Genomic DNA, 101,571 nt, shown 5'->3' on the forward strand with positions numbered 1-101,571 from the left:
GGTGCGTTCGGAGGCGTCGGGTGGGCGTGCCGGGGGACCTACGGCCCGAGGATCTTGATCGAGCGGATCGGGGCACCACCGAGGGACATGCCGTAGCCCATCGGCGACGTCGCCGTCGGCGCCCCCGAGCAGGCGTCGCCCTCGTAGACGTTGATCGGCCTCGTGGAGTGGTTGCCGACGAAGCTGAACGTGCTGCCCGCGGGAGCATCGGGGAACAGCTCATTGACGGTGTAACAGTGGTTGTCCACCGGGTCCTTGATGGTGACCCTCGGGGCGGTCAGGAGGGGTTCGCCCAGCGAGACGGACACAGTGCCGTAAGCGGCCGACGCGGGGGCGGCCACTGCGAGGGCGAGGACGAGGGCGCTTGTGGTGGCGACGAGCGCGAGTCCGGCCCGGCGGCCGGAGGGCAGACGGGGCATGGAAACCTCCAAGGCGCCGCGAAGGCAGCCGCGAAGACATGATGCGCCATACCCGCACCAGTATCCTCCGGGCCGTCGGCCACCGCATCGCGTGACCGAGCGTCCACCCGCAGTCCCCCGACCAGTTGATACGCCCGCGGTCGGGGAATCCTCGCGGCGTACGGGCGGACGTTCCCGTTGTCCCGCAGGCCACCGCGACATCGAATGTCACCCATCGTGTTTAACGATGCCCATTCCGGTAACAATAGGTAGCTACAGACAGTCCGAACCCGACGGAAGGCAGGAACATGAACCTCGTCACCGCCCTCATCCTCGTCGCGGTCGCCGCTCTGATCGGCCTGCTGGCTCTGGCCCCGACCGCCCCCGCACGGCGCAACCCCGTGCCCGGCCGGCGCAACCGGGCCGGCCGCCGCCGCGCCTCCTCGCGGCTGGGCGGCCTCCCCCGCCAGCGGGGAATCCACCACCACGCCCGCTGACGGATCGCGCCGTACGGGCGACCGGCGCCCGCAGGCCGGGTGGCCGCCGATCGTCGGAGGCGAGCAGGCCCCCTGCCGCGTCACGACGGCCGGACAGGAGAACGGCGCGGGGGCGCCCACCGTGTGGTGGGCGCCCCCGCGCCGCTGCTCGTGGAGCCGGCCCGGTCGGCCTCGGTGCCGCCGCTCCGCCGTCAGCCGGCTGAACCGTGCAGTTCGGTCGGTGGGGTGGGCAGTGGGATCGGGTCCCGGGGGCGGGTCAGTGCGCGCGGCTCTCGGGCACGGCCGAGTGGCCGGGTGCGCGGGCCCGGAGCCGGTTCGCGGCCAGGACGAGCCCTTCGGCCTCGCCGTTCCTGCCCAGGACGAACCGACCGAGGAGACCCTGCGGCCCGGTGATGACCACGACGTGGCCGTCCAGGGTCAGGTCCAGGTCCCGCCACGGGTGGCTCCACTGCGGCACGTAGCCGAATTCCCACAGCTGAAGCCGGCGCGTGGTCGTCGTCAGGGAGTACGACGTGTAGTCGTCCGCCTTGAAGGGCGCGGGCGGCTCGGCTCCTTCGGGGACGATCTTGACCCTGTACCGGCCCATTTCCCTCTCACCTGCTGCGAGAGAGTCCCTGCGGACTTCGGTTTTACGCCCTTCCCGGTGTCCGGTCACCGCCCCGGCGAAGGCGCCCGCACCGCCGAGGACGAGGCAGAACGCCAGGTTGAGCCACCAGGGCCAGAATTCCGTTGCCTTGATGGCGACCGGTACGACCCCGGCGGCGCCCGCCACCCCTCCCCAGACGACGCTGCGCCGCACCCGCTTGCGGCGTGCCGCGTCGGCGTCGCCACCGCCGTCGGCGCTCTCCCCGATCACTTCGTTCACGCTCTTCCCCCAACTGCTGCTGAGTCAGCACCAATTACTCGGGGAACACTACGCGTCCCCTGTACGACGGCTCACGGTGCTTCTTTCGTGCGGAACGCGCGCGAGCGCGCCCAGGTCTTGTCCTCGGTGAGGTACCTGTCGACTTTCAGGCCCACCTCTGCGAGGGCTTCCTCGAACTGCTCGTCGGTCAGCGGCCGGGACACGAACGTCTGGGTCCATACGGCGTCGGGAAATTCGTACTCCGCGTGCACCGAGTTCGCCCCGTCGCCGGTCGGCTCCGCCGACACGATCCGTACCGTGAAACCTCCGGGGTCGACGCGCTCGCGCGGCAGGTTCGTGTGCCAGTCCTCACCCTCCCGTTGGATCAGCACGCAGCCGTCCGCCGCGAGGTGCCGGACGCAGGTGCGCAGCAGGGCGCGCCGTACTTCGACGTCTGCGGCGTGTACGAGGAACGAGGCGAGCATCACCACGTCGAACGACTCGCCCAGGTCGAGGTCCTCGATCGCGCTGCGTATCGCGCGTGCCCCGCGCATGCGGTCGAGCATCTCCTGGGACTCGTCCACAGCCGTCACCGTGAAGCCCCGTTCCAGGAGGGGGTGGGTCACGCGCCCCGCGCCACAGCCCAGTTCCAGGATGTGCGCGCCCGGCGATACGGCGCCGGCGACGATGTCCGGTTCGGCCCCGACCGGCAGCCGCGCGTACAGCTCGACCGCGCAGCCGTCCGGGGTGACCGCCCCGGGACCGGTCCCCTGGTGTCCCGCTCGCCTGTTCAGCTCCATGCCCGTCCAACGGTCCGGGCCGCCCCGCGGTTTCCGCGCCCGGTGCCGCTGCGGGGGTCCCCGTGGCACGTGCGAGGATCGTGACTCCCACCTGAAGGTGGGGGCTTCTCGCTGTGCCGGTGCGGCTTCGCGACGGACCAGCCCGGCCCGTAGAACATTGAGTTCCCCGACGACGTCGGCGTGCGCCTGGTGGCCGCAGCCAACGCAGTGGAACTTCTCCTGTGTGGCCGACGGGCTGACGGCAGCGGGCATCGATGGGGGGCGGGCGGTCCCTCGCGCAGGGGGTGGGCCGGGAAATCGGGAGGCGCCGCTGGCGGTGCGTCTCGTACTGTCGGCCCGCACCGATCCGTCGAGTATCAGCAAGGACTTTGTGAACCCCTCCGATCTCCTCGCCCAGGCCCCCTCGCTCGCGGCCGGCATGGCCGCCGCCGAGCACAGCCCGGACAGTCAGCTGTCCCAGACCCGCCACCGCGCCGCGCTCGTGGCGGGCTGGAACATCGCACCCGGCTCGACCGTCCTGGAGGTGGGCTGCGGTCAGGGCGACATGACCGCCGTCCTTGCGGAGGCGGTCGGGCCGGGCGGGCGCGTGGTGGCCGTCGACCTGGCCGATCCCTCCTACGGGGCGCCGGTCACGCTGGGGGAATCGGCGGCCCGGCTCGCGGCGGGCCCGCTGGGGCCGCGCATCGACTTCCGCTTCGGCACCGACGTCCTCGACCCGTCGGTCGACTTTCCCGAAGGCACCTTCGACCATGTGGTGCTCGCGCATTGCTCCTGGTACTTCGCATCGCTGGGACAGCTGCGGGACACGCTGGCCCGGGTACGGCCGTGGGCGCGGCGGCTGTGGTTCACCGAGTGGGACCTGACGCCTGCCTCCGAGGGGCAGTTGGCGCACCTGCTCGCCGTGCTGATCCAGGGGCAGGTCGAGGCCGCGGGGTTGCACGGCGAGGGCAATGTCCGTACGCCTTTCTCCCGTGAGGGCCTGCTGCGGCTCCTGCCCGAGGCCGGCTGGACGGCCGACGGCGGCGAGGCGGTCGATACCGCAGGGCTGCAGGACGGCGACTGGGAAATCGCAGCCTGCCTGGACCTGGTGGGAAGCGACGGGCTTCTGGCGGTGCTGGCCGAGCCGGTGCGACAGCTCGTCCTGAGTCAGGCCGACGTGCTCCGGGCCATTGCCAAGCCCGGCGGCAACCGGGCGCTGGCCGCGTATGCGGTCACCGCGCGCTGATCCGAGGTGTTCTCGAGTGCGTCCGTCCGCTCCGGGGGCGGGCCGATTCCCGTCGGTGCTGTGCTCATACGGGAGGTGACCTGTTCCCGTCAGGGGGTCGGAAGCGCGCGCGGCACCCGCCGCCCGCGGCAGACCTCGGGTAAGGAAACGCACGATGACGCACTCGATACCGACCACGCGCCGGCGCGGACGCTTCGGCACCGCCGGCCTGCGGTCACTCGCGGGGCTGCTCCTGGCCCTCGCGTCGATCCTGATGGCGGGTGCTCAGCCGGCGGCCGCGCACCCGCCGAGCGGATCCGTGCACGTGTGGGCCTCCGACGTGCGGGTGCGCACCTGCCAGCGCGCCACCTGCTCGCTGGCGACCACGGAGCGGCTGACCAACGTCCGGGTGCAGGCGTACTGCCAGATGGACGGGGGCGCGGCGGGGCGGGTGACGGACGGCCCGTACACCAACACGTACTGGGTCCAGGTCATCACTCCGGGCCGGACGCTGGGCTGGATCTCGGCGGTGTACGCCAGTGGTGGTTCGAACAACTCCCCGGTGCCCGGTGCGCCGGTCGACGGGCCGGGGGACGCGACCGTGGACTGCGAGTTCCTCTAGATCTGCCCCTGACCGGGCAGGAGCAGTCGGCGTCTTCTCAAGGTTGTCCGTGGTGGTGTGCCCGGTACCGGCGGTGGGTCTGGGGCCGGGGCGCCGGCGGACGTGCCGGGGGCCGGATCCGGTGGGTCCGGCCCCTGGCGCCGTGTGCGGGGGCGTCAGTTCTTGACGGGTTCCATGCAGAGGACGAACTTGTCCGTCTCGAGCTGCTGCGCGAGGGCGACCTCGGCCACGCCTTCGCACTTGTCGATGTCGAAGGTGTTGTCGAAGACCTTGACGACCTTGTAGAGGTCGGGCACCTTCTCGGTGCAGGCCTTGCTGTCGACCTTGGGGTCGTTGTCCGGGCCGGTGACGACGACGCAGTCGCCGGCCTCCGCGTGCACCGGGGCCTCGCCCGTCAGGTGGGGAAGGCCCAGGCGCCAGAACAGTGCGACCGCGATCGCCACGGCGACGCCGAGGATCTTCTTGCCCAGGCCGCTCTTCTTCTTCGCAGGCTCGGACGGTGCGACGGGGGCGGCGGGCTGCTCGGGGGTCTGCGGTGCGGGAGGCGTGGCCATGGAGGGTTCCTTGGGGACGTGTACATGATCGAACGCGCGTACGCTACCGACTGCCGAACGCCCAAAAGGGACTCTTACGTTCCGTTTTCCAATCGGATACGGAGTCGTGATCCTGCCGGCCCGTCAGGCCGCACCGCCCGCCGCCGCGCTCGCGCAGGGCGGGTCGGTTACGGCCAGCCCTGCTTCACCTTGGCGGGTGCGGTGTTCCAGCTCTTCGGTATGAAGGTGATGACGTAGCTTCCGCGGTCGAAGTCGGTGTATCCCGAGGACCAGTTGCGGAACTTGCTCTCGTACACCTGCATGGGCCCCATGCCGCCTTCCGGCGAGTGGTAGTGGTTGGCGTGGGTCCAGATGGTGTTGTCGGGGTTTGTTTCCTTCTGGTCCCCGAACCAGCCGTAGTCGAAGTTCACGAAGCTCTCGCCGGGCTTGGCGGGGCTGCGTGAGGTGTTCCTGTCCTTCGACATGTCGACGAGGCCCGTGCCCGGGTGGGGGCGGAAGGCTTCGGGGTCGCCGTACTTCCGCTTGTCGGCGGAGCTCCGGGGGTCCTGCCCGCTCCAGAAGTGCTTCGAGTGGATGACCGCCTTCATCTTGGACGGGTCGTTGTTGCCGCCGTTGCGGTCCTTGAAGGACGGGGTGTTCCTCAGGGCCGAGTAGAAGTTGGAACGGCTGTCCTCGGCGGCGAGTGCGTCGTTGTTCTTGGTGAGCTCCGCCTTGAGGTTGACCAGGTAGGTGCTCTCGTCGTGGGCGCTTTCCAGGGCCTTGTTCATGACGGACGCCACGTCCCGGGCCCGGTTGAAGCCCTTGGTCTCGTCAAAGCTCTGCTTGGCGATGCGCCCCTCGAACTCGGCGCGCGTCTCGCCCGGCCGGGGGCTGGTGTTGGCAAGGGCGTTCCTGTGCTTCTCCTCGTCGAAGGAGGCGAAGGCCAGCTTGTTCGTCGGGTAGGGGCCCGAATTGACCCAGGTGACGCCGACGCATCCGTAGGACAGCTGCTCCCGCTGCTGTTCGGTCATCTGCTGCGCTCGTCCGTCGCGGTGGCTGTAGACCTGCTGCCACTTGCGTATGTAGTTGCTGATGCCGGTGGTGGCCCGGTCCCCGTACGCCCGGTACGCGTCGGGCATGCGGTCCAGGGGCTCGGCGGGCGGGGTCACCCTGTCGTCGGCCGCGGAGGGGGCCCTGAGGGACTCGGTGGCGCTCGGCAGGTCCCCGCCCGGGGTCCTGCCCGTCCGGCCCAGGTCAAGGGCCTCTTCGTTGAGCGCGTTGATGAGCGTGATGTCGTCCGCCGTCAGACCGTTGCTGTCGGCGTAGGAACCCTTCCCGTCGCCGGTACCGCCGGTACCGGCGGCTGCCTGGCTGACGGACGGCGTGAGCGCGGCCGTGCACAGCACGATGCCCACGGTGGTGAGGGCGAGGAACTCTGAACGTTTGTACATGAAAGCCTGGAATTCCTTTCATTGGAAAGCGGCGCGAGGGAGCACGAAGGCGCGCCCGGCTCCCGCATTCGCCTTTGTGCGTCCGGGAGCGGAAAGAAATGCGAGAAGTGATCATGTCCCGGTGCCGATTGCGCGACAACACTGCGGCTCCACATTCGGCCAGCTGTCCAATGGGGTGGTATTCGGTCATGCGGGCCGGGCCTGCCGTACGCCGGTGCGTGCGGCGGCGGCGTTCTCCCGGACCCTGCCGTACGGTCCGCGGCGGCGGCCGGAGGCGGCCGCCGCGAAAGCCCCGCGCCATGGTCGGCGGCGGTGCTGCCAGCGGGGCCGGGGAATGTCGGGCGCCGCCGGCGCCACGGGTACGGGTGCCGCGGGCGAGGCGTGCGGAACCGGCAGGAAAATGCGTCGCCGCCCGCCGGGAGGACCGCAAGATCTTCGCCACTCCCGCCTTGCGAACCCCCGTCGGCTCACTGCCGTCCCGGCTCTGTCACAAGCCGTCGGCTTCCGCAGAACGGCCGGTAAACCCTCTCCGTGCGCAGGCTGCCGCGGGACGGCCGTCTCGTGCGGGGACGGTCGTTCCTCCGGCGCGCTCGCCCTCTTCTCCCCCGCCGGCGCTCTGCAGGTCTTTTCATGAGGGGCGAGACTGGAGGGTGAATATCGCCCTTCGTGGGAGGACCGATGGCCGCGACCTTCTTGTACGATGCGAATCTGCGACTCGAAGTCGATTCCCCGGAATGGTCCGCGTTTCTCGGGAGCCACGGCATTCACGCCTCCGGATATCACGGCGACATGGCTCCGCTCACCGAGCAGCTTCAAAGCCACCGGGCGACGTTCTCATACCTCCCCGTGCTCAATTATTTCTACCTGCGCGCCGACCCGGTGTACGAGCCGATCGCCAGCGCCGTCTACGCGGCGGACGGCACGACCGGCATCCCGAGTGTTCTCGTCGTCCGCGCGGACAGTGAGGTCACCGATGCCGGTGGTCTGCGCGGCAAGCGGCTGGCCATAGCGCACCGCTTCTGCACGACGAGCTTCCTCGCGCCCGTGCTGATGGTTCACGGCCTGGGGAGCCGTATCGATGATTTCTTCGGTGAACTCGTCATCACCCCGCCCTACGAGGGGCAGGTGGAGGCGGTCGTGACCGGTGCGGCGGACGCGACCTTCATCCAGGAAGACGTGTGGCTGAAGGATCCGGCCAACGCCGGGAAGACCCGTGTGGTCACCAGGATGGATCATCTGCCGACGCCCCTGTTCATCGTCGGCGAAGACGCTCCGCCCCGGCTCCGCTCGGCCGTCCGGGATTTTCTGCTGGCCTACAGACCGGCGGCGAAGGAATCCGTACTGTTCTCCGGATTCGCCCGGTACGACGCCGCGGCGGTCGAGGAGACCCTCCGGATCGCCGAGGAAGCGCTCGCCCGAACGGACGGGAGGGGCGGGCACCGCCCTCCCGTCAGCGGTGGCCCAGTACGTTGACCACCCGGCCGTTGGGGTCGCGGACGAAGAACCGGCGCACCCCCCATTCCTCGTTCTGCAAGGGGTGGACGATCTCCGCGCCGCTCGCCCGCACGGCCGCGTACACCGCGTCCACGTCATCCACTTCGACGCTCATGTCGGGGGTGACGGGGGCTGTTTCGTCGTCGGTCATGAAGCTGATCTGCGCGGTCGGGGCGGACGGGGAGGCGAGCGTCATGATCCAGCCGTGGTTCATGACCTCCTCGAATCCGAGCAGGCCGTAGAACTCCCGGCTCTCCTCGGCGGCTTCCGACCGGACGTTGGGGACGACTCGGCGGACGGACATCGGCGACTCCCGGGTGAGGTCAGGCCAGGCCGGAGGCGATGGCGCGGCGTACGGCGTCCGCGCGGTCGCGGATGCCGGCCTTGGCGAACAGGTTGTTGATGTGCGTCTTGACCGTGGCCTCGCTGATGAAGAGCCGCTCGGCGATGCCCCGGTTGGACAGGCCCTGGCCGATCAGCGCGAGCACCTCGCGTTCGCGGGGGGTGAGGTCGTCGGGGAGGGGCCGGTCGGGCGGGGGCGCGTTGGTCCTGAGGGTGGCGAGGAGCCGGTCCTGGACCTCGCGGTCGAGTACGGACTGGCCGGCGGCCGCGGCCCGGATCGCGCGGGTGATGTCCTGGCGTCCGGCGTTCTTGGTCAGGTAGCCGCGGGCCCCCGCGCCGAGTGCGCCGAGGATCGAGTCGTCGTCGGCGAAGGTGGTCAGGACGACCACCGCGACCTCCGGGTGCTCGCCGGCCAGCAGGCGGGTCGTCTCGATGCCGTCCATGACGGGCATCCTCAGGTCCATCAGCACCACGTCCACCGGGCCGGCGGCGACGGCCTCCAGCACCTCGGTGCCGTTCGCCGCCGCCGCGACGACCTCGATGCCCTCGGCCAGGGCGAGTACCGCGGCGAGGGGCTCGCGGACGGCGGCCTGGTCGTCGGCGACGACCACCCGCAACGGCTGCCCCTGCGCCACGGGTCCGGTCGTCCCTCCGGTCGCGCCTCCGGTCGTTTCTCCGGTCATTGCGGGATCACTGCCTCCACTTGCCAGTCGCCCTGGTGCGGGCCTTCGGTGACCGGGCCCGCGGTGAGCGTTCCCCCCAGCAGGGCGACGCGTTCGCGCATGCCGATCAGTCCCATCCCGCTGCCCGTACCGGTGCCCGGGGCCGGCCGGCGGGTGGCGGGGCGGTTGCGGATCCTCAGCACGGTCGATGCGGGGGCGAACTCCAGCTCCACCCCGACGGCTCCCCCGGGAGCGTGCCGGGCCGCGTTGGTGAGGGCCTCCTGGGCGATCCTCAGCAGGTTCTGGACCGTCCGGGCGGGCACCTCGCGCACCGTTCCGGTGACGGTGAGGGCGTCGTGGTGGCCCGAGGACGCGAGCATCGAGGCCAGGGTCTCCCGCAGCGGCAGCACGTCCTCCCGCAGGGCGTGCACGGTCCACTGCGCCTGCTGCAGGCTCTCCTTCACCAGTGCGTGGGCCTTGGCGTTGGCCTCCCGGACCTTCTCCAGGTCCCCCGTGTCGATCAGCGCGTCCGCCAGCTCCAGCTGCATGTTGATCCCGGCGAGGGAATGGGCCAGGACGTCGTGCACGTCCCGGGCGATCCGGCCCCGTTCCGTCAGCACGGCGGTGCGCGCCTCGGCCCGCGCGGCGCGTTCGGCCGACTCGGCCGCGTCGATCGCCGCCCGGACGGCCTGCCGCTGGGTGCGGTTGAGGATGCCGATCAGGACCGGGGCGCCGGTGGCGAGGCCGAGCACCCACGGCAGCAGCTCGTACCCCGGCCCGAGGCGCAGGTAGAGGACGGCGCCGCAGAGCAGGCTGCAGAACCCGGCCAGGACGAGGGCGGGCCTGGTCTCCAGCCGGTATCCGATGTGGCCGGCGAGGAAGAAGGCGAAGAGGTAGCCCGTTCCGCTGCTGCTGAGGCCGATCAGGGCGGCCGCGGCGACGACCCCGAGCGTGAGCCAGGCGAGGGCGAGGCGCGGCGGGACCTTGTGCTCGGGCAGCCGGCGGGCCAGCAGCGCGGCGGAGTTGACCGCGAACAGGACGGCCACCGCAAGGCCCCGGCCGCTCAGGCCCATGGGCCGGATCGTCAGGAGGCCCACGAGGACGACCGCGAGGGACACCACCCACTGCACGCGCGGGTCGTGCCCGGGGACGGGGCGCGGATGCGGGTGCGGGTGCGGGTCGCGGCCGGTGTCGTCGCCGGGGTGCGGGGCGCTCGGGTCTGCGGGCACAGGCCGAAGATACGGCACGGTCAGAGCGTGGTGCCGAGCACGGGCCGGGCGGCGGGGGCCGCTGCCGCGGTGCGCACCGTCCGGCTGCGCAGGTAGATCGTGGCGACCCGGGTGACGACCTCGGTGAGCGCCATCAGGACGAAGGCCGTGACCCACGCCTGCTGGCTGGTGATGTGGTGCGCGAGGCTGAAGCGGGCGACGTCGTCGGCGCCGCCGCCGTGCTCCACCCATGTCTGGAAGCCCATCCGGGCTCCCATGCCCGCGATCCAGAGGGCCGCGGAGACGGCACCGGCCTTGATGAGGAGGTCTCCGTCGAGGGCGCGGATGCGGGTGTAGATCCCCCCGGCGATGCCCAGGGCGGCGCCCACGGCCGTGAGGGCGGCGATCAGGACGAGGTCGTTGCCGTCGGTGGGGACGGAGTCCAGGTACGAGTAGGCCACGAAGGCCACGATCGCCAGCGGGAGCAGGAAGGTCTTGCGGTCGAGGCGGCCTTCCCGCAGTTGCCGGAAGACGATCAGGACGAGGGCGATGTCGGTGATCCACTCGGTTGCTGTCATGCCCCCAGACTGCTGCGGCGCCGGTCTGCGCGCCTGGACCCGGGGGTGGAGAAGGGGGTGGAGATCCCGCTGGGCGAGGCGGCGTCGTCCGGGCGGGGCAGTCGCATGCTGTCCCGCCCCGGACGGCTGTCGCGGGCGGCCTTCTTCCCGTACGGGGCCGGGGCCCGGTCAGGCGGCGGCGAAGGTGTCGTCGAGCCAGTCGTAGATGCGGGCGATGGACAGCCGCATCGCGCCGGGGTGGCAGTGCGCGCCGGCGCCTTCCTCCGTGGTGAACGCCATGAAGGTCTTGGGGCAGGTGAGGTGGTCGTAGAGCTGCTCGGGCTGGCCCTTGAAGAACATGTCCTCTTCGGCGTCGCAGACGAGGGTGGGGCACTGGATCCGTTCGGCGATGCCGTCGGCGAGGGTGTAGTCGAGGTAGGAGGCGTTGAAGGCGCGGGGGGTGTCCACGCCCATGACGTACATGCCGTGGTTGATCGCCCAGCGCGCGATCGGGTCGCTGGTCATGGCCTGCTCGAAGGCGGCGTCGAGTTCGGGTGCGGACGCGGCGCGCAGGAGCCGTTCGGCCTCCTCGCGGGTGCCGGGGACGTTGCGCACGGCGATCTGGCCGAGGTCGTAGAGGCCGTCCACGGCGATGAGCGCGGCCAGGCGGTGTTCGAACGCGGCGGCCCGGGGGGCGAGGATGCCGCCCATGCTGATGCCGATGAGCGCGATGCGGCCGGCGTCGACCTCGGGGAGGGTCTCGGCGAAGTCCACGACGGGGGTGATGACGTTCTCCCAGTCCGGGCGGAAGACCAGGCCCTGGTGGTGGCGCGGGCCGGGCATGCCGGGGCCGTCGAAGACCAGTACGTTGTAGCCGCGCTCGATGGCGGCCATCGCGCCGAAGAAGTGCATCTCCTCCGCGGTGCCGTCGAACCCGTTGTGCATGATCAGCGTCGGGCGGGGGGTGCCGGAGTCGTCGACCCGGTAGAAGTAGCCGGGGAGGGTGGTGTCCTCGTAGGGGATGCGGACCGGCTCGATGACCGGGGTGAACAGCGCGGCCGCCGCCTTGAAGCAGGCCACGGAGCGGTCGTAGGCGTCGTCGTGGCGCGGGTCGCAGGGGTGGCCGTGGAGGAAGAACTCCGCCGACCGGTAGTAGTTCGACGCGCGCAGGAACCCGTCGCGGGCGCTGATCCGGTGGCCGGCGGCCAGTGCCTTCTGCGCCTCGCCCGAGACACGGTCCGCGGTGGCCATCCACTCGGTGTACCAGCTGTCGTAGTCGCCTTCGGTGATCCGCTCGCCGGTGGAGACCACCTCGCCGAAGTCGGCGCCGCCGTAGGCGATGTGGCTCATCGACCGCAGGGTCTCGTACCAGAACTGGATGTTGTCGGGGAACAGCAGCTGCTTCATGGGGTGGTTCTCCTGTCGTGCGGAGCGAGGATGTGCGCCGGAGCGTTCGCAGCCGCTTTCGCGGTGCGGTGCGGTGTGCTCTCCGGCGTGATCCAAGATTCCGGCAGGACGATGTCCACCTTCCAGGCCGTACGGGGACGGTGGCTGTCCACCGTTGTCCGCTCGTGTCCGCCCCTTGCGGAGCGCGCGGGCACGGCCGTCGGCGTCGGGAAGCGGGCCGGGTGGCCTGCGGCGTTGCGCGGGCCACCTTGCGGATGTTCCCCCGCCTGCCGTCACCGGGAGGGGACGGCGTCCTTCGGGGAGGTGTGCCAGTTGGTGACGATCGGCTTGTCGACGGTGATGGTGCCGACCGGGAGGGAGACCGGGTCGGGGTCGTTGTTGCCGATGGCGACGATGATGCTGTCCAGTTCCTTGCCGCCGTTCGCACTGGTGGTCTTCGGGTTGACCCCGGCGTAGGCGGTGGTGTTGCCCGACAGCGTGATCTGCTTGCCGGTGGACTGCTCGGCGGGGCCGGCCTCGGTGCCGTCGGAGCCGAACGCGATGGTCGGGTGAACGGCGGGCAGGGTGCAGGTGATGCCCGGCTTGGCCTTGGCCACGACGAGGATGTATCCGCCGGCCTGGGTCTCGGACTTGGTGCTCCAGGCGATGTCGTTGGCCCCGCACACCTGTCCGACCGGCTTCTGCCCGCCGTCGGTGGCGCCGCCGTTGTTGTTGTCCTTGCCCGTGCCCCCGGAGGCTCCGGCGGTGGCCGCGGGTGCGCCGGAGGGGGTGGGCGCGCCGGCCGCGGGGGTGGCGGAGGCGGAGGTCTGGGGGGCGCCGGCGTCCGTGCCCGCGTCCGTGTCCTGGCATGCCGTCAGCAGCAGGGTTCCGCCCATCAGGACGGTGGTGACGAGGGTGGCCTTGCGGCGGTTGCCAGACATGAGATGAGTCCCCTTGTGCGGTCGTCGGTCACGGGGCCGGGGTGGTCGTGCCCGGCGCTGCGTGATCACTATGCGGGGGTTGCGGGCCGGCCCGGGGCGATGTCCTCGTTCCCTGACAACGCTGTCGCAGACCGGTGACATGATCGCGACGAACGCTGCCGGGGGCGGAAAATGGGTCGCGTGGACGGGGTGGGGTGCGAGAGCTTGCCCGGATGCAACAGGCGAGCGGTCGTACGGTCGGCATCCATCTCACCCACGGGGGCGAGTACTTCGGCCTGCTGGGCCCGTACGAGGTGGACGGGGGGTGGTGGTCGTCCGCCGCGCCGGTCGTGGAGCGGGTGTCGCGGGAGGTGGGGGTGCCCGCGGTGGTGCTCCGGCTCGCCCACGCGCCGAGCGACGGCAGCAGCGGGCACGGCGGGCACGTGGTCTACCACGTCGAGGCGCTGGAGCGGCCGGCAGGCCCGGCCTCCCCGGCACCGCGTCAGGTGACGGCGGAGGTCGCCGCGTTGCTCGGTCCGGCCGAGCGCCGGGCCGGCTGGGCGACGGCCGCGGGACTGCGGGAGGCACTCGCCTGGGCCGAGGAGAGGCTGGAGGCGGCGGGCCGGCCCGCCGTCGGCCGGCCCGAGCAGGTCCGGACGTGGAACCTGTCCGGTCTCTTCCGCTTCCGCACCACCGGCGGCGGGGGCAGGGACGGCGGCGCAGCGTGGCTGAAGACGGTCAATCCCGCGTTCAACGCCCCTGAGGGCCTGGTGATCGCGCTGCTCGGCTCCGTCGACCCCACGCTGGTGCCGCCGGTCCTCGGCTCCGACCCGGAGCGCGGCCGGCTGCTGCTCGAACACGTGCCGGGTGAGGACCTCTGGCGCCCGTCGGCCGAGGACGTCGTCGCCGTGGTGCCCCGGTTGGTCGCCGCCCAGGCGGCCCTCGCCGCCGACGGCCGGGCCGCCGCGGCCGGGCTTCGGGACCGTACCCTGCCCACGCTGGTCGCCCATGTGAACGCGCTGCTCGACCGGCTCGGGGCCGAGCGGGCCGCGGCGCCGGAGGCGGGCTCCGAGGGGCCCGGGGAGCAGCCCGAGGACCGGCTGACGGCCGAGGAGCTGACGGCCGCCCGGGCGCTCGCCGCGCGGCTGCCCGCGCTGGTCGAGGAGCTGGCGGCCTGCGGGCTGCCGGACACCCTCCTCCACGGCGACTTCCACCCCGGCAACTGGCGTTCCGACGGCACCCTGGCGGTGATCGTGGACTTCGCCGACTCCGCGTTCGGGCACCCGGCCCTGGACGGGCTGCGCCCGCGTCAGTACGTGGACGGGGAACGATGGGCGCAGATCGCCGAGGTGTGGGCACGGGCGTGGCGGGAGCACGTGCCCGGCTCGGCACCGGAGCGCGCGCTGGAACTGGTCGAGCCGCTGTTCCACCTCGCGTACGCGGTGCGGTACCAGGAGTTCCTGGACCACATCGAGACCAGCGAGCGGCCGTACCACGAGACCGACCCGGTCAGTGAGATCCGCAGGGCGCTCGGCCGCGCGGGCGGGATCCTGGCCGACGGCTGACGGCCGGCGGCTTGTGGCCGGCGGGGGTTGCGCTGGAGCGTGCTCCAACTCGTAGGGTCCGCCGGTATGACGATGCGATACAGGGTCCTGGGCGGGACCGGGCTCGAAGTGAGTGTGCAGTGCCTGGGCACGATGATGTTCGGGGCGGTCGGCAACCCCGACCACGAGGACTGCGTACGGATCGTCCACGCGGCCCTGGACGCCGGCATCAACTTCGTGGACACCGCGGACATGTACTCGGCCGGCGAGTCGGAGACCATCGTGGGCAAGGCGCTGCGCGGGAGGCGGCGCGAGGACGTGGTGCTCGCCACGAAGGGGCACTTCCCGATGGGTGAGGGGCGCAACCGCGGCGGCAACTCCCGGCGCTGGCTGGCCCGGGCGGTCGAGGACAGCCTGACCCGGCTGGGCACCGATGTGATCGACCTCTACCAGGTGCACCGGCCGGACCCGCGGACGGACATCGAGGAGACCCTCGGGGTGCTCGGCGACCTGGTGCGGGCGGGCAAGATCCGGGCCTTCGGCTGCTCCACCTTCCCGGCCGAGGAGATCACCGAGGCGCACCACGTGTCCGAGCGGCGCGGCCTGGCCCGGTTCCGGACGGAGCAGCCGCCGTACTCGATCCTGGCGCGCGGGGTGGAGAAGGGCGTGCTGCCGGTGGCCCGGCGGTACGGGATGGGGGTGCTGACGTGGAGTCCGTTGGCTTCGGGATTCCTGAGCGGGAGGTACCGGGCCGGGCGGGAGGTGGATCTGAGCCGCGGCCGGGCGGCGCTGACGCCGGCGCGGTTCGATCCGGCGGTGCCGGGGAACGCGGCGAAGCTCGAGGCGGCCGGTGAACTGATGGAGGTGGCGGCGCAGTTCGGCTGCACGCTGCCGGAGCTTGCGGTGGCGTTCCCGCTGGTGCACCCGGCGGTCACCTCCGTGATCATCGGGCCGCGGACCATGGAGCAGCTGGAGTCGCTGCTCAAGGGGGTGTCCGTGGTGCCGGACGATGCGACGCTGGACCGGATCGACGAGATCGTGCCGCCGGGCACCGACCTGTACCAGCCGGACGGGGCCTGGCGGCCGGTCACGCTGACCGATCCGGCCCTGCGGCGGCGGGCCGTCGGGGACCGCTGACGGTGTGGCGGGGGCGGTGCGCGGGGCCGCCGTACCCGGCTCACGGCGCCCCCCGCTCCGCGGGTCAGCCCGGTGCCGGCGTCCCGTGCCCGTGGCGGGCGGCGCGTCCGGGCCAGATCCGGCCCCGGTCCGCCGACGTCAGGCGGCCGACGAGACGGTGCCCCCTGCGGATCTCCACCACGGCGGACGCGCTCGGGGAGAGCAACTGCTCGTCGGCGACGGCCAGGGCGTCCCGCAGGTGGGCCGCGTGGCCGAGGTGGATCACGGCGCGGCGCCGGTCCAGTGTCCGTACCTGATAGGTGTCCGGTCCGCGCGGCTCGTCGAGCAGGCGGACGTCGGACCGTGAGATCGCGAGGACCGGGCGTTGGCGGTGGAGGACCTCGACACGGTCGGCGAGGCCCCTGCGGATCCAGGAACTCGCCGCGCCGGCGGCCTGGGCCAGACCGTTCGCACCCGACGCGTCCGGAGGGGCCGCGGGCCCTTCCTGCGGTGGGATGTCGTGCCGGAAGCGGTACATCGGCTCGTCGGAATCTATGCGTCCTCCTCGGGCGGCCTGCTCGCGCGGCCTGCGCGTGCGTCCTGCTCGCGCGGCCTGCGGGTGCAGGCTCCAGTCTGCCCGGTGGTGGCAGAGGCGGGAGCCGGGGCGGGCTGCTCAAGTCCCTCTGACGGGCCGGGTACGGGTGCCCCGGCCGCGCCCCCCGCCGCCGTCAAGCGGCTGCGGGGGCGCGGCGCGGCGCGGTCGTTCAGCTGCCTCCGGTGCAGGTGCCGTGGGGGTTGTGGAGCGGTACGTCGTACCAGCCGCTGGTGCCGCCGGGCCGCTGGATGGAGAACCAGACGACGCAGCGGGTGCCGAGAGCCGCGACGAAGGCCTGCTGCGCGTGCCAGGCGAACTCCGTGGAGACGAACTGGTTGCTCGCGTTGCGGTACTCCAGCCGGACCCCGATGCGGCAGTAGCCGGGCCCCTTCGTCTTGGTGATGTTGGCGTACATCTGGTTCGGGTGCGGGTTGGCGGTGGTGTAGCCGAAGTGCGCGTCCGCCACGCACTCTCCGGCGCGGAACTGGACGTCGTTGGTTCCGTTCGTCCAGATGATCTGGTCCCCGGGGTTGGCGTGTGCCGTGCCGGCGGGCAGTGCCGCCGCGAGGCCCACGGCTGCGGCCAGCGCCCCCAGGGACCTGCCCCACCTGCTCGACCTGCTCGACCTGCTCGTCTTCGTCGTGCGCATGAGATCCGCCTTTCGCCCGTGTACCGGTCGGTCCGGTGCGCGGATGTGACCGGCAGGTCACGGCTCCACGGTGGTGGCGCGGGGAATTGGCCGGGGGGTCCGCCCGGAAAGTGCGCAGCTCGGGGCCCGTAAGGCGGGCGGACAACGGGGGTTGTCCGCGGACAACCGGCACCGGGCTGCGCGGGGCGCCTTCGTGTCGGGCGGGGGCCATGGGGGTGAGCAGTTCCTCCGCCGCCCCGTCCGAGTTGCCGACGTCCCCGCCCCTTGCCATCGTTTTCGGTGAAGTGCCAGACCATGGGCTCGGGGGGTACGGGAGCCGGTCCGATGAGCAGCAGCCGCGAGGACGAAGCCGGGCACGACAGGCCGTGGAGCAGGCCGGGACGGGGCCGGTACGCCCTCACGCGGCTCTCGGGGATGCTGCGGCCGAACATCACGGTGTACCGGCCGGAGCCGGGCAGGGTGCTCGTCGAGAACGACTGCCCGGTGGTGACCCGGGACGGCACGGTGCTGCGCGTCAACGTGCACCGGCCGCCGGACGGCGTCCCGGTGCCGGTGATCCTCTTCGCCCATCCGTACGGGAAGGACGACCTTCCGCGGTTCTCCGCCTCGGGGCGGCCCAGGCTGTCGTTCCGCTTCCGGGTCATGCGCCAGACCGGGCCGCTGGTCTTCTCGTCGCTCACGACCTGGGAGGGGCCCGATCCGGTGTGGTGGGTCGGCCGGGGCTATGCGGTGGTGAACTGCGATCTGCGGGGCGCGGGCACGTCCGACGGCGTCGGGGCGCTGCTGTCGGCGCAGGAGGGTGAGGACGTCCACGACCTGATCGAGTGGGCCGGGGCGCAGCCGTGGAGCAGCGGGGCGGTGGGGATGCTCGGGGTGTCGTACCTGGCGCTGACGCAGTGGCGGGCGGCGTCCACCGGGCCGCCGTCGCTGAGGGCGATCGTGCCGTGGGAGGGGTTCACGAACGCCTACCGGGGGCTGGCCCGCCCCGGTGGTGTGGCGGAGGACGGTTTCCTCAGGCTCTGGGACCTCGGGCTGAGGAAGGTCCGGCAGGCGTACTCGTTCCGGCGGGAGAGCGCTCGCCGGCCGGTGATCGACGCCTGGTACCGGTCCCTCGACCCGGACCTGTCCGCGATCGGGGTGCCCGCGCTGGTCTGTGGCAGCTTCTCCGACAACAACCTCCACAGTCGCGGGTCGTTCGCCGGTTTCGAGGGGATCTCCTCCGCGGAGCGGCACCTGTACACCCATCGCGGCGGCAAGTGGGCCGTCTTCTACGACCGGGAGGCTCGTGCAGCCCAACTGCGTTTCTTCGAGCGTCATTTGAAGGGGCTGGACGTGCCGCCGCCGCCCCGGGTCCGGCTGGAGGTCCGGGACCGCGCCGACCATGTGGTGGAGGTGCGGGAGGAGGAGTCCTGGCCGCTGGAGCGCACCCGGTGGACTCCCGTTTACCTCACGGCGCGGGGGCTCGCCGCCGATCCGCCGACCGTGGCGGGGTCGCTCTCGTTCGGTGTGCGCCGGGGAGGGGTCCGGTTCGGCTGGACGGTCGAGGAGGACACGGAGCTCACCGGGCCCATGGCGCTGCGGCTGTACGTGGAGCTGCACGACACCGACGACGTGGATCTCGTCGTGGGGGTCGAGAAGTGGAGCGGGGGCCGGTTCGTCCCGTTCGAGGGGTCCTACGGGTACGGGCGCGACCGTGTCGCCACCGGGTGGCAGAACCTCGCGCTGCGGGCGCTCGACGCCGGCCTGTCGCGTCCCTTCGAGCCCGTGCCGGCCTGTCTGGTGCGCGAGCCGGTCCCGGCGGGGGTGGTCGTCCCCGTCGACATCGCGCTCGGTGCGTCCTCGACCCTGTTCCGTGCGGGAGAGCAGCTCCGGCTGGTGGTCGCGGGGCGCTGGCTGTCCCCGCGCAACCCGCTGACCGGGCAGTTCCCGGCCTCCTACCGGACCCGGACCCGGGGGCGGTGCACGGTGCACTGGGGGCCGGACCGGCCCGCCCGGCTCCTGCTGCCGGTCGTCCCGGGGAAGGCGTAGCGGGCGGGCCTGTGCCGCCGGGGTTCCGTCCGGGGTTCCGTCCGGGCCGAGTGGGGGCTGCCGTGCGGCAATTGGGTAGAGCGTTCGTTCTAGGACTGTGCTACGTTTCCCCCATGCGCTGGATAGAGCGCTCGTTCTAGAACGTGGGGGAATCATCATGCACAGCAACGGCAACCAGGACAGCCGCTCGGTCACCGTGATCGGCCTGGGGCCCATGGGCCGGGCCATGGCGGACGCCCTCCTGGACCGCGGGTACGACGTCACCCTCTGGAACCGCACCGCCTCCCGCGCCGACGCGCTCGTGGCCCGCGGCGCCCGGCTCGCGCCGAGCGTCCGGGAGGCCCTCGCCGCCAACGAGTTGGTGCTCCTGAGCCTCACGGACTACGCCGCGATGTACGACCTGCTCGGCCCCGCCGAGGCCGCCCTCGCGGGCAGGGTTCTGGTCAACCTCAGCTCCGACACCCCCGAGGAGGCCCGCAAGGCGGCCCGTTGGGCGTCCGACCGGGGCGCCGTGCAGCTGACCGGTGGCGTCACCGTCCCGCCCTCCGGTATCGGCAGGCCCGAGTCGTCCACCTTCTACAGCGGCCCCCGGGACGTCTTCGAACGCCACCGCCAGGTGCTCGAAGCGGTCACCGGCACGACCGACTACCGCGGCGAGGACCCGGGACTGGCCGCGCTCTTCTACCAGATCGGCATGACGATGTTCTGGACGTCCATGCTGAGTTACTGGCAGGCGACCGCCCTGGCCCGGGCCAACGGGCTGACCGCCTCCGACATCCTCGGACACGCCGTCGACACCGCGAACTCCCTGCCCGGCTTCTTCACCTTCTACGCCGACCGCATCGACGCCGGCCGGCACGACGGCGACGTCGACCGGCTCGCCATGGGCACGGCCAGCGTCGAGCACGTCCTGCACACCCACGCCGACGCGGGCGTCGACACCGTCCTGCCCGCCGCCGTCGCCGCCCTCTTCCGGCGCGGCATGGACGCCGGCGGCGCCGCGGAGAGCTTCTCCTCGCTCGTGGAACTCATGGCGAAGTCCGGCTGACGGGGCACCCCGCGGCCGGTGCAGTGCGGGGCGGACCCGCGGAGGGGAGCGGATCGGGCGGGCGCCGGTGACGCCCGCCCGCCCGATCAGGGTTCCGGTGGCCCCGTCAGGCGAGGGCGGCCGCCAGCAGGGCGAAGGCGGCGACGATGACGGCGACGCGCACGTAGTGGTAGCGCTCCCAGCGGTTCATCTGCTCCTTCCAGTCGGCGGGCCGGTTCTCGGGGGTCCAGGTCTTGCCCCGGTTGTTGATCGGGACGAGCAGCAGGACCGACATGATCACGCTGAGGACCAGCAGCGCGCCCGCGGTGACGACGAGGCCGGCGCCGGGGTCGCGGCGTCCGGCGACGGCCCAGAGCGCGACGAGGACGAGCGAGGCGATGTACCAGACCGGCATCACGGCGCCGAGCATCCGGCCCCCGTGGGCGCGGCCGAGTTGGCCGCTGTCCTCGGGAAGGGCGTCCAGGATCCGGTTGATGACGAAGGCGACGGAGAACTCCACCCCCACCATCACCCCGACGACCACGACGGTGAAGACCTGAAGCGCGTTGAGCATGACGACCCCTCCGCATCTAGCGTTGCTAGCTTATGAGGCAACGCTAGTACTGCCACCGCTCGAATGTCTAGCGGTGCTAGGATTCGCATCATGTCGGTACAGGAACGCAAGCAGCGCGAGCGGGCGGACCGCGAGCGCCTCATCGTGGCGACGGCCCGCGAACTCGCCGAGCAGCAGGGCTGGGACGCGGTCACCACCCGCCGGCTCGCCGAGCGCATCGAATACAGCCAGCCCGTCCTCTACAGCCACTTCCGCGGCAAACGCGAGATCATCGGCGCCGTCGCCCTCGAAGGTGCCGCCGAGATGGCCTCGGCGGTGCGGGCCGCGGCCTGCGCCGCGGACGGCCCCCGCGCCCGGGTCACCGCCCTCGCCCTCGCCTACCTCGATTTCGCCGAACGCAACCCGGCTGTCTACGACGCCATGTTCCGGCTCGACGGCGGCCTGGCGTTCGCGCACGAGGACACCCCCGAGCCGCTGAAGGACGCGTTCGCCGCCCTGCTGGAGAGCCTCGGCGAGGTCGCCGGGGACGGCGTCCACCCGGGCCTGTTCACCGAGGTGTTCTGGGCGTCCCTGCACGGGCTGGCCACCCTGACCCGGGCGGGGCGGCTGCCGCCGCAGGACACCGGGCGGCGGGTGGAACTGCTGGCGGACCGGCTCGCCGTGCTCTGACCCGCTGTCGGCCGCACCCCGCCGTCGGCCGCACCCCGGCGGCGGTCCGCCGCCGGCTACCGGCCGCGGGGTGCGGGCGGCTCCTCCCCCGCGTACATCCCGCCGAGTTCGGCGGCGATCCGGGCCAGCCACTGCCGTACCTCCGGCGGCTCCAGCACCTCGACCCCCGCTCCCAGCCCGGCCAGGTGTCCCGCCAGGGCCTTGGCGGCCGGGCCGTCGACCCACACCTCGGTCCAGCCGTCGGGCAGCGGACCGCCGACGCGCACGCAGCCGCCGAGGAACCGTTGCAGCAGGGCCAGCGTGTCGGGGTGGACGCGGGCCCGGGCGGTCACCGCGTGCATGCCGTCCTGGAAGGCCCCGGACAGCGTCCGCCACGCCGCGGCGAGGTCGAAGCCGGGCGGCCGGACCACCGGTTCGCCGGTCGGCTCGACCGAGGTGACCCGGCTGAGCCGGAAGGTGCGCAGGCCCTTGTCCGTACCGGCGACCAGGTAGTCCACGCCCGCCTTGGCCACGAGCCCGAGCGGGTCGACGGTGCGTTCGCCGGCCGGTCTGCCGACGCCCGCGTACCCGAGGCGGACGCGGACCCCGTCCACGACGGCGCCCTGGAGCGCGGAGCGGTGGGCGGCATCGGCGGTGACCGCGTTGCGGGACCAGTCCGTGGCGTCGACGACGCCGGCGCGGGTCGCGGCGTGGGCCTGCTCCCGCATCGTCGACGGCAGGGCCCGGACCAGCTTGCGCAGCGTGGTGCGCAGTTCGGGGGTGGCCGACAGGGGGCCGGCGACGAGGAAGAGCGCCCGGATCTCCTCGGCGGTCAGTCCGGTGAGGTCGGTACGGGCGCCGCCGACGAGGGACCAGCCCCCGCCGCGGCCGCGCTGCGAGTAGACGGGGATGCCGGCCGCGGCCAGGGCCTCCAGGTCCCGGCGGGCGGTGCGTTCGGACACCTCCAGTTCGGCGGCCACCTCGGGGACGGTGACGCGGCCGCGTTCCTGGAGGAAGAGCAGGGTCGCCACCAGCCGGTCGGCTCTCATCCGTCCCTCTTCCTCTTCCGTGCTGCGCGGGTGCCGCGTCGCCCCTCACGCAATTCTCTTCGGGAAACAGGACAGAAGATGGCCACTTCGGCTGAGCAGGATGAACCCGTGAACAAGACCGAGCAGCTCATCGAGACCCCGTCCGACTCCACCGGTGCCCCCACCGCCCCCTCCCCCGTCGATCCGCGGACCGACCTCGCCGCGGCCGTCGAACTGGCGGGCCGTGCGCTGGCCGCCGTCCGGCCCGAGCAGTACGACGCCCCGACCCCCTGCGAGGAGTTCGACGTGCGGCGGCTGTCGAGCCACCTCGTCGCCGTCGTCCGCCGGATCTCGGTGATCGGGCGCGGCGAGGACCCGTTCAGCGTGCCGTCCTTCGCCGACGAGATCGCCGACGGCGGATGGGCTGCGGCCTGGGGGCCGGGCGCCCGCGAGGTCGCGCAGGTGTGGGCGGATCCCGGCATCCTGGACCGGCAGCTGCGCCTGCCGATGGGCGTCCTGCCGGGCGCGGCCGCCGCGGCCGTCTACACCCACGAACTCACGGTGCACACCTGGGACCTGGCCCGGGCGACCGGGCAGGCCCCGGAGTGGGACCCGGCGCTCATCGAGCGGGTGATCGGCGTCGTACGCCGCGCGCTGCCGGCCGAAACCCGCGGCGGCCGGATCCCCTTCAAGGACGTGGTGGCCCTGGACCCAGGCGCCCCGGCCATCGACCGGCTGGTCGCCTGGGCCGGACGCCGGCCCTGAGGACCCCGCCACGGGCGGGAGCGGGGCGTGGACGGGGGCGGGGGGCGGGGGCGGCATCTGGTCAGTGACCCGGTGTCAGATCTACCGTGAGGCGGTGACGGCACACAGCCCGGGGGTGCCCGGCAGCGTGGAGCGGGGCGGGTCGGGGACGACGGACGTGGTGCTGCGGGCGGGCGGCGGCTCCTGGCGCACCGTGCCGCGCTCGCTGGGGAGCGCCGCGTCGACGGCGCTCGGTACGGGTCTCCTCGGGCTCGCCCTGGTCCTGCCGGTGGCGGTGGTCGTGCTCTTCTCCGGTGCCGGGTGGGCCGCGGTGGGGGTGGTGGCCCTCTGGACGGTGTCCGCGGCCGTCGTCGCGGGCTTCGCGGGCGCCCTGGCGGTGGCCTGCTCGCGGGTGTACCGGATCAGGTTCTCCGCGGCCGGTGATCCCCCCGGGGTGTGTCTGGTGCGCGGTCTGGGGAGCGGTCCGTGGTGGCTGTCGCAGGAGCCGGACCGGCTGCGCCTGGAGCAGGAGATCGAGGAGCCGTACGCCGGGGACCCGCTCCCCGCCACCCGCGTCCTGACGCTGCGGCTGATCCGGGACGGCTCCGACGTCTGCCGGGCCGTCCTCGGTCCGGACACCGACGCCCGGCGGCTCCTCGCGGCGCTGGAGCAGGCCCTGGGGCCGGCCGTCCTGCTCGAACTCCACGTCAGGCGCACCACCCGGCCCGCGCCCCGGCGGCGCCCCGGCCCCCGCGGACCGGGCCGGGGCGGGTCCTCCGGTATCGGCATCAGCGGCGCCGGGGGCTACAGCTGCGGCGGCGGCAGCGGATGCGGCGGAGGCGGGGGCGGGGGCGGGGGCGGTTAGCCGGTGTGGCGTTCGCCGGGGCGTCCCGCCTCGGCGCCCGGCGGACGTCCTGGTCCTCCCGCGGCAGGTCGCCGGGTTCGCCGCGCGGTCCGGCTCGGCGGTCAGTCGAACTCCGGGGTGCCCGTCACGTCCCCGCGGGTGCGGATGCGGTAGCGGACCCGGGTGCCTTCGGGTCCCTGGGCGCGGATCGCTCCCCACGGCAGGGTCTGGCCGGTCTTGAGGGTGGTGAAGTTCGGGTCTTCCACCACCTGGATGGACACCGCGTTCACCTTCCGGGTGAGGGTGAGCACGTCGCGGGGTTCGCGGATCTCCACCGAGGACTTGTGGCCGACCGCGACGTGCAGCACGAGCAGGCCGCTGTTGCCGATGACCTCGCTCCGGTCCCGAACCGCCACCACACCACCCCGTCCGCCAGGAGCGCACTTCGCCCGCGGCACGGCGTGCGCCCTGCCGCGCCGGTGACCCTACGTCCACGGGCAGGGGCGCCGGCGCAGGCGCACCCCGCAGGACGCCGCCGTCCCCCTGGAGGACCAGCCCGGCGCGCGCTCTCCGGGGCCGCTGCGGTGACGAACGCCGCCCGCGGGCCCTACGTCGGGCGCCGGCCGGACTCCCCTGCCACGGGGTCCGGCAGCGGGCGTGGTGACGCCCCGTCGGGTGTCGTGCGGGGTCCGCGGGCCAGGGCGCCGGGCCACCAGCTGCGCGGGCCGATGTCGATCACCAGGGCCGGAACCAGCAGGGACCGCACGACGAGGGTGTCGAGAAGGACTCCGAAGGCGACGATGAAGGCGATCTGGACGAGGAAGGCGAGCGGGATGACCATGAGCGCGGCGAAGGTCGCGGCGAGCACCACGCCGGCCGAGGTGATGACGCCGCCCGTCGTCGTCAGGCCGCGCAGGACGCCTTCGCGTACGCCGTGGACGAGGGACTCCTCCCGGACGCGGGACATGAGGAAGATGTTGTAGTCGACGCCGAGGGCGACGAGGAAGACGAAGCCGTACAGGGGGACGGAGGCGTCCGTGCCGCTGAAGCCGAGCAGGTGCTCGAAGACGAGTGCGGACACGCCCAGGGTGGCCAGGAAGTTCAGGGCCACGGTCGCGACGAGCAGGACCGGGACCAGGAGGGAGCGCAGGAGCAGGACGAGGATGAGCAGGATGATGCCGAGGACGACCGGGACGATGACGGTGCGGTCGCGGGCCGCGGTCCGTTCGGTGTCGTACTGCTGGGCGGTGTAGCCGCCGACGACGGCGTCGGCCCCGGGCACGGCGTGCAGGCGGGTGCGCAGGGCGGCGACGGTCCGCTTGGCGGTGTCGCTGTCGGCGGCTGCCGTGAGGGTGGCGTCGATGCGGATGCGGCCGTCGACGGTGAGGGGTTCGCCTTCGCCGGGGCGTCCGGTGGCCGTCACGGGGGTGGCCGAGGCGACTCCGTCGGTGGCGGCGGCGAGGGCCTGCACGTCGGCGGCCCGGGCGGCGTCGGCGATGATCACGGCCGGCTGGCCCGATCCGCCGGGGAAGTGCCGGCCGAGCGTCTTCTGCGCGGCGACGGAGGGGGCGTCCTTGACGAAGATCTCGTCCAGGGGGACGCCGCCGGAGGAGAGGGCCGGGGAGAACGCGGCCAGGACGAGCAGGAGCAGGGTCGTCGATGCCCAGACCCGGCGGGGTGCCCGGTCGATGACGGCCGCGATGCGGTGCCACACCCGGTGTCCCTCCGCGGTGGCGTCCCCGGGCTTGGGCGTGGCGGGCCAGAACGCGGCCCGGCCGAGGAGGACCAGGACGGCGGGCAGGAAGGTGAGGGTGGCCAGGACGGAGCAGACGATGCCGATGGCGCCGACCGGTCCCAGGGCCCGGTTGTTGGTCAGGTCGCTGGCCAGCAGGGCGAGCAGGCCCAGGGCCACGGTGGCGGCGCTGGCGGTGATCGCGCCCGCCGAGCGGCGGACGGCGGCCAGCGCCGCGGCCGTGCGGTCGCCGCGGGCGGCGAGTTCCTCCCGGTAGCGTGCGGCCAGCAGCAGCGCGTAGTCGGTCGCCGCGCCGATGACCAGGATGGACAGGATCCCCTGGACCTGTCCGTCGACCCGCACGATGCCGCGGTCGGCCAGTGCGTAGACGACCGCGCAGGCCAGGCCGAGGGCGAACACCGCGCTGATGATGATCACCAGGGGGAGCAGCAGGCTGCGGTAGACGAGCAGCAGGATCAGGAGCACGGCGCCGAGCGCCACGCCGAGCAGGAGGCCGTCGATGCCGGCGAAGGCGTCCGCGAGGTCGGCCTGGGTGGCTGCGGGACCGGCGATCTGCGCGCTCAGGCCGGGTACGGAGTCCGCTGCCGCGCGTACGTCGTCCAGGACGGCGGGCAACTCCTCGCCGAGGTCCGGGGCGAGGGGTACGACCGCCTGCAGGGCCTGGCCGTCCTGTGAGCGCAGGGCGGGCGAGGGCGGCCCGCCGATGCCCGTCCTCCCGGTCAGGGCGGCGACGGCACGGGTGGCGTCCTGCTGCTGGGCATCGGTGACGGCGCTGCCGCCGGGCGCCTGCCAGACGATGATCGCGGGCACCGACTCGGCGCGTTCGAAGGCCTTGCGCTCCTGGAGCACTCTGGTGGATTCCGCGCTCCGGGGCAGGAAGGCGGCCTGGTCGTTGGTGGCGACCTCGCCGAGTTTTCCGGCGTAGGGGCCGAGGGTTGCGCCGATTCCCAGCCAGGTCACCAGCAGGACCGCCGGGACCAGCCATCGCAACCACCGCGACCACCGCGAGGAGCTCCTCATGGACACGCCTTCCATTCACTCGACCATAAAGTATCTCAACGATCGAGAGATCATATGCTGAGGAGATGCGCAGCGCCGACACGCCCCCTTCCGAACTCCCGTCCGACGACCCGATCGGACTGCAGTCCTTCGCCGTGCTGCTGCGCGCGATGAACGCCGAGTTCAACCGGATCGCGCAGGAGTTCGCGCACGCGCAGGGCCTGCACCTGACGGACGTGCAGGCCCTGATCGCCGTACTGGACGCCGAACGCGACGCGGAGGCCGGCCCCATGACCCCCGGGCGGCTGAGCAGCCACATGAACCTGACCTCGGGCGCGACGACGGCCTGCCTGGACCGGCTGGAGAAGGCCGGCCACATCCGCAGGGTCCGGGCCGCCGACGACCGGCGCGTGGTGCACATCCACTACGCCCAGGCCGGGCGCGAGGCGGCGCGCGAGTACTTCCGGCCGCTGGCCAGGTCCACCGATGCGGCGCGCGCCCGCTTCAGCCCGGACGAACTGCGCACGATCGTCCGGTTCCTGGGAGAGATGAACGACCAGCTCTCACGCGTGCGCCGCTGAGCCCGCGTCGCCGCCGCCGCGTCGCCGCCGGGGCGCTGCGGGTCGCTGCGGGGCGCCGCGGGTCGCTCAGGCGCCGTGCCGGGCGAGGAATTCGGTGATGAGCTTCTGCCACTCCCCGGGGCGTTCCACCATGGGCAGGTGGCCGGTGCGGATCTCCGCGAGCCGGGCGCCGGGGATGGTGTCGGCGAGCCGGTGGTGCAGGCGGGTGGAGGTGAACCGGTCCTGGGTGGTGGAGATGACCAGGGTGGGTGCCGTGATGTGCGGCAGGTCGTCGCGGACGTCGGCCCGCAGGGCCAGTTCGGCGTGTTCGGGGGTGCCGTCGGCGACGCTGTCGGCGGTGAAGCCGATCGCCTGCCGGAGCTGCTCGGCGGGCATGGCCTCCAGGGCGTCGGCGCCCAGGGCCATCATCGTCAGGTACTCGGCCAGTACGCGGCGGTCGCCCGGCCCGGCCAGCTCGCGCCAGATCCGCAGGGCGAGGGCGAGGTGGTTGTCCCGGTGGGGGAAGGTCGCGGTCAGCACGAGGGCGGTGACGCGTTCGGGGTGGCGGGTCGCCGCGCGGACGGCGACGGGCCCTCCGAGGGAGTACCCGGACACCGCGAAGGTGTCCAGGCCTTCGGCGACGGCGGCGGCGACGAGCTGGTCGGCCAGGTCGTCGAGCGACAGCGGCGTGGTGGAGCGGGGGGTGTCGCCGCTGCCGGGGTAGTCGACGCCGACGACGGTGTGGCGGGCGGCCAGGCCCTCCAGGACCGGTCCGTAGGTGCCGGCCACGCTGCTGCCGGCGCCGTGGGCGAGCGCGAGGCCGGGGCCGGAGCCCAGAGCGGTGCGGGCGAAGGACGCCTCGGGCAGGGTGCGTGCGGACATGGGTGTTCCCCTTTGCGGGTGTGGGGGTCGAACGGTCGGGCCGTGAGGGCCGTACGGGCCGCGGGCGGAACGCAGTTGCGTGCCGGGCGGCCGGGCCCGGCCGGGTTCCGGGACGGGCCCTGGGGCGGGTCCTGGGACGGTTCCGGGGCGGGGGCCGCTCCGGCCCTGTCGGCATCGGGCGGTCTGCGCAGCCGGGCCGGCGGGCGCGTGGGGCCGCCGCCGCGGTGGACCGCGGGCCGGGGCTGGGCCACGCAACCGGGCCGGCGGGCGCGTGGGGCCGCCGCCGCGGTGGACCGCGGGCCGGGGCTGGGGGTCGAGAGCACCGGCCGTGGCGCATGGGGCCGCCTCGCGCTCGGCACGAGGCGGCGGCACCGAGGGTCAGGGCAGCAGGACTGCCTTGCCGCGGTTGCGGCGGGCTTCGAGGTCGGCGTGCGCGGTGGCGGCCTCTGCGAGCGGATAGGTCCGCCAGACGGGCAGGGTGAGCCGGCCGTCGGCGGCCAGCGCGGCCAGCTGCGGCAGGGCGTCCTCGGCCCGGTCGGCGCCGTCGGCGCTGCCGGCGCTGAAGCGGACGCCGTACTGCGCGGCGGACATGTCGGCGATGGTGAGGACGCGCGCGCTGTCGCCGGTCAGGGCGACGGAGTCGGCGAGGACGCCGGCGCCGGAGGCGTCGAGGACGAAGTCGACGCCCTGGGGTGCCGCGGCCTCCACCCGCCCGACCCAGCCGTCGCCGTAGCGGACGGCGGTGGCGCCGAGCGCGGTGATCCGCTCGATGTCGCGCTCGCCGACCGTCGCGACGACGGTGATGCCGCGGGTGACGGCCAGCTGTGCCGCGATGATGCCGACGCTGCCGCCGGCCCCGTGGACGAGCAGGGTCTGCCCCTGGCGCACGCCCGACTCGGCGAGGACGCGCGAGGCGGTCCGGCCGACGGTCACCAGCGAGGCCGCGACCTCCCAGGGCAGTGCGGCGGGCTTGGCGACCGGCCGCTCCAGCAGCGCGTACTCGCTGTACGCGCCGCCCACGGTGGCGCCGAGGACCTCATCGCCCACGGCCGCGCCGGCTCCCTCGCCGACCGCGTCGACGACACCGGCCGCGTCCAGGCCGGGGACCACGGGGAAGCGCGCCGGGACGGCGCCGGCCATCAGGCCGGAGCGGACCTTCATGTCGAACGGGTTCACGGAGGCGGCACGCACCCGGATCCGGACCTGGCCCGGGCCGGGTTGCGCAGCGGCGACCTCCGACAGGCGCAGCACCTCGGGCGGGCCGTACTCGGAGAAGGTGATCGCTTTGGACATCAGGAACTCCCTGGTAGGGGCCCCGCGGGCGGGGCCGCCGCTCAAGCGGTGAGGGTGGGGTAGTCGGTGTAGCCGCGGTGGTCGCCGCCGTAGAAGGTGGCCGGGTCCGCGGTGTTGAAGGGGCCGCCGGCGGCGAGCCTGCGGGGCAGGTCGGGGTTGGCGAGGAACAGCGCCCCGTAGGCCACCATGTCCGCGCTGCCGTCCTCGATCAGCCCGAGCGCGTCGGGGCCGGTGGAGTCGGGGTGGGTGAACGGGTTGAGGACGAACGTGCCGGGCCATTCCTTGCGCAGCCGGGGGGTCAGTGCGGAGTCGGGGCCCTCCATCAGGTGCAGGTAGGCGAGATCCAGGTCGGCGAGCCGGGCCAGCAGGGGCTCGTAGATCTCGCCCGGGTTGTCCTCGACGATGTCGTTGTAGCGGTTTCCGGGCGAGATCCGCAGGCCGACCCGCCGAGCTCCGATCGCCTCGGCCACGGCCGTGACGACCTCGACGGCGAAGCGGATCCGGCCCTCGGTGGAGCCGCCCCAGGCGTCGGTGCGGTGGTTGGTGTTGTCCGCGAGGAACTGGTGGATCAGATAGCCGTTGGCGCCGTGGATCTCCACGCCGTCGAATCCGGCCTCGACGGCGTGGAGCGCGGCGGTCGCGAAGTCGGCGACGGTCTGCCGGATCTCCTCCTCGGTCAGCTCCTTCGGCGTGACGAAGTCCTGCGGCCCCTGGTGGGTGTAGACCCGGCCCCGGGCGGCGACCGCGGAGGGTCCCACCGGTGTCAGGCCGTCGGGCAGCAGGCTGGGGTGGCCGATCCGGCCGGTGTGCATCAGCTGCGCGAAGATCACTCCTCCTTCGCGGTGCACGGCGTCGGTCACCGTCCGCCACGCCCGCACCTGGCCGGGGGTGTGCAGGCCGGGGGTGTCGGGGTAGCCCTGGCCGACGGGCGAGGGCTGGACGCCCTCGGTGACGATCAGCCCGGCGCCGGCCCGCTGCGCGTAGTAGGCCGCCATCATCTCGGTCGGCTCCGCTGCGGGGCCGTGGGCGCGGCTGCGTGTCATCGGCGCCATCACGATCCGGTTCGCGAGGCGTGTGCCTCCCAGGACGATCGGGTCGAAAGCAGTGGTCATGGTCGCTCCTCTGGGTCGGTGGGGCTCGGTGGGCCGGGTGGCACGTCGTGGCCCCACCCGCCATTTACTGTCCGAACAAGTAAATTACCTGTCTGAACAGTAAACCGGGTTCCCGAGGCTCGCAAGTGCGGCAGGAGACGTCAGGAGCCGCCGCCCGTCTGCGCGTATGCGCGCTCGACCGGCGCCATCACCGCCGAGGGACGTGAATGCGGGTAGAGTTCTCCTGCTCAAACAGGAGAGTGGGGAAAGAGATGGCCGAGTCCACGTCCGAGGCCGGGCAGGTTTCCGTAGCGGCGGAAGGGGCGGCAGGGGCGGAGGGGAAAGCCACCGTGCCGGTCCCCGGCGCGGCCGCCGGCGGACCGATCAGTCATGCGATCTTCCGGCTGGCCCGGCTGCACCGCATGTTCGCGGGACAGCTGCTGCGCCGCATCGGCCTGCACCCGGGCCAGGAGCTGGTCATGATGCACCTCTGGGAACTGGGTCCCCAGCGCCAGATCGACCTGGTGCGCCTGATGGACTCCGACGCCGCCACGATGACCCGCACCGTCCGCCGCCTCGAACAGGCCGGCTTCGTCCGCCGCCGCCCCTCCCCCACCGACAAGCGCGCCTCGCTCATCGAACCGACAGCGGCCAGCCACGCGCTGCGCCAGGAGGTGGAGCGGGTCTGGAGCCAGCTCGAGGAGCTCTCGGCCGCGGGCTTCTCGGACGCCGAACGCGCCGACGCCCTGGCGACGTTGGAGCGCCTGGAGCACAACCTCGTACGCGCCGGGGCCCAGTCGGCGGAGCCCGGCACGTAGGACTAGGCCGTCTCTTTCGGATCTTGCCGGGCCCGCGCTGCCCGGCACCACACCTCATCCCCCAGACTCCGTCCGGGGGGACCCCCAGGTTGTCGGGGCTCCCGAGTACGCCCAGTACACGAGGAGCTCCTCCGCCTTGCGATCCACGGCACCGGACAACGCGGGCTCGGCCGACAAGATCCGAAAGAGACGACCTAGGGCCGCGGGGGCGGGAGTTCGGGGTACGGGGTACGGGCGTGCGGTGGCCCGTCCCGGCTGTCAGGGGTGCGTGGCAGGGTGTGCCCCATGGAGTCTTCGAGAGTGGTGCAGGCGCTGTGGGAGCGCATCCAGGCGCGGGATTGGGACGGTGTTGCCGCGCTGGTCGCGGAGGATGCCGTCGTCGAGTGGCCGGTCAGCGGTGAGCGCATCGTGGGCGGGAAGAACTACGTCGCGGTGAACCGCGAGTATCCGGAGGGCTGGGCGATCCGGGTGCTGCGGATCGTCGCCGCCGGCGACGAGGTCGTCTCCGAGGTCGAGGTTCCGCACGAAGGCGTCGGGGTGTTCCGTGCGGCGTCGTTCTGGACCGTCCGCGACGGACGGATCGTCCGCGGGACGGAGTACTGGACGGCCAACGGCGCCGACCCGCGCCCGCAGTGGCGGGTTCCCTTCGTGGAGCCGATGTAGGCCCGGCGGGTGCCCGGCGGGGATGTCGCGGTCGAGGGCCTGAACCCGTACGGGTTCAGGCCCTCTTCACGTGGACCGCGAGCCGGCCGTGCAGGGGTGCTACTTGGACACGATGCGTCCCACCGGGTCGGGGCCGGTCGCCAGTGCCTCGCAGGCGGTCTGCCAGGCGGTGTCGCCGGGGTGGAGGCGGGTGCGGAGGTAGGCCGCGGTGAGCCGGGCGAGGGCGGCGACCCGCTCGGGGTTCTCGTCGGTGGTCTCGGCGGCGTCGTATCCGGCGATCCCGCCGAGCCCGTGCTCCGCGTCGAACAGGGTGAGCAGGCTCTTGGGGCCGGGGGCGAGGGTGTAGGGGTCGGCGTGCCAGTCCGGGCCCATGTCCGTGAAGTGCCGGGGGTCGTCCTTGTCGCCGGTGACGACCAGTGCGGGAGCGTCCATGGTGGAGAAGTCGACGGCCCCGATGACCGGCCACTGCCGCGCCATGGGCCCGTTGAAGACGTCGCCGCCCCTGCCGGGCGGGGCGAGCAGGACGCCGGCCTTGATCCGCGGCTCGCGCAGGTGCACCGGGTTCCCGGTGTCGGGGTCGGTGAGTCCGGCGCCGAGCAGGAGGGCGGCGGTGAAGCCGCCGAGCGAGTGTCCGGCGAGGGCGACCTTGGTGGGGTCGATCCGCCCGGCGAGCTGCGGCACGGCGTCCTCGATCGTCTCGAGCCGGTCGAGGACGTGGGTCATGTCCTCGGCGCGGGAGCGCCAGAAGTCGGGTGCGCCGGGGGCGTCGGCGACCTGGGAGGCCAGCGTCCTGGAGGTGAGGTGGGTGGGCTGGACGACGACGAATCCGTGCGCCGCCCAGGAGTTGGCGAGCGGTGCGTAGCCGTTGAGCGAGGAGAGGTGGTGCGAGGGGCCGTGGCCGTGGGAGAGGAGGAGGACGGGCAGGCCGGTGCCGGTCACGGGTGCGGAGACGCGTACATGGAGGTCCACGGGGCGTCCGGGCACGGGCAGGACCACAGGGCTGAGGGACAGGACCGGGACGGGCGTGCCCGGCACGTCGGCGGTGGTGGATGTGCTCACGGTGGGGGTTCCCTTTCGGTGGCGCCTGCCGCCCGCCGGCCCCGGCATCCGCAGCCGGCGGGCGGGCATGAGGGCATGGGGGCAGGGCGGTCAGAGGGGTCCGTTTCGGCTAAGCTGAAACGGAACGCTGCTCCATTTAGTATTCGGAGCGCTGCTCCGTTTTGTCAACCGGTGTCGAAGGAGAACGTGATGGCCGCCGAGGGTCCTGCAGGGGATGCGCCGTCCCGGAGCAAGCGGGCCGACGCCCAGCGCAACCGGGAGACGGTGCTCACCGCCGCGGCCGAGGTGTTCGTCACCGACGGCGTCGACGCGCCGATCCGCCGGATCGCGGCTCGGGCGGGCGTCGGGATGGCCACGATCTACCGCCACTTCCCGACCCGGGCGGACCTGGTCACCGCCGTGTACCAGCACCAGATCGAGGCGTGCGCCGAAGCCGGCCCGGACCTGCTGGCCGACGCCGGTTCCCCGCTCGACGCACTGCGCCGGTGGACCGACCTCTTCGTCGACTTCCTGGTGACCAAGCACGGCCTCGCCGACGCCCTCCAGTCCGACAGCGACCGCTTCGCCGCGCTGCACGCCTACTTCCTCGACCGGCTGCTGCCCGTCTGCGCCCAACTGCTCGACGCCGCGGCCGAGGCCGGCGAGATCAGGTCCGGCACACAGCCCTACGAGCTGATGCGCGGCATCGGCAACCTCTGCATCGGGCGCGACGACGACCCCCGCTACGACCCCCGGCGCCTGGTCGCCCTCCTCCTGCAGGGACTCCAGCGGCCCCCGGCGGCCTGAGGCCGGTCCGCAGACCCGTCCCCGGCGCCGGGGACGGGGACGGGCGGTCCCCGTCATCCTGCGGCTACGTGTTCCGGCCGGCCGGAGGCCGCCCGGCCGCCCCCGGAGAACGCCCCCCGGAGAACGCCTCCCGGAGCTCGACGCGTGGCCCGCGGACACCGGCCCCCGCCGCGGGTGCGGGTGGTTCATACACTCGTCCGGTGGATTCGATGAGATGTACGTACTGCGGTGGCGTCGGCCTGGAGCCGGGTTTCGTCGAGGACGCGGGCGAGGGGGCTCGGGGGTACGCCCGTTGGATAGCCGGGCCGTTGGAACGCGGCCTGTTCGGGGGTGCCAAACGGCTGGGCCGACCCCGGCGCCGTATCGAGGCGTTCCGCTGCCCGCGCTGCTCCCACCTGGAGCTCTTCGCGACCGAGGCCGTCTGAGGGCCGGGCCGCGAGGGGCCGCGCACGGCCGGCGCGGTGCGGGCGGGTCGCGCGCGGCGTGCCCGTACGTGCGCCTGCGCGCCTCCGCACGCCCCTGCGGGAGGGATGACCGCGCGCCCGCGGACCAGGACCATGACCGTCACCACCACAGTCCGGCAGGGACTCGACGGTCACGGGGGAACGCATGGGACGACGCTGGCTGGTCACGGGATGCTCCTCGGGCCTCGGGCAGGCGCTGGCCGCGGCCGCGGCGCGGGCCGGGCACGAGGTGGCGGTCACGGCGCGCAAGACCGCCGACCTGGAGGACCTCGCCGCCGCCGGGCCGGGCCGCATCGTGCCGATCCCGCTCGAACTGCGGGACGCCGCCTCCTGCGAGGAGGCCGTGCGCCGTGCCGCCGACCGGCTGGGCGGCATCGACGTCCTCGTCAACAATGCGGGCGTCGGGCTGTTCGGCGCGGTCGAGGAGGTGTCGGACGCCGAGCTGCGCGACCAGTTGGAGACCCTGGTGGTGGGCCCGTGGCGGCTCGCCCGCCTGGTCCTGCCGCTGATGCGGGCCCAGGGCCACGGTCACATCGTCAACGTCTCCTCCATCGTCGGCCGCATGGCGTTCCCCGGTCTGGCCGCCTACGTCGCCGGCAAGCACGCGCTGGAGGGCATGAGCCAGGCCCTGGCCGTCGAGGGCGCCCCGCACGGCATCCGCGTCACGGTGATCGAGCCGGGCATGTTCGCCACCCGGTACGGCACGTCCATGACGCAGGCCCACCGGCGGATCCCGGCCTACGACGTGACCAACCGCGAGATGCTCGAAGGCGCGCGGGGCCTCGCGGACCACCCGGAGACCGGGCGCCCCGAGGACTTCGCCGCGCGGGTCCTGGGGATCGTCGGTTCCGGGGGGCCCACTCCGCTGCGGATCCCGGTCGGCGAGGACGCGTACGGGTACCTGGAGGCGGCCGAGGATGCCTGGCGCGAGGAATTCGCCGCGGCCCGGATCCTCACCCAGGGCCCTGTCCCTGTCCCGCCGCCGGTCTGACCTGCGGCCGGGGTGACCTGCGGCCGGGGTGTGCCTGGGTGTGCCGGGGTGGCCGACGCGTACCGGCCGCGCCGGACCCCCGGACCGGATCCGGTCCGGGGGTGCGGGGATCAGGCCCTGCGGCGGCGGTTGCGGGCGACGATCGCGCGGGTGACCACCGGCGGGAGCAGGTCCTTGGCCAGCTTGCGCCAGCGGGCACCGGGCCTGCGCGCGGCAGCGGGGGCCGGGGCCGGGGCGGGTTCCGCCGGCGGCGCGGGGCGGAGCGGCTGCGGGGGCTCCGGCGCGACCACGCCGTGGTCCCCGATGCGTACCAGGGGGCGGCCGTCGATCACGTCCACGCCGTGCCAGAGGTCGGTGCGCTCCTCCAGCCACGCGAGCAGGGCCGCCTGGTGGGGTTCCGGGTCGCCCCAGGTCGCGTAGAGCTTCGAGGCGGAGACGCAGACGGGGTGCAGGTCGCCGGTGACCACGGCGGTCCAGACGGCGGCCGCGACGCCGGGGCAGTGTTCGGAGCGGTAGTCGTCGAAGACCACCACGGCGTCGGGGGTCGCGACGAGGCGCGAGGACGCGATGTCGGTGACGACGTGCTCGTAGAGGTGCGAGGCGTCGACGTGCACGAACCGGCAGCTCGCCGGCTTGACCTCGTCGGCGACGACGGAGGTGGGGGCCTGGATCAGCGTCGGCAGCGCCTCGTGGAAGGCCAGGTAGTTCGTCTCGAAGCCGCGCCGCGTGAGCGTGGGGTAGGAGCTTCGGTTCTCCGCGACGTTGAAGTCGTCCGTGGCGGGCGAGTCGAAGAGGTCGCAGACGGTGAACTCCTCACCGGGCCGGAGGTACCGTCCGAGGAAGATCGCGCTCTTCCCCATGAAGGCGCCGAGCTCCAGCAGGTCGCCCGGCTGCTTCCCCTCACCGCTGTTCTGACGTGTCAGGAACCAGTCGAAGAGCACCTGGTCGTATGCCGAGAACCACCCTTTGACCTCGCCGTACGTGGTGGGGACGAGCGGGGCCGGCTCACCGTCGGGGGTGGTGACGGAAGCTTGTGAAACGTGCGACACGGAGAGTCATCCTCCAGCGGAGTGGCATCTGTTTTCGCGCTGATACCCGGCCGGGTAACGGCACCCTAAGCCCTGGGCGGACGTGTGACGAGACGTGCGCGGAATCGGCATGTGATTCACAAAGGGACTGCGTGGCTCCGCAATCCTGGGGCCCCGCGACGGGGGCCGTACCCGGTCCCGGACCTGGTCGCGGACATGGCGGTGGACGTGGTGGTGGAGGGGGAACGGGCAACGGCTGGGGGATACTTGCCCCTCACCCCGCCCCGGTAGGGGACGCGGGTGCGGCCGACGACGAGGAGCCTTCCATGAACACGGCGAAGGACTTGTTCACCATCGCCCTGGAGCCCCGGCCGGAGGGCTCGGTGGGGCAGGGCGACCTGTCCCTGTCCCTCGCGGGCGCCGAACTGGTCGATCTCCTCCGGGCCGGGGCCATCGGCCTGGACGGCGACCTCATCGTGCCGGGCACCGGGCCGGACCCGGACGACCGGCTGCTCGGTGCGGCCGCCTCGGCCCTCGTGCGGCAGGTGCCGTACGAGAGCGTCGAGGACTGGCTGTGGCGCAGGGGCCGTGACCTCGCGGCGGCCTACCAGGCCGCGTTCGAGGAGGACGGCCTGCTGGCGCGTGCGCGGCGCGGTCTGCTGAATCTCGGGGCCGAGCGTATGGAGCTGGTGGACACACCCGCCCGGCGCCTCGCGCAGAGCCGCTGGCAGGAGGACGAACCCGTCCTCGCGGCCCTCGCCGCGGCCATCGGCGTCCGCCGCGGTGAGGGCCCCCGGGACGGTGCCGGCCCGGACGACGAAGCGGTGGCGACCGTGGTGGCCGCCGTCAACGACGCGGTGATGGAACTGGAGGCCGTACGCCAGCGGCGTTCCATCGAGAACGCGGCCTTCGCCAACGTGTGGCGGGTCCCCTAGCCACACCTCCGGCCGGGCCGGCCTGGTCGGCCTGGTCGGCCTGGTCGGCCGGCCCGCTCCGTGAAAGGACATCCCATGGGTTTACCGCAGGTCATCGACGTTCCTGAGGCCCTGGTCGCGTCGTACACGAGGAACGGCGGTGACAAGGAGCGGGCCTGGGTCGCGCGGCTGCCCCGCCTGGTGGCGGAGCTGCTCGACCGGTGGGGGCTGGAGCGCGACGGCGGCCTCGCTTGCGGCGAGGCCTCGCTGGTGGTGCCGGTGCGCCGCACGGACGCGACGCGGGCCGCGCTCAGGCTCCAGATGCCCCGCGAGGAGACGACCGCCGCGCTGATCGGGCTGCGGGCGTGGGACGGCGAGGGCATCGTGCGGCTGCTCGACCACGACCCGGAGAGCAGCGCCATGCTGCTGGAGCGCCTGGATGCCTCCCGTACGCTGGCCCGCGTCGAGGACGACGACCTGGCCATGGGCACCCTGGCCGCGATCATGGGCCGGCTGCACCGGGTCCCGGCGCCCGAGGGCCTGCGCGGCCTCGGTGACGTCGCGCGCGAGATGCTGGCGTCCGTGCCGGCGGCCGCCACCGCCCTGACGGATCCCGCCGACCGGCGGCGGCTGGGTGCGTGGGCCTCGGCCGTCACCGAACTGGCCGGCGATCCGGGTGACCGGATGCTGCACTGGGACCTGCACTACGGCAACGTCCTGGCCGCCGAGCGCGAGCCGTGGCTGGCCATCGACCCCGAACCCCTCGTCGGCGACCCCGGTTTCGACCTGTGGCCGGCGCTGGACAGCGGTTGGGAGGAGCTCGGTGCCGCGGGGGACGCGCCCCGGGTGGTACGGCGCCGCTTCGACCTGTTGACCGAGGCGCTCGGGCTGGACCGTCCGCGGGCGGCCGGCTGGACGCTGGCACGGCTGCTGCAGAACACGCTGTGGGACATCGAGGACGGGCGGACCGCCATCGGTGTCTCCCAGACCGTCGTGGCCGAGGCACTCCCCCGCCGCTGAAGTGGAGCGTTTCTCCCGGTGGAGCCGTGGGGCCGTGGGGCCGCCGTCAGCGGGCGAGGGAGACGGCGAAGGGCTCGAAGCCGTGCCGGCGCAGGACGTGGGGCACGACCAGGATCATGGCCTCGGTGGCGCGGGCCGTGCTGATGCCGCCGAGGTCCTCGACCTGTTCGGGCCGCCAGCCGAGGTCGCCGAGCAGGCCGGTGACGGTCCTCTTCGCGTTCTCGTCGTCGCCCGAGAGGTAGGCGGTCGGCGGGGTGGCCAGGGTCTGGGGGGCGGTCATGACCGTGGACAGCATGGTGTTGAGGGTCTTGACCACACGGGTTTCGGGGAGCGCGGCCTGGAGTTTCTCGGCGAGGCTGCTGCCGGGGTAGCACAGGTCCGCGGGCAGGCCGTCGGCGGCGTCGCGGGTGGCGTTGGAGACGTCGATGAGGATCTTGCCGGCGAGTTCGGTGCGCAGGGCGGTGAGGCGGGCCAGGGAGCTGTCGCCGGGCGTCGCGTTGATCACGATGTCCGTGGTGCGGGCGGTGGTGCGGTGGTCGGCGAAGGTGATCCGCGGCGCCGGTGCGGGCCCGGTGGTGCGGGTGGCGGCTTCTTCCGGGCGGCGGTGGCCGAGGGTGATGCGGTGTCCGGCTGCGGAGAGCCGGGCGGCGAGGCCGGTTCCTACGCGGCCGGTGCCCAGGATGCCGATGTCGGTCATGCGGTGGTGCTCCTTGAGGTGTCGGGGCGGGGTGAGGTGAGGTGGGGTGGGGCGAGTTGGGGCGGGGTGGGGGCGGGGCGTCCGGTCAGGCGATGGGCGAGAGGACCTTGAGGGCGGCGGTGTGGATGCCGGGGGCGGCGGCCAGGAAGTCGCGGCCGGCGGTGTTCCAGGGCTCGCCGGCCAGGTCGGTGACGGTGCCTCCGGCCTCGGAGACCAGCAGGGCGCCGGCGACCAGGCCGGAGCGGACGTCGGAGAACTGCCAGAAGGCGTCGGTGCGTCCGGCGGCGACGTGGATGAGCTGCATCGTGGCGGGTACGGAGACCCGTACGACCAGGCCGTTGACGAGCATGGCGGTGACGGACTCGCCGATCCGCCGGAAGGTGCGCTCGTCCTCGCCGGGCCTGGCCTGGCCGGTGCCGGTGAGGGCGGCGCCCAGGTCGGTCTTGGCGGACACCTTCAGGGGGCGGCCGTTGAGGTGGGCGCCGCCGCCGGCGACCGCGGTGTAGGTGTCGCCGGTCAGCGGGAGGTGGACGACGGTGAGCACCGGCCGGTTGTCGCGGACCAGGGTGGCGGTGACGGCCCAGTCCTCCATGCCGTGGACGTGGTTGATGTTGCCCTCGGCGGGGTCGACGATCCACCACTCCCCGGGCGGGAGCGCGCCGCCGGCCAGCTCGTCCTCGGCCCACCGCGAGCCGGGGCGGGAGCGCAGCAGGGGTTCCCGCAGCACCTCCAGCACGGCGTCGTCGTTGGCGTGGATCTCGCCGACGATCTCGTCCAGGCTCACGCCCCGGGCGTGCGGGGTGTGGCGGTCGCGCAGTGTGGCCCCGGCGGTCTCGACCGCGGCGGTGACTTCGGTCAGGAGGGTGGTGCCGGCGGCGAAGGGCATGGCTGTGCTCATGGTGGGCTCCTTGGGGGAATCGGTGGTGCGGGGCGGTCGTTCGTTCGTTCCGCTGCCGCACTTCGAAGGTAGGCCGCACGATCGTTAACAACAAGTGCATGCTTGTCACTTGTAGAGTTACCGCCATGCAACTGGATCTGAATCTGCTGACGGCGCTGGACGCCCTGCTGGAGGAGGGCAGTGTGGCCGGTGCGGCAGCCCGGCTCCACGTCACCGCACCGGCGATGAGCCGGTCCCTGGGCCGCATCCGCAAGGCCACCGGTGACGAGATCCTGGTCCGCACCGGCCGCACCATGGTCCCCACCACCCGTGCGCTGGCCATGCGCGCCCAGGTCCACGCCCTCGTGGAGCAGGCCCACCACCTGCTGTCGGCGCAGCAGGAACTCGACCTGGCGTCCCTGGAGCGGGTCTTCACCGTACGCTGGCACGACGCGCTGACCGCGGCCTGCGGCGCCGCCCTGGTCACCGCCGTCCGCAGCCGGGCCCCCGGTGTCCGGCTGCGGCTGCCCGCCGAACCCGGTTCGGACGACGCCGAGTTGCGCCGGGGCGAGGTCGACCTCGCATCGAGTGCCGGCGCTCCGGCGCTCCCCGACATCCGCCACCGCCTCGTCGGCCGGGACCGGCTGGTCGTCGCCGTCCGCCCGGGACACCCGCTCACCGAGGGCCCGTTGAGCCCGGAGCGGTATGCGGCCGCCGAACACCTCACCGTCTCGCGGCGCGGAAGCCTGCGCGACCCGATCGACGACGCCCTGGCCGCGCGCGGCCTCGAACGGCGCGTCGCCGCCGCCGGTCCCACGACCGCCTTCGCCCTGCAACTGGCCCTCGACAGCGACCTGGTGGTCACCCTTCCCGACGCGGTCACCCGCACGGCCCGGAAGCGCCTCGGCCTGGTCGCGCTGCAGCCGCCGCTCCCGCTGCCCGACGTCCCCCTGCACCTGCTGTGGCACCGGCGCTACGACGACGACCGGGCCCACACCTGGCTGCGCGAAACGGCCGCCGAGACCGTCCGGGCGCTCTTCGCTCCCCCGGCCGCCTCCCCGCGGCCCCTCGCCCCCGGGACGGGGAAGTAGCGGGGGCCCGCGGCCCTTTCGGCGGATCTCCGTACGCGGGCGCCCGGGGCGCGGCAGCCTGGTCGTCGCGGACCGGCCGGTGGGCCGGCCCGATCACGCGCTCGCGGGAAGGGGCTGGCCATGGCGGACCGGGTACTCAAGGCGTTGGGGGCCGCGCACGAGGGGTCGGTGGGGGTGCTGCTGGCCGACGGCAGCGAACCGGGCCCGGTCCACTTCGACGTGGGCAGCGGTCCGGGAGTGCCGTCGACGACCGAGTGGTACGCCTACGACGGCCGGCGGGGCCGGTCGCGGGCCGCGGTGCTGCGCGGGAGCTGCTCGTGCGGGTGGCGGGGCGCGGCCGAGTACCCGCTCGACCGGGCCGCCCTTGACGACGACAGGCCGCTGTACGAGGCGGACGTGGACCTGTCCGGGCCGATCGCGGACCACGAGGCCCATGTGTCGGTTATCCGGGACCTGGCCGTCCCGCTCCCCGCGGAGCTCACCGGGCTGCTGACCGAACTCGTCCGGGCCCTCGACGGTCTGGCCGTCAGGGAGCCGCTGGTCACGTTGAAGGCCCTTGCCGACCTGCGGTACGTCATCGCCCGGACCGGCCAGGACGCCGCGTACGAACTCGCCGCCCGCGAGGTGGCGCTGGAGGTGGTGGCGACCGCCCTCGGTACGAGCGAAGCCGCGGCGCGCGGCTACCTCGCCGACTACCTCCAGCCCTGACCCCCGTCCGGCCGCCGGCCGGGCCTTCTCGAACGCGTTGTCCGCCGAAATCGGCCAGCGCGTTGCATTGCCGCCATTCCCCGGCAAACCGGCGACAGCACCGCTGACCTCCCGTTACACAGGAGGTCGGGGCTGTCGTCCGCTGCCCCTTGTTCGTGCGGGGGGCTGGGTACTTGCTGACGATCAACGTGGCCGTACTGCCGGTCGTCATCGTGGTGCTGCGGCTGCGTCGGCGCACCGAGTCCCGGAGCCGGTTCGGCCGGCTCGTCGGCGGCGTCTCCCGGGCCGGCCGGTGAGCGCTCGTCGCCGTCCGGTGCGCCGCACTTCTCGGCCCCGGCCCCGGCGCAGGCGCAGGAAAGACCGGCACCTGGAGCAGGTGCTCCTCGCCGCGCTCGCGACCGCGGTCGTGCTCGGCCTGGTCGTCGGCGCGCTGCGGTGGCTGGCCGATCGCCCCTGGGTCGTCGTGCTCGCCCTCCTGGCGGGGGCCGGGGCGGGCGGAGCGTGGATGTGGCGGCGCCGGGAGGCGGCGCGATGGGAACGGGTCCGCGCGCAGGGGCTGCGCTACGCGGTGGAGCAGCTGGACCGCCTGCACCACACGCAGTTCGAGTTCGCCGTGCGTGACCTCATGCACCGGGACGGGTGCGCGGACGCGCAACGGGTCGGCGGCCGCGGCGACAACGGCGCGGACGTGAAGGCGACCGACCCCTTCGGGCGGCGCTGGGTGATCCAGTGCAAGCACCGCAGGGCCGGGTGGTCGGGGAAGCCGGTCGGCACCCCCGAGCTCCATGTGCTCAACGGCACCGGCCGGCAGGTCCACCACGGTGACGTGCTGGTCATGCTGACCAACGGCCGGATCACGGGCAATGCCGCGGACTTCGCCCAGGACCAGCGCCTGCACCTCGTGGACCGCCACGTGCTCGCCGAGTGGGCCGCCGGTTCGCGTCCCCTGTGGGAGCTGCTGCGTTCGGTGCCTGCGCCCCGGCGCCGCCCACCCCTCCCCTAGCGGGGCCGGGCTTGGGCCCGGCCTCGTCCCCCGGTGTACGTGGCTCCGGTGCTGTCAGAGGCCGTCGCCGTGCACCTCCCCGACTCGTCAAGGGATGGACCACCCATGGCTCATGTCAAAGGGCACTACCGCAAGGACGGCACCTACGTCCGGCCGCACACGCGCCGGACCCGGACCAAGTCGGCTCGTGCAGTCCCGTCGCAGCGCGGAGCGTCCCGTCCTCCGCTCCCGCCGGGCGTGGTGCCGACCACGGGCGTGCGGGGGCACCACCGCGCGGACGGTACCTACGTACGGCCTCACCGTCGGCGGATCGGGGCACCTGCGGCCGCTGCCGTCGGCGGGGGCGGACTGCTGGTGATCATCCTGATCCTTGCGACGCTCGGCGGCGGGAGCGGTGGGAGCGGCGGTGGTGCGCCGCGGACGACCGGTCCGTCGGCGCCGGTCACCGGCGTGGCCACGACGGGAGGGGTGCCCCGGTAGATCGACTGCTACGTGGCTCGTGGTGCGGATTCGCGTAGGGGCGCCGGGTGGTCCGCGGGGCGTTCCTGGGCTTCTTCGGTGCGTGGCCAGTAGCGGCCTTCGAGGGCTTCGGCGCTGCGGTTGAGGCGGACCAGGACGTCCTCCAGCTCCCGTACCTCCTCGGGGGACCAGCCGGCGATCACCCGGGCCAGGCAGGACCGGTTGGCCTCGCGGTCTCCGGCGAGCCTGTGTGCGCCTTCGGCGGTGATGCGCAGTTTGCGGGCCATGCCGCCGTCCGGGTCCGCGACGCGTTCGGCCAGTCCGCAGCGCAGCAGTGCGGCTGTCTGGCGGTTGACGGTCGAGGTGTCGAGCCCGAAGGCTTCCGCCAACTGTCCGATGGACATGGGGCCTTGTGTGTCGATGCGGCTGAGCAGCAGGTATGCCGACCGCTCCAGGCGTTCGGGGTCGCGTTCGCGCCGACCGAGCACCTGGTGCCTCGAGAGCAGCATCAGCTCCCGCTCCAGTTTCTCCAGCACTGCGACTCCTACTCCTTCCGGCGCTTCATTATCGCCGAATCGCCGGCGCCTCTGCGGTGGGCGGCGGACCGGGGCCGGCGACCTGCGGCAATATGCATGATACATATCGTGTGTAGTATGCATTTCTCGTTGCGGCTCCACCCCGACGAGCCACAGCCTCAACCCGGAGGACCCGCATGACCGCCACCACGTCCGCTCCCTCCCGCGCGGCCGAGATCCTGTCCCGGCCCGTCACGCTGAACGGCCTGACCGTCCCCAACCGCATCGCGATGGCTCCGATGACGCGGATGTTCTCCCCCGGCGGCGTGCCCGGCGAGGACGTGCGGGCGTACTACGCGAGCCGGGCCGCCGCGGGTGTGGGCCTGATCGTCACCGAGGGCACCTACGTCGGCCACGACTCCGCCGGGCAGAGCGACCGGGTGCCGCGGTTCCACGGCGAGGACCAGCTGGCGGGGTGGGCGAAGGTCGCCGCGGCCGTGCACGAGGCGGGCGGCACGATCGTGCCGCAGCTGTGGCACATCGGCATGGTGCGCAAGCAGGGCGAGGCGCCGTACGCCGACGCGCCCGCGGTCGGCCCCTCCGGCATCCGCGTCGACGGCACCGAGGGGACCGGCCGGGCGATGACCCCCGCCGACCTCGACGAGGTCATCGGCGCGTTCGCCGACGCCGCCGCGGACGCCGCGCGGATCGGCTTCGACGGCGTGGAACTGCACGGCGCCCACGGCTACCTCCTGGACCAGTTCCTGTGGGAGCGGACCAACCGTCGCACCGACGCCTACGGCGGCGACGCGGTGGCCCGTACGAAGTTCGCGGCGGAGATCGTGGCAGCGGTCCGCGAGCGGGTCCCGGCCGACTTCCCGGTGATCTTCCGCTACTCGCAGTGGAAGCAGGAGGCCTACGACGCGCGGCTCGCGCAGACCCCGCAGGAGCTGGAGGCGATCCTCGCCCCGCTGGCGGCCGCCGGCGTCGACGCGTTCCACGCCTCCACCCGCCGCTACTGGATCCCGGAGTTCGAGGGCTCGGACCTGAACCTCGCCGGCTGGACCAGGAAGCTCACCGGCCGGCCGGCCATCACCGTCGGCTCGGTCGGCCTCGACGGCGACTTCATCCGCGCCTTCGCCGGCGAGGGTGCGGCGGTCGGCGACATCGACAACCTCCTGGACCGCATGGAACGCGACGAGTTCGACATGGTCGCCGTCGGCCGGGCGCTGCTCCAGGACCCGCAGTGGGCGGCGAAGGTGCTCGGCGGCCGCTTCGACGAGCTGAAGCCGTACGACGCGGCGGCGCTCAGGTCGCTCAGCCGGTAGCGGCGGCGGGCCGGAGGGCCGGCCGCAGGAGCCCCGTGACGTCGGCCCGCCGACCTCACGGGGCTCCTCGCCGTCCCCGCCCAACTCGACTGTTCTGTAACAGTGGTGACGGAGCCTCGGATTCCGGGCGGTTCTTGATCATCCGCCGTGCTCCACTGTGCGGGCGGGACCCGGGGGCCCCGCTCAGGACGAAGGGGGAAGCGGGGCATGGAGAACGCGGGACGGGTCGTCCTGTGGTGGGCGACCGCGCTCTTGGGACTGCTGGCGGGGGTGGCGTCGGCCACGGAGGTCGGCGAGGCGCTGGAGCGGGAGCGGGAGTACCGGGCCTCCCCGGTCTGCTCTTCCGTGCCGGTGACGGCGTCGGCCTGCGTGTGGGAGCAGCCGTTCAGCGTCCGGGAGGCGAAGGCCGACGGGGTCGGCCGCGGCGAGAGACTGGCAGCGACGCTGCTGCCGCCGAGCGGCGAGCCGTGGGAGGTGGTGTTCCGCAACACCGGCCCGGTGCTGTCGCGGATGCAGCCGGGTGACGCGGTCGTCGGGGTGGTCTGGCGCGGGGGCGTCGTGGAGGTGCGGGACGCCGGCGGACGGCGGCAGCAGACGGAGTACGGGCCTTCGGAGTGGCCGGCGGACCAGCTCGGGGGTGCGCTCGCCTTCATCCCCTTCGGCCTGATCGCCCTCGCCGGCTCGGTGTGGCCGATCGTCAAGAGGGGGGACCGGCGCCACGAACGCGCGGCGACCGCGGTGCGCTGGCACGGGGTGGCCCTGGGCGCCACCGGCCTGCTGACGCTGTGGGTGCAGGCGGACAACGGCTGGCCCCTGTGGGCGATCTGGGCGATCTGGGGACCGGTCGCGCTGGTCCTGCTCGCCACGATGGCGGCCTGCGTCGTCGTGGCGCTGCGCGGCACCGCGGAGGGCGGCGGCCCGGCGGCGGGGCCGCCGGCGCGCCGGGAGCCGGCCGCCCCGCCGCGGCCGGCTGGGGAGGAGCGGGTGGCCCCGGCCGGGGAGGAGCAGGTGCCCCCGGCTCGCGAGCGTCTGCCGCGCGAGTACCGGATGAGCAGGAGCAGGCGGATCGAGCTGACCGCCCTGCTGGTCGCCAAGACGGCCGTGCTGGTGCTCGCCGTGTGGAGCGAGGATTTGCCGCCCCTGTGGTTCCAGGTCGGCCTGAGCGTGCTCATGCCGCTGCTCGCGCTCGTGGGCATCGTCCGCATGCCGCGGTGCGGCACCCTCGTCGACAGCACCGGCATACACATCCGCGGGATGTTCCGCACGCGGCGGGTGGCCTGGGAGGACGTCCAGGAGATCAGGGCCGAGCCACTGCGGGGGTCCGACGGCGGCCTGGCGCCCCGGACGCTCGTCCACGTCCACCTGACGGACGGCAGCCGCAGGCTCCTCCAGCATCTGGACGACAAGGGCTACGACGTCGACCGCGAGGTCGCCGTCCTGGACGTCGCGCGGGCGGCGCGGCGCCGCAGGGGCGACGCCGCGGCGGACGTGCCGGTCGCCTGAGCCCCGGGCGCGGAGCGCTCAGCGCGGAAGCATCACCCACAAAAAGGTAAATAAGTATAATTACGGCAAAATCGCGCGTGAGGGCGTCGCGTCGCCCTACTGCCCGTCCTGCGGGAGTCCGCCGTGCACGACGTGCCCTACTGGCTGTGGATCGTCTTCGCCGTCACCGTCCTCCTGGCGCTGGCGGTCGACCTCCTCGCGCACCGGCGGGCGCACGTCATCGGCTTCCGCGAGGCGGCCGCGTGGAGCGGGGTGTGGGTCGGCCTCGCCCTGGCCTTCGGCGGCCTCGTGTTCGCCGTCGTGGGCACGCAGGCCGGTGTGGAGTACACGACGGCGTGGCTGCTGGAGAAGAGCCTGTCGGTCGACAACCTGTTCGTCTTCGCTCTGATCTTCGGCTATTTCAAGGTCCCGCGGGCCTACCAGCACCGCGTGCTGTTCTTCGGGGTGCTGGGCGCGCTGGTGTTCCGGGGGGTGTTCCTCGCCGCCGGAGTGGCCGTCGTCAGCCGGTTCACGGCCGTCCTGTACGTCTTCGCCGCGATCCTCTTCTACAGCACGTACAAGATCCTGAAGGAGGAGGACGACAGCTTCGACCCGGGGCGCAGCCTCGTCGTGCGGCTGCTGCGGAAGGTCGTCCCGGTCAGTGACGACTACGTCGGGACGAAGTTCTTCGTGAAGGAGGCGGGCCGGCGCGTCGCCACGCCGCTGCTGGCCGTGGTGGCCGCGATCGAGGCGGCCGACCTGGTCTTCGCGGTCGACAGCGTGCCCGCCGTGCTCGCCGTCAGCAGTGACGCCTTCATCGTCTACAGCAGCAACGCCTTCGCCATCCTGGGGCTGCGGGCGCTCTACTTCATGCTGGCCGGCATGCTCGACCGTTTCCACTACCTGAGTACGGGGCTGGCCCTGATCCTCGCGTTCATCGGGGTGAAGCTGGTCCTGCAGGCCTCGCACGAACTGATCAGCACCTCGGTTCCCGAGATCCCCTCGCCGGTGAGCCTGGCCGTGATCGTCGTCGTCCTCGCGGCGTCGGTCACCCTGAGCCTGCTCCGGCCACCACCGTCGCCGCCACCGTCGTCGCCTCCGCCGGACGGGGGCGGTTCCGCCCGCGGGGCGTGATCGGCCGATCAAAAGAAAGCTTCAAATCCGGGCAAAGTGGGCGTAAAGTCGATTTATGGACGGCGAAAAGCATCCCGCGGCATCCCTCCCGGGACACCTTTGCCCCGGCTGCCATGAGCAATTGCCCGCGACGGTCCAGCGGCACAAGACGATGGGCATGTACGTCCCCCTCTACGCCGACGCCCCCTGCACCAACCCCGCCTGCCCCGAGGCCCCGCCCGGCGGCCGTGAGGAGCGGCGGACGCAGCCGCCCGCCGAGGACCGGACCGCCCCCTGAGACCCCCGAGCCCCCCTGAGACCCCGGGAGCGAACGCGGCCCGGCGGCGGCTCCCGCGCGGCCCCGGCGCCCCTCTCCCGTCACAGCTGCGTCACGGGCCGCTCCCCCGCCCCGCGCGGGGCCCACCATGGCCTGATGCGCACACATCAAACCGCCGCTCTGCTCGCCGCCGTCACGCTCCTCGCCCTCGCCGGGTGCACCAGTGAGCCCGAGGCCGACACCGACGCCGGCCCCACCCCGGCCGCCACCGCGCCGGCGGCGCCCGCGAGCCCGGACTCCACCCAAGCCGCCGGGATCCCGCCCGCGCCCACCGGCGACAAGCGCACCATCTACCTCGCCACCCTGACCGGCATCGACCCCGAGATCGTGAACGGCGACGACGAACAGGCCATCAGCCGCGGCCGCGACCAGTGCACCGCCATGAAGGACGAGAAGGACCCCACCCGGCGCATCGCCCAGGTCGAGCAGCGCTTCACCGGCCCCCGCCACCCGGGCGGCTTCGGCCCGACCAAGAGCGCGCTCATCCTCGCCACGGTGCAGGCCAACATCTGCCCCACCTACTGACGGTCCCGCGGGCCGCCCCGGCGGGCCGGGCCGGACGGGGCCTACGCCGGGGCCCAGGCGTCGAAGCCGTCGGGGACCTGCCCGCAGGGCGCGTAGATGCTGACGGCGAGCGTCCCGGTCGCCGCGTACCACCCCACGTCGACCCTGTCGCCGGTGACCGGATGCTCGAAGCGGAACCCCATGTCGGAAGGGTGCTCGCCGGCGGGCTTCCAGCCCTGTTGCGACAGCCGGTCGCGGATGCGCTCCTGCCCGGCACGGGCCGTGGCCTGCGCGACGCCCGTCGCCCTCCAGTCGATGTCGAAGCTGCTCACGTCGCGGCGGGCCTCGTCGATGTGGGCGAAGGACCGCAGTCCGCGGTAGTAGCAGGCGCCCGTGTCCACGGGGCGGGCCTCGAAGCGGGAACGCCCGTCCAGGTCTTCCTCCACGCGCTCGGCCTGCTCCCTGAGCCGCATGGCGACCACGTTCGGGTCGACCTCCGGGTACGGTGCGCCGTTCCACAACCGGTACCCGCCCCAGGACATGGACAACAGGAGTGCGACGCCGGCAAGGACCGACGCCGCACGAAGGAGGCGCGCGCCCGAGGGGGCCGCGGTCGCGCCGGTGGCGGGCTGGACGGAGTTCATGATCGAAAAGGTAGGGGCGGGGGTGTGCGCCCCGCATCGGGTCGTCTACTCATACGGGGGTGAGTAGACGACCCGATGCGGGTCCGAAGCCCGGCCGGTCCTGCGGAGAACGGGCGCCGGGCGTTCAACGGGCGGCAGCGCACAAGGGGAACGGGGGTAGAGCCGCGGCTGCGGGTGTCAGGGGGCGGGGCAGGGCGGGGTGAAGTCGAGGGCCGGGAAGTGGCGGGTCCATTGGGCTTCGGTGATCCGGGGGTGGGCGTGGTCGCAGATGCGGGCGGTGACCGCGGACAGGCGGGTGTCCCGCAGGCGGATCGTGAAGTCGTTGCCGCCGGTGGCGAGGGTGGTGCCGTCCGGGGTGAAGGCCACGGCCGGTACGGGGTTGGTGTGGCCGGTCAGGACGGTGGGGGCGGCAGGACCGTCCAGGTCCCACAGGAGGGCCTTGCTGTCGGCGGCGCCGGCTGCCAGTCGCCGGCCCTCGGCGTCGAAGGCCAGCGCGTAGATCCAGGCGCCGGAGGCCGGCAGGCGGGTCGTCCTCGCCGGGTGGTGGATGTCGTGGACATCGATCAGCCAGATGGTCTTGTCCGTCCGGTGGAAGGCGGCCAGCCGGCGGTTGTCGGGGCTGAAGACGCCGCCGGTGAGGGGCTCGGACCGGAGCGGGGAGGGGATTTCCCGGGGGGTGCTCGGCCGGGTGATGTCCCACAGGCGCAGGGAGCCGGACTCGCCGGTGCTGGTGGCCAGGGTGTGGCCGTCCGGGCGGAACGAGGCCGTCGTGACGTGCCGGCCGTCCTCGCCGATCCGGCTCAGCGGGCGGGGGTCGGCGGGGTCGGTCAGGTCCCACAGGCCGGCCCTGGCCTGTGTCCAGACGGCCAGGAGGCGGCCGCCCGGGGCGAATGCGGTGCCGCCGACCTCGCCGCCGTCGGGGGCGATGACCGACACCGGGCGGGGCTTGCGGGGATCGGTGACGTCCCAGACGCGGGCGGTGCCGTCCTCGCTCGCGGTGACCAGGGTGCGGCCGTCCGGGCTGAAGGTCACGCAGCGGACGAACCTGGTGTGCCCGTGCAGGGCGGCCAGCGGCCACAGGGCGCGGCCGCCGGTGACCTGCCACAGGCGTGCGGTGCCGTCCCAGCTGGCGCTGGCGAGCAGGCGGCCGCCGGGGGCGAACGCCAGGGAGGTGACGACGTCGTCGTGGGTCGCCAGGGAGAGGTCCCGCAGGTCCAGGAGCCGGTCGGAGTGGGCGAGCACCCGGCCGTCCGGGGTGAACGCGGCCTGGTAGAAGCCGCCCTGGACCGTACTGGACCTGCGGGGCCGGGCCGGGGCGGTGACGTCCCAGAAGTGGGTGGATCCGCCGACCGTGGCGAGGGCGGTGCCGTCCGGGCTGAAGGCGACCGACCAGACGATCGCGGGATGGCCGGTCAGGACGGCCGGGGGTGGCGCCGGCCGGCCGCCGGCGAGGTTCCAGACGCGTGCGGTGCGGTCCCAGCCGCCGGTCGCCAGGGTCCTGCCGTCGGGGCTGAAGGCGGCGGAGGTGACGGTGTCGGTGTGTCCGCGCAGGACGTCGAGGAGGAGCGGATTCGCGGGGTCGTCCACGTCCCAGAGCCTGGTGGTGGTGTCGCCGGTGGTCGCCATCGTGTGACGGTCAGGGCTGAACGCCACCGAGGTGACCGCGGCGGTGTGTCCGGGCAGGGTGGCCAGCAGGCGCGGCCGGCGGGGGTCGCCCGCGTTCCACAGGCGTGTCGTGCCGTCGGTGTGGCCGGTGGCCAGGACACCGCTGCCGCCGGGCCCGTACGCCACCCAGCTCGGGGCGGCGGACGGCTGGGCGGGCAGGGCGGCGAGCTCGGCGGGTGCCCGCCGGTTCGTGACGTCCCACAGCCGTACGGAGCGTTCGTCGGCCGTGGCCAGGACGCGGCCGGTCCCGTCGAAGGCGACCGACACCAGGCGTTCGGGCCGGTGCACGGCGGCCAGTTGTACGGGGTGGTGGGCGTCGGTGATGTCCCACAGCCGGGCCGTGCGGTCCCAGCTCGCGGTGGCCAGGAGGGTGCTGTCCGGGCCGACGGAGAGGGAGACCACGTCGGAGGTGTGGCCGGTGAGCCGGCTGGTGTAGGGGGTCGCGAAGGTGCTCATGAGCTGGTCGCGGACGTCGCGGGAGCCGGCGGCCAGGCGGTGGGCGGCCAGGTTCAGTTGTGCGGCGAGGGCGGGGTCGTGCTGGCGTACCTCGGCGGCGTCCGCGGCGGCTTTGCGGGCGATGGCCACGTTGCGCTGGCGGATGGCCGAGTCGCGGGAGTCGACGGCCAGGCCGCCCGCGGTCGCCGCGACGGCCACGAGCACGGTGAGCAGGGCGACGAGCCGGCGCAGGCGGACCGTGCGCCGCCTGGCCGCGGCGGTCTCGTCGGCCTGTGCCGCGCGGGCGGCGTCGAGGAAGCGCCGTTCCCTGGAGGTCAGGCGGCTGTCGTGGACGGCGGCCAGGTCGAGGGCGGCGGCGAGGCGGGCGCCCCGGTAGAGGGCGTGCGGGTCGTGGCCCTGTGCCTCCCAGTCGGCGGTGGCGTCGGTGAGCCGGCGGTGCAGGAGGAGGCGTTCGCGGTCCTCGGTGAGCCAGCCGCGCAGTCTGGGCCAGCAGCGGATGATGGCCTCGTGGGTGATCTCGACGCAGCCGTCGTCGAGGGTGACGAGCCGCCTGCGGGCGAGGGATTCGAGGACGTGGGCGGTGTCGGGGCCCGGGTCGAGTTCGTTCGTGGTGATGCGGCGCCGGGTGTCCTCGGTGCCGTCGCCGAGTGCCGTGAGCCGGAGGAACAGTGACCTGGCGTGGTCCTGCTGCGCCGGCGAAAGGGCCGCGTAGGCGGCTTCCGCGGTGTGGGCGAGGGCGTGCTGGATTCCGCCGGCCGCGAGGTATCCGTCGAGGGTGAGGCGGCTGCCGCAGCGGCGGCGCCAGGTTTCGACCATGGCGTGGGAGACCAGGGGCAGGGCGCCCGGCTGGCCGGTCGCGTCCGCGACCACGGCCGCGAGGAGCGGCCCGGTGACCGTGCAGTCGGCGAGGGCTGCCGGGCGGGTGACGGCCTCGCGGAGTTCCTGGCTGGTCATCGGTCCGACGGCGATCTGCGCGTCGCGCATCGCTTCGACGAGGCGGGGGTCTTGGACGCAGTGGCCGTAGAAGTCGGCGCGGACGCCGAGCACCACCCGGGCGCGGCTGGTCGGGGTGGTGGCGGCCGCGGTCAGCAGGGCGATGAACGCGTCGCGTTCGTCCGGGTCCCGGCAGAGGGTGAAGACCTCCTCGAACTGGTCGACCACGACGAGGACGTCGGTGCCCGGGGCGGTGCCGCTGCCCGGGACGGGGACGGGGGCGGTGGCGGGCGCGTCGGCGGGGGTGTGGCCGAGGGCGGTCTGCCGGATGCGCAGGTGCAGGGCGGCGGGGTCCTCGCGCAGTTCGGCGAGCAGCGGGCCGGGGGCCTCCCCCGTGGTGGCGGCGAGGTGGAGCGCGCACTCCTCGACGGGGTGCGGGCCGGGGGTGAACAGGATCACCGGCTGTCCGGCCGTCCGGGTGCGGGCGACGAGTCCGGCGCGCAGCAGTGAGGACTTTCCCGATCCGGAGGGCCCGAAGACGGTGAGGAAGCGCCGGTCGCGGACCTTTGCCAGGAGTTCGGCGGTCAGGTGCTCGCGGCCGAAGAAGCGGTCGGCGTCCTCGGGTTGGAAGGCGGCCAGTCCGGCGTAGGGCGCGCCGTGGTGGTCGGTTGCGGCGGGCTCCTCCTGCCGTGCGCCCGCGGCGATCTCGGCGGCGGCCGTGTGCCACCGGGCTTCCCATGCACGGCGGTCGCCCCGGCACGCCTCTACGTAGGCGAGGGTGACGGCGAGGCTCGGGAGCGTGTGGCCGCCTGCGGCGTCCGAGAGGGTGGTGGAGGAGTAGTGCGCCCTTTTCGCCAGGGCCCGGTAGGGCGGCCGGCCGGCCGCCTCGCGCAGCGTGCGCAGGTCGGCCGCGAACCGGGTGAGTGGACCGGAGTCCGGGTCGAGGGGGCGTTCGGGGCGTGGCATTGCCTTCCTCCCTGCGGTCTCCCGCAGCTTTCCGCGGCCGTGTCGGGTGGTGTTTGTCCAGCTTTTGATGTCCGGAATCCCCGTTCCGGCGCCGGACATCAAGTGGGGGCTAGACAAGTGCCGGCGCAACCGCGCCACGGCGATCGGAAGGGGAAAAGATCATGAGGTCCGTGCGACGAATGATGCTGCTGGCGGCGGTCACCGGGCTGCTGGCCGGCGGTACCGTGACGGGCTCGCCCGTGCATGCCTCGGCTGCCGCGGCGCCGCTGCTGAAGTCCGACCTGAACGGAAGGTGCGCCGACATCTTCATGTTCCACCAGGAGAACGGCGCCTCGACGGTGACGTGGGACTGCCACGGCGGCACCAACCAGCAGTGGTACCGGGACGGTGAGCAGATCCGCTCCAGCATGAACGGGAAGTGCCTGGAGATCTACGGCCCGCACCTGGGCGACCAGGGCTCGGTGGCCATGTGGGACTGCAACGGCGGTCTGCACCAGCGGTGGTACCGCAACGGCAGCGAGATCCGCAACCGGGTGAACGGCAAGTGCCTGGACATCCTGGCCGGGCGGCCCGAGATCGGCCAGCTGCTGGTGAGCTGGAGCTGCAACGGCGCGCGGAGCCAGAGCTGGGACTTCTGACCGCCCGGCCCGCCTCCGGCCTGCTCACTCCCCGTCCGGCCCGGTGCATCACGGGCCGGGCGGGGCGAGGTGGGTCGAGGTCGGCTGGGGGGCCGGGCCGCCCCCCTTGCTCGACCTATCGATTTTCGATAGATTTCCATCGTAGATCGATGGGAGGACAGGTCGTGGGGAAGCTGACAGTGCGCGCGTTGCGCGCCGTGCTCGCGGTGGTGTTCGCCGGCACCGTGTTCGTGCAGGCAGGGATGGTGTGGGCGCTGGTCACGGGCGAGCAGGAGGACGGGTCGATGCCGCTGACCCCGATGCGCGTGATCGTGGCCCTGGGCATGGTGGCGGCGCAGGTGGCCCTGGTCTGCGTATGGCGGCTGACGGCGATGGTGCGGCGCGGAACCGTGTTCTCGCACGCGGCCTTCCGGTACGTGGACGGCGTGATCGGCGCGATCACGGCGGCGGCGGTGCTGTGGTTCGCGGTCACCGCGGTCAACGCCCCGGGCCAGCGCGAGGATCCGGGCGTTACTGTGATCATGGGCGGGATCGGCCTGGCCGTCCTGGGGGTCGCGCTCATCGTGCTGGTACTGCGGATGCTGCTCGTGCAGGCCGTCGCGCGCGACGGCGAAGCGGCGCAGATGCGGGCCGAGTTGGACGAGGTGATCTGATGCCCATCAGCGTCGACATCGACGTGATGCTGGCCAGGCGGAAGATGTCCGTGGGGGAACTCGCGGACCGGGTGGGGATCACACCGGCCAACCTGGCGGTGCTGAAGAACGGCCGCGCCAAGGCGGTGCGCTTCGCGACGCTCGCCGCGCTCTGCGAGGCGCTCGAATGCCAGCCGGGCGACCTGCTGCGCTGGGAGGCCGGGGACGCCGCCGGCGGATGACGCGGCGGGGGCGCGGCAGCCGGCGGTCAGCCTGTGGTCGTAGCCCTGCTGGTCCTCAAGTCCCTTGTCGCGGGCGGAACACGGCCAGCACGATGATCCACATGACTGGATTCCTGGGATCGGGCACCAAGCACACCTTCGTTCTGACCATCCGTGACGCGGACACGATCGCGGCGGCCCTGCGCGGGGCGCTGGAGGCGGCTTCGCCCGAGGAGCGTCCGGGGCTGGAGCGCGCGGTCGCCGTCGCCGAGGCCGCCGCCGTCGCCGGGGCGGCGCAGGTGCGGGCCCGCTGGGTCCGCTCCCGGCTGGCCGGCGCCGGTTTCGCGGGGGACGTCGGCTCGGTCGACGCGGTGAAGGCGCTGCGCCGGGCGGAGCCGAAGCTGAGCCTGCTGGCAGCGGTGGAGCTGCAGAGGGACGCGGTGGCGCATCCCGAGTGACCGCACGGCCCCGGCGCCGGCGTCCGCGCCGGGCCGGGCCGTGCCGTGCCGCGTCGCGCCACCTTCGGCCGCAAGCTGAGTGACCGTCGGTTTCGGAATGTTTGATTCCGGGGACGGTGTCCCAGCATCGCCGGATTCGTCCCCCGCGTCGTCGTGACGGCGCCCGACGTGACAGCCGAGGGAGACCATGGGTTGGAATGGCGTACGCCGGACGGCCGCGCCGGCCGCGCTTGCCGCAGTGGTCGCGCTCGTCCTGGCAGCTCCCCCTTCCGCCGGCGCCGCGCCCCGGGCCGGGACCGTGAGCGCGGCCGCGGCCGGGGCCGGGCTGCAGGACGCCTCCCCGACGCCGCCTCCGCCCCGTCTGCCCCGCGACTTCCGCGGCAGGGGCAAGTGGATCGTCCGGGACCTGGACATCACGGTGCCGTTCAGCTGGGAGGGCAGGAACGGCGACAGCCAGATGACCGCGGGAGGCCCGCAGTACCCGATCTGGTTCACCAACCTGATCTACCGCGGCACCCTCTACACCCTCACCTACAAGTGGCCCGGCCTGAACGAACATCCCTGCTCGCGCATCCCGGGCTTCAGCCTGGAGGACCTCAACCGGGGCTTCGAGGGCGCCCGGTTCGTCGGGCGGGAGACCCTGCGGCGCACCCCGCAGCGGCACGTGAACCACTGGAGGGTGGGCGTGGTCCTCCCCCAGCTGCCTCCCGGGAACTATCCGCGTCTGCCGCTCGCACTCGGTGACATCTACGTCGACGAGAACAACCGGGGCACCTTCTGGCAGGTGCTGCAGTTCGGTGTCCAGAACCTCTACGACCCCGAGCTGGACGAGTGGCTGGTCATGGACACCTTCGAGCACCGGCCCGGAACCGTGACGCTGCCCGCCCGCTGCGAGCCGCCCCACTGAAACCCCGGCCGGTCGGCGGGGTCAGGCCACGAGCAGGCGCAGGCCGAGGTCGGCCGCCTCCAAGTCGGCGAGGTGGCCGTTGCGCTCGGCCCACCGGCCCGAGTCGAGGTCGTCGGCGAGGCTGCGCACCGCCCGCTGCTCGGCCCGCGGCCCGACCCGGGTCCACACCGACATCGCACGGCGCACGTGGTCCTCCAGGTACGCCCCCGGCCGGCGCCAGTACGCCTCGAACAGGCCGTCGGCGCAGTCCCACGGGACGGGCACCGGCTCGGCGCGGGCGCCGATCGCTTCGGCCATCGAGGCGAGCGGCGGGAAATCCGCGAGGACGCCGGCGAACTCGGGCAGGTAGTCGCGGGTGAGCCAGAACCGGTCCTGCCACCCCGGCTCGTCGGTGTCGAACGTGAGCACCACCACGCGGCGGGCCACCCGCCGCATCTCGCGCAGCCCGGCCATCGGATCCGCCCAGTGGTGCACGGTGGAGACGGCCATCGCGACGTCGAACGACCCGTCCTCGAACGGCAGGTCCTCCGCGGCGGCGGCCACGCACCGTGCCGATCCGGCCCGCCTGCGGCCGCGCATGACCGCCGAGGGCTCCACCGCGGTCACCTCGCGGTCGGCGGGCTCGTAGGAGCCGGTTCCGGCCCCCACGTTCAGCACCGTGCGCGCCTCGCCGAGCGCGTCACGGATCTGCGCGGCGATCTTCGGATCGGTGCGCCGCGTCGCCGTGTAGGCCTCGCCGATCGCGTCGTACAGCCGTGCGCCCAGCATCCCCAGCTGCTCCTCCGGTGTCACCCTCACTCCCTTCGCCCGTGCCGCCAGTTCCCTGTCGACGGCCGCCACCATGGCGTCGGCACGCTCCCGCCGCTCCAGCAGTACGCCGCGCAGCCGGCGCAGGTGCGCGGCCGCGTCGGTGGAGGGGTCGCCGAGCAGTTCCGCGATCTCCCGCAGCCCGAAGCCCAGCCTCCGGTAGGCCAGCGCCTCGCGCAGCCGCTCCACGTCGCCGGCCGTATAGGCCCGGTACCCGGCCGGGGTCCGCGCCGAGGGCCGGACGAGCCCGATGTGGTCGTAGTGGTGCAGCGTGCGGACGCTGACGCCGGCCAGCTGCGCCACCCGTCCCACGGTCCAGTGATCCTCCACGGCACCGACTATGGGGCCTGACGCCGCGTGAGGGTCAAACTCCTCCCGCCGGGGCCCGCCCGGCATGCCTTCTCCTCAGAAGGCCAGGCGGAAGAGGGCGCCGCCGCCCGGGGCAGGTTCCGCCGTCAGGTCGGCGGCGTGGGCCCGGGCGATCTGGCGGGCCATGGCCAGGCCCAGGCCGGAGCCCGGCAGGGCGCGGGCCGCGCCGGCGCGGTAGAAGCGGTCGAAGACGTAGGGGAGGTCCTGCGGGGAGATGCCGGGACCGTGGTCGCGGACGGTCAGCTGCGGGCCCCGGCCCGGGGCGCCCGCCGTCAGCTCGACCTCGACGGGCAGGCCGGCGGGGCTGAACTTGGCGGCGTTGTCGAGGAGGTTGCCCAGCAGCCGGCTCAGACGTGCGGGAACGCCGGGCACCACGACGGGCTCGGCCGGCACCCGTACGTGGAAGGGCACCGCCGGCCAGTGCGTACGGGCGGCCTGCGCGCAGTGTTCCACCAGAGCGCCCAGGCGGACCTGTTCCACCAGCGGCCGGGGTTCTTCGTCGCGGGCCAGCTCGATCAGGTCGCCCACCAGGCCCGTCACCTCGCGCAGTTGCCGGCCCAGCGCGGTGGAGGCGCGGTCGCGCTGTTCGGGGGTGAGGCGGTCGGCGCGGGCGAGGAGTTCGGCGTTGGTGCGCAGGGCCGTGAGCGGGGTGCGCAGTTCGTGGGAGGCGTCGGCGACCAGCCGGCGTTGTGCGGTGACGGACTGTTCGAGTTCGTCGAGCATGGTGTTGAAGCTGGTGGCCAGGCGGGTGATCTCGTCCTCGCGTCCCGGTGGGGGCAGTTCGATGCGGTGGCGGGCGTCGCGGGTGGCGGCGATCCGCTCGGCGGTCGCGGTGAGCCGGGCGACCGGGGCCAGGCCGGTGCGGGAGACCCCGTACCCGAGGAGGGCGGCCAGCAGGACTCCGGCGGCCGCGGTCAGGGCCAGCCAGCGGGCGGCTTCCCCGATGCCGTCCCGGACGGTGTCGGCGCGCAGGGCGACCTGGAGCGCGCGGCCCTTGGCGTAGTCGGTGGTGAGCATCCGGGCGGGGTGTCCGGCGACCGTGATGTTGGTGTAGTAGGGGGCCTTCGTGCCCTGGGCGACCTTGCGGGCGGCGGGTGCGACGGGGAGCTGTCCGGGCGGGCGGGGGTCGTCGGCGGGGTCGGCGGGGACGACCTCCGCACAGGCGGGTGCGGCCAGGAAGCGGCACTCCCCCGCCAGGACGCCGGGTGCGGATCCTGGGTTGCGCTGGGCGGCCAGGCGCGCGGACTGGGTGAGGCTGAGGTCGAGCTGTTCGTAGAGGGCGGAGCGGACCACCAGGTACGCCGCCGCGCACACCCCGACGGCGACGAGGGCGACGGCGGCGGTGACGGACAGGGCGAGGCGGGTGCGCAGGGGGCCGCGGCGGCGCCAGACCCGGCCGAGGCGGCGGCCGGCGCTCACGCGGCGTCCAGCCGGTAGCCGACCCCGTGGACGGTGTGCACCAGGCGGGGTTCGCCCGCGGCTTCCAGTTTGCGGCGCAGGTAGCCGACGTAGACGGCGAGGGAGTTGGAGTCCGGGCCGAAGTCGCGTCCCCACACGAGTTCGAGGATGAGTTCGCGCGGGAGGACCTGGCCGGGGTGGCGCAGGAGGAGTTCGAGGAGGGCCGCTTCGGTGCGGCTGAACTCCAGTGGGCGGCCGCCCCGGCGGCCGGTGCGGGTCGCGGGGTCCAGGACGAGGTCGGCGAAGCCGAGCGGGGCGGCGCCGGCGGGTGCGGGCGCGGCGCGCCGCAGCAGGGCGCGGACCCGGGCGGTCAGCTCGTCGAGGGCGAAGGGTTTGACGAGGTAGTCGTCGGCGCCCGCCTCCAGTCCGTCGACGCGTTCGCTGACGGAGTCCAGGGCGGTCAGGACCAGGACGGGGGTGCGGTCGCCCATCGCCCGCAGCTGCCGGCAGACGCCGAGGCCGTCGAGGACGGGCATCATGACGTCGAGGACGACCGCGTCGGGTTCCCAGGCGGCGATCTGGGAGAGGGCGGCGAGGCCGTCCGCGGCGCCGCGGACCTCGTAGCCCTCGACGGTGAGTCCGTCCTCGACGGCCGCGCGCACCTCGGGCTCGTCGTCGACGACGAGGATGCGCCGCCCGGCGCCCGCGCCGTCGGTGCCCGCGCCGCCCGTGCCGTCCGTGCTGTGCGCGCCGTCCGTGCTGTTCGTGGAGCTCATGGGGACAAAGCCTGCCAAAGGCTTCTGAGAGAACCTCTTAGAACGTTCTTAGGGCGCACCGGAAGTGTGCGGCCCATGACCACCACCACATCACACCCGTCTGCGGCCGGGGCGCTGTCCGTCGTGATCGGTGCGGGCGGCACCGGCGGGCACATCTATCCCGGTCTCGCGCTCGCGGAGGCCCTGCGGGCCGCCGTGCCCGGCACCGTGGTCTCGTTCATCGGGACCGAGCGGGGCCTGGAGGGCGAGCTGATCCCCGGCGCCGGCCACCGCCTGCACACCGTCGACATGATCCCCTTCGATCCCGCGCTGGGCGCGAAGCGGTACCTGCTGCCCGCGGCGCTGCTGCGCTCCGCGCACCAGGCGCGCGCGGTGATCCGGGCGCAGGGCGCGCACGTCGTCGTGGGCATGGGCGGGTATCCGAGCGCGCCCGCCGTGCTCGGTGCCCGGCTGGCCGGGCTGCCGGCCGTGATCCACGAGTCCAACGCGGTGCCGGGCCGCGCCAACCGGTTCGCGGCCCGCCTCACCCCGCACGTCGCGGTGGCCTTCGACCGCAGCCGGGCCCACCTGGCGGGCGGGGAGCGGGCGCTGACCACCGGGATGCCGATCTCCGCGGCCCTGTCCGGGCTCGCCGAGCTGCCCGGGGCGCGGCGGGCGGCGCTGCGCGTGGAGGCCCGGCGGGCGCTGGGGGTGGCGGCGGGGCGGCGGCTGGTCGTCTTCAACGGCGGCAGCCTGGGCGCGGTGCGCCTGACCCGGGCGGCGGCCGGGCTGGCGGGCCTGTGGCAGCACCGCGACGACGTGCAGCTGCTGGTGAAGACCGGTCCGGCCGTGCTGGCGGAGACGGTGGCCGGGCTGGCGGCGTCGGGCGGGTCGCGGATCGCGCGGGCGGTGCCGTACCTGGACCGGATGGACCTGGTCTACGCGGCCGCCGACCTGGTGGTGTGCCGTGCGGGCTCGGCGACCGTCGCCGAGCTGGCGGCGACCGGGGTCCCGGCGGTCCTGGTGCCCTACCCGTACGCTCCCGGCGACCACCAGACGCACAACGCGCGGGTGCTGTCCGACGCGGGCGCCGGGCTGCTGCTGCCCGATGCCGAGGCCACCGCCGGGAGCCTGGCCGCCCTGGTCGGGCCGCTGCTGGCCGATCCGGCGCGGCTGTCGGCGATGGCCGGCGCCGCCGACCCCGGCCCGCACGCGCGGGCCGCCGAGCTGCTGGCCGCCGAGGTCCTGCGCGTCGCCGGCCTCGCCCCCACCGTCCCCACCCCTGTCCTCTCTGATCTGGAGCACATATGAACAGCTGGACCGACCGCACCGTCCTCGTCACCGGCGCGGAGGGCTTCATCGGCTCGACGCTGGTGGACCTGCTGGTGGCGCGGGGGGCGCGGGTGCGCGCCTTCGTCCACTACAAGCCGTACGCGGAGAAGGGGCACCTGGCCCGCTACCTGGCCGACCCGGACGGGCCGGTGGAGATGTGGGCGGGTGACGTCCGGGACGCGGGCCGGGTCAGCGACGCGGTGGCCGGCTGCGACACCGTCTTCCATCTGGCGGCGCTGATCGGGATTCCGTACAGCTACGCATCGCCGGGCGCGTACGTGCAGACGAACGTGACGGGCACGCAGAACGTGGCGGAGGCCTGCCGGCGGCACGGGGTGCGGCGGCTGGTGCACACCTCGACGAGCGAGGTCTACGGGACGGCGCTGACCGCCCCCATCGGCGAGGACCACCCGCTGCAGCCGCAGTCCCCGTACTCGGCGTCGAAGATCGGCGCGGACATGATGGCGCTCTCCTTCCACCACGCGTTCGAGCTGCCGGTGGCGGTGGTGCGTCCGTTCAACACCTACGGGCCGCGGCAGTCGGCGCGCGCGGTGATCCCGACGATCCTGGCCCAGCTGCACGCCGGGTCGCGGGAGATCCGCCTGGGGTCGCTGACGCCGACCCGGGACTTCACGTACGTGACGGACACGGCGGAGGGGTTCTTGGCGGTGGCCGAGTGCGAGCGGGCTCTGGGTGAGGTGGTCAACCTCGGTACCGGTGAGGAGATCTCCGTCGGGGCGCTGGCCGAGGCCCTGGTGAAGGCGTCGGGGCGGGATGCCGAGGTGGTGGTGGACCCGGCGCGGCTGCGGCCGTCGGGCAGTGAGGTGCAGCGGCTGCTGTCGGACAATACGCGGGCCCGGGAGTGGGCGGGCTGGCGGCCGCGGGTCGGCCTGGAGGAGGGGCTGCGGCGGACCTCGGAGTGGATCGCGGCGCATCCTTCGCTGTTCGCGCCGGAGCGTTACGCGGTCTGAGCGTTACGCGGTCTGAGCGTCCGGTCGGGCGCCGGCCGGGTCGGGCGGGGCGGGGCGGGGCGGGCGGCGGGGAAAACCGCGGGCCTCGGCGGTGGGCGGGCCGTTACGATCGGCCCCTTCACCCGATCGTGGCGGTCCGACGGAGGCACCGATGACACTGGCCCCTGTGCGGACGGCACCGGCCGCCCATCCCGACCGGCTGGAGCGGGGGCACCCGTTCCGGCAGTGGAAGACCTGGCGGATTCCCGGTACCGAGTTCACCCTGACCGGCTATTCGCGCGCCAACGACAAGACGTTCTTCCACATCCCGGAGCTGCGGTGCGCGCTCGACGCCGGGCTGGCGGAGGGGCGCCGGCCCGAGACCGTCTTCCTCACCCACACCCACCACGACCACTCCAAGGACCTCGACCACCTCGCCGCCCGGGCCGACGGGGTCGACATCCACCTGCCGGCCGCGGCGGTGCCGTACGTGGAGTCCTTCCTGCGGGCGTCCGCCGAGCTGAACCACGGCGCCTCCTACGACCCCGCGCTCGCCGCGGGCTGCCGGCTCCACGGGGTGCGCGGCGGTGACGAGTTCTCCTTCGGGCGGCGCGGCCACCGGGTGCGGGTGGTGGAGTGCGTCCACAAGGTGCCGTGCGTGGGGTACGCGTTCTCCGAGCCGCGCAAGGCGCTGCTGCCCGAGTACGAGGAACTGCGGCGCAGCCTCGCGGAGCAGGGCCGGGGTGCGGAGTTCGGCCGGATCCTCGCGCAGCGCCGCAAGGAGGGCGTGGAGGTCGAACGGGAGGTGCTCAGGCCGCTGTTCGCGTTCCTCGGGGACACCCATGTGAGGGTCTTCGAGGACAGTCCGTGGCTGCTGGAGTATCCGGTGGTCATCACCGAGTGCACGTTCCTCGACGATGCCGAGCTGGCGCGGGCCGACCGGGTCGGGCACACCGTGTGGAGCCGGCTGAAGCCGGTCGTCGAGGCCAACCCGCAGACCCTGTTCGTCCTCACCCATTTCAGCCTGCGCCATTCGGACCAGGACGTGCTGGACTTCTTCCGCGAGGAGCGGCCCGCGAACGTGCTGCTGTGGGCGCATCCGGAGAGCCGGCTGCCCGAGCAGCACCAGCACGGCTGACGGACGGCGCGGCCCCCACCGGATCTCGCCGGTGGGGGCCGCGCCGCCGTTCGTTCAGGGCCTCGTCAGCACTCGCGCAGGCCCGGCGCGGGGTCGACGGAGGTGTGGACGTCGACGGCGGCGACGTTGCCCCACTGGCCGTTGTCCAACTGGGTCCAGTACCAGACGTTGTTGCCGCCGGCGTGCTGGTCGCCGCGGCCCCAGCACTGGAACCAGCTGGGGCTGGTGTTCAGCGGCCCGCGCACCGCGGAGTTGTAGCGGCGGTGCTCGTAGCCCTTGGCGCCGACCCGGTTGCCGCACCACAGCTTGCCGTCGGCGCGCACCCCGCATTCGGCGGCGGCGCTCGTGCCGGCGGCGGGCGCGGCCGCGGCGGGCCCGGTCACGGTGGCCATGCCGCCCGCCAGTGCGGCGGCGGCGAGACCCAGGACGATCTTGTTGCGTGCGGACATGATCTCTCCTCGAAACATGGTGTGCGGTGTGGGTTCGGGGTGGTGTGTATGGGAGGTCAGGGGCAGGTGCGTACGCCGTCCAGCCAGGCGGGGCCCTTGATGTAGATGTTGGTGATCCACGCCCCGTACTCGGGCAGGTAGGACCAGGCGTCGTTGGTGTAGCCCTCGGCGGTCACGGGTTCGGCGTGCTTCTGGCAGTCGATGCGCACCGTGGTGGGGCCGGGGAACTTGTGGACCCGCGGGCTGGTGGTGGAGGGCTCGGTGTGGGTCCACACGTCCGTGCCCCAGGTGCTGAACGTGCCGGGTGCCTGCGCGGGCGGTGCGATGCGGACCGCGCCGGCGTAGTCGCCGCCGAGGCGTACGTCGCTGACGGTGATCCGGGTGCCCGATTCCCGGGCCTCGACCATCTTGCCCGCGCCCAGGTAGATCGCGATGTGGTGGACGGGGCCCGAGCCCCAGGCCAGGAGGTCCCCCGGGAGCAGCGGTGCGGTCCCCTGGGCGGCGGTGAACCGCTCTTGCACGTGTGGTGAGTGGAACTGGTGGTGGGCGTTGCCGGTCAGCGGGTCGCCGCCGGCCGCGCGGTGGTAGGCGTGGCGTACCAGTCCCGAGCAGTCGAAGCCGAGGCGCTCGGGGTCGTGTGCGCTGTCGGGGTCGCTGGGGTCGACCTGGCCGTAGGTGGGGCCCGGCTGTGGCCCGTGGCCGCCGCCCCAGGTGTACCAGACGCCGATCTGTTCGCAGGCGGCCGCCACGGCCTTCTCGGCCACGGCGGAGGCGCCGGGGGCCAGTACGCGGCACTCCCCCGCCGCCGCGGTCGCGGTCTTCTCCGGTGTCGTGGCGGTGGTGGCCGCGGTGGCGCTGTGGGCTCCTGCCCACGCGGCCAGGAGGGTGAGTGCGGCGGCGGCCGCCGCTGTCGTGGTGCGCATCGCCATGTCCGGTCCCCCGTTTCCGCCGCGCGGTGTGCCGCGGGGCGTCGTGCTCGTCGTGGTGTCCTGTCGGGCACTTCGAGACTGTTCCCCGGCGGCCGTGCGTGTCGAGGAGGCGCGGGTCGACCACTGCAACGGGAAACGGGAAACTCCGGGGAAACCCCCTCCCGCCTGGGCTTTTGAGGAGCCGTCAGCCGCGGGGGCGTCGTACGCCGGCACGTCGCCGGTACGTCGCCGGCACTTGCTGCGCCTTCGCCGGAACCCGGGCGCGGGAAACCGCATCACCTTGAGGGGGTGGGCGGGGAGCGGCCGCGGCGCGATGCCGGCCGGACGGTCCACCGCTTTCGACTCGACCGAACCGGAGAATGCCGCGGATGAACGCAACGCCACCGTCGGGGCCGCTCGGCAGGGCGCTCCGCGCCGTGCGGGGGTATCCGCGCCGTGCGCCGCTGACCCTCGCCTATGTCTGCCTGTTGCTGGCCGGCCACGTGTGGATCGGCCTGGTGTCCTCCGATCGGGCGGACGCCGTGCTGGGGTACCTCAGCACCAACCTGGACAACCTGCGGGACCATCCGCTGCCGGCGCTGGTGGGCAGCGCGCTGTTCTTCGACGGGACGCTCACGGACGTCTCCTCGACGGATTTCGTGGGCACCCTGATCACCTTGGGTCTGGGGGTGTGCTGCTTCCTGGCGTGGGCGGAGGCGCGGTGGGGGAAGCGGCGCGCGGTGGCGGTGTTCCTCGGCGGGCACGTCGCGGCCACGCTGCTGACCGCCGTCGTCATCACCGTCGGGCTGCGGTACGGCTGGTATCCGGCGGCGGTGCGCCAGTCCTTGGACTACGGGGTCAGTTACGGCGCGCAGACGGTGCTGGCCGCCGGCACGCTCGCCCTGCCGCGCCGGGGCCGCCCGCTGTGGGCGGCGTTCGTGCTCGCGTGGCCCCTGGGCGGGCTGGAGTGGAACGGGCCGCTGCCGGACTTCACCACGGTCGGCCATCTCCTGGCGGCGCTCCTCGGCTTCGCCCTGCTGGCCGTCCCGGCCTTCAGGCGCCGGCGGGTCCCTGCCGGCGGGCCGGCGCCCGCCGAGGACGGGGCCGGGCGCGGGCGCCGGGGCAGCGGTGTCGCACCGCTCGCCTGAGCGGCCGGTGGGGGCGCGGGGTGTGAGGGTGCGCCGGAGGGCCGCCACCAGTGCGGGTGACGGCCCTTCAGCCGGTGGCCGGCGGCGTCAGAGGACCGGGGTGTCGGGCAGGGGTGCGAATCCCGCACCGCATGCGGCCGGCAGGTTCGCCGGGGTGAAGGGGGTTGCGGAGGCGGTGGTGCAGACGGCCTGACGGATGACTCCGTTGCTGGCCAGGAGGGTGATGTAGAGGTGACCGGGGTCTTCCTCGGTGACCGACACGGCGGTGCCGGACACGCACTTCGGCGCACCGGCCAGGAGGCCGAGGTTGATCCACACGCCGGGGTTGCGGCTGTCGTTGAGGAAGGCATGTCCCTTCCGGTCGGTGGCGGCGCGGAAGACGGTTTCGAACAGGCCGCCGGCTCCGGAGTAGTCGACGACGGTGGAGCTCACGTCCCGCGCCACCGAACACTTCTTGGCCTTCTCGGCCTGGGCCTGGGAGTTCTTGGGGGCGGGGTCGTCGTGCGCGAGCGAGGCGGGGGCGGTGAGCGCCCCGAGGAGCAGGGCTCCCGCGACCGCGGCGGTACCCCGTGATGCGGCCCGAGCGAGCTTCCTCATGCGTTTCCTTCCGTGGGGCGGGCCGGCCGCGCCGTGGGCGGCCGGCCCCGGGGCGGCTTCGTTTTCGGGTTCGAACATTCCGCGCCCGCCCCGGGCGCACACGTACGGCTACCGTCCGTCACTCCAAGGAATGGCCGGTGTTCCGTGTCAACGGGTCTGCGGTCCGGGCCGTTTCACGGCGGGGCCGCAGCGCACGGGGCTGCGGTACCGGGCGGGATACTTGTCCGATGGACGGATCGAGGGCCTCCTGGGCCAACACCACGCACGACTGGGCCGCTGCCGTCGATGCGGAGCATCTGGCGCGCATCCGGTGCAGTCCCGCGCAGTTCGCCCCGGACGGACCCTGGCACCTCGCCCTCGAGGTGCTCGCCTATGCCGCCGACGAGGCGTCGGGCCGGGGTGGGGGGCGCTGCGCCGTCGTCCTCCACCCCGACGGCTCCCTGTCCGTCCGCGACGACGGGCGGGGCACCGACACCCGTGTGGACGAGCACGGCCGGACGGTGAAGAAGCCGGTCATGGCCACGAAGGACCTGCGGTTCTTCGACTTCCCGCAGGCTGAGGCACTGCCCGGCGGCCGTCCGCGGCGCGGCATGTCCGTGGTCGCGGCGCTCAGCGAGTGGCTCGTCCACACCAACCGCCGCCGGGGCGGGGCCTGGACCCAGCGCTATGAACACGGCGTCCCCGTCACCGGGCTCGAGCCGGTCGAGGACGACGGCACGACCGGCACGCTGGTCCGTTTCAGGCCGGACGGGGCGCTGGGCCCGGTGACCGCGCCGGCGGCCGCCGACCTTTCGCGCCTCGCCGCGGCCTGGCCGCATCTGGAGCTCAGGGTCGACGACCGGCGCACGGGCTGACGGCCTTCACCGCCGGCCGGACGGCCGACCCACCGGCCTGCCGGCCTGCGCAGCCGGCCGGTCGCGGCTGCTGGGCCGTCTCTTTCGGATCTTGTCGGCCGAGCCCGCGTTGTCCGGTGCCGTGCATCGCAAGGCGGAGGAGCTCCTCGCGTACTGGGCGTACTCGGGAGCCCCGACAACGCAGGGAGGTGCGGTGCCGGGCAGCGCGGGCCCGGCAAGATCCGAAAGAGGCGGCCTAGGCCCGCTTGGGGAGTTTCCAGTGGGGGCGGGGGAAGTGGCAGGTGTAGCCGTCGGGGTAGCGGGCGAGGTAGTCCTGGTGCTCCGGCTCGGCTTCCCAGAACTCGTCGGCGGGGACCACCTCGGTCACGACGGTTCCGGGCCACAGGCCGGACGCCTCGACGTCGGCGATGGTCTCCTGGGCGATGCGCCGCTGCTCCTCGTCCAGGTAGAAGATGGCGGAGCGGTAGCTGGTGCCGATGTCGTTGCCCTGGCGGTTCTTCGTGGTCGGGTCGTGGATCTGGAAGAAGTACTCCAGGACGGTGCGGTAGTCGGTGGCGGCGGGGTCGAAGACGATCTCGATCGACTCCGCGTGGGTGCCGTGGTCGCGGTAGGTGGGGTGGGGGGTGCCGCCGCCGCTGTATCCGACCCGCGTGGCCAGTACGCCGGGGAGTCTGCGGATGAGGTCCTGCATGCCCCAGAAGCAGCCGCCGGCCAGCCATGCCTTCTGCTCGGTCTCGCTCATGACGGGGTGTCCTTTCGTTGTCGTCCGGGCGCGCCCGGCGGGCGTCGCCCGCCGGAAGGGTGATCCGATGGTCGCGGCTGCGGGTGCCGCCTGTCATTGGCCTTCCCCCCGCCCCGGCGGGGCGGGGTTTCCCGTTCAGGGGGCCGTGCCCGCGCGCGCGGCGGTCGCCCTGTCCAGGACGGCCCCGACCGCGGCCATGAGCCGGTCGCCCGCGCGGTCGACGCTGGCGTTCTGGGCGCTGATCTGGGCGCCCTCCAGGAGGAAGGTGATCTCCGCGGAGGCGTCGTCGGGTGCGTGCGCGCCGGCCCGTTCGCACATGGCGGTCAGGCGGCGGCGCTGGTCGGCCTTGTGGGTCTCGATCAGCCGGCGGGCCGGGTGGTCGGGGCCGGGCAGTCCGGCGAAGGAGTTCACGAAGGGGCAGCCCCGCCGGGCGATGTCGGGCAGCCCTTCGGCGACGAAGCGTGCCACGCCCAGCACCTGGGCCCGGCCGTCGTCGGGGTGCTCGGCCTCGACCCGGTCGAAGGCGCTCCGGTAGCCCGCCGCCACGATCCGGAGCCATTCCTCGATCAGGGCGTCCTTGGTGGCGAAGTGGCGGTAGAGGGCCGCTTTGGTGGTGTCGGCCCGCTCGGCGATGGCCTGCACTCCGACGGCGCGGACGCCCTCACTGAGGAAGAGCTCCTCGGCCGCGTCGAGGATGCGTTCGCGCGGGGGGAGGCGGGCGACCCGTGAGTCCCGGCCCGGCCTCGGGGGGCTGCTCGTCATCGTGTGCCTCGCTTCGCTTCGCATCGCGTGGGCCGGCATCTCTTCCGGTTCGGCTTCCGGTTCGGCTTCCGGTTCGGCTTCCGGTTCGGCTTCCGGATCATGCTACGTTACCGACCACCCCCAAACGATACCGCTCGGTATCACACGGGACCGATCGGGAACGCAGGTGGAACGCCGTGGAGCTGCACGAATACACCCAGTACGACGCCGTGGGACTGGCCGGGCTGGTGGCCCGGGGAGAGGTGACCGCCGCCGAGCTCACGGCCGCGGCCCGGGCCGCGACGGCCGCCGTGAACCCGCTGATCAACGCCGTGGTGGAGAGCTGGCCCGCCGAGGACGACCCGGTGCCGGGCAGTACGCCGCTCGCGGGCGTGCCGTTCCTCATCAAGGACCTGGCGGTCTCCATGCGGGGCAAGCGCGTCGAGCTGGGCAGCCGGCTGGCCGCCGGCAACGTGGCCGGGCAGGACTCCTTCCTGATGCGGCGCCTGCGCCGGGCCGGCCTGGTGACGCTGGGCCGCACGGCCACGCCCGAATTCGCCTACAGCACCACCACCGAGCCGGTCCTGTACGGGCCCACCCGCAACCCCTGGGACCTCACCCGGACCGCCGGCGGCTCCAGCGGCGGGTCGGCCGCGGCCGTCGCCGCCGGCATCACCCCCCTCGCCCACGCCACCGACGCGGCCGGGTCGATCCGGGTGCCGGCCGCCAGTACCGGGCTGTTCGGCCTCAAGCCCACCCGCGGCCGCGTCTCCCTGGGCCCGGACGCCGACGAGGTCTTCAACGGCCTCGCCGTGCACGGCGGGCTCAGCCGGACCGTGCGCGACAGCGCGGCCCTGCTGGACCTGATCCAGGGCCCGGAGACCGGCGACCCCTACTTCGCCGAGCGCCCGCACCGCCCGTACCTCGAAGAGACCGCCCGGGACCCGGGGCGCCTGCACGTCGGCCTGGTCACCACCCCCGGGAACGGGCGGGAGGTGGAGCCCGCCGTCCGCGCGGCCACCCTGGCCGCCGCCCGGCTGCTGGAGTCGCTGGGCCACCGGGTCGAGGCCACCGCCGTGGACCTCGGCGTGGACTGGGAGGAGTTCGTCCTGGCCAACGCCCGCCTGTGGTCCGCGAACCTGGTGCGGTGGGTGGACGGCCTCGCCGCGGCGTCCGGCCGCCCCGTGGACGGGTCCACCGTCGAGCCCGAGATGCTCGCGAGCTACGCGTGGGGCCGCACGGTGAGCGGCCCGGAGTTCGTGCACGCCCTGGAGGTGCGCAACCGGGTCGCCCGCGCGGTCGGCACCCGGTTCGCGACCCTGGACCTGCTGCTGACGCCGACCCTGCCGGAGATACCGGTGCCGCTGGGCACCTACGGCCGGGGCGCACGGAACACCGACGGGCCGGGCTGGCTGGAGCACCTCTTCCACCGCTCGCCGTTCACCGCCGCCTTCAACGTCGCCGGGACGCCCGCGATGTCGGTGCCGCTCGGCTCCGACCCGGCCACCGGCCTGCCGGTCGGCGTCCAGTTCGCCGCGGGCTACGGACGCGAGGACCAGCTGTTCCGGCTCGCCGCGCAACTGGAGCAGGCCGCCCCCTGGGCGCAGCGCAGGCCCCCGGTGTGGGCGGGCGCGGCCTGACCGCCGCCGGCCGGGCCGCCGGCCCGGCCCTGGGCTAGGCGGCCGGGTCGGGCAGGAGGTCCTCGGCCGTGATCCGCAGGACGAACCGGCGGACGAGGTCCCCGACGGGTTCGTCGCCGGTCACGGGCAGTTCGCGGACCAGGACCTCCTCCTGCACCGACGGAGCTCCGCGCCGGCCCAGGCGCACGGTCACCCGTGCGGGCTCCGTGCGCTCGGGGGCGACGGTGAACACTGCCGGGTCGCCGTCCTCCCGGGCGGTGCGGGCGGCGAGTTCCCCGGCCACCAGCCGGGCGGCGGTGTCCACGGGCCCCTCCCAGCCGGTGTCCGCGCCCGCCCTGGCCAGTTCGGCGTCGTACTGGGCGGCGTCGAAGTACAGGTCGTCGGGGAGCGGGACCCGGATGTCGTGCGTGTTCTCCCAGGACGTCCAGAGCACCCGGTCGCCCTGGCGCCGGATGGTGACGAAGAGGCCTCCGCAGCAGTCGGTGACGCAGTCGTTGTTGGACAGCTCGATCCGGCGCGGCTCGTCCGAGGCGGCGAAGGGCCATCGCGTGGCGGGGCGGAGCAGGTGCCGGGCCGAACAGCTCGACGTGCCGTCCGGGTGGATCTGCTCCAGCAGGTCCCGGCCGTCGACGAACGGACGGACCTCGGCCCACTGCTCGATGGCGTAGGAGTGCTTCGGTATGACGAACCGCAGGCCGAAGGTGCTGACGCTGGTGGGGTTGCTCATGAAGGAGATGATCCCCTGTCCGGCTGCCCGGCCCGGTCCGGCCCGGTCCGCCCCGGGAGCATGCCGTCGTCCGGGGCCACGGGGGTGACCTCGGCGGTCCACGACCAGGGCTCCCGGGGCGGCTCCCAGGCCACCTCGACGTCGGTGGCGTGGAAGTCCCGGGCGAGTTCCCTGACCATGGCCGCCGCCGCGGTCCGCGCGTCGTGGGGGTCGGTGTCGGCCGGCACGGCCAGGCGCCCGCAGAGCATGCCGCCCTCCGCGGTGACGACGCCGGTGCGCCAGCCCTCCGGTGTCGCCAGCAGCACGATCCCCTTCGGAACTCCCCAGGCCGGCCGCTTCGCCTTCGCCTTCGCCTTCGCCCTGTCCCTCTCGCGTCTGCCCATGCCGCCATCCAACCCCGTCGGGTACGCGGCGACGCGTCCGGGTGGCGGCGGCCGGCCGCGGCCGCGGCGCGGCGCGGCGCGGCGAGCGGGGGTGCGTCGCGCGGCGAAGGGCTGGTCGGCACGGGTGAATCGTCATCTAAGATTCAAGCTGGCCGCGGGGCCGGGGCTCGTCGCTGTGTGCGGCAGCCGCGGAAGGGCCAGGCCGGCCGGTCGACGAGAACGGCCCGTGTCAGGGGTTCCGGTTCCGGTCCGGACGGGGACCATCTGATGCTGATCATGAAGCTCCCGGGGAATCGCGTGCCGTCGGCGTGCGTCTCAGTGGTGTGAGATGCCCAGCCCGCACACCCACGCACAGTGAAGACCGCCGGGGAGAAGTGAGGTATGGCAGTGATCTGCGTCGGAGGCATGATCGGGATCGGCAAGACGAGCGTGGCCGAACTGCTCGCCAAGGAACTGGGCAGCGACGTCTTCTACGAGAGCGTCGACGACAACCCGATCCTCCCGCTCTTCTACACGGCGAGCCCCGAGGAGATCCAGGCGAGGCGCTACCCCTTCCTGCTCCAGCTCTACTTCCTGCAGACCCGGTTCGCCTCGATCAAGGAGGCGTACAAGCAGGGCGACAACGTCCTGGACCGGTCCATCTACGAGGACTGGTACTTCGCCAAGGTCAACCACGACCTGGGCCGGATCAGCTCCCTCGAGATGCAGGTGTACGAGGGCCTGCTGGGCGAGATGATGCGCGAGATCGACGGCCTGCCGTACCGCAAGGCCCCCGACCTGATGGTCTACCTCAAGGCGGACTTCGAGACGGTGCTGCACCGGATCGGGCTGCGGGGCCGCGACTTCGAACAGGACGAGAGCCTCATCGAGTACTACCGCACCCTGTGGTCGGGCTACGACGACTGGGTGAACCTGCACTACTCGGCCAGTGAGGTCCTCGTCGTCGACATGAACAGCACGGACGTCGTTCACAACCCGGACGACGCGGCCCGCGTGGTCCAGGAGGTCAGGGACGCCCTGGCCGCGGTCAGGGCGAACGCCGCGACCGGCCTGTGACCGGCAGGTCGTGGCCGTCTCCCCCGCGCGGGGGAGACGGCCACGACCTTCGGACGATGCCCGGGCACCCGGCGGGCGGTGACGATCGGGGCACTGCCGTCACCCACCGGAATCGGAGCCCCGCCGTGCTGAAGTGGACCCTGCGCGCCACCGCCGTCCTCGCCGTCGCCGCCGCGATCGCCGCCCCCGTCGCCGTGCCCGCGCCCGAAGCGGCGCCCGCCGCCCTTTCCGCGTCCGCCACCGCCGTCGCCGTAGCCGTCGCCGCGCCCGGGGGCGGGCCCGGCTCCCCCGTGAGCGGGACGAACGGCCCGGGCCGCCCCGTCGCCTTCCACGCGCCGTAAACCGCTCGGTTGCCCGGCACCCGCCGTGCAAGGATCACGTCCGTGCCGCTGACACCCACCCTGACCGAACGACGCTCCCCCTGGGTCGTGTTCACTTCCCCGGCCGACCCGTGGCTGGCGTCGGAAACGGCCGCGCTCGTGCGGCGCGACGGGCTGGTCCTGCGGCTGGACGGCCGGGAGTTGCGGGATCCGGCGTCCGTGTTCCGCACGTTCGCCCGGGAGTTGTCCTTCCCCGGCTACTTCGGCCACAACTGGCACGCGCTCGTGGACTGCCTCCACGACTGGCACGGCCCCGGGCACGGCAACAGGGACCTCGCGATTCTGATCGACCACGCGGACGGCCTGCTGACGTCGGACTTCCTCGGACTGCTCGTGTCGGTCCTCGCCCAGGCGGCCTGGAACTCCAACCTCCGACTGGACGCCGACGGCGAGCCCGACACGGACTGGACGCGCACGACCCAGCACTTCGTCCTCCTGCCGGACCACACCGCCCCCGCCGCCTTCGCGGAAGCGGCGGCCCGCGGCCAGGACGTGGCGGTGGCCCTCGCGGACGGCCGGCTGCTCGCCACCCTGACCGACACCGACTGGCCCGGTGGAGATCCCGCGTCCGCCCCCTGGACGGCCGGCCCGCTCTCCTTCGCCGACGAGGAGATCCTCAGCGGCACGGACGCCCGGGGCATCGCGCTGCTGCGCGAACACCTCGGCTGCTCGGTCCACGAAGCCCAGGGCATCCTCCGGTCCCGCACCGACCACCTGCGCCGCACCCACCCGGGCACACCGCCCGAAACCGGCTGACGGGCCGCGCGGGGACGCCCAGGGGCGGGCGTGGATGCTCAGGGGCGGGCGTGGAGGGCGCCGAACAGGGGGTCGAACGCCTCGCCCTCGGACCCGACGACGCGGCAGGCCGCCGCGACCGGCCCCCGGGAGAGCTCCGCGAGCCGGGCCAGGGCCGCCGCCCCGGACGGGAGCCCGGCCGGACCGAGGCCGAGCGCCCGGGCCGCGCGGTCGCGCCGCCGGTCGAGGTCGGGCACGTCCTGGCGGTACTCCCCGGCGACGGCTTCCAGTTCCCCGGCCGTCCGCCCGGGAGCGTCCCGCCACCACGGCACCGCGAGACACAGCCGCAGCAGCTCCGGGAGCCCCAGCGCGAGCGGTCCGGCCTCGCCGTCGAGGCTCACGTACACCACGGGGCGTTCCTCTCCGCCCTCGCCGACGAAGCAGAACGCGTCTCCCGAGGCCGCCCGCGCGAACTGCTCCAGTCGGGCGCCGGAGGCGAGCCGGATCCCGTCCTCCAGCAGGTGGGAGGACGGGGCGGTCGCGTCGAGGTCCGCGACCCCGGCGAAGTACGCGACGGCGTCCTCGTCTGTGCCCAGCAGCGGCAGCAGCGCGTCGGGACGGGCGGCTGCGGGCGGGGCGGCCGGTGCGCCCGTTGAGTGTGGTGCGTTCACCGGGCAACCGTAGACGGAGCCCCTGACACCGGCCGCCGCAGACCGTGCGGGCCCCGGCGGAGGATCCCCCGGCGCGCGGGGTCGGCGGGCCGCTGCGGTACGGGGCCCGGCGGGCGCCGAGCGGGCGGCGTGGCCGCGTTGTTGGGCCGTACGCGGCCGGTTGGTGTGCCTGGGCTCACCCCGTCGGGGGAACAGTCGGTGCTTCGCGTGGCGTGAGGTGGTCTACTGCGGCTCGACCAGCGGAAACCTTCGCAACAGGAGGCAGCATGAGCGACGTGGACCTCGACTTCGAACCGCCTGCGCAGGCCGGCGGGAGCGACACGTTCCCGATGCGGGCGGGGACCCTGCGCAGGAACGGCCATGTGCTCATGGACGGGTTCGCCTGCAGGCTCACCGACGTCTCGATCTCGAAGTCGGGCCAGCGCGGCCAGACCGAGGTGAACCTCACGGGGATCGACGTCTTCACCGGCGAGCGGCGCGAGGACATGCACCCCTGCGCCCACGACGTGGAGGTACCGGTGGTCGTCCACACCGAGTACGTGCTGGCCGGCATCGACGACGGGCGCCTCTCGCTCGTGGTGGAGTCCGCGGGAGGGGCCGGGGAGGGTGTCGCGCTGCCGGAGGGCGTACTCGGCCGGGCCATCGAGAGCGACTTCGCCGCCGGCCGGTGCGTCCGGGTCACCGTGACCCGCGCCATGGGCCGGGAGGCCGTCACCGGCCACCGCGCGGAGTAGCCGGCCCGCGGCGGGGGGGCCAACGGCAGCGCCTCGAAAGCCGGTTGACGTGCGGCGGGAACCACGGCCGGGCCCGGCACGCCGGCCGGGCCGGGGCCGCCTCCCGCGGACCGCCTCGCCGGCCGGACGGGGACGGCGGCGGGACGGGCGGGGCGGGAACGCTCCCCCGACCAGGCCGACCGGGCCGACCGGGCCGACCGGGCCGACCGGGCCGACCGGCGGGCGCGCTCGGGCGGGTGCTCCCCCGAACGGGCGGCCCGACGGGCACGCGCCTCCCGCCGGCCGGAGGATCGGGGAGGGGACACACGAGGGGGCGGAGCACGGGAGCGGGTCGAGGATGGCGAACACCGCCGGTCGTTCCAGCAGGAAGCGCGCCGTGGTGCTGTCGGGCGTGCTGGCCCTCGCCGGGGCCGTCATGACCGGGTGCGGCGGCGGGGCGCGCGAGCGCGGGGAGGTGCCGGGCGCGGGTCCGCACCCGCAGGCGGCGCGTTCGGGCCGGGTCAGCGTCGTCTACGAGACCGCCACGGTCGCGCCGCAGGACCGGCAGGTCGTGGCGCTGATCCGGAGATCCGGGGTGCTGGAGAAGTCGGCCGACTGGGTGAACAGGTCGCTCACCCTCCCGCACGACCTGGTCGTGAAGGTCACCGCCGACGTGCCGCGCGGCGTCACCGACGCCGTCACCCAGCCCGACGGCAGGACGATCTTCGTCCCGCCGCCGTTCCTGGCCGAGATCGAGAAGGCCTTCGCGGACGTCGTGAAGACCGTGGAGCGGCCCGCGGCGTTGACAGCGGCGCAGTACAACACCGACGACCTGACCGTGCTGTCGACGGAGTTCATCTTCGGCCACGAGATGGGCCATGCGCTGCAGCGCCAGTTCCCGCTGGCCAACCTCGGTCTCGAAGAGGACGCCGCCGACGGCTTCGCGTCCTTCTACACCGTCAACGAGGTCGGTCCGGGGCCGTCGCTGGCCGCCGCGGTCCTCTTCGACGCGATCGCCCGCAAGGAGGGCCGGCCGACCCTGGAGGGCATGTCGAGCGACCACCCGGTCACCCAGCAGCGGGCCTACAACTTCCTGTGCTACCTGTACGGGAGCGACCCGAAGACGTACCAGCGGGCCCTGGTCGACAGCGGCTACCTCCCCAAGACCCGCGCCCCGTTGTGCCCGCAGGCGTGGGCGATGCTGGACTACGGCTGGTGGACCCAGCTCCAGCCGCACTTCAGCCCGGCGTTCACGGCCCGGGGTGACGGGGAGCAGAAGAAGGCGCAGGCGCAGCTGGTCGCGCAGACGCAGGCCCTGGCGGAGCGGATCGACGAGATCCGCAGCAGCCAGTGAGCCGCCCGCCCGGCGCCGGCCGGTAGGCCGGTCCTGCGGGCGGGCGAGGCACTGCGGGCGGGGCATTGCGGGCGGGCCGGGCGTTGGGGGGCGGCCCGCCTCGGCCTCAGGTCGTCGCCGCCCCTTCCGCCGTGCCCGCGTCGCCGAGGAGCCGGTCCACGAGGAGTTGGGGATAGCCGGTGGCGGGCGGGTCGATGCCGAAGATGGCCCGCAGGTAGAGCGGAGCGACGAGCTGGTCGAGGATCCGGTCCAGGGGCGGGGGGTCCTCGCCGCGGGCGGCGGCGCGCTCGCGGATGCGCTCGATGGCTTCGAGGCGGCGTCCGAGCTGCCGGTCGCGTCCTTCCTGCTCGGTGGCGCCGGCCGGCATCGACAGGGCGACGGCGCGGATGAGGAGCCGGCCTTCGGGGGTGCGGATGGAGGCGACGCCCCCTTCGGCCCAGGCCGTCAGGTCGCCGCGCAGGGTGCCGGTGTCCGCCAGGGGCGAGTCCCGTTCGAGCCGGGTGACGACCACGTCGGCCAGGAGTGCCTCCCGGCTGCCCCAACGCCGGTAGACGCTGGTGTGGTTCACCCCGGCGCGCTGTGCGATCGCGGGGATGGTGAGGTCGCCGGCCCCGGGGTCGGACAGCAGGTCGACGACGGCCTGGTGGACGGCTTCGCGGACCTGTTCGGAGCTCTTGCGGATGCGGGGGGCGGGTGGTTTCGAGGTCACCCCCACATCGTAAGCACAACTATTTGCTTATTGGCGGCCGAGGGGTCTACAGTTCTGCCGTAAGCACAGATTTGTGCTTACGGGGAGCGCCCTCCGGCCTTCCCGGACCGTCCCGTGCCTCATGAGAGAAGGAATCCCCGATGAACCGCACCCGCACCGGAATCGAAGCCGCCCTCAACGACCTGCTGTTCAACCGCGACATCACCCTGGAGGAGGCCGCCGAGCGCCACTTCACCCCCGGATACCGCCAGCGCACGGACGGCGAGTGGGCGGACCGCGCCGAGTTCCTCGACCACATCGGCCACCTGCGCGGCATCGTCGCCGGCGGCACGGTCGAGGTCCACGACGAGCTGTACGACGGCGCCAAGTACGCCGACCGGCACACCTGCCACATCACCAAGAACGACGGCACCACCGTCACCATGGAGGTCTACGTCTTCGCCGAACTCGCCGCCGACGGCCGCTTCCACCGCATCGAGGAGACCACCTTGATGCTCAGCGGCTCCGACGCGGACCGCAACATCGGCAGCGCCCGCTGAACCGGCCCCCTGTTACGCAGCCATGACACTCCAAAGCTTTTGAACACGCTCAACAGTCGCTAGATTCTTGAACATGATCAAAAGTGGGTACGAGGCATGGGTGCGCGAGTTCGAGGCCGAGCGGGAGCGCCGGGCGGCCGTGGGCGATCCCGACTGGTCCAAGGGTGCGCAGCTGCCGGCCGAACTCGTCCGCAGCATCGGCACGTTCCAGGTCGGTGAGGACGGCGACGGCTCCGCGCTGTGCGGCAAGGCCGACCTGGCGGGCGATCCGGTCTACTCCGCGGCGGTCCGGCTCTTCATCGCCGAGGAGCAGAACCACGCGCGGATGCTGAGGCTGCTGCTGGAGGCCGGCGGGGCGGGCACCCTGGACGGGCACTGGAGCGACGCGGCCTTCGTCCGGGTGCGGCGGCTGCTCGGGCTGCGGGTGGAGCTGCTGGTGCTGATGATCGCCGAGGTGGTGGCCCTGGGGTACTACCGGGCCCTGTCCGAGGGGGCCGGCGACCCGCTGGTCCGCGAGGTCGCCGGGCGGATCCTCGCGGACGAGGAGCGGCACGTACCCTTCCACTGCCTGCGCCTGCGGGAGGGCCTCGCCGCGCTGCCCCGGCCCGCCCGGCGGGCGGTGGCGGCCGGATGGCGCGCACTGCTGGCCGGCGCCGCGACGCTGGTCGCGGTGGACCACGGGCCGGCCCTGAGGACCCTCGGGGTGGGCCGCGGCTCCTTCGTCGCGCAGGCCCTGCGTTCCTCCGCGTGGATGGCGCGCGAGATGTCGGCGGGCCCGGTCCCCGCGCCGGCGCGGGCGGGCGCGCGGGTGTGACCGGGCCGTCCGCACCGGCGTGCGGAACACCTCAGGCGGGAGCGGAGCCGGTGGGGGCGTCGTCGGGCGGGAGGTTGGGGACGTCGGCGCGGAAGAGGCTGACCAGCAGCCCGTACGGCTCGCCGCGGGCGGGGTCCGTCGGGTGCGGCTCGTCCACCGTCGCGCGCAGCCGCGCCCGAAGGGCACGCGCCTCGGCACCGGTGAGCCAGAGGTGGCGCAGGACGGTGTGGGAGGCCTGGCCGGGCGGGCTCGGCAGCATCTCGCCGAGGGCTGCGTTGATCAGGAACTCCGGGCCGACCGCCGCGTCCTGGTGGAGCGTGAAGCCCTTGCTGACCAGGGCGAAGTACTGCTCGGTGCCGCCGCGCACCTGGCGGGTCTCGGCCAGGCGGACCAGACCGGCCTCGCGCAGCACGCGTACGTGGTAGCCGATGGTGCCCTTGCTCATCTCCAGCGCCCGGGCGAGCTGGCGCAGGGTGGCGGGGCGCTGGCGCAGGACGTTGACCATGCGGTGGCGCACCGGGTGGCCGAGGGCCTTGAACTGCTGCGGCGAGCGCAGCACGAGGTGGCCGTGCTCGTCGCGGAGCTGCTCGTCCTGCTCGCCCTGGTCGGCGTCGGTCCCCGGCGCGTCTGCGGGCGCGGGCAAGTCTGCGGGTGCGGGTGGCCGGTGTTCTGCCATGCGCCGAAGTGTCCATGGGCGTAAACACTTTTGACAACTCCCCTCCGGCGGCTCCAGAATCCGGCATCACGGAAGTGGCGAGGATTCTCGCCACTTGACCGGCCCCGGAGAGACCGACGAGACCCTGGAGTCCGATGCCCCTCGCCACCGCCCGCGTCACCACCGACCGCCCCGCCCGCTACATCAAGCAGCTCGTCTCGCACATGGGCCACAAGGCCTCCACCGCCCTCTCCCCCGACGGGCGCGGCACGATCACCGTCGCCTCCGGGACCTGCGGGCTCCTGGCCACCCCGGACGGGCTGGAGCTGACCGCCACCGCGGTCGACGCCGAGTCGCTGACCGGGGTCCAGGACGTCGTCACCCGCCACCTGGTGCGCTTCGCCGCCCAGGAGGAGCTCCGCGTGGAGTGGACGGCCCCGATCGACGGGGCCGCACTGGAGCCCACCGAGCCCGTCGTCGGCACGTACCTGCTCGGCCACCACACGCCGGCCGACGAGATCCTCGGGGAACTGGCCGCCGCCACCCGCGAGGCCACCGCCGGTGCCGCGCACATGCAGGTCTCCTCCGACGAGGGCGCGCTGCTGACCATGCTGACCGGGCTGACCGGTGCCCGCTTCGCGGTCGAGGTCGGCGTGTTCACCGGCTACTCGACCCTGTGCATCGCGCGCGGTCTGGCCGCCGGCGGCCGGCTGCTGGCGTGCGACGTCAGCGAGGAGTGGACGGCGATCGGCCGGCCGTACTGGGAGCGTGCGGGCGTCGCCGACCGGATCGACCTGCGCATCGCCCCGGCGCTGGAGACGCTGCGCGCGCTGGGCCCGGAGCCGGTCGTCGACATCGCCTTCATCGATGCCGACAAGGCCGGCTACCCGGCGTACTACGAGGAGATCGTGCGCCGGCTGCGGCCGGGCGGGCTGGTGGTGCTGGACAACGTCTTCCTCGGCGGCCGCGTCCTCGATCCCGCCTACCGGGAGGAGCACCACCTGGCGATGCGCGGCCTGAACGACCTGATCGCCGCCGACGAGCGGGTGGACTCGGTGATGCTCCCGGTGCGCGACGGGGTCACCATCGCCCGCCGCCGCTGACCCGACCCCGAACGCCCCGGGGGGGGCCGGTGCGGTGCGGGGCGGTGCGGGGCGGCGGTGCGGGGGGCCAACATGCCGCTGTCGGCGTAATCGGCGGTTCGGCCTGGGTTCCTGATCACGCTGTGACGGTCGGTCACGCTCGTGTCAGGAGGCGCGTGTGCACAGGTCCCCCCGGTGGGCGGCGCCCCACCCCCCGGCGCCCCGGGGCGTGCGGTGAGCCCGGGGCGTGCGGACGTGGCGCTCGCGGCCGTCGCGGACCACGACGGCTTCGCACCCGCCGTGCCGCCCGACTGGATGAGGTGGCTGCCGTTCGCCTACGTCGCCCTCGTCCTCGCGCTGGAGGCCGGCCTGCACAACGAGTGGGCGGTGAGCTTCTTCCTGATCGCCCTGCCGCCCATCGCCGCGTACGCCCTCGGCCCGGTGGCGGTGGCCGCGTTCACCGTGCTCGCCATCCTCCTGGAAGGCTTCCTCGCGGGGGTCTCCTACCACCTGTGGGAGACCCATCACGTCACCGCCGACATCGCCACCGCCGTCGTCGGCGTCCTCTCGACCGCGCTCGCCGCGCACCGCACCCGCCAGGAGCGCAGTCTCGTCCACGCCAACTCGGTCGCCGAGGCCCTGATGCGGGCCCTGCTGCGGCCGGTGCCGCACCGGGTCGGGCACGTGCTGGCGGCCAGCCTGTACCGGCCGAGCGAGGCCGGGACCATGGTGGGCGGAGACCTCTTCGACATCCGCGCCACCCGGGGCGGGGAGCGCGCCATCATCGGCGACGTGCGCGGCAAGGGGCTCCAGGCGGTCCACACGGTCGCGGCCCTCCTGGGCAGTTTCCGCGAAGCCGCGTACGAGGCGCACGACCTGCCGACGGTGGCCGCCCGGCTGGAGCGGCGCCTGGCCGCGGAGGCGCAGGAGACCCAGGACGAGGAGCTGTTCGCGACCGCGGTGCTCGTCGAGTACGACAGCCTGTCCGACCGGGTGACGGTGACCAACCACGGGCACGTCGAGCCGGTCCTCATCTCCCGCGGCGAGGTACGGGTCCTGAGCGGCCCGCCGGCGCTGCCGCTGGGCCTGGGCGGCCTGGCCGAGACCGGCGCGCCGGCGGTGTGGCACCACCGCTTCGCCCGGGGCGACATCCTGCTGCTGGTCACGGACGGGCTGGTGGAGGCCCGCGACACCGACGGCGACTTCTACCCGCTCGTGAACCGCCTGCGCCACCGCTTCGCGGACCGCCCCGCCCCCGGGCCCGCCGACGTCATCAACTTCCTCAACACCGACCTCCCCCGCCACACCCGCAGCCTCCACGACGATGTCGCGATGCTCGCCATCGCCCCGCACGGCGCCGTCTGACCCCGTCCGCGCCGGGCCGTGCGGCGGGCCGTGCCGGGTGGGGCGGGGTGGGGCGGGGTGGGCATGCGAAAGACGCCCGGCCGGGAGATCCCGGCCGGGCGTCTTTCGTGTGCGGCGGCTGCCCACTGGCGGCTTAGTACCAGTGGTTGGCCTGCCAGAAGTTCCAGGCGCCGACGGGGCTGCCGTAGCGCTCGTTCATGTAGTCCAGGCCCCACTTGATCTGGGTGGCCGGGTTGGTCTTCCAGTCGGCACCCGCGGAGGCCATCTTCGAGGCCGGCAGGGCCTGGACCAGGCCGTACGCGCCGGAGGAGGCGTTCGTGGCGGTGTGGTTCCAGCCGCTCTCGCGGGAAACGATGTTGTTGAAGGCCGCGAACTGCGCCGGGTCCTTGATCATCTGCTGGGCGATCGCCTTGGCGCTCGTCGGGGCCGCCTGGGCGGGAACCGTGGCGAGCATGGAGCCGGCGACGCCGAGGGCGACGACGGTGCCCGCGAGGGCCTTCTTGGAGGCGGCGATGCGGCGGATGACGGAGTTGGACACGGAGATACCTTCCACAGGGGACAAGGGCGGTCGCGGCATGCCTGGGGCATGCGTGAGCCACTCACGCGGTGGAGAGGGGTTCGTCGGCGGCGGGGAGGACCCCGTGCCGCCCGGCGACTCATCCAGTTCTACAGACGCCCCGACCCCCTGGCAACGACCGCCATTACTAGGGGGCTTCGCAGTGGGGGCCCGTCGGCCCTGCCCGGGCCGGGGCGGTGTTCGCGCAGGTGGGAGCCGGATGGGAGGGGCCGTGGCGGGGCCTTCGGTGTCTACTACCGCGCCTCGTGTGTGACGTGAGTCCTATGGGGCGGGTCACCCCGGGGGCGCCCGGATCTCACCGGGCGTCACCGGTCGTACCCCTTTGAGGAGCCGGGACGGATGTCCGTATTGCGGTGGATTCAAAGGAAATGAGCAGTCTGGGGCTGTCTTCCTTGCCCGTGGCCGCGCCGGCCCGTGGCGGGGCTGCTCCTGGGCGCGGCCGGCGGTGTGGGCACCGGGCCGTTGCCGTAGCCGTTGCCGTTGCGCCCGGGGCCGGCGCGTACGGGGCACGGTTCGGTGGGGGCGGGTCAGTGGATGCGGGGCAGGCGGAGGCTGAGCAGGACGGTCAGGGCGATCAGGGCGAGCTGGACCAGCAGGGTCGCCGCGGCCGCCTCCCGCAGGCCGGCCGCCGGGGCCAGGGCGAGGAAGAGGCTGCCGAGGGCGGCGACACCGAGGGCGAGGGCGGACTGCTGGGCGGTGATCATGACGCCGCTGCCGACGCCGGCGCGGTCGGCGGGCACGTCGGAGAGCATCAGCCGCATCAGTACGGGCAGCTGCAGGCCCTGGCCCAGGCCCGCCAGGAACACGCCGGGGGCCAGGGCGGCCGGGCCGAGGTCGGGCCCGCCGTGGTGGAGGGTGGCCAGCAGCAGGGCGATCCCGGCGCCCTGGACGAGACCGCCGGCGGTGACGACGCGGCTGCCGAAGCGGGTGACCAGGCGCGGCCCGGCCAGGGAGGCGCCGAAGAAGGCCAGGGCCATCGGCACCAGGGCCAGGCCCGCCGTCACCGGACCCATGCCCAGGCCCTGCTGGAGGGTGACGGCGACGACGAACATGAAGCCGCTGAAGCCGACCGAGAACGGCAGCAGCAGGAACAGGCCCCGGCGCAGCGAGTCCAGGCGCAGCAGGCTCGGCGGGACCAGCGGGGTGCGGCCGGCCCGGTCGGCGCGGCGTTCGGTGAGGTAGAAGGCGGTGGCGGCGACGGGGAAGAGGGCGAGGGAGAGCCAGGTCCACAGCGGCCAGCCGGCGGCGCGGCCCTCGGTGAGCGGCAGCAGGAGCGAGAGCAGGGCGAGGGCCAGCAGGACGGTGCCGGGGACGTCCACGCCTGCGGGGCGGCCGGCGCGGGTGTCGGGGACGGTGCGCACGGCGAGCAGGAGGGCGAGGAGTACGACGGGGACGTTGACGAGGAAGACGGCGCGCCAGCCGGTTCCGGCGAGGTCGGCGGCGACCAGGAGGCCGCCGAGGATCTGGCCGGTGACCATGGACAGGCCGGCGGTGGCGCCGTAGAGGCTCATGGCGCGGGCCCGGCGGGGGCCGGTGGTGGTGGCCTGGATGGTGGCGAGGACCTGCGGGAGCATCAGGGCGGAGGCCGCGCCCTGGGCGATGCGGGCGGCGACGAGGGTCCAGGCGGTCGGGGCGAGGCCGCAGGCCAGCGAGGTGACGCCGAAGGCGGCCATGCCGGCGAGGAAGAGGCGGCGGCGGCCGAGGCTGTCGCCGACGCGGCCGCCGAGGACGAGGAGTGCGGCGTAGGCGACGCCGTATCCGCCGACGATCAGCTCCAGCAGGGCGGGGCCGGCGGCGAGGTCGTGCTCGATGGAGGGCAGTGCGACGTTGACGATGAAGAAGTCGATCAGCGGCAGGGCGGCGCCGAGCAGGACGGTGAACAGGCCGGGGCCGCTGAGGTGGGCGGCGGCGGGCCCGGCCGCGGTGGCGGTCGGGGCGGCGGGAGTGCGCAGGCGGGTGTCGGTCACCCTTCGACGATCACCCCGGTGGCATGCGGGTACCAGAGTGTCCTTATCCGGGTACCAGGAGTACCTGGCAACGGGATCGGCGGTGCGGCAGGCTGGGGCGCATGACCACCGTGGCACCTTCGGGCGGAAGCGACGTGCGCCGGCACGAGCTGGCGGAGTTCCTGCGCAGCCGGCGGGAGCGGATCACCCCCGAGCGGGTGGGGCTGGTGCGCGGGCCGCGCCGGCGCACTCCGGGGCTGCGCCGTGAGGAGGTCGCGCACCTGTCGTCGGTGGGGGTGACCTGGTACACGTGGCTGGAGCAGGCGCGTGACATCCAGGTGTCGGTGCAGGTGCTGGACGCGGTGGCGCGGGCGCTGCTGCTGGACGTGAGCGAGCGGGCGCACCTGTTCGCGCTGGCCGGGAGCCAGGATCCGGCGGCGCCGGCGGTGTGTCCGAGCGTGACGCCGGCGGTGCGGGCGGTGCTGGATCAGCTGGGTCCGATTCCGGCGTGCGTGCAGAACAGCCGGTACGACATCCTCGCCTACAACCCGACGTACGGGCGGCTGCTGGGGGACATGGACGCCCTGGAGCCGCAGGACCGCAACTGCATGTGGCTGGCGTTCACCGATGCGCAGTGGCGGGCGGCGGTGGTGGATCTGCCTGCGACGCTGCGGCTGATGGCGGCGAAGTTCCGGGCGGCGATGGCCGAGCACCTGACGGAGCCGGCGTGGCAGGCGCTGCTGGCGCGCATGGAGGGGGCGTCGTCGGAGTTCCGGGAGGTGTGGGCGCGGCGCGAGGTGGTGGGGCAGAGCTCGAAGGCGAAGTACCTGCGCAACGCGCACGTGGGCCTGTTGCACGTGGAGCACACCACGCTGTGGCTCGGGCCGGGGACGGGGGCGCGGCTGGTGTCGTACGTGCCGCTGGACGGGCGGACGCGGGAGCGGCTGGAGCGCCTGGAGGAGCTGGCCGGGGCACGGGACGGGGTGCGGGACGGCGCGCGGGGCGGGGTGCGAGCGGGGGCCCGGGGCGGCGCCTGAGGCGGTGTGCCCGGAGGGCGGGGAATCGGATCTCCCCGGGGGCGCTCGTGACCGCCAGGGATGGCCCGGTATCGCCCGGTATCGCTTGGTGCCGCTTCGGGCCGCTTGGGATTTCTTGAGGCGCTTGGGGGCGCTTGGGGGCGTTTGTCGTTTTCGGTCAATCAGGGTGGGTTTTCCGGTCGTCCGCGGGCGGACGGCCCGGGTTCCGGGGCGGGGGCGCCGCAGGCTGGGGGGAGGTGACCGGGACGCACGGGGGGAAGCGGGAGATGACAGTACGTACGAGGGTGCGCGGGGGCTGTGTCGTGGCGGGGGCCGCGGTGCTGGCCGTCGCGGTGGCGTCGGGCCCGGCCGCGGGCGCCGACCAGTGGCGGCCGCGGCCGGGGAGCCTGTACCTCTCCGACCTGCCCACGACCGAGTCGTGGCGGGCCGCGCCGATCGCGCGGGGGTGGGGCGAGTCCTACGGCCCGTGTCTGCAGGGGTGGCCGGAGGGGCGGCCCGAGGTGAACGTGTGGCACCGGGACTTCACCACCGCCGAGACCGCCTTCGCCCAGCAGAAGGTGGTGGTCTTCGCCACCGAGTCCGAGGCGGCCGCGTTCGCGGAGGCGACCCGGCGCGACTACGCCGGCTGCGCGGACCGGCCGCAGCCGCCCGGGGTGAGTGCGACCGGCCACGACCACGGGGTGGTGGACGTGGAGGAGGGCGCCACCCTCCAGGGCATGTACACCTTCGACGCCGGCGCCCGGGAGCGCCCCCACTTCAACTATTTGTGGGGCGTGGGCCGCGACGGGGACACCGTCACGCTGGTCCTGTGGTCGAGCTACTGGGGCGAGCCGCCCGTGACCGCCTGGAAGAAGACGCTGCGGACCGCGGTGAACAAGCTGTACTAGAGGCCTCGCGGGCCGGGCGCGTGCGCGCGGCGGGGGCGGGGTGGCGGCGGTAGGGTGCGGGCCGTGTCCGAGCAGCAGCGTGATCTCGCCGGGTACGGTGCCGGGCCGCCGCGTGCGGCGTGGCCCGGGGGTGCCCGTGTCGCCGTCAGCCTCGTGCTGAACTACGAGGAGGGCGGGGAGCAGAACGTCCTGGAGGGCGACCGCGCCTCGGAGGGGTACCTCCACGAGATCGTGGGCGCACCGCCCGTGACGGGCGGACGCGACCTGAACGTGGAGTCGATGTTCGCCTACGGCTCGCGGGCGGGTTTCTGGCGCGTCCACCGCACGCTGGCGGCGCACGGTGCGCCGCTGACCGTCCACGCCGTGGGGCAGGCCCTGGAGCGCAACCCCGGCGCGGCGCGCGCGATGGGTGCCGCGGGCTGGGAGGTGGCGGGCCACGGCTGGCGCTGGATCGACTACCGAAACGTGCCCGAGGACGTCGAGCGCGCCGACATCGCGCGCACGGCCTCGGTGATCGAGCGGCTCGTCGGGCGCCGGCCGGTGGGCTGGTACACGGGCCGGACCAGCGCGAACACCAGGCGGCTGGTGGCCGGGGAGGGCGGTTTCCTCTACGACAGCGACGACTACTCCGACGACCTGCCGTTCTATGTCGAGGCGGGGGGCCGCCCGCACCTGGTGGTGCCGTACAGCCTCGACGCGAACGACTTCAAGTTCCTGATCGTCCACGGTTTCACGACCGCCGACGACATGCTCGCCTACCTCGTCGACACCTTCGAGACGCTCCGTGCCGAGGGTGCGGACCGGCCGCGGATGATGAGTGTCGGCCTGCACTGCCGGATCATCGGGCGGCCCGGGCGGATCCGGGCGCTCGACGGGTTCCTGGAGCACGTCGCGCGGCGGGGCGGGGCATGGGTCGCCACGCGGGAGGAGATCGCCCGGCACTGGCTGGCCACGCACCCGCCCGCGGACTGAACACCTGCACGGATGCGGTGCGGGTGCGGGTGCGGGTGCGCCTAGGATGCCGGGCGGGCGGGGCCGTAGCGCAGAGGTCGTCGCGCACGGTCTCCAAAATCGTGAGGACGCCGGTTCGAATCCGGCCGGCTCCGTCCGCTCCGTACCGTGACAGCCGGACGGCCCCTGCCGGACCCGGGCGGGTCCGGCAGGGGCCGGTCGGATGCGGCAGGGGCCGGTCAGCTCTGCTGGGGGGCGCCCTGCGGGGCAGGCTTCGGGTCGGCCGGCTTCGGGTCGGCCGGCTTCGGGTCGGCCGGCTTCGGGGCCGGGTTGGGGGCCGGGACGGGCTTGTCGGGCTTGTGCTCGCAGTAGACCTTGCCCTGGTAGAACTTGCAGCCCGGCATGTTCTCCACGTCGCGGACCTTGTCCTTCTTGCCCTTGTGCTTCTGGTTCTTCTTGCCCTTGTTGTGCTTGTCGTTCTTCTTCTCCCACTTCTCGTTCTTGTCCTTGTTCCCGTGACCGCTCTGCGCCTGGGCAGCGGCCGAGGTCGTCGAGGCCGTGGCCGGGGCGGCGAAAGCGCTGGTGGGAACCAGCACGCCCCCTCCGACGATCGCGGCCGAGACGGCGTACAGGGCGAAACGCTGCTTACGGGAGGTGGTGCGGAACATGGGAATGACTCCAGAGGAGAGGCGGGAGGGATGATCGGACCCAGAGAACCTTGGGCGAAATGTCCGTTTCGTTCTCTGGTTAAAAGACTGGCTCCCGGACTTCATGAAGCTGTCCGCCGACTGTCACAGGCGCGTGACAGGCGGCGTGGCGACCGCGGTGGCCCCGTGCGGTGTGGTGGTCAGTCGGCCAGGGGGACGGCGATGTCGCAGGCCGGGTCGGCCGGGCCGATCCCGGACCAGTCGGCGAAGTAGACCTCGCGGGGTGCCGCCCCCGTGGTGCGGCCCTCGCGCTGCGCCCACGCGTGGACCGCGTCGTAGGCGGAGAGGATCTGCGGGTAGGCCGTCTGTGCCTTGGTGAGGCGGGTGTAGGCCTGGGTGTGGGCCGGTTCGGTGCGGGAGGCCGCCGGCAGGCGCCCGGCGCGGGCCGGGTCCACCGGGACGCAGAGCTCCACCGGGCCGTCGCTGTCCTCGTTGACCTCCCCGTGGTAGACGACGAACGGGTCGCCGAAGAACCCTCCGTGCTCCCGTGCCACAGCGGCCAGCCGGCCCAGGGCGGCCGGGATCCAGTCGGGCAGCTCCTCCGGGGTGATGTGCCGCTGTTCCGTGAGGACCAGCTGCTGCGGCACCTCGCGCTCCTGGATCTCGTACATGTCGGTGTTCCCTTCGTCTCCGAGCAGGTGGATACGGAGGTGCGCCGCCAGCTCGCGCTGCGCCGCGTGGCGGCGCTCGACGCCGTCCCAGTACTCGGCCACCAGCCGGGCCGCCTCCGGGGCGGGGGCGGCCAGGACCGCGCCGACGTCGGCCAGCGGCATGTCCAGCCCGCGCAGCCGCACGATGAGCCGGGCGGCGGCGAGCCGGCCCTCCCGGTAGTACCGGTAGCCGGTGACGGCGTCGACGTGGTCGGGCGGCAGCAGGCCGTGGCGGTCGTAGAGCCGCAGGGCCTTGTGCGACAGCCGTGCCCGGCGGGCGAACGCGCCGATGCTGAGCAGTGCTTCTTCCTCCATGGCCACTACGCTCCCCTCTCCCCCAGGGTCAGGGTCAACCGGGCGGGTTCAGCGGTCACCGGGGTTCGGGGGGACGGGGCGCGGCAGGGGCAGGGGCAGGTCGTCGGGGAGGGTGCGCAGGAAGCCGCGGGCGAGGGTGCGGACCTCGTCCCAGGCGGGGTCGGCGGCCAGGGAGTCGGCCCAGGAGGCGGTACGGGCGGTGGCGTCGAGGGCGCCGGTGCGGCGGGCGACGGCCCGGAGGGTGTGCAGGTGCCCGGGGGTGAGGACTCCGCGGTCGGTGAGGCCTTCGGCGATGCTGCGGGCGAACTCGGCCTCTTCGACGGCGCTCTGTACGGTGAGCCGGCGCTCGCCGAGCCAGGCCTGCTGGTCGGGGAGGTCGGCTGCGAGGAGGGCCAGGAACCTGTGGGTCCAGGTCCGCCAGTGTTCGTCGTTGAGGTCCACCGGTGCAGGATCGCATCGCGTCGCGCCCGGCCCGCGCCCGGGACCAGGGTCGGGCCGGGGGGCGGGCCGGGGCGGGTGGTCATCCGGCGGCGACGGGCGTCAGGGCGGTGTGCAGGCGGCGGGCCTGGGTGGCCAGTTGGGAGGTGCCCTTGCGGGTGGCGGCCGGGGCCAGGCCCTCGGGGAGCGGGCCGGTAAACCCGCAGTGCTCCACGCAGTCGGCGGCCACGGCGAGGAGTTCGCCCGCGCCGCGGGCCGGGGTGCCGGCGAGGACGGCGGGCAGGGCTCCGGCCAGGAACGCCCAGGTCGTCGCGTACGCCCCGGTGGCCGCGGCCGTGCGGGCCGCGTCGGCCAGCCGGTTGGGCTTGACGGTGCCCAGGCGCAGCAGTTCGGCGAGTTCGCGGCCGAGGAGGGCGGTGTCGAGTTCGCCGCGTGCGGCCAGGACGAGGAGTGCGTCGACCGCGGCGAGGCGGTCCTCGGTGTGGCGGGCTCCGAGGCCGGTGGCCACGGCGAGGTGCAGTGCGGGGCCGGCGGGGCCGCCCAGTTCGGCGAGCCGGGAGAGGACCTCGCCGGCGCCGCGGTCCTCGTCGATGGCGCATTCGGTCAGGTGGGGCAGCAGCCACACGGCCTGCGTCTCGCGGTCCTGCGGCAGGACCGCGAGGTGGGCGAGTTCCTGGCCGCGCCAGTGCCAGCAGTGCCGTGTGCCGGTGCGGGGGCGGCCGAGGGGGTGGAAGACGGCGGGGAACTCCTTCTGGATGACCGGGTGTTCGGCGAGGTCCAGCACGATGCGGTGGGTGGTCGGCCGTGCGCCGCCCCACCAGTTGCGCGGGCTGCGGTCCTGGTCGGTGACGTGGCGGGTGGGGGGTGCCGGTTCGCCGTCGGTGGTGAGCCAGGCGGCCAGGCGCCGGCCCTCGGGGGTGGCGAGGGCGTCGGCCGCGGCGGCGGCCTGCGGGTCGCGGCGTACGCGCAGCAGGGCCTGGGCGAAGTCGGCGGGGGCGGGGGTGGCGCCCTGGCGGGCGTAGGCGGTCAGGCGGGTGATGAGGTCGTGCGGTTCGAGGGTGCCGCAGTCCCGGGTGGGGGTGGCCAGCAGGAACGGGAGGGGGTCGGTGAGCACGTGCAGGGCGGCTTCCCGGGCCCGGGCGGCGGTGACGCGGTGGAGGCAGTCGTGGATGCAGTCCTGTCCCAGGCCGTGGCCGTTGATGGGGTGCCGGGGCGAGAGGTCGGCGGGGTCGAGGCGGCCCAGGACGGCGGCGGCGAGGATTTCGGTGGCGCGCAGGTGGCCGGGGTCGGCGCGGCCGGCGTCCTCGCGTGCCCAGTAGCGGTCGGCGAGGGCCGGGAGCAGTGCGGTGGCCAGGGCGGTGCGGTCCTGGTGGGCGTGGCGGACCAGGAGGTCGAGGGCGGTCTCGGTCTCCTCGGCGGTCGGTGCGTTGGTCTTGGCGAGGGCGGCGACGAGTTCGACGGTCTCGGCGATGCTCCGGCCGCCGGTGGTGAGGGGGCGGCGGGCGGGTACGGCCGGGAGGGTCTCCTCGTAGGTGTCGGGGTCCGGGCCGCCGGCGGGGTCGGCGAGGGCGCCGAGCAGGTCGGCGGCCGTGCGCCGCAGGGCGGGGCCGAGTTGTTCGGCGCCCTGGGCGAGGTCGGCGCGCAGGGCGTCGTCGTCGGGGCGCAGGTGGGTGGCGAGGAGTTTGAGGGCCTTCTCCTGCAGGGCGGTGTCGGGGTGGCCGAAGGCTGCGGCGGTGGCGGGCAGCAGGGTGTGGCGGTCGGCGGGGGCGCGGCGCAGGGCCTTGCCGAGCAGGACGAGCTGGGCGCGGAGGAGTTTCTTCTCGGGGCGGAAGAGGACGGCGGTGGACATCTCGGCGAGGCGGTCGGCGGGGAGCCGGCCGGCTTCGAAGAGTGCGGTGAGGGTCTGCTGGGCGCGGCCGGCGGTGGGTGAGGGGGCGTCGGCGGCCAGGGCGATCCAGTCCGCGGTGTGCTCGGCGCGTTCGTCGGTGGTGGGGTCGAGGACGTCGAGGAGGTCGGTGTAGAAGGCGAGGTGGGCGGTGCGGCCGCCGCGCAGCAGGCGGTTTACGGCGCCGGTGAGGAGGGCGCGGCGCTCCACGGTGCCTTCGGTGGCCAGGTGGGCGAGTTCGGCGGGCCAGCGGCCGGGGGTGTGGGGGTCGTCGTACCAGGTGAGGGAGGGGGCGGGTTCGGCGGTCTGGAAGAGGTGGGGGACGAGTTGGGCGGTGTAGGGGTCTTCGCGCAGGGCGACCCGCAGGGGGCGGGGACGGGGGCGGGGGCGGCGTCCGGTGGTGCTGGTGGTGGTGTCGGTGCTGGTGGTGGTCGCCCGGGCCCAGGCGTGGACGAAGCCGTCGGTGGTGGGGGCGGGGGCCCCGGTGTCGTGGAGGAGGGCGCGGATGAGGGGGTAGTCGTCCTCGACGGTGGCGGTGCGGGCGGCGAGGCGGTGGGCGACGTCGGCGCGCCAGGCGGGGTCGCGTCCGGCGAGGAGCGCGGCCAGCGGGGCGGTGTCGCGGGGGCGGCCGTCGCGCAGGTCGCGGGCGGCGATCCAGGAGGCGGCGGCGGCCGGGCCGGTGTGGCAGGCGGCGCCGGCGAGGTGGAGGGCGCGCAGGGTGGGCTCGGCGTCCCAGCGGCGGCTCCAGTCCCAGGTGCGTATCTCGCGCCGCAGGGTGGTCAGTTCGGGCAGGAGGGCGCGGCGTTCGCTGTCGGTGAGGGGGGCGACCAGGGTGGTGACCAGGTCGCAGCGGCCGGTGCGGACGGCGTCGAGGAGGGTGTTCATCGGGTGTCTCCGGCAGCAGCGGTGGTCGAGTCGGCGGTGGTGGCGGTGTGGGCGGGCGCGGTGGCGGTGGCGGTTCGGTCGCGGCGGGCCATGCGGACGGCGAGGGCGTGTTTGCAGGGGCCGCGGCGGCCGCGGTAGTCGGCCCACCACTGGCAGGTGCAGCTCAGGACGCCGCCGGCGGCTTCGCGGACCTGGTAGTGGCGCTCGCCGGAGCGGACGGTCGCGGTGCCCGCCCCGGTGGGGGCGGCGGGGGTGTGGAGGTGGACCGCGCCGTCGGCGAGGAGGGTGCGGGCGGCGGTGAGGCGGGGATTGCGGGCTTCGGCGCGGTGGGCGTCGTAGGGCAGTTCGCGGTGGAAGTAGGAGGCGTCCGCGGCGTCGTAGCCGACGCGGCCGGCGGTGCCGAGCCGGGTGAGTGCGGCGCGCACGCGCTGCGGGGTCAGTCCGCTCTGGGCGGCGAGGTCGGCGATGTCGATGCGCGGCTCCCAGGAGAGCAGTACGGAGACCAGGTCGGCGTCGGCGGCGGTCTCGTCGCCGGCCAAGGCCTCCAGGACGGCGCCTTCGCCGGAGAAGCCGCGGCTGGGCTCCGGGGAGAGGGTGAGGGTCAGGCGCATGCCGGGCATGGCGACCTCCCAGGCGGCGGCGGTGGGGGCACCGGCCGGACCGGCGGGCCCGTACACGCGCAGGGCGGTGGCGTGGCGCAGCACCCGCTGCAGGGCGGCCAGGCGTTCGGGGCCGGGCAGGCAGACGGCGCCGGGGACGGGGCGGGTGGTGGGGCGCAGGGTGCGGCCGGCGGGGACCACCCACAGGGGTGCCCGGCCGCCCGGTCCGGCGGCGGAGCCGGTGGCGTTGGCGCGCGGGAGGGAGCGCAGGAAGCGTACGGCCTCGGCGGCGGACAGTTCGGCGCGCAGGTCGAAGGCGGCGGTGATCGCCTGGGATTCGGCGAAGCCGCGCAGCCAGCGGTCGGGCAGCGGGACCTTCTTCTCCACCAGGGGTCCGTCCAGGGTGGTGACGGCCAGTTCGTCGGGGCCGACCCGCAGGTGGAGGGGTTCGTCGCCGCTGAGCCGGGACAGGGCTTCGCGCAGCGGGTGGTTGACGTCGACGTTGGTGGTGCCGTGGCCGGTGTCGGCGCCGTCGAGTCCTTCGGGGAGTACGTCGAGCCGGGCGTAGACCCCGCAGCAGCCGGAGAAGGACTCGAAGCGCAGCCGGTCGCCGCCGGCGGTGACGACCGGGTCGAGGGAGGCGCGCAGGGTGCGCTGGTAGTAGCGGGCGGCGGCGACGTCCGCGACGGCGAGCAGGCCGCGGGCGGCGGCCTGGGGCGAGCTCAGGAACCCGGCGAAGAACTGCGGGTGGGCCTCGCGGCCCACCGGGGTCAGCCCGCCGGAGGTCTCCAGTCCGAGGAGGCCGGCGCCGCCTTCGGTGGTGAGGGCGGACGGGCGTGCGTAGGCGAGTGCCTGGAGGGATCGGCTCATGGGCGCAAACGTAGGGGCGACCACCGACAATGCTGATGGATCATCAGTTCGCAGGTGGGACAATGGCCGTCATGACGTCCACTCCCCCGGCGCCGGCGGTTCCGTTCTCGCGCATCAAGATCCGCACGGCGGCCCTGGTGTTCTGCGGGGACGAGGTCGCGCTCATCCGCCGCGACCGTGCCGGCTCCGTCCACTACAGCCCGCCGGGCGGGAACGTCGAGGACGGCGAGGACCTCGCCTGCGCCCTGCGCCGGGAGCTCGCCGAGGAACTCGGCCTGGACGTCGGCCTCGCGGAGGGCGGGGACCTGCTGTGGGTCGTCGACCAGCGCGTCACCCGCCCCGGGCCGACCCCGCCCCCGCGCAAGCTGCACCTGATCCACCGCCTGCACATCACCGCAGAGGTGCGCGCCACCCTGGCCGAGCAGGAGTGGGACGAACAGCCCGACGGGAGCCACGCGGTCGGCGTGATCGAGTGGATCGACTACCGCGAGACCGCCGGGCTCCCGCTCTTCCCGCCGATCGGTGCCGCGCTCGCCGCGCTGCCCGACCCCCGCGCGGCGACCGCCGACGCCGCCCTGGCCGCCGTCACCGACGACAACTACACGTGGGTGTGACGGCCGGCGCGGGACGGTGTCGTCAGGAACGGCGTGGTCAGGAGGTGCGGCGCGGGCGCGCGGGACGGTGCGGGCGGCGGCGGGCGGCGGGTGCCTCCGGAGCGGCCTGCGGTGAGGAGAACCCGCCCGCGACGGGCAGGGGCACCGCGGACGGTGCACCGGCGGGCGCGGGGACCGCGGCCGCGGGCGTGCGGGGCGGCGTGCCCTGACGGACCGGGGGCTGGGACCGGCCGAGGATGGCGGTGTGCGCGATGAGCGGCGCGCAGGACTGGCAGATCTCGGCGAGCGTCCAGACCTGTCCCACGGCCGGGTTGTGGACCAGGACCAGGAGGGTGGAGCCGGTGCACTGGGTGCGGGCCTCGTGGAGGGCGCACTGCGCGGCCCGGCAGGCGCACGCGGTGTCGGGCCGTACGGTGGCCAGCCGGGCGTGGGCCCGGACGTGTTCGGCGGCGAACCGCTTCAGGGCCGCGGTGTCTTTCGAACGGGGCGGCATGCGGCAGGCTTCGGTGCTGCAGGTGACGGAGGCGCTGTGATCGGCGTGGCCGGTGAGCCGGACCGTCCAGGTCCGGCCGGGCACGCGGGATCCGGGCATGAGGGTCAAGTCGGGGTCCGATCGTCGTGTTTCAGGTGGGTCGGTCGCGGTCGGTCGCACCGAGCCGGTGCCGATCGCGGCGGGTGAACCCCTGCGGGCTGTCGTCCCGGGCGGCGTCTGCGGGTTGCGGCGCCGGGCAGCGGAGAAACGGACATCGCGCGGCCTCGGACCTGGGGTCTTCGGTCTTTTTCGCACGTGGCCGCGGGCTCTGTCAATGGCGCGTACCCGTCCGGCCGCCCGCCGGACAGGGACACGGGGCGGGAACGGGGGGCGGGCGCGGGGCGCATCCGGGGCGGGCGCGGGGCGCATCCGGGGCGGGTGCTGGGCGGGTGTGGCCGGGGGGGTGCTTGCGGGGTGCGGTCAGTTCGGCCGGCGGGGCGGGCGGGTGAACCGTACGGGGACTCCCGGGGAGTACAGCACGCTCACGGGCGGGCCGGCGGGCGCGGGCAGGCCGGCGGCGGCCACCAGGTTCTCCTCGCAGCCCAGGAGTTCGGCGCGGTGCAGCGGCCAGCGCGGGTGGCTGTTGGGCAGGTACAGCAGCCGGCCGCCGAAGTCGCTGTGCATGCCCCAGCGGGCGGTCAGGAAGTGCTCGAGGGCGGTCGGCTCCTCGATGCGTTCGCCGGCCCGCACGGTGATCGTGCTGTGCGCGCCGCGCGGTCCGGGCCAGCGCCGGCTGCTGGTGTAGGTGAGGGTGGGGCCGTCGCGGCGGACCGACATGCGTGACCACACGTACGGGAGGCGGAACACGGTACGGGCGGCGAGGACCGGGAGGAGGCGGGAGGCGTCGAGGGAGCGGAAGACGACGCCGCGGCGGCCGTGGGTGTCGCGGGAGTAGAGGCGGACGTTGGTCTCGGGGAAGGAACCGAGGTAGGGGATGCCGGGGAGGCGGAACCAGCCGACGCGGTGCATGCGGAACGCGACGAGGCCGACGTAGGTGAGGCCGTCCAGGGTGTCCGGCGTGGTGCCGGCCGGGAGCAGGGGTGCGACGTCGGCGGGGTCGGCGGGCCAGTGCAGGAAGGCCAGGTCGAGCCAGGACTGGGTGAGCAGGGGCCTGCGCACTTCGGCGTGGCGGGGCGGATCGGCCGATATCGGCTCGACGGCCCCGGCAGGCCCGAGGGGTCCGGGGGGTCCGGGGGGCTGTTCTGCGGACTCGGGGGGCTCGGCGGGCGGCGTGGGCGGCATCGCGTCAGTATCCCGCAGGGTGTTGGGCAGCGGTGGCGGGCGGGCCGGCGGCGGTGACGGTGGCCGGGCCCGGCCGTGCCTGTGCCGCGGCCCCACGGCACGGCGGTGCCGCAGTTCGTACGCATCCGGGCCTCGGCGGGGCGCAGGCCCTGTCGGGGCGTTCGGGGTGTTCGGGGTGTTCGGGGACGTCACCGCCGGCCCGGCCGCTGCGGGCCGTTCTCTCGGTGACGCCGTCGATCCGGTCGGGGTCGTGTGCGAACGGTTCGCGGTGAGCGCCTCGGCCGGGTCGGGGATGCGGATGCCCGCCTCGGGCCGGCGTACGGCGCTCGGCGGTGTCGTCGGGGCGGGGTTCGCCTTCCGTTCCCATCCGGAGCAGGACGGTGGAGGCGAAGGTCCCGGGGCCGGTGGCCTGTGGCCTGGCGCCCGAGGCCACGGGCGGCCCGGGCGGGGCTGCTGAGGGCGGTGGCCGCCGTCGCGGCCGGCGTCGGGCCCACCGGGGCTACCCGTGCGGCCGTAGCGGTCGTGCGCAACCTCATGCCGTGCTCCTCGGCGGTCCGGGTGCTCGCCGCAGCGGGTGCGGCATTCCCCGGGAACCGGCGGGCTCCGCCCGCCGGACAGGTCCTCGGACAGCCCGGTCGGGGGCTGGGCGCGGGCCCGGACCTCACCTCCTGGATGTAAGGCTGAATCAACTCCTGCCGGGACGACGGGCGCGGGGCGGACGGCTACGTTGGCGGCCGTTCGCGACGCCCATCACCCTCACGGAGGTGCGCCAAGCATGCAGACCCGTTCCGCCGTCGCCCCGCGCGGGCGCGTGGTGGGGGCGACTGCCCTCGTCCTGACCGCGGTCACCGCACTGACGGGCACCGCGTCCGGGAGCTCCGTCACCGCGCTGCCCGCGGCCGCAATATCCGCGACCGGGATGTCCACCGGGGTGTCCGGGGCCGGAGCTGCCGGTCCGCCCGTGCCCGTCCTGTCCTGGGGTCCCTGCACCGGCCCGCAGGACGGCTTCGAGTGCGCGACCGCCCGCGTACCGCTGGACCACCGCCGGCCGGACGGGCCCACGATCGCCCTCGCCGTCACCCGGCGGCCCGCGGCCGACCCGGCCCGCCGCACCGGTGTGCTGCTGCTGCACCCGGGCGGGCCGGGCAACTCCGGTGTGGACTTCGCCCGCAACAGCCACGCCGCCCTGCCCGCCGCCCTGCGCGACTCCTTCGACGTCGTCGGGTACGACATGCGGGGTGTGGCGCGCAGCGCCCGGGTGGAGTGCTGGGACGACGAGGAGTACGCGGCCGCCGTCGACGCCGCCCGCGGGGTGCCCGGCCCGGGGGCCGTGCACGGCGCCGTCCGGCAGGGCGCCGACTTCGAAGCCGCCTGCCGTCGGCGTTCCGGCGGCCTGGTGCCGTTCGTCGGTACCGGCTTCAACGCCCGGGACATCGACCTGCTGCGCCGGGCGCTGGGCGAGGAGACGCTGTCCTTCTACGGCCGTTCCTTCGGCAGTTACGTCGGCACCGTCTACGCGGCGCAGTTCCCGCGGCGGGTGCGGGCGATGGTCCTGGACGGGGCCTACGACCCGCGGCTGTACGCGGAGGTGCCCTACGCCTACGACGGCGCGCAGTTCACCGCCCTGGACGCGGCGGTCGGCCGGTTCCTGGACTGGTGTGCGGGCAACGCGGCCGTCTGCGGGTTCGGCGAGGGCCGGCCGCGGCAGGCCTTCGCCGACCTCAAGCGGGCACTGGACGCGAACCCGGTCGTCAGTGCGAGCGGGCGTCCGGCCACCGGCTACACCCTGGCCTACCGTCTGATGTTCAACATCAACGCGGGCCGGGAGATCTGGCCCTACCTGGGCGAGGCGCTGCGGGCGGCACAGGAGCGGCGGGCCTCGTTCCTGCTGTCCCCGCCGTCGCCGGCGTCCTTCGGTTTCCTGACGGTGAACACGGCCGTCGAGTGCGCCGACCGCGTCTACCCGACCGGCCGCCCGCTCCTGGGCGCGCTGGTCGGCGCGCACGCCGCGTCGGCTCCGCTGCTGGGACCCCCGGTCGGTCTCGGGCCTCCCGCCTACGACCACAACCACGCGCCGGCGTGCGTGCAGTGGCAGGCGGACCGGCCGAGCCGTTACGTGGGCTCCTACCGGGCGGCGGGCTCGGCTCCGATCCTGGTCCTGGGGACGACCGGGGACCCCGACACCCCCTACCGGGACGCCGTGGCCCTCGCCGGGACGCTGGAGAACGGGCGGCTGCTGACCTTCGCCGCCGAGGGGCACACCGCCTACAACCGCAGCGCGTGCGTCAGCGCCCTGGCCACCGGCTACCTCACCACTCTGGCGCTGCCCGCACGGGGCACCGTCTGCGCGGACGAAGCACCCCCGGAACCGGTCGGGCGGCGCATCGCGGGCCCGGCGGTCGACGAGACACGCGATGTGATCCCGGTACTGCGCTGAGCAGCGGGGATGGGGGGCTGGGCGGGGTACGGTCCCCGTCGCAGCCATGAGGGCCAGGACCGCACCCCGCACCGGTCACCTACCCGGCCCCGCCCGGCCGACACCCGGCGGCACGAGCCCGCGCCGGACATACGGCGGCACCTCGCAGAGGTTGCCTCTGCGAGGTGCCGCACTCGACCGCCGGCTGCTGGCTGGCTGCTGATTGCCGATCAGCCCTGGGTTCCGCCCTGGGTGCTGCCGGTGCCACCACCCTGCGTACCGCCCTGGGTGTTACCGGTACCGCCACCCTGGGTCCCGCCCTGGGTGTTACCGGTACCGCCACCCTGCGTACCGCCCTGGGTGTTACCGGTGCCACCACCCTGCGTACCGCCCTGGGTGTTACCGGTGCCACCACCCTGCGTACCGCCCTGGGTGTTACCGGTACCACCACCCTGGGTCCCACCCTGGGTGTTACCGGTACCACCACCCTGCGTACCGCCCTGGGTGTTACCCGTGCCACCACCCTGCGTACCGCCCTGGGTGTTACCCGTGCCACCACCCTGCGTACCGCCCTGGGTGTTACCCGTACCGCCACCCTGCGTACCGCCCTGGGTGTTACCCGTACCGCCACCCTGCGTACCACCCTGGGTGTTACCCGTACCGCCACCCTGCGTACCACCCTGGGTGTTGCCGTTGCCGGCGCCCTGGGTGCCGCCCTGGGTGTTGCCGTTGCCGACCTGGGTGCCGCCGATGGTGTTGTTCGAGCCGCCGATGATCGTGTTGTTGACGATGTTCGTCACGTTGTTCGTCACCTGGTTGACCACGGAGGGTGCCAGTCCGAGCTTCTTCGCTTCCGAAGCCGCTGCCTTTCGACCGATGGCGGCTGCCTGCGACTTGGAAGCTCCGCTGCGGGCCGCCTGCTGGGCCGCTGCCGCGCCTCGTGCCGTTGCGGTGGCCGCGTCGGCCTTCGTGGAGACCGATGCGGGGCCGGTCGGCGTGCACCGGACGGTGCCCACGGAGACCGGACCGCCTCCGGTGATGCCGACCCGGATGTCGCCCTTGGGGCTGGCAGCGACGCGGGCGATGGTCTTCCCGTTGCGCTTGACGTCGTAGGTCTGCTTGAGGACGAAGCCGTTGCCGCGGATCTCCCCGTTCTTCAGGCTGCACACCGCCGCAGGAGCTGCGGTCGGAAGTGCGGAAGCCTGGGAAGCGAATGCCACTCCCGCCGTTCCGGCGAGTATCGCGGTGACACAGGACAGACCGGCAATGTTGGCGACGCGCTTCTTCCTCGACATTTAAATCTCCCTTGAATGGTCGACCCGGATTTCTGAGTTTCTCCGCGAGCCGGGGATTCGGCTTGTCTGGTGTCTCAGTTCCGTCTGATGGCCGAGCGGTTTATCTGTCTCCAGATTGCCGTTTCCAGGCGCGGGGAGAAAGCGACGGAGATTCGGGACTTGACAGATTCGGATTCGGATGGGCTGCCGCATAGTGCCTGGTGGCGGCGGGTTTTCACTGCCCGGGGTGGGGTCCGGACGGCACGGCACGGCCTTCGGCCGTTGCCGCCCCGACGTGGTCGGGGCGGCAACGGCCGAAGGGGACGGCATCGCCTCGCAGGGGGAGCCCCTGCGAGGCGATGCGGTTTTCAGATGGCCTGGTCAGCCCTGGGTTCCGCCCTGGGTGTTCCCGGAGCCGCCGCCCTGGGTTCCACCCTGGGTGTTGCCGTTGCCGCCACCCTGCGTACCGCCCTGGGTGTTCCCGTTACCGCCACCCTGGGTTCCACCCTGGGTGTTGCCATTGCCGCCACCCTGCGTACCGCCCTGGGTGTTCCCGTTACCGCCACCCTGGGTTCCACCCTGGGTGTTGCCATTGCCGCCACCCTGGGTTCCACCCTGGGTGTTGCCATTGCCGCCACCCTGCGTACCGCCCTGGGTGTTGCCGTTACCGCCACCCTGCGTACCGCCCTGGGTGTTGCCGTTACCGCCACCCTGCGTACCGCCCTGGGTGTTGCCATTGCCACCACCCTGGGTTCCACCCTGGGTGTTGCCGTTACCGCCACCCTGCGTACCGCCCTGGGTGTTGCCGTTACCGCCACCCTGCGTACCGCCCTGGGTGTTCCCGTTGCCACCACCCTGCGTACCGCCCTGGGTGTTCCCGTTGCCGCCACCCTGCGTACCGCCCTGGGTGTTGCCGTTACCGCCACCCTGCGTACCGCCCTGGGTGTTGCCATTGCCGCCACCCTGCGTACCGCCCTGGGTGTTCCCGTTACCGCCACCCTGCGTACCGCCCTGGGTGTTGCCATTGCCGCCACCCTGCGTACCGCCCTGGGTGTTGCCGTTGTTGCGCTTCTTCTTCTTGCCGTGGTGGTTGCCGTCGTGCTTCTTGTGGTCGTGCTTGTTGTGGCTGACGACGCTCTCCACCGATGCGGTGGGGGCGGCCATCGCGGAGGACGAGGGGATGAGGATCCCGCCGGCGATCGCGGCGGCCGCGACGGCGGTCGCGAGGCGGAAGCGGCGCTTGGGGCGGGTGGACTCAGACGTCTCGAACTTACGGTTCATGGTTTTTCTCCTGATCGGAAATCGGCCCCTGAGCGGGTTCCGAAGAATCGTGTCCTCCGCGAGGTGGGAATTGTTCCCGTCGCGTTTGCGGCCTCGTTTCCTTTTCGGTGGGGCCGCAGATCCAGTAGGCCCTTTCTGCGCGATACCGGTCACGTTCCGGGAATTCGGGGCTTGACGTTTTCGCGGGTGCGGGTTATCCGGCGGCGAGGGCGTGGGCCGGTCCGTCCGCGGTGGCGTGAAAACGATCATCGGGGCGGGTGGCGGGGCGCGTGATCCCTATGCTGACGGGATGCTCGACATACCTCTTTCAGCGCTGGAAGTCGCGATGGTGCAGACGGGCACCCGCGCCGTGGACACCCTGCGGGACACCGCGGCATTCGCCCGGGGAGTGGAGCGGCTGGGCTACCGCCGTCTCTGGTACGCGGAGCATCACCACTCCCCCGCGATCGGCGCGTTCCCGCCGGTCGTGCTGACGGCGCACGCGGCTGCCTCGACGTCGGTGATCCGTCTCGGTTCGGGCGGGGTGCTGGCCCCCAACCATGCGCCGATCACGCTGGCGGAGCAGTTCGGGACGTTGGCCGCTCTGCACGAGGACCGTATCGACCTGGGTATCGGCCGTGGTCCGGGCACGTTCGACGAGGGCATCGCCCGGGCGTTGCGCCGCGGGGCGGGGCCGGCGTCGGACGCGGAGTACCGGCAGGACGTGGCCGCGATCCTGTCGTTCCTGGTGGAGGAGGTCGCGCTCGGGCCGCTGCCGGAGCCGTGGCTGTTGGCCTCCAGTGCCGCGGGGGCTGCTCTCGCGGCGGCCCTCGGTCTGCCGGTCGCGATCGCGCACCACATCCGTCCGGACAACACCCTTGCGGCAGTGGCGGGTTACCGGGCGGCGTTCACCCCGTCCCGCTGGTGCGAGCGGCCCCGGGTGCTGCTGTGCGTGGAGACGGTGTGCGCGCCGACGCAGGAGGAGGCCGTGTGGCGGGCGGGTCCGATGAACGTCGTCAAGGCCGGGCTGCTGCAGGGGCTGAGCCAGACGCCGTTCCCGACGCCCGCGCAGGCGGCCGCCCACCCCTTCACGGAGCAGGAGCGGCAGGCGCTGGACGGTTTCCGTGCGCAGCAGGCGGTCGGGGCGCCCGAGACGGTGGTGGGGCGGCTCGCGCAACTGGCCGGCGAGGCGGGGGCGGATGAGCTGATGCTGGCCACGCCCGTCTACGACCTGGGTGACCGGATCGCTTCGTACGAACTGGTCAGGAAGTACTGGGGGGCGTAGGCGCGGGCCGCGCGGGGGTCCCGTACGCCGGGGTCGTTGTGCGCGGGTGTGTGCGACAGGGGTGTCGGGGGTGGCTGTTACAGGGGCTTGAACCCGTTCGGCGCAGTGGTGCGGGTGGTGGGCCGGGGCGGGGTGCGGTGGTGGGGAGGGCGGCTGCGCAGGCGTGCCACGGGGTGGTGGTGAACTGCGGTGTCCGGGGCGTCAATCCGGGTTTGACGGTTGTCCGCTACAAGGGAGGGTTACGGACATATCCGGATTGGGAAACAGGGGGTGGGTGGGGCGGTGTCCGGGGGTCGGCGGGGGTCAGAGTGTGGCTCCTCGGCCAGACGCCGGGATCCGTTTCGAGCCAGACCGGCACGCATCCGTACCCGTACGCATGGGGGTGACGGGTGGGCATGTCACCGGTCGGGGCCGCCTGTTGACGACGAAGGGGTTCATCCTCCATGTCCGTTTCCCTCGCCACCCGCCGCGCTCTCGCCACCCTCCTGGCCGCCGGCACCCTCATCGGTGCCGCCACCCT

At 73.7% G+C, this 101,571-nt stretch carries 105 protein-coding genes and 1 tRNA gene; 55 read left to right on the forward strand and 51 right to left on the reverse strand.

Annotation, left to right across the window (positions count from 1 at the left end; translation table 11 throughout):
- Window positions 1-38: 38 nt before the first annotated feature.
- Window positions 39-419, reverse strand: a complete 381-nt coding sequence (locus tag AB0O53_RS24805) for a hypothetical protein (RefSeq protein WP_365198273.1) — start codon at window positions 417-419, stop codon at window positions 39-41.
- A gap of 287 nt (window positions 420-706) precedes the next feature.
- Here AB0O53_RS24805 and AB0O53_RS24810 point away from each other — a divergent pair, with 287 nt between their 5' ends.
- Window positions 707-895, forward strand: a complete 189-nt coding sequence (locus AB0O53_RS24810) for a hypothetical protein (protein WP_350999375.1) — start codon at window positions 707-709, stop codon at window positions 893-895.
- Between the two features lie 256 nt (window positions 896-1,151).
- Here the strand turns inward: AB0O53_RS24810 and AB0O53_RS24815 are convergent, their stop codons facing one another.
- Entirely contained in the window at window positions 1,152-1,760 is a 609-nt protein-coding gene (locus AB0O53_RS24815) for a hypothetical protein (RefSeq protein ID WP_365198276.1), read from the reverse strand.
- 71 nt (window positions 1,761-1,831) lie between these two features.
- Entirely contained in the window at window positions 1,832-2,539 is a 708-nt protein-coding gene (locus AB0O53_RS24820) for a class I SAM-dependent methyltransferase (RefSeq protein ID WP_365198279.1), read from the reverse strand.
- Window positions 2,540-2,909: 370 nt separating this feature from the next.
- On the opposite strand from AB0O53_RS24820, the gene AB0O53_RS24825 reads away from it, so the two are divergent.
- Together AB0O53_RS24825 and AB0O53_RS24830 are read left to right on the forward strand one after the other, a co-directional pair.
- Window positions 2,910-3,764, forward strand: coding sequence for a class I SAM-dependent methyltransferase (locus AB0O53_RS24825; RefSeq protein WP_365198440.1), 855 nt, complete (start codon window positions 2,910-2,912; stop codon window positions 3,762-3,764).
- A 154-nt stretch (window positions 3,765-3,918) separates the two neighbouring features.
- Window positions 3,919-4,365 (forward strand): hypothetical protein, encoded by a 447-nt coding sequence (locus AB0O53_RS24830; RefSeq protein ID WP_350999386.1) that lies wholly within the window; start codon window positions 3,919-3,921, stop codon window positions 4,363-4,365.
- A gap of 155 nt (window positions 4,366-4,520) precedes the next feature.
- Here the strand turns inward: AB0O53_RS24830 and AB0O53_RS24835 are convergent, their stop codons facing one another.
- Both AB0O53_RS24835 and AB0O53_RS24840 read right to left on the reverse strand, forming a co-directional pair.
- Window positions 4,521-4,919: an LppU/SCO3897 family protein gene (locus tag AB0O53_RS24835; RefSeq protein WP_350999388.1), complete on the reverse strand. Its 399-nt coding sequence runs from the start codon at window positions 4,917-4,919 to the stop codon at window positions 4,521-4,523.
- A 167-nt stretch (window positions 4,920-5,086) separates the two neighbouring features.
- Window positions 5,087-6,349 carry a protein-glutamine gamma-glutamyltransferase gene (locus tag AB0O53_RS24840; protein WP_350999389.1) on the reverse strand — a complete coding sequence of 421 codons (1,263 nt, stop codon included), beginning with the start codon at window positions 6,347-6,349 and terminating at the stop codon, window positions 5,087-5,089.
- 678 nt (window positions 6,350-7,027) lie between these two features.
- Between AB0O53_RS24840 and AB0O53_RS24845 the strand changes: the two genes are divergently transcribed.
- Window positions 7,028-7,822: a phosphate/phosphite/phosphonate ABC transporter substrate-binding protein gene (locus tag AB0O53_RS24845; RefSeq protein ID WP_365198283.1), complete on the forward strand. Its 795-nt coding sequence runs from the start codon at window positions 7,028-7,030 to the stop codon at window positions 7,820-7,822.
- On the opposite strand, the gene AB0O53_RS24850 is transcribed toward AB0O53_RS24845, so the two are convergent.
- From AB0O53_RS24850 to AB0O53_RS24875, 6 genes are all read right to left on the reverse strand, one after another.
- Window positions 7,800-8,147, reverse strand: a complete 348-nt coding sequence (locus AB0O53_RS24850; protein ID WP_350999395.1) for a VOC family protein — start codon at window positions 8,145-8,147, stop codon at window positions 7,800-7,802. The genes AB0O53_RS24845 and AB0O53_RS24850 overlap by 23 nt on opposite strands.
- A gap of 19 nt (window positions 8,148-8,166) precedes the next feature.
- Complete coding sequence (locus tag AB0O53_RS24855; RefSeq protein ID WP_365198285.1) at window positions 8,167-8,868, reverse strand: response regulator; 702 nt, start codon at window positions 8,866-8,868, stop codon at window positions 8,167-8,169.
- Window positions 8,865-10,094, reverse strand: coding sequence for a sensor histidine kinase (locus tag AB0O53_RS24860; RefSeq protein WP_434094464.1), 1,230 nt, complete (start codon window positions 10,092-10,094; stop codon window positions 8,865-8,867). Before AB0O53_RS24860 ends, AB0O53_RS24855 begins: the two co-directional genes overlap by 4 nt.
- Window positions 10,095-10,096: 2 nt before the next feature.
- Window positions 10,097-10,633, reverse strand: a complete 537-nt coding sequence (locus AB0O53_RS24865) for a hypothetical protein (RefSeq protein ID WP_350999399.1) — start codon at window positions 10,631-10,633, stop codon at window positions 10,097-10,099.
- A gap of 168 nt (window positions 10,634-10,801) precedes the next feature.
- Window positions 10,802-12,019 (reverse strand): alpha/beta hydrolase family protein, encoded by a 1,218-nt coding sequence (locus tag AB0O53_RS24870; RefSeq protein ID WP_350999402.1) that lies wholly within the window; start codon window positions 12,017-12,019, stop codon window positions 10,802-10,804.
- Window positions 12,020-12,291: 272 nt separating this feature from the next.
- A complete protein-coding gene (locus AB0O53_RS24875) occupies window positions 12,292-12,939 on the reverse strand; it encodes a DUF4232 domain-containing protein (protein ID WP_365198289.1) in 648 nt (215 codons plus the stop codon).
- A 212-nt stretch (window positions 12,940-13,151) separates the two neighbouring features.
- On the opposite strand from AB0O53_RS24875, the gene AB0O53_RS24880 reads away from it, so the two are divergent.
- A complete protein-coding gene (locus tag AB0O53_RS24880; protein ID WP_365198292.1) occupies window positions 13,152-14,483 on the forward strand; it encodes a phosphotransferase in 1,332 nt (443 codons plus the stop codon).
- 72 nt (window positions 14,484-14,555) lie between these two features.
- Window positions 14,556-15,599, forward strand: a complete 1,044-nt coding sequence (locus tag AB0O53_RS24885) for an aldo/keto reductase (protein WP_350999638.1) — start codon at window positions 14,556-14,558, stop codon at window positions 15,597-15,599.
- A 64-nt stretch (window positions 15,600-15,663) separates the two neighbouring features.
- On the opposite strand, the gene AB0O53_RS24890 is transcribed toward AB0O53_RS24885, so the two are convergent.
- Entirely contained in the window at window positions 15,664-16,116 is a 453-nt protein-coding gene (locus tag AB0O53_RS24890) for a hypothetical protein (RefSeq protein ID WP_350999410.1), read from the reverse strand.
- A gap of 226 nt (window positions 16,117-16,342) precedes the next feature.
- Window positions 16,343-16,822: a hypothetical protein gene (locus tag AB0O53_RS24895; RefSeq protein WP_350999412.1), complete on the reverse strand. Its 480-nt coding sequence runs from the start codon at window positions 16,820-16,822 to the stop codon at window positions 16,343-16,345.
- 324 nt (window positions 16,823-17,146) lie between these two features.
- Here AB0O53_RS24895 and AB0O53_RS24900 point away from each other — a divergent pair, with 324 nt between their 5' ends.
- The gene (locus tag AB0O53_RS24900; protein ID WP_365198296.1) at window positions 17,147-18,850 is read left to right on the forward strand and encodes a CocE/NonD family hydrolase; all 1,704 of its coding nucleotides are present in this window, start codon (window positions 17,147-17,149) and stop codon (window positions 18,848-18,850) included.
- 157 nt (window positions 18,851-19,007) lie between these two features.
- Complete coding sequence (locus tag AB0O53_RS24905; protein ID WP_365198299.1) at window positions 19,008-19,898, forward strand: NAD(P)-dependent oxidoreductase; 891 nt, start codon at window positions 19,008-19,010, stop codon at window positions 19,896-19,898.
- Window positions 19,899-20,004: 106 nt separating this feature from the next.
- On the opposite strand, the gene AB0O53_RS24910 is transcribed toward AB0O53_RS24905, so the two are convergent.
- Window positions 20,005-20,451, reverse strand: a complete 447-nt coding sequence (locus tag AB0O53_RS24910) for an anthrone oxygenase family protein (RefSeq protein ID WP_350999421.1) — start codon at window positions 20,449-20,451, stop codon at window positions 20,005-20,007.
- Window positions 20,452-20,541: 90 nt separating this feature from the next.
- Between AB0O53_RS24910 and AB0O53_RS24915 the strand changes: the two genes are divergently transcribed.
- Window positions 20,542-21,120, forward strand: coding sequence for a TetR/AcrR family transcriptional regulator (locus AB0O53_RS24915; RefSeq protein WP_350999424.1), 579 nt, complete (start codon window positions 20,542-20,544; stop codon window positions 21,118-21,120).
- A 56-nt stretch (window positions 21,121-21,176) separates the two neighbouring features.
- On the opposite strand, the gene AB0O53_RS24920 is transcribed toward AB0O53_RS24915, so the two are convergent.
- Window positions 21,177-22,148: a helix-turn-helix transcriptional regulator gene (locus AB0O53_RS24920; RefSeq protein WP_350999427.1), complete on the reverse strand. Its 972-nt coding sequence runs from the start codon at window positions 22,146-22,148 to the stop codon at window positions 21,177-21,179.
- A 108-nt stretch (window positions 22,149-22,256) separates the two neighbouring features.
- On the opposite strand from AB0O53_RS24920, the gene AB0O53_RS24925 reads away from it, so the two are divergent.
- Window positions 22,257-22,892: a TIGR03086 family metal-binding protein gene (locus AB0O53_RS24925; protein ID WP_365198304.1), complete on the forward strand. Its 636-nt coding sequence runs from the start codon at window positions 22,257-22,259 to the stop codon at window positions 22,890-22,892.
- Window positions 22,893-22,986: 94 nt separating this feature from the next.
- A complete protein-coding gene (locus AB0O53_RS24930) occupies window positions 22,987-23,736 on the forward strand; it encodes a hypothetical protein (RefSeq protein ID WP_365198307.1) in 750 nt (249 codons plus the stop codon).
- A 101-nt stretch (window positions 23,737-23,837) separates the two neighbouring features.
- Here AB0O53_RS24930 and AB0O53_RS24935 read toward each other — a convergent pair whose 3' ends face one another.
- Window positions 23,838-24,131, reverse strand: a complete 294-nt coding sequence (locus AB0O53_RS24935) for a hypothetical protein (RefSeq protein WP_350999436.1) — start codon at window positions 24,129-24,131, stop codon at window positions 23,838-23,840.
- A 191-nt stretch (window positions 24,132-24,322) separates the two neighbouring features.
- Window positions 24,323-26,488, reverse strand: a complete 2,166-nt coding sequence (locus tag AB0O53_RS24940; RefSeq protein WP_365198310.1) for an MMPL family transporter — start codon at window positions 26,486-26,488, stop codon at window positions 24,323-24,325.
- Window positions 26,489-26,553: 65 nt separating this feature from the next.
- Here AB0O53_RS24940 and AB0O53_RS24945 point away from each other — a divergent pair, with 65 nt between their 5' ends.
- On the forward strand, window positions 26,554-27,048 hold the full coding sequence (locus AB0O53_RS24945; RefSeq protein ID WP_350999441.1) for a MarR family winged helix-turn-helix transcriptional regulator: 495 nt from the start codon (window positions 26,554-26,556) through the stop codon (window positions 27,046-27,048).
- 66 nt (window positions 27,049-27,114) lie between these two features.
- On the opposite strand, the gene AB0O53_RS24950 is transcribed toward AB0O53_RS24945, so the two are convergent.
- The 3 genes from AB0O53_RS24950 to AB0O53_RS24960 all read right to left on the reverse strand — a co-directional run bounded on the left by AB0O53_RS24950 (window position 27,115) and on the right by AB0O53_RS24960 (window position 30,314).
- Window positions 27,115-27,909, reverse strand: a complete 795-nt coding sequence (locus AB0O53_RS24950) for an alpha/beta fold hydrolase (RefSeq protein WP_350999444.1) — start codon at window positions 27,907-27,909, stop codon at window positions 27,115-27,117.
- Between the two features lie 378 nt (window positions 27,910-28,287).
- The gene (locus AB0O53_RS24955) at window positions 28,288-29,202 is read right to left on the reverse strand and encodes an NADP-dependent oxidoreductase (RefSeq protein WP_350999447.1); all 915 of its coding nucleotides are present in this window, start codon (window positions 29,200-29,202) and stop codon (window positions 28,288-28,290) included.
- A gap of 41 nt (window positions 29,203-29,243) precedes the next feature.
- Window positions 29,244-30,314: an alkene reductase gene (locus AB0O53_RS24960; RefSeq protein WP_365198315.1), complete on the reverse strand. Its 1,071-nt coding sequence runs from the start codon at window positions 30,312-30,314 to the stop codon at window positions 29,244-29,246.
- A gap of 251 nt (window positions 30,315-30,565) precedes the next feature.
- On the opposite strand from AB0O53_RS24960, the gene AB0O53_RS24965 reads away from it, so the two are divergent.
- Complete coding sequence (locus AB0O53_RS24965; RefSeq protein WP_350999453.1) at window positions 30,566-31,111, forward strand: MarR family winged helix-turn-helix transcriptional regulator; 546 nt, start codon at window positions 30,566-30,568, stop codon at window positions 31,109-31,111.
- A gap of 285 nt (window positions 31,112-31,396) precedes the next feature.
- Window positions 31,397-31,774, forward strand: a complete 378-nt coding sequence (locus AB0O53_RS24970) for a nuclear transport factor 2 family protein (RefSeq protein WP_350999456.1) — start codon at window positions 31,397-31,399, stop codon at window positions 31,772-31,774.
- 99 nt (window positions 31,775-31,873) lie between these two features.
- Here AB0O53_RS24970 and AB0O53_RS24975 read toward each other — a convergent pair whose 3' ends face one another.
- The gene (locus AB0O53_RS24975) at window positions 31,874-32,833 is read right to left on the reverse strand and encodes an alpha/beta hydrolase family protein (RefSeq protein WP_350999458.1); all 960 of its coding nucleotides are present in this window, start codon (window positions 32,831-32,833) and stop codon (window positions 31,874-31,876) included.
- A 189-nt stretch (window positions 32,834-33,022) separates the two neighbouring features.
- Here AB0O53_RS24975 and AB0O53_RS24980 point away from each other — a divergent pair, with 189 nt between their 5' ends.
- From AB0O53_RS24980 to AB0O53_RS24990, 3 genes are all read left to right on the forward strand, one after another.
- Complete coding sequence (locus AB0O53_RS24980; RefSeq protein WP_350999641.1) at window positions 33,023-33,619, forward strand: TetR/AcrR family transcriptional regulator; 597 nt, start codon at window positions 33,023-33,025, stop codon at window positions 33,617-33,619.
- A 209-nt stretch (window positions 33,620-33,828) separates the two neighbouring features.
- Window positions 33,829-34,044: a hypothetical protein gene (locus AB0O53_RS24985; protein WP_403139765.1), complete on the forward strand. Its 216-nt coding sequence runs from the start codon at window positions 33,829-33,831 to the stop codon at window positions 34,042-34,044.
- Window positions 34,045-34,228: 184 nt separating this feature from the next.
- Window positions 34,229-35,074, forward strand: a complete 846-nt coding sequence (locus tag AB0O53_RS24990; protein WP_365198320.1) for an SDR family oxidoreductase — start codon at window positions 34,229-34,231, stop codon at window positions 35,072-35,074.
- 110 nt (window positions 35,075-35,184) lie between these two features.
- Here AB0O53_RS24990 and AB0O53_RS24995 read toward each other — a convergent pair whose 3' ends face one another.
- A complete protein-coding gene (locus AB0O53_RS24995; RefSeq protein WP_365198323.1) occupies window positions 35,185-36,123 on the reverse strand; it encodes a class I SAM-dependent methyltransferase in 939 nt (312 codons plus the stop codon).
- 305 nt (window positions 36,124-36,428) lie between these two features.
- On the opposite strand from AB0O53_RS24995, the gene AB0O53_RS25000 reads away from it, so the two are divergent.
- Together AB0O53_RS25000 and AB0O53_RS25005 are read left to right on the forward strand one after the other, a co-directional pair.
- Window positions 36,429-37,037: a GPP34 family phosphoprotein gene (locus AB0O53_RS25000; protein WP_365198326.1), complete on the forward strand. Its 609-nt coding sequence runs from the start codon at window positions 36,429-36,431 to the stop codon at window positions 37,035-37,037.
- A gap of 75 nt (window positions 37,038-37,112) precedes the next feature.
- Window positions 37,113-38,036 (forward strand): aminoglycoside phosphotransferase family protein, encoded by a 924-nt coding sequence (locus AB0O53_RS25005; protein WP_365198329.1) that lies wholly within the window; start codon window positions 37,113-37,115, stop codon window positions 38,034-38,036.
- 46 nt (window positions 38,037-38,082) lie between these two features.
- Here AB0O53_RS25005 and AB0O53_RS25010 read toward each other — a convergent pair whose 3' ends face one another.
- Both AB0O53_RS25010 and AB0O53_RS25015 read right to left on the reverse strand, forming a co-directional pair.
- Window positions 38,083-38,733: an NADPH-dependent F420 reductase gene (locus tag AB0O53_RS25010; RefSeq protein WP_365198332.1), complete on the reverse strand. Its 651-nt coding sequence runs from the start codon at window positions 38,731-38,733 to the stop codon at window positions 38,083-38,085.
- A gap of 85 nt (window positions 38,734-38,818) precedes the next feature.
- Window positions 38,819-39,631, reverse strand: a complete 813-nt coding sequence (locus AB0O53_RS25015) for an inositol monophosphatase family protein (RefSeq protein WP_365198335.1) — start codon at window positions 39,629-39,631, stop codon at window positions 38,819-38,821.
- Window positions 39,632-39,756: 125 nt separating this feature from the next.
- Between AB0O53_RS25015 and AB0O53_RS25020 the strand changes: the two genes are divergently transcribed.
- From AB0O53_RS25020 to AB0O53_RS25035, 4 genes are all read left to right on the forward strand, one after another.
- Window positions 39,757-40,701, forward strand: coding sequence for a LysR family transcriptional regulator (locus AB0O53_RS25020; RefSeq protein ID WP_365198338.1), 945 nt, complete (start codon window positions 39,757-39,759; stop codon window positions 40,699-40,701).
- Between the two features lie 120 nt (window positions 40,702-40,821).
- Window positions 40,822-41,409: a hypothetical protein gene (locus tag AB0O53_RS25025; RefSeq protein ID WP_350999482.1), complete on the forward strand. Its 588-nt coding sequence runs from the start codon at window positions 40,822-40,824 to the stop codon at window positions 41,407-41,409.
- A 173-nt stretch (window positions 41,410-41,582) separates the two neighbouring features.
- Window positions 41,583-41,705: a hypothetical protein gene (locus AB0O53_RS25030; RefSeq protein ID WP_350999658.1), complete on the forward strand. Its 123-nt coding sequence runs from the start codon at window positions 41,583-41,585 to the stop codon at window positions 41,703-41,705.
- Between the two features lie 17 nt (window positions 41,706-41,722).
- A complete protein-coding gene (locus AB0O53_RS25035; protein ID WP_350999484.1) occupies window positions 41,723-42,412 on the forward strand; it encodes a restriction endonuclease in 690 nt (229 codons plus the stop codon).
- Window positions 42,413-42,900: 488 nt separating this feature from the next.
- On the opposite strand, the gene AB0O53_RS25040 is transcribed toward AB0O53_RS25035, so the two are convergent.
- The gene (locus AB0O53_RS25040; protein WP_365198445.1) at window positions 42,901-43,380 is read right to left on the reverse strand and encodes a MarR family winged helix-turn-helix transcriptional regulator; all 480 of its coding nucleotides are present in this window, start codon (window positions 43,378-43,380) and stop codon (window positions 42,901-42,903) included.
- Window positions 43,381-43,583: 203 nt separating this feature from the next.
- Here AB0O53_RS25040 and AB0O53_RS25045 point away from each other — a divergent pair, with 203 nt between their 5' ends.
- The 5 genes from AB0O53_RS25045 to AB0O53_RS25065 all read left to right on the forward strand — a co-directional run bounded on the left by AB0O53_RS25045 (window position 43,584) and on the right by AB0O53_RS25065 (window position 48,171).
- A complete protein-coding gene (locus AB0O53_RS25045; RefSeq protein WP_350999486.1) occupies window positions 43,584-44,714 on the forward strand; it encodes an NADH:flavin oxidoreductase in 1,131 nt (376 codons plus the stop codon).
- A gap of 207 nt (window positions 44,715-44,921) precedes the next feature.
- A complete protein-coding gene (locus AB0O53_RS25050) occupies window positions 44,922-46,217 on the forward strand; it encodes a PH domain-containing protein (protein ID WP_365198342.1) in 1,296 nt (431 codons plus the stop codon).
- A 123-nt stretch (window positions 46,218-46,340) separates the two neighbouring features.
- On the forward strand, window positions 46,341-47,330 hold the full coding sequence (locus AB0O53_RS25055; protein WP_350999490.1) for a TerC family protein: 990 nt from the start codon (window positions 46,341-46,343) through the stop codon (window positions 47,328-47,330).
- Window positions 47,331-47,451: 121 nt separating this feature from the next.
- Window positions 47,452-47,607, forward strand: a complete 156-nt coding sequence (locus AB0O53_RS25060; protein WP_350999493.1) for a hypothetical protein — start codon at window positions 47,452-47,454, stop codon at window positions 47,605-47,607.
- A 135-nt stretch (window positions 47,608-47,742) separates the two neighbouring features.
- Complete coding sequence (locus AB0O53_RS25065) at window positions 47,743-48,171, forward strand: hypothetical protein (RefSeq protein WP_350999495.1); 429 nt, start codon at window positions 47,743-47,745, stop codon at window positions 48,169-48,171.
- A gap of 41 nt (window positions 48,172-48,212) precedes the next feature.
- Here AB0O53_RS25065 and AB0O53_RS25070 read toward each other — a convergent pair whose 3' ends face one another.
- Together AB0O53_RS25070 and AB0O53_RS25075 are read right to left on the reverse strand one after the other, a co-directional pair.
- Complete coding sequence (locus AB0O53_RS25070) at window positions 48,213-48,794, reverse strand: hypothetical protein (protein WP_365198347.1); 582 nt, start codon at window positions 48,792-48,794, stop codon at window positions 48,213-48,215.
- 177 nt (window positions 48,795-48,971) lie between these two features.
- Window positions 48,972-52,814 (reverse strand): nSTAND1 domain-containing NTPase, encoded by a 3,843-nt coding sequence (locus AB0O53_RS25075; RefSeq protein ID WP_365198350.1) that lies wholly within the window; start codon window positions 52,812-52,814, stop codon window positions 48,972-48,974.
- A 179-nt stretch (window positions 52,815-52,993) separates the two neighbouring features.
- Between AB0O53_RS25075 and AB0O53_RS25080 the strand changes: the two genes are divergently transcribed.
- The 5 genes from AB0O53_RS25080 (at window position 52,994) to AB0O53_RS25100 (ending at window position 55,670) form a co-directional block, all read left to right on the forward strand.
- The gene (locus AB0O53_RS25080; RefSeq protein WP_350999647.1) at window positions 52,994-53,452 is read left to right on the forward strand and encodes an RICIN domain-containing protein; all 459 of its coding nucleotides are present in this window, start codon (window positions 52,994-52,996) and stop codon (window positions 53,450-53,452) included.
- Between the two features lie 164 nt (window positions 53,453-53,616).
- Complete coding sequence (locus tag AB0O53_RS25085; RefSeq protein WP_365198353.1) at window positions 53,617-54,105, forward strand: DUF2975 domain-containing protein; 489 nt, start codon at window positions 53,617-53,619, stop codon at window positions 54,103-54,105.
- Window positions 54,105-54,326: a helix-turn-helix domain-containing protein gene (locus AB0O53_RS25090; protein WP_350999506.1), complete on the forward strand. Its 222-nt coding sequence runs from the start codon at window positions 54,105-54,107 to the stop codon at window positions 54,324-54,326. The genes AB0O53_RS25085 and AB0O53_RS25090 overlap by 1 nt, the downstream gene beginning before the upstream one ends.
- Before the next feature lie 101 nt (window positions 54,327-54,427).
- The gene (locus AB0O53_RS25095) at window positions 54,428-54,763 is read left to right on the forward strand and encodes a hypothetical protein (protein WP_365198356.1); all 336 of its coding nucleotides are present in this window, start codon (window positions 54,428-54,430) and stop codon (window positions 54,761-54,763) included.
- Window positions 54,764-54,950: 187 nt separating this feature from the next.
- Window positions 54,951-55,670, forward strand: coding sequence for a hypothetical protein (locus tag AB0O53_RS25100; protein WP_365198359.1), 720 nt, complete (start codon window positions 54,951-54,953; stop codon window positions 55,668-55,670).
- Between the two features lie 21 nt (window positions 55,671-55,691).
- On the opposite strand, the gene AB0O53_RS25105 is transcribed toward AB0O53_RS25100, so the two are convergent.
- The 3 genes from AB0O53_RS25105 to AB0O53_RS25115 all read right to left on the reverse strand — a co-directional run bounded on the left by AB0O53_RS25105 (window position 55,692) and on the right by AB0O53_RS25115 (window position 59,020).
- A complete protein-coding gene (locus tag AB0O53_RS25105; RefSeq protein WP_365198448.1) occupies window positions 55,692-56,789 on the reverse strand; it encodes a methyltransferase domain-containing protein in 1,098 nt (365 codons plus the stop codon).
- Between the two features lie 93 nt (window positions 56,790-56,882).
- Window positions 56,883-58,265 carry a sensor histidine kinase gene (locus AB0O53_RS25110; protein WP_350999514.1) on the reverse strand — a complete coding sequence of 461 codons (1,383 nt, stop codon included), beginning with the start codon at window positions 58,263-58,265 and terminating at the stop codon, window positions 56,883-56,885.
- Window positions 58,262-59,020, reverse strand: coding sequence for a response regulator transcription factor (locus AB0O53_RS25115; protein ID WP_350999517.1), 759 nt, complete (start codon window positions 59,018-59,020; stop codon window positions 58,262-58,264). Before AB0O53_RS25115 ends, AB0O53_RS25110 begins: the two co-directional genes overlap by 4 nt.
- Before the next feature lie 75 nt (window positions 59,021-59,095).
- Here AB0O53_RS25115 and AB0O53_RS25120 point away from each other — a divergent pair, with 75 nt between their 5' ends.
- From AB0O53_RS25120 to AB0O53_RS25130, 3 genes are all read left to right on the forward strand, one after another.
- Window positions 59,096-60,310, forward strand: a complete 1,215-nt coding sequence (locus AB0O53_RS25120) for a UDP-N-acetylglucosamine--N-acetylmuramyl-(pentapeptide) pyrophosphoryl-undecaprenol N-acetylglucosamine transferase (protein WP_350999520.1) — start codon at window positions 59,096-59,098, stop codon at window positions 60,308-60,310.
- Entirely contained in the window at window positions 60,307-61,302 is a 996-nt protein-coding gene (locus AB0O53_RS25125; protein ID WP_350999523.1) for an SDR family NAD(P)-dependent oxidoreductase, read from the forward strand. Before AB0O53_RS25120 ends, AB0O53_RS25125 begins: the two co-directional genes overlap by 4 nt.
- Window positions 61,303-61,453: 151 nt before the next feature.
- Window positions 61,454-62,419, forward strand: coding sequence for an MBL fold metallo-hydrolase (locus AB0O53_RS25130; protein WP_350999526.1), 966 nt, complete (start codon window positions 61,454-61,456; stop codon window positions 62,417-62,419).
- A 65-nt stretch (window positions 62,420-62,484) separates the two neighbouring features.
- On the opposite strand, the gene AB0O53_RS25135 is transcribed toward AB0O53_RS25130, so the two are convergent.
- Both AB0O53_RS25135 and AB0O53_RS25140 read right to left on the reverse strand, forming a co-directional pair.
- A complete protein-coding gene (locus AB0O53_RS25135; protein ID WP_350999528.1) occupies window positions 62,485-62,868 on the reverse strand; it encodes a hypothetical protein in 384 nt (127 codons plus the stop codon).
- A 56-nt stretch (window positions 62,869-62,924) separates the two neighbouring features.
- Window positions 62,925-63,791 carry a C40 family peptidase gene (locus AB0O53_RS25140; RefSeq protein WP_365198364.1) on the reverse strand — a complete coding sequence of 289 codons (867 nt, stop codon included), beginning with the start codon at window positions 63,789-63,791 and terminating at the stop codon, window positions 62,925-62,927.
- A 374-nt stretch (window positions 63,792-64,165) separates the two neighbouring features.
- On the opposite strand from AB0O53_RS25140, the gene AB0O53_RS25145 reads away from it, so the two are divergent.
- Window positions 64,166-64,924 carry a rhomboid-like protein gene (locus AB0O53_RS25145; protein WP_365198367.1) on the forward strand — a complete coding sequence of 253 codons (759 nt, stop codon included), beginning with the start codon at window positions 64,166-64,168 and terminating at the stop codon, window positions 64,922-64,924.
- 87 nt (window positions 64,925-65,011) lie between these two features.
- On the opposite strand, the gene AB0O53_RS25150 is transcribed toward AB0O53_RS25145, so the two are convergent.
- A complete protein-coding gene (locus AB0O53_RS25150) occupies window positions 65,012-65,521 on the reverse strand; it encodes a hypothetical protein (RefSeq protein ID WP_365198369.1) in 510 nt (169 codons plus the stop codon).
- A gap of 227 nt (window positions 65,522-65,748) precedes the next feature.
- Between AB0O53_RS25150 and AB0O53_RS25155 the strand changes: the two genes are divergently transcribed.
- On the forward strand, window positions 65,749-66,375 hold the full coding sequence (locus AB0O53_RS25155) for an ATP-binding protein (protein WP_365198372.1): 627 nt from the start codon (window positions 65,749-65,751) through the stop codon (window positions 66,373-66,375).
- 235 nt (window positions 66,376-66,610) lie between these two features.
- Here AB0O53_RS25155 and msrA read toward each other — a convergent pair whose 3' ends face one another.
- Both msrA and AB0O53_RS25165 read right to left on the reverse strand, forming a co-directional pair.
- Complete coding sequence (msrA, locus tag AB0O53_RS25160) at window positions 66,611-67,117, reverse strand: peptide-methionine (S)-S-oxide reductase MsrA (protein ID WP_365198375.1); 507 nt, start codon at window positions 67,115-67,117, stop codon at window positions 66,611-66,613.
- 135 nt (window positions 67,118-67,252) lie between these two features.
- Window positions 67,253-67,879: a TetR/AcrR family transcriptional regulator gene (locus AB0O53_RS25165; RefSeq protein WP_365198378.1), complete on the reverse strand. Its 627-nt coding sequence runs from the start codon at window positions 67,877-67,879 to the stop codon at window positions 67,253-67,255.
- Window positions 67,880-68,055: 176 nt separating this feature from the next.
- On the opposite strand from AB0O53_RS25165, the gene AB0O53_RS25170 reads away from it, so the two are divergent.
- Window positions 68,056-69,498 (forward strand): amidase, encoded by a 1,443-nt coding sequence (locus tag AB0O53_RS25170; RefSeq protein ID WP_365198381.1) that lies wholly within the window; start codon window positions 68,056-68,058, stop codon window positions 69,496-69,498.
- Window positions 69,499-69,532: 34 nt separating this feature from the next.
- On the opposite strand, the gene AB0O53_RS25175 is transcribed toward AB0O53_RS25170, so the two are convergent.
- Both AB0O53_RS25175 and AB0O53_RS25180 read right to left on the reverse strand, forming a co-directional pair.
- The gene (locus AB0O53_RS25175) at window positions 69,533-70,225 is read right to left on the reverse strand and encodes a hypothetical protein (RefSeq protein ID WP_365198384.1); all 693 of its coding nucleotides are present in this window, start codon (window positions 70,223-70,225) and stop codon (window positions 69,533-69,535) included.
- Window positions 70,222-70,608, reverse strand: a complete 387-nt coding sequence (locus AB0O53_RS25180; protein WP_365198387.1) for a hypothetical protein — start codon at window positions 70,606-70,608, stop codon at window positions 70,222-70,224. The genes AB0O53_RS25175 and AB0O53_RS25180 overlap by 4 nt, the downstream gene beginning before the upstream one ends.
- 381 nt (window positions 70,609-70,989) lie before the next feature.
- Here AB0O53_RS25180 and AB0O53_RS25185 point away from each other — a divergent pair, with 381 nt between their 5' ends.
- The 3 genes from AB0O53_RS25185 (at window position 70,990) to AB0O53_RS25195 (ending at window position 72,800) form a co-directional block, all read left to right on the forward strand.
- Entirely contained in the window at window positions 70,990-71,664 is a 675-nt protein-coding gene (locus AB0O53_RS25185) for a deoxynucleoside kinase (protein WP_350999552.1), read from the forward strand.
- A 125-nt stretch (window positions 71,665-71,789) separates the two neighbouring features.
- Window positions 71,790-72,005: a hypothetical protein gene (locus tag AB0O53_RS25190; protein ID WP_350999554.1), complete on the forward strand. Its 216-nt coding sequence runs from the start codon at window positions 71,790-71,792 to the stop codon at window positions 72,003-72,005.
- Window positions 72,006-72,047: 42 nt separating this feature from the next.
- Window positions 72,048-72,800, forward strand: a complete 753-nt coding sequence (locus AB0O53_RS25195) for a barstar family protein (protein ID WP_350999557.1) — start codon at window positions 72,048-72,050, stop codon at window positions 72,798-72,800.
- A 38-nt stretch (window positions 72,801-72,838) separates the two neighbouring features.
- On the opposite strand, the gene AB0O53_RS25200 is transcribed toward AB0O53_RS25195, so the two are convergent.
- On the reverse strand, window positions 72,839-73,450 hold the full coding sequence (locus AB0O53_RS25200; RefSeq protein ID WP_365198392.1) for a hypothetical protein: 612 nt from the start codon (window positions 73,448-73,450) through the stop codon (window positions 72,839-72,841).
- A 266-nt stretch (window positions 73,451-73,716) separates the two neighbouring features.
- Between AB0O53_RS25200 and eif5A the strand changes: the two genes are divergently transcribed.
- Both eif5A and AB0O53_RS25210 read left to right on the forward strand, forming a co-directional pair.
- Window positions 73,717-74,184, forward strand: coding sequence for a translation initiation factor IF-5A (gene eif5A / locus AB0O53_RS25205; RefSeq protein WP_350999563.1), 468 nt, complete (start codon window positions 73,717-73,719; stop codon window positions 74,182-74,184).
- A gap of 337 nt (window positions 74,185-74,521) precedes the next feature.
- Complete coding sequence (locus AB0O53_RS25210; RefSeq protein ID WP_365198395.1) at window positions 74,522-75,517, forward strand: DUF4344 domain-containing metallopeptidase; 996 nt, start codon at window positions 74,522-74,524, stop codon at window positions 75,515-75,517.
- 106 nt (window positions 75,518-75,623) lie between these two features.
- Here the strand turns inward: AB0O53_RS25210 and AB0O53_RS25215 are convergent, their stop codons facing one another.
- Window positions 75,624-76,226 (reverse strand): TetR/AcrR family transcriptional regulator, encoded by a 603-nt coding sequence (locus AB0O53_RS25215; RefSeq protein ID WP_365198398.1) that lies wholly within the window; start codon window positions 76,224-76,226, stop codon window positions 75,624-75,626.
- A gap of 140 nt (window positions 76,227-76,366) precedes the next feature.
- Here AB0O53_RS25215 and AB0O53_RS25220 point away from each other — a divergent pair, with 140 nt between their 5' ends.
- Window positions 76,367-76,765 (forward strand): nuclear transport factor 2 family protein, encoded by a 399-nt coding sequence (locus AB0O53_RS25220; RefSeq protein WP_350999571.1) that lies wholly within the window; start codon window positions 76,367-76,369, stop codon window positions 76,763-76,765.
- Window positions 76,766-76,838: 73 nt separating this feature from the next.
- Entirely contained in the window at window positions 76,839-77,579 is a 741-nt protein-coding gene (locus tag AB0O53_RS25225; RefSeq protein WP_350999573.1) for a ferritin-like domain-containing protein, read from the forward strand.
- Window positions 77,580-77,610: 31 nt separating this feature from the next.
- Here AB0O53_RS25225 and AB0O53_RS25230 read toward each other — a convergent pair whose 3' ends face one another.
- On the reverse strand, window positions 77,611-78,255 hold the full coding sequence (locus AB0O53_RS25230) for an ArsR/SmtB family transcription factor (protein ID WP_365198401.1): 645 nt from the start codon (window positions 78,253-78,255) through the stop codon (window positions 77,611-77,613).
- Window positions 78,256-78,389: 134 nt separating this feature from the next.
- On the opposite strand from AB0O53_RS25230, the gene AB0O53_RS25240 reads away from it, so the two are divergent.
- Both AB0O53_RS25240 and AB0O53_RS25245 read left to right on the forward strand, forming a co-directional pair.
- Complete coding sequence (locus AB0O53_RS25240) at window positions 78,390-79,337, forward strand: DUF2218 domain-containing protein (protein ID WP_403139435.1); 948 nt, start codon at window positions 78,390-78,392, stop codon at window positions 79,335-79,337.
- Window positions 79,338-79,550: 213 nt separating this feature from the next.
- Window positions 79,551-80,681: a PP2C family protein-serine/threonine phosphatase gene (locus AB0O53_RS25245; RefSeq protein WP_365198404.1), complete on the forward strand. Its 1,131-nt coding sequence runs from the start codon at window positions 79,551-79,553 to the stop codon at window positions 80,679-80,681.
- Window positions 80,682-80,814: 133 nt separating this feature from the next.
- Here the strand turns inward: AB0O53_RS25245 and AB0O53_RS25250 are convergent, their stop codons facing one another.
- Entirely contained in the window at window positions 80,815-81,219 is a 405-nt protein-coding gene (locus tag AB0O53_RS25250; RefSeq protein ID WP_350999581.1) for an aggregation-promoting factor C-terminal-like domain-containing protein, read from the reverse strand.
- A gap of 566 nt (window positions 81,220-81,785) precedes the next feature.
- Window positions 81,786-83,210, reverse strand: a complete 1,425-nt coding sequence (locus AB0O53_RS25255) for an MFS transporter (protein ID WP_434094466.1) — start codon at window positions 83,208-83,210, stop codon at window positions 81,786-81,788.
- 116 nt (window positions 83,211-83,326) lie between these two features.
- On the opposite strand from AB0O53_RS25255, the gene AB0O53_RS25260 reads away from it, so the two are divergent.
- From AB0O53_RS25260 to AB0O53_RS25275, 4 genes are all read left to right on the forward strand, one after another.
- Entirely contained in the window at window positions 83,327-84,241 is a 915-nt protein-coding gene (locus AB0O53_RS25260) for a helix-turn-helix transcriptional regulator (RefSeq protein WP_365198407.1), read from the forward strand.
- Between the two features lie 266 nt (window positions 84,242-84,507).
- Window positions 84,508-85,128, forward strand: a complete 621-nt coding sequence (locus AB0O53_RS25265; RefSeq protein ID WP_350999587.1) for a hypothetical protein — start codon at window positions 84,508-84,510, stop codon at window positions 85,126-85,128.
- Window positions 85,129-85,191: 63 nt separating this feature from the next.
- Window positions 85,192-86,100 (forward strand): allantoinase PuuE, encoded by a 909-nt coding sequence (gene puuE, locus AB0O53_RS25270; RefSeq protein ID WP_350999590.1) that lies wholly within the window; start codon window positions 85,192-85,194, stop codon window positions 86,098-86,100.
- A 59-nt stretch (window positions 86,101-86,159) separates the two neighbouring features.
- Window positions 86,160-86,234, forward strand: a tRNA-Trp gene (locus AB0O53_RS25275).
- A gap of 84 nt (window positions 86,235-86,318) precedes the next feature.
- Here AB0O53_RS25275 and AB0O53_RS25280 read toward each other — a convergent pair.
- From AB0O53_RS25280 to AB0O53_RS25300, 5 genes are all read right to left on the reverse strand, one after another.
- On the reverse strand, window positions 86,319-86,747 hold the full coding sequence (locus AB0O53_RS25280; RefSeq protein WP_365198414.1) for a hypothetical protein: 429 nt from the start codon (window positions 86,745-86,747) through the stop codon (window positions 86,319-86,321).
- A 179-nt stretch (window positions 86,748-86,926) separates the two neighbouring features.
- On the reverse strand, window positions 86,927-87,751 hold the full coding sequence (locus AB0O53_RS25285) for a MerR family transcriptional regulator (protein WP_350999596.1): 825 nt from the start codon (window positions 87,749-87,751) through the stop codon (window positions 86,927-86,929).
- Between the two features lie 48 nt (window positions 87,752-87,799).
- A complete protein-coding gene (locus AB0O53_RS25290; protein WP_365198417.1) occupies window positions 87,800-88,192 on the reverse strand; it encodes a hypothetical protein in 393 nt (130 codons plus the stop codon).
- 79 nt (window positions 88,193-88,271) lie between these two features.
- Complete coding sequence (locus tag AB0O53_RS25295; RefSeq protein ID WP_365198420.1) at window positions 88,272-90,959, reverse strand: DUF6493 family protein; 2,688 nt, start codon at window positions 90,957-90,959, stop codon at window positions 88,272-88,274.
- Window positions 90,956-92,428 carry an SWIM zinc finger family protein gene (locus tag AB0O53_RS25300; protein WP_350999604.1) on the reverse strand — a complete coding sequence of 491 codons (1,473 nt, stop codon included), beginning with the start codon at window positions 92,426-92,428 and terminating at the stop codon, window positions 90,956-90,958. The genes AB0O53_RS25295 and AB0O53_RS25300 overlap by 4 nt, the downstream gene beginning before the upstream one ends.
- A 71-nt stretch (window positions 92,429-92,499) precedes the next feature.
- On the opposite strand from AB0O53_RS25300, the gene AB0O53_RS25305 reads away from it, so the two are divergent.
- A complete protein-coding gene (locus tag AB0O53_RS25305) occupies window positions 92,500-93,042 on the forward strand; it encodes an NUDIX domain-containing protein (RefSeq protein ID WP_365198423.1) in 543 nt (180 codons plus the stop codon).
- 37 nt (window positions 93,043-93,079) lie between these two features.
- Here the strand turns inward: AB0O53_RS25305 and AB0O53_RS25310 are convergent, their stop codons facing one another.
- Together AB0O53_RS25310 and AB0O53_RS25315 are read right to left on the reverse strand one after the other, a co-directional pair.
- Entirely contained in the window at window positions 93,080-93,634 is a 555-nt protein-coding gene (locus AB0O53_RS25310) for a hypothetical protein (protein WP_350999610.1), read from the reverse strand.
- A 360-nt stretch (window positions 93,635-93,994) separates the two neighbouring features.
- The gene (locus AB0O53_RS25315) at window positions 93,995-94,816 is read right to left on the reverse strand and encodes a YqjF family protein (RefSeq protein WP_365198426.1); all 822 of its coding nucleotides are present in this window, start codon (window positions 94,814-94,816) and stop codon (window positions 93,995-93,997) included.
- A gap of 775 nt (window positions 94,817-95,591) precedes the next feature.
- Between AB0O53_RS25315 and AB0O53_RS25320 the strand changes: the two genes are divergently transcribed.
- Window positions 95,592-97,253 (forward strand): alpha/beta fold hydrolase, encoded by a 1,662-nt coding sequence (locus AB0O53_RS25320; RefSeq protein ID WP_365198428.1) that lies wholly within the window; start codon window positions 95,592-95,594, stop codon window positions 97,251-97,253.
- A 209-nt stretch (window positions 97,254-97,462) separates the two neighbouring features.
- Here AB0O53_RS25320 and AB0O53_RS25325 read toward each other — a convergent pair whose 3' ends face one another.
- Window positions 97,463-98,401 (reverse strand): hypothetical protein, encoded by a 939-nt coding sequence (locus tag AB0O53_RS25325; RefSeq protein WP_365198431.1) that lies wholly within the window; start codon window positions 98,399-98,401, stop codon window positions 97,463-97,465.
- A 486-nt stretch (window positions 98,402-98,887) separates the two neighbouring features.
- Window positions 98,888-99,787 (reverse strand): hypothetical protein, encoded by a 900-nt coding sequence (locus AB0O53_RS25330; protein ID WP_365198434.1) that lies wholly within the window; start codon window positions 99,785-99,787, stop codon window positions 98,888-98,890.
- A 289-nt stretch (window positions 99,788-100,076) separates the two neighbouring features.
- Here AB0O53_RS25330 and AB0O53_RS25335 point away from each other — a divergent pair, with 289 nt between their 5' ends.
- Window positions 100,077-101,051 carry an MsnO8 family LLM class oxidoreductase gene (locus AB0O53_RS25335; RefSeq protein WP_365198455.1) on the forward strand — a complete coding sequence of 325 codons (975 nt, stop codon included), beginning with the start codon at window positions 100,077-100,079 and terminating at the stop codon, window positions 101,049-101,051.
- Window positions 101,052-101,571: the final 520 nt, after the last annotated feature.

The organism is Streptomyces erythrochromogenes (genome assembly GCF_040684695.1).
Classification (GTDB): Bacteria; Actinomycetota; Actinomycetes; order Streptomycetales; family Streptomycetaceae; genus Streptomyces; species Streptomyces erythrochromogenes_C.

Coding starts and splice junctions, on each gene's coding strand:
- AB0O53_RS24805 (WP_365198273.1), bottom strand. CDS start 419: ATGCCCCGTCTGCCCTCCGGCCGCCGGGCCGGACTCGCGCTCGTCGCC.
- AB0O53_RS24810 (WP_350999375.1), top strand. CDS start 707: ATGAACCTCGTCACCGCCCTCATCCTCGTCGCGGTCGCCGCTCTGATC.
- AB0O53_RS24820 (WP_365198279.1), bottom strand. CDS start 2,539: ATGGAGCTGAACAGGCGAGCGGGACACCAGGGGACCGGTCCCGGGGCG.
- AB0O53_RS24830 (WP_350999386.1), top strand. CDS start 3,919: ATGACGCACTCGATACCGACCACGCGCCGGCGCGGACGCTTCGGCACC.
- AB0O53_RS24835 (WP_350999388.1), bottom strand. CDS start 4,919: ATGGCCACGCCTCCCGCACCGCAGACCCCCGAGCAGCCCGCCGCCCCC.
- AB0O53_RS24840 (WP_350999389.1), bottom strand. CDS start 6,349: ATGTACAAACGTTCAGAGTTCCTCGCCCTCACCACCGTGGGCATCGTG.
- AB0O53_RS24845 (WP_365198283.1), top strand. CDS start 7,028: ATGGCCGCGACCTTCTTGTACGATGCGAATCTGCGACTCGAAGTCGAT.
- AB0O53_RS24850 (WP_350999395.1), bottom strand. CDS start 8,147: ATGTCCGTCCGCCGAGTCGTCCCCAACGTCCGGTCGGAAGCCGCCGAG.
- AB0O53_RS24855 (WP_365198285.1), bottom strand. CDS start 8,868: ATGACCGGAGAAACGACCGGAGGCGCGACCGGAGGGACGACCGGACCC.
- AB0O53_RS24865 (WP_350999399.1), bottom strand. CDS start 10,633: ATGACAGCAACCGAGTGGATCACCGACATCGCCCTCGTCCTGATCGTC.
- AB0O53_RS24870 (WP_350999402.1), bottom strand. CDS start 12,019: ATGAAGCAGCTGCTGTTCCCCGACAACATCCAGTTCTGGTACGAGACC.
- AB0O53_RS24875 (WP_365198289.1), bottom strand. CDS start 12,939: ATGTCTGGCAACCGCCGCAAGGCCACCCTCGTCACCACCGTCCTGATG.
- AB0O53_RS24880 (WP_365198292.1), top strand. CDS start 13,152: ATGCAACAGGCGAGCGGTCGTACGGTCGGCATCCATCTCACCCACGGG.
- AB0O53_RS24885 (WP_350999638.1), top strand. CDS start 14,556: ATGCGATACAGGGTCCTGGGCGGGACCGGGCTCGAAGTGAGTGTGCAG.
- AB0O53_RS24890 (WP_350999410.1), bottom strand. CDS start 16,116: ATGTACCGCTTCCGGCACGACATCCCACCGCAGGAAGGGCCCGCGGCC.
- AB0O53_RS24895 (WP_350999412.1), bottom strand. CDS start 16,822: ATGCGCACGACGAAGACGAGCAGGTCGAGCAGGTCGAGCAGGTGGGGC.
- AB0O53_RS24900 (WP_365198296.1), top strand. CDS start 17,147: ATGAGCAGCAGCCGCGAGGACGAAGCCGGGCACGACAGGCCGTGGAGC.
- AB0O53_RS24905 (WP_365198299.1), top strand. CDS start 19,008: ATGCACAGCAACGGCAACCAGGACAGCCGCTCGGTCACCGTGATCGGC.
- AB0O53_RS24910 (WP_350999421.1), bottom strand. CDS start 20,451: ATGCTCAACGCGCTTCAGGTCTTCACCGTCGTGGTCGTCGGGGTGATG.
- AB0O53_RS24915 (WP_350999424.1), top strand. CDS start 20,542: ATGTCGGTACAGGAACGCAAGCAGCGCGAGCGGGCGGACCGCGAGCGC.
- AB0O53_RS24920 (WP_350999427.1), bottom strand. CDS start 22,148: ATGAGAGCCGACCGGCTGGTGGCGACCCTGCTCTTCCTCCAGGAACGC.
- AB0O53_RS24940 (WP_365198310.1), bottom strand. CDS start 26,488: ATGAGGAGCTCCTCGCGGTGGTCGCGGTGGTTGCGATGGCTGGTCCCG.
- AB0O53_RS24945 (WP_350999441.1), top strand. CDS start 26,554: ATGCGCAGCGCCGACACGCCCCCTTCCGAACTCCCGTCCGACGACCCG.
- AB0O53_RS24950 (WP_350999444.1), bottom strand. CDS start 27,909: ATGTCCGCACGCACCCTGCCCGAGGCGTCCTTCGCCCGCACCGCTCTG.
- AB0O53_RS24955 (WP_350999447.1), bottom strand. CDS start 29,202: ATGTCCAAAGCGATCACCTTCTCCGAGTACGGCCCGCCCGAGGTGCTG.
- AB0O53_RS24960 (WP_365198315.1), bottom strand. CDS start 30,314: ATGACCACTGCTTTCGACCCGATCGTCCTGGGAGGCACACGCCTCGCG.
- AB0O53_RS24965 (WP_350999453.1), top strand. CDS start 30,566: ATGGCCGAGTCCACGTCCGAGGCCGGGCAGGTTTCCGTAGCGGCGGAA.
- AB0O53_RS24970 (WP_350999456.1), top strand. CDS start 31,397: ATGGAGTCTTCGAGAGTGGTGCAGGCGCTGTGGGAGCGCATCCAGGCG.
- AB0O53_RS24980 (WP_350999641.1), top strand. CDS start 33,023: ATGGCCGCCGAGGGTCCTGCAGGGGATGCGCCGTCCCGGAGCAAGCGG.
- AB0O53_RS24985 (WP_403139765.1), top strand. CDS start 33,829: ATGAGATGTACGTACTGCGGTGGCGTCGGCCTGGAGCCGGGTTTCGTC.
- AB0O53_RS24990 (WP_365198320.1), top strand. CDS start 34,229: ATGGGACGACGCTGGCTGGTCACGGGATGCTCCTCGGGCCTCGGGCAG.
- AB0O53_RS25000 (WP_365198326.1), top strand. CDS start 36,429: ATGAACACGGCGAAGGACTTGTTCACCATCGCCCTGGAGCCCCGGCCG.
- AB0O53_RS25005 (WP_365198329.1), top strand. CDS start 37,113: ATGGGTTTACCGCAGGTCATCGACGTTCCTGAGGCCCTGGTCGCGTCG.
- AB0O53_RS25010 (WP_365198332.1), bottom strand. CDS start 38,733: ATGACCGACATCGGCATCCTGGGCACCGGCCGCGTAGGAACCGGCCTC.
- AB0O53_RS25015 (WP_365198335.1), bottom strand. CDS start 39,631: ATGAGCACAGCCATGCCCTTCGCCGCCGGCACCACCCTCCTGACCGAA.
- AB0O53_RS25020 (WP_365198338.1), top strand. CDS start 39,757: ATGCAACTGGATCTGAATCTGCTGACGGCGCTGGACGCCCTGCTGGAG.
- AB0O53_RS25025 (WP_350999482.1), top strand. CDS start 40,822: ATGGCGGACCGGGTACTCAAGGCGTTGGGGGCCGCGCACGAGGGGTCG.
- AB0O53_RS25040 (WP_365198445.1), bottom strand. CDS start 43,380: ATGCTGCTCTCGAGGCACCAGGTGCTCGGTCGGCGCGAACGCGACCCC.
- AB0O53_RS25045 (WP_350999486.1), top strand. CDS start 43,584: ATGACCGCCACCACGTCCGCTCCCTCCCGCGCGGCCGAGATCCTGTCC.
- AB0O53_RS25050 (WP_365198342.1), top strand. CDS start 44,922: ATGGAGAACGCGGGACGGGTCGTCCTGTGGTGGGCGACCGCGCTCTTG.
- AB0O53_RS25065 (WP_350999495.1), top strand. CDS start 47,743: ATGCGCACACATCAAACCGCCGCTCTGCTCGCCGCCGTCACGCTCCTC.
- AB0O53_RS25070 (WP_365198347.1), bottom strand. CDS start 48,794: ATGAACTCCGTCCAGCCCGCCACCGGCGCGACCGCGGCCCCCTCGGGC.
- AB0O53_RS25075 (WP_365198350.1), bottom strand. CDS start 52,814: ATGCCACGCCCCGAACGCCCCCTCGACCCGGACTCCGGTCCACTCACC.
- AB0O53_RS25080 (WP_350999647.1), top strand. CDS start 52,994: ATGATGCTGCTGGCGGCGGTCACCGGGCTGCTGGCCGGCGGTACCGTG.
- AB0O53_RS25090 (WP_350999506.1), top strand. CDS start 54,105: ATGCCCATCAGCGTCGACATCGACGTGATGCTGGCCAGGCGGAAGATG.
- AB0O53_RS25095 (WP_365198356.1), top strand. CDS start 54,428: ATGACTGGATTCCTGGGATCGGGCACCAAGCACACCTTCGTTCTGACC.
- AB0O53_RS25100 (WP_365198359.1), top strand. CDS start 54,951: ATGGGTTGGAATGGCGTACGCCGGACGGCCGCGCCGGCCGCGCTTGCC.
- AB0O53_RS25115 (WP_350999517.1), bottom strand. CDS start 59,020: ATGAGCTCCACGAACAGCACGGACGGCGCGCACAGCACGGACGGCACG.
- AB0O53_RS25120 (WP_350999520.1), top strand. CDS start 59,096: ATGACCACCACCACATCACACCCGTCTGCGGCCGGGGCGCTGTCCGTC.
- AB0O53_RS25125 (WP_350999523.1), top strand. CDS start 60,307: ATGAACAGCTGGACCGACCGCACCGTCCTCGTCACCGGCGCGGAGGGC.
- AB0O53_RS25130 (WP_350999526.1), top strand. CDS start 61,454: ATGACACTGGCCCCTGTGCGGACGGCACCGGCCGCCCATCCCGACCGG.
- AB0O53_RS25135 (WP_350999528.1), bottom strand. CDS start 62,868: ATGTCCGCACGCAACAAGATCGTCCTGGGTCTCGCCGCCGCCGCACTG.
- AB0O53_RS25140 (WP_365198364.1), bottom strand. CDS start 63,791: ATGCGCACCACGACAGCGGCGGCCGCCGCCGCACTCACCCTCCTGGCC.
- AB0O53_RS25145 (WP_365198367.1), top strand. CDS start 64,166: ATGAACGCAACGCCACCGTCGGGGCCGCTCGGCAGGGCGCTCCGCGCC.
- AB0O53_RS25150 (WP_365198369.1), bottom strand. CDS start 65,521: ATGAGGAAGCTCGCTCGGGCCGCATCACGGGGTACCGCCGCGGTCGCG.
- AB0O53_RS25155 (WP_365198372.1), top strand. CDS start 65,749: ATGGACGGATCGAGGGCCTCCTGGGCCAACACCACGCACGACTGGGCC.
- msrA (WP_365198375.1), bottom strand. CDS start 67,117: ATGAGCGAGACCGAGCAGAAGGCATGGCTGGCCGGCGGCTGCTTCTGG.
- AB0O53_RS25165 (WP_365198378.1), bottom strand. CDS start 67,879: ATGACGAGCAGCCCCCCGAGGCCGGGCCGGGACTCACGGGTCGCCCGC.
- AB0O53_RS25175 (WP_365198384.1), bottom strand. CDS start 70,225: ATGAGCAACCCCACCAGCGTCAGCACCTTCGGCCTGCGGTTCGTCATA.
- AB0O53_RS25180 (WP_365198387.1), bottom strand. CDS start 70,608: ATGGGCAGACGCGAGAGGGACAGGGCGAAGGCGAAGGCGAAGGCGAAG.
- AB0O53_RS25185 (WP_350999552.1), top strand. CDS start 70,990: ATGGCAGTGATCTGCGTCGGAGGCATGATCGGGATCGGCAAGACGAGC.
- eif5A (WP_350999563.1), top strand. CDS start 73,717: ATGAGCGACGTGGACCTCGACTTCGAACCGCCTGCGCAGGCCGGCGGG.
- AB0O53_RS25210 (WP_365198395.1), top strand. CDS start 74,522: ATGGCGAACACCGCCGGTCGTTCCAGCAGGAAGCGCGCCGTGGTGCTG.
- AB0O53_RS25220 (WP_350999571.1), top strand. CDS start 76,367: ATGAACCGCACCCGCACCGGAATCGAAGCCGCCCTCAACGACCTGCTG.
- AB0O53_RS25225 (WP_350999573.1), top strand. CDS start 76,839: ATGATCAAAAGTGGGTACGAGGCATGGGTGCGCGAGTTCGAGGCCGAG.
- AB0O53_RS25230 (WP_365198401.1), bottom strand. CDS start 78,255: ATGGCAGAACACCGGCCACCCGCACCCGCAGACTTGCCCGCGCCCGCA.
- AB0O53_RS25240 (WP_403139435.1), top strand. CDS start 78,390: ATGCCCCTCGCCACCGCCCGCGTCACCACCGACCGCCCCGCCCGCTAC.
- AB0O53_RS25260 (WP_365198407.1), top strand. CDS start 83,327: ATGACCACCGTGGCACCTTCGGGCGGAAGCGACGTGCGCCGGCACGAG.
- AB0O53_RS25265 (WP_350999587.1), top strand. CDS start 84,508: ATGACAGTACGTACGAGGGTGCGCGGGGGCTGTGTCGTGGCGGGGGCC.
- AB0O53_RS25280 (WP_365198414.1), bottom strand. CDS start 86,747: ATGTTCCGCACCACCTCCCGTAAGCAGCGTTTCGCCCTGTACGCCGTC.
- AB0O53_RS25285 (WP_350999596.1), bottom strand. CDS start 87,751: ATGGAGGAAGAAGCACTGCTCAGCATCGGCGCGTTCGCCCGCCGGGCA.
- AB0O53_RS25295 (WP_365198420.1), bottom strand. CDS start 90,959: ATGAACACCCTCCTCGACGCCGTCCGCACCGGCCGCTGCGACCTGGTC.
- AB0O53_RS25300 (WP_350999604.1), bottom strand. CDS start 92,428: ATGAGCCGATCCCTCCAGGCACTCGCCTACGCACGCCCGTCCGCCCTC.
- AB0O53_RS25305 (WP_365198423.1), top strand. CDS start 92,500: ATGACGTCCACTCCCCCGGCGCCGGCGGTTCCGTTCTCGCGCATCAAG.
- AB0O53_RS25310 (WP_350999610.1), bottom strand. CDS start 93,634: ATGCCCGGATCCCGCGTGCCCGGCCGGACCTGGACGGTCCGGCTCACC.
- AB0O53_RS25315 (WP_365198426.1), bottom strand. CDS start 94,816: ATGCCGCCCACGCCGCCCGCCGAGCCCCCCGAGTCCGCAGAACAGCCC.
- AB0O53_RS25320 (WP_365198428.1), top strand. CDS start 95,592: ATGCAGACCCGTTCCGCCGTCGCCCCGCGCGGGCGCGTGGTGGGGGCG.
- AB0O53_RS25330 (WP_365198434.1), bottom strand. CDS start 99,787: ATGAACCGTAAGTTCGAGACGTCTGAGTCCACCCGCCCCAAGCGCCGC.
- AB0O53_RS25335 (WP_365198455.1), top strand. CDS start 100,077: ATGCTCGACATACCTCTTTCAGCGCTGGAAGTCGCGATGGTGCAGACG.